The 115,343-nt window shown below is 38.9% G+C and carries 91 protein-coding genes, 2 tRNA genes and 3 rRNA genes (1 of these 96 running past the window's edge); 36 read left to right on the forward strand and 60 right to left on the reverse strand.

The genetic code is table 11. The features are described 5' to 3' along the window. The first annotated feature begins 27 nt into the window (after positions 1 to 27). The 5 genes from B7E04_RS00005 (at position 28) to rrf (ending at position 5,275) form a co-directional block, all read left to right on the forward strand. Positions 28 to 1,544, forward strand: a 16S ribosomal RNA gene (locus B7E04_RS00005). A gap of 261 nt (positions 1,545 to 1,805) precedes the next feature. Then, positions 1,806 to 1,879, forward strand: a tRNA-Ile gene (locus B7E04_RS00010). 103 nt (positions 1,880 to 1,982) lie between these two features. Continuing rightward, positions 1,983 to 2,056: transfer RNA gene (locus tag B7E04_RS00015), tRNA-Ala, on the forward strand. Positions 2,057 to 2,256: 200 nt separating this feature from the next. Then, positions 2,257 to 5,011, forward strand: a 23S ribosomal RNA gene (locus B7E04_RS00020). A 155-nt stretch (positions 5,012 to 5,166) separates the two neighbouring features. Then, positions 5,167 to 5,275, forward strand: a 5S ribosomal RNA gene (gene rrf, locus B7E04_RS00025). Together the 16S, 23S and 5S rRNA genes with 2 tRNA genes alongside form the textbook arrangement of a ribosomal RNA operon. A 218-nt stretch (positions 5,276 to 5,493) precedes the next feature. Here rrf and B7E04_RS00030 read toward each other — a convergent pair. The 15 genes from B7E04_RS00030 to B7E04_RS00100 form a co-directional block, all read right to left on the reverse strand. Further along, the gene (locus B7E04_RS00030) at positions 5,494 to 6,021 is read right to left on the reverse strand and encodes a hypothetical protein (RefSeq protein ID WP_185117058.1); all 528 of its coding nucleotides are present in this window, start codon (positions 6,019 to 6,021) and stop codon (positions 5,494 to 5,496) included. A gap of 10 nt (positions 6,022 to 6,031) precedes the next feature. Continuing rightward, a complete protein-coding gene (locus B7E04_RS00035) occupies positions 6,032 to 6,556 on the reverse strand; it encodes a hypothetical protein (RefSeq protein WP_165439384.1) in 525 nt (174 codons plus the stop codon). Then, positions 6,553 to 9,306, reverse strand: a complete 2,754-nt coding sequence (locus tag B7E04_RS00040; RefSeq protein ID WP_080776583.1) for a COG1470 family protein — start codon at positions 9,304 to 9,306, stop codon at positions 6,553 to 6,555. The genes B7E04_RS00035 and B7E04_RS00040 overlap by 4 nt, the downstream gene beginning before the upstream one ends. Then, on the reverse strand, positions 9,299 to 10,099 hold the full coding sequence (locus tag B7E04_RS00045) for a WxL protein host-binding domain-containing protein (RefSeq protein WP_080776897.1): 801 nt from the start codon (positions 10,097 to 10,099) through the stop codon (positions 9,299 to 9,301). Before B7E04_RS00045 ends, B7E04_RS00040 begins: the two co-directional genes overlap by 8 nt. Before the next feature lie 100 nt (positions 10,100 to 10,199). Beyond that, entirely contained in the window at positions 10,200 to 10,778 is a 579-nt protein-coding gene (locus B7E04_RS00050; protein ID WP_080776584.1) for a hypothetical protein, read from the reverse strand. A 222-nt stretch (positions 10,779 to 11,000) separates the two neighbouring features. Next, a complete protein-coding gene (locus B7E04_RS00055) occupies positions 11,001 to 13,340 on the reverse strand; it encodes a phosphocholine-specific phospholipase C (protein WP_080776585.1) in 2,340 nt (779 codons plus the stop codon). A gap of 81 nt (positions 13,341 to 13,421) precedes the next feature. Beyond that, on the reverse strand, positions 13,422 to 14,954 hold the full coding sequence (locus B7E04_RS00060) for a SusD/RagB family nutrient-binding outer membrane lipoprotein (protein ID WP_080776586.1): 1,533 nt from the start codon (positions 14,952 to 14,954) through the stop codon (positions 13,422 to 13,424). Positions 14,955 to 14,972: 18 nt separating this feature from the next. Continuing rightward, a complete protein-coding gene (locus B7E04_RS00065; RefSeq protein ID WP_080776587.1) occupies positions 14,973 to 18,119 on the reverse strand; it encodes a SusC/RagA family TonB-linked outer membrane protein in 3,147 nt (1,048 codons plus the stop codon). A 408-nt stretch (positions 18,120 to 18,527) separates the two neighbouring features. Continuing rightward, positions 18,528 to 20,132 carry a BamA/TamA family outer membrane protein gene (locus B7E04_RS00070; RefSeq protein WP_080776588.1) on the reverse strand — a complete coding sequence of 535 codons (1,605 nt, stop codon included), beginning with the start codon at positions 20,130 to 20,132 and terminating at the stop codon, positions 18,528 to 18,530. A 153-nt stretch (positions 20,133 to 20,285) separates the two neighbouring features. Then, entirely contained in the window at positions 20,286 to 21,074 is a 789-nt protein-coding gene (locus B7E04_RS00075; protein WP_080776589.1) for an SDR family oxidoreductase, read from the reverse strand. A gap of 336 nt (positions 21,075 to 21,410) precedes the next feature. Beyond that, positions 21,411 to 22,085 carry a hypothetical protein gene (locus B7E04_RS00080; RefSeq protein ID WP_080776590.1) on the reverse strand — a complete coding sequence of 225 codons (675 nt, stop codon included), beginning with the start codon at positions 22,083 to 22,085 and terminating at the stop codon, positions 21,411 to 21,413. Positions 22,086 to 22,094: 9 nt separating this feature from the next. Beyond that, positions 22,095 to 22,589 (reverse strand): hypothetical protein, encoded by a 495-nt coding sequence (locus B7E04_RS00085; RefSeq protein WP_080776591.1) that lies wholly within the window; start codon positions 22,587 to 22,589, stop codon positions 22,095 to 22,097. A 76-nt stretch (positions 22,590 to 22,665) separates the two neighbouring features. Further along, the gene (locus B7E04_RS00090; protein WP_080776592.1) at positions 22,666 to 23,886 is read right to left on the reverse strand and encodes a 3-phosphoshikimate 1-carboxyvinyltransferase; all 1,221 of its coding nucleotides are present in this window, start codon (positions 23,884 to 23,886) and stop codon (positions 22,666 to 22,668) included. A 90-nt stretch (positions 23,887 to 23,976) separates the two neighbouring features. After that, positions 23,977 to 24,303 (reverse strand): nucleotide pyrophosphohydrolase, encoded by a 327-nt coding sequence (locus B7E04_RS00095; protein ID WP_080776593.1) that lies wholly within the window; start codon positions 24,301 to 24,303, stop codon positions 23,977 to 23,979. Beyond that, positions 24,303 to 25,712, reverse strand: coding sequence for a hypothetical protein (locus B7E04_RS00100; protein ID WP_080776594.1), 1,410 nt, complete (start codon positions 25,710 to 25,712; stop codon positions 24,303 to 24,305). Before B7E04_RS00100 ends, B7E04_RS00095 begins: the two co-directional genes overlap by 1 nt. Before the next feature lie 181 nt (positions 25,713 to 25,893). On the opposite strand from B7E04_RS00100, the gene B7E04_RS00105 reads away from it, so the two are divergent. The 8 genes from B7E04_RS00105 to guaB all read left to right on the forward strand — a co-directional run bounded on the left by B7E04_RS00105 (position 25,894) and on the right by guaB (position 33,356). Then, positions 25,894 to 26,145 (forward strand): type B 50S ribosomal protein L31, encoded by a 252-nt coding sequence (locus B7E04_RS00105; RefSeq protein ID WP_034707789.1) that lies wholly within the window; start codon positions 25,894 to 25,896, stop codon positions 26,143 to 26,145. 300 nt (positions 26,146 to 26,445) lie between these two features. Next, complete coding sequence (locus B7E04_RS00110) at positions 26,446 to 27,606, forward strand: putative sugar nucleotidyl transferase (RefSeq protein ID WP_080776595.1); 1,161 nt, start codon at positions 26,446 to 26,448, stop codon at positions 27,604 to 27,606. Between the two features lie 371 nt (positions 27,607 to 27,977). Next, positions 27,978 to 28,487, forward strand: a complete 510-nt coding sequence (locus B7E04_RS00115; protein WP_080776596.1) for an RNA polymerase sigma factor — start codon at positions 27,978 to 27,980, stop codon at positions 28,485 to 28,487. Continuing rightward, entirely contained in the window at positions 28,462 to 29,133 is a 672-nt protein-coding gene (locus tag B7E04_RS00120) for a hypothetical protein (protein WP_185117059.1), read from the forward strand. Before B7E04_RS00115 ends, B7E04_RS00120 begins: the two co-directional genes overlap by 26 nt. A 65-nt stretch (positions 29,134 to 29,198) precedes the next feature. Next, positions 29,199 to 30,479: a DUF4252 domain-containing protein gene (locus tag B7E04_RS00125; RefSeq protein WP_080776597.1), complete on the forward strand. Its 1,281-nt coding sequence runs from the start codon at positions 29,199 to 29,201 to the stop codon at positions 30,477 to 30,479. 12 nt (positions 30,480 to 30,491) lie between these two features. Continuing rightward, positions 30,492 to 30,992: a DUF4252 domain-containing protein gene (locus tag B7E04_RS00130; RefSeq protein WP_080776898.1), complete on the forward strand. Its 501-nt coding sequence runs from the start codon at positions 30,492 to 30,494 to the stop codon at positions 30,990 to 30,992. Between the two features lie 24 nt (positions 30,993 to 31,016). Beyond that, a complete protein-coding gene (locus B7E04_RS00135; protein WP_080776598.1) occupies positions 31,017 to 31,721 on the forward strand; it encodes a hypothetical protein in 705 nt (234 codons plus the stop codon). Positions 31,722 to 31,895: 174 nt separating this feature from the next. After that, positions 31,896 to 33,356, forward strand: a complete 1,461-nt coding sequence (gene guaB, locus B7E04_RS00140; protein ID WP_080776599.1) for an IMP dehydrogenase — start codon at positions 31,896 to 31,898, stop codon at positions 33,354 to 33,356. 71 nt (positions 33,357 to 33,427) lie between these two features. Here the strand turns inward: guaB and B7E04_RS00145 are convergent, their stop codons facing one another. The 3 genes from B7E04_RS00145 to B7E04_RS00155 form a co-directional block, all read right to left on the reverse strand. After that, positions 33,428 to 33,625: a KTSC domain-containing protein gene (locus tag B7E04_RS00145; protein WP_080776600.1), complete on the reverse strand. Its 198-nt coding sequence runs from the start codon at positions 33,623 to 33,625 to the stop codon at positions 33,428 to 33,430. A gap of 84 nt (positions 33,626 to 33,709) precedes the next feature. Further along, complete coding sequence (locus tag B7E04_RS00150) at positions 33,710 to 35,572, reverse strand: AAA family ATPase (protein WP_080776601.1); 1,863 nt, start codon at positions 35,570 to 35,572, stop codon at positions 33,710 to 33,712. Positions 35,573 to 35,586: 14 nt separating this feature from the next. Beyond that, positions 35,587 to 36,657 carry a DUF4407 domain-containing protein gene (locus B7E04_RS00155; protein WP_080776602.1) on the reverse strand — a complete coding sequence of 357 codons (1,071 nt, stop codon included), beginning with the start codon at positions 36,655 to 36,657 and terminating at the stop codon, positions 35,587 to 35,589. A 224-nt stretch (positions 36,658 to 36,881) separates the two neighbouring features. Between B7E04_RS00155 and B7E04_RS00160 the strand changes: the two genes are divergently transcribed. The 9 genes from B7E04_RS00160 (at position 36,882) to B7E04_RS22720 (ending at position 49,560) form a co-directional block, all read left to right on the forward strand. Beyond that, on the forward strand, positions 36,882 to 38,777 hold the full coding sequence (locus B7E04_RS00160; protein ID WP_080776603.1) for a GEVED domain-containing protein: 1,896 nt from the start codon (positions 36,882 to 36,884) through the stop codon (positions 38,775 to 38,777). 253 nt (positions 38,778 to 39,030) lie between these two features. Further along, positions 39,031 to 40,650, forward strand: coding sequence for a T9SS type A sorting domain-containing protein (locus tag B7E04_RS00165; protein WP_080776604.1), 1,620 nt, complete (start codon positions 39,031 to 39,033; stop codon positions 40,648 to 40,650). 1 nt (position 40,651) lies between these two features. Beyond that, the gene (locus B7E04_RS00170) at positions 40,652 to 43,834 is read left to right on the forward strand and encodes a hypothetical protein (protein WP_139785297.1); all 3,183 of its coding nucleotides are present in this window, start codon (positions 40,652 to 40,654) and stop codon (positions 43,832 to 43,834) included. An 8-nt stretch (positions 43,835 to 43,842) separates the two neighbouring features. Beyond that, positions 43,843 to 45,096, forward strand: a complete 1,254-nt coding sequence (locus B7E04_RS00175) for a DUF6443 domain-containing protein (protein ID WP_080776606.1) — start codon at positions 43,843 to 43,845, stop codon at positions 45,094 to 45,096. Between the two features lie 11 nt (positions 45,097 to 45,107). Next, positions 45,108 to 47,375 carry an RHS repeat-associated core domain-containing protein gene (locus tag B7E04_RS00180; RefSeq protein WP_080776607.1) on the forward strand — a complete coding sequence of 756 codons (2,268 nt, stop codon included), beginning with the start codon at positions 45,108 to 45,110 and terminating at the stop codon, positions 47,373 to 47,375. A gap of 2 nt (positions 47,376 to 47,377) precedes the next feature. Next, complete coding sequence (locus B7E04_RS00185; RefSeq protein ID WP_080776608.1) at positions 47,378 to 47,743, forward strand: hypothetical protein; 366 nt, start codon at positions 47,378 to 47,380, stop codon at positions 47,741 to 47,743. A gap of 230 nt (positions 47,744 to 47,973) precedes the next feature. Then, the gene (locus B7E04_RS00190; RefSeq protein WP_080776609.1) at positions 47,974 to 48,504 is read left to right on the forward strand and encodes a hypothetical protein; all 531 of its coding nucleotides are present in this window, start codon (positions 47,974 to 47,976) and stop codon (positions 48,502 to 48,504) included. A gap of 189 nt (positions 48,505 to 48,693) precedes the next feature. Next, a complete protein-coding gene (locus tag B7E04_RS00195) occupies positions 48,694 to 49,056 on the forward strand; it encodes a hypothetical protein (protein WP_080776610.1) in 363 nt (120 codons plus the stop codon). A 369-nt stretch (positions 49,057 to 49,425) separates the two neighbouring features. Then, positions 49,426 to 49,560, forward strand: a complete 135-nt coding sequence (locus B7E04_RS22720; RefSeq protein WP_449384821.1) for a bacteriocin-like protein — start codon at positions 49,426 to 49,428, stop codon at positions 49,558 to 49,560. Between the two features lie 191 nt (positions 49,561 to 49,751). On the opposite strand, the gene ruvC is transcribed toward B7E04_RS22720, so the two are convergent. Next, positions 49,752 to 50,306, reverse strand: coding sequence for a crossover junction endodeoxyribonuclease RuvC (ruvC, locus tag B7E04_RS00200; protein WP_062653915.1), 555 nt, complete (start codon positions 50,304 to 50,306; stop codon positions 49,752 to 49,754). 102 nt (positions 50,307 to 50,408) lie between these two features. Here ruvC and B7E04_RS00205 point away from each other — a divergent pair, with 102 nt between their 5' ends. Together B7E04_RS00205 and B7E04_RS00210 are read left to right on the forward strand one after the other, a co-directional pair. Continuing rightward, positions 50,409 to 50,900 (forward strand): hypothetical protein, encoded by a 492-nt coding sequence (locus tag B7E04_RS00205; RefSeq protein ID WP_080776611.1) that lies wholly within the window; start codon positions 50,409 to 50,411, stop codon positions 50,898 to 50,900. Between the two features lie 2 nt (positions 50,901 to 50,902). Then, positions 50,903 to 52,267 (forward strand): T9SS type A sorting domain-containing protein, encoded by a 1,365-nt coding sequence (locus B7E04_RS00210; protein ID WP_080776612.1) that lies wholly within the window; start codon positions 50,903 to 50,905, stop codon positions 52,265 to 52,267. A 52-nt stretch (positions 52,268 to 52,319) separates the two neighbouring features. On the opposite strand, the gene B7E04_RS00215 is transcribed toward B7E04_RS00210, so the two are convergent. Further along, positions 52,320 to 52,841, reverse strand: a complete 522-nt coding sequence (locus tag B7E04_RS00215) for a 2'-5' RNA ligase family protein (protein WP_080776613.1) — start codon at positions 52,839 to 52,841, stop codon at positions 52,320 to 52,322. 83 nt (positions 52,842 to 52,924) lie between these two features. Here B7E04_RS00215 and B7E04_RS00220 point away from each other — a divergent pair, with 83 nt between their 5' ends. Continuing rightward, a complete protein-coding gene (locus B7E04_RS00220) occupies positions 52,925 to 53,248 on the forward strand; it encodes a PadR family transcriptional regulator (protein WP_080776614.1) in 324 nt (107 codons plus the stop codon). Then, complete coding sequence (locus B7E04_RS00225) at positions 53,245 to 53,970, forward strand: hypothetical protein (protein WP_080776615.1); 726 nt, start codon at positions 53,245 to 53,247, stop codon at positions 53,968 to 53,970. Before B7E04_RS00220 ends, B7E04_RS00225 begins: the two co-directional genes overlap by 4 nt. A gap of 132 nt (positions 53,971 to 54,102) precedes the next feature. Here B7E04_RS00225 and B7E04_RS00230 read toward each other — a convergent pair whose 3' ends face one another. Then, positions 54,103 to 55,209, reverse strand: coding sequence for a serine hydrolase domain-containing protein (locus B7E04_RS00230; protein ID WP_080776616.1), 1,107 nt, complete (start codon positions 55,207 to 55,209; stop codon positions 54,103 to 54,105). A 155-nt stretch (positions 55,210 to 55,364) separates the two neighbouring features. On the opposite strand from B7E04_RS00230, the gene B7E04_RS00235 reads away from it, so the two are divergent. Continuing rightward, a complete protein-coding gene (locus B7E04_RS00235) occupies positions 55,365 to 56,774 on the forward strand; it encodes a pyridoxal phosphate-dependent decarboxylase family protein (protein WP_080776617.1) in 1,410 nt (469 codons plus the stop codon). Positions 56,775 to 56,870: 96 nt separating this feature from the next. On the opposite strand, the gene B7E04_RS00240 is transcribed toward B7E04_RS00235, so the two are convergent. After that, a complete protein-coding gene (locus B7E04_RS00240) occupies positions 56,871 to 57,581 on the reverse strand; it encodes a Dph6-related ATP pyrophosphatase (protein ID WP_080776618.1) in 711 nt (236 codons plus the stop codon). A gap of 128 nt (positions 57,582 to 57,709) precedes the next feature. Between B7E04_RS00240 and B7E04_RS00245 the strand changes: the two genes are divergently transcribed. Continuing rightward, entirely contained in the window at positions 57,710 to 60,442 is a 2,733-nt protein-coding gene (locus B7E04_RS00245) for a M16 family metallopeptidase (RefSeq protein ID WP_080776619.1), read from the forward strand. Positions 60,443 to 60,496: 54 nt separating this feature from the next. On the opposite strand, the gene B7E04_RS00250 is transcribed toward B7E04_RS00245, so the two are convergent. Both B7E04_RS00250 and B7E04_RS00255 read right to left on the reverse strand, forming a co-directional pair. Next, positions 60,497 to 61,273 (reverse strand): hypothetical protein, encoded by a 777-nt coding sequence (locus B7E04_RS00250; protein ID WP_165439385.1) that lies wholly within the window; start codon positions 61,271 to 61,273, stop codon positions 60,497 to 60,499. Positions 61,274 to 61,365: 92 nt separating this feature from the next. Further along, positions 61,366 to 64,713 (reverse strand): methylmalonyl-CoA mutase family protein, encoded by a 3,348-nt coding sequence (locus B7E04_RS00255; RefSeq protein WP_080776621.1) that lies wholly within the window; start codon positions 64,711 to 64,713, stop codon positions 61,366 to 61,368. A gap of 242 nt (positions 64,714 to 64,955) precedes the next feature. Between B7E04_RS00255 and B7E04_RS00260 the strand changes: the two genes are divergently transcribed. Then, positions 64,956 to 65,288 carry a hypothetical protein gene (locus B7E04_RS00260; protein WP_080776622.1) on the forward strand — a complete coding sequence of 111 codons (333 nt, stop codon included), beginning with the start codon at positions 64,956 to 64,958 and terminating at the stop codon, positions 65,286 to 65,288. A 38-nt stretch (positions 65,289 to 65,326) separates the two neighbouring features. Here the strand turns inward: B7E04_RS00260 and B7E04_RS00265 are convergent, their stop codons facing one another. Further along, positions 65,327 to 66,427 carry a DUF3667 domain-containing protein gene (locus B7E04_RS00265; RefSeq protein ID WP_080776623.1) on the reverse strand — a complete coding sequence of 367 codons (1,101 nt, stop codon included), beginning with the start codon at positions 66,425 to 66,427 and terminating at the stop codon, positions 65,327 to 65,329. A 350-nt stretch (positions 66,428 to 66,777) separates the two neighbouring features. Here B7E04_RS00265 and rplM point away from each other — a divergent pair, with 350 nt between their 5' ends. The 3 genes from rplM (at position 66,778) to rpsB (ending at position 68,571) form a co-directional block, all read left to right on the forward strand. Then, positions 66,778 to 67,233 (forward strand): 50S ribosomal protein L13, encoded by a 456-nt coding sequence (gene rplM / locus B7E04_RS00270; RefSeq protein ID WP_034706094.1) that lies wholly within the window; start codon positions 66,778 to 66,780, stop codon positions 67,231 to 67,233. 6 nt (positions 67,234 to 67,239) lie between these two features. Beyond that, positions 67,240 to 67,626, forward strand: coding sequence for a 30S ribosomal protein S9 (gene rpsI, locus B7E04_RS00275; RefSeq protein WP_062653887.1), 387 nt, complete (start codon positions 67,240 to 67,242; stop codon positions 67,624 to 67,626). A 183-nt stretch (positions 67,627 to 67,809) separates the two neighbouring features. Continuing rightward, positions 67,810 to 68,571 carry a 30S ribosomal protein S2 gene (gene rpsB / locus B7E04_RS00280; protein WP_048508339.1) on the forward strand — a complete coding sequence of 254 codons (762 nt, stop codon included), beginning with the start codon at positions 67,810 to 67,812 and terminating at the stop codon, positions 68,569 to 68,571. An 82-nt stretch (positions 68,572 to 68,653) separates the two neighbouring features. Here the strand turns inward: rpsB and B7E04_RS00285 are convergent, their stop codons facing one another. The 9 genes from B7E04_RS00285 to tsf all read right to left on the reverse strand — a co-directional run bounded on the left by B7E04_RS00285 (position 68,654) and on the right by tsf (position 82,891). Further along, positions 68,654 to 69,091 (reverse strand): DUF6759 domain-containing protein, encoded by a 438-nt coding sequence (locus tag B7E04_RS00285; RefSeq protein ID WP_080776624.1) that lies wholly within the window; start codon positions 69,089 to 69,091, stop codon positions 68,654 to 68,656. A gap of 7 nt (positions 69,092 to 69,098) precedes the next feature. After that, positions 69,099 to 69,821: a DUF6759 domain-containing protein gene (locus tag B7E04_RS00290; RefSeq protein ID WP_080776625.1), complete on the reverse strand. Its 723-nt coding sequence runs from the start codon at positions 69,819 to 69,821 to the stop codon at positions 69,099 to 69,101. A gap of 18 nt (positions 69,822 to 69,839) precedes the next feature. Further along, the gene (gene trmB / locus B7E04_RS00295) at positions 69,840 to 70,517 is read right to left on the reverse strand and encodes a tRNA (guanosine(46)-N7)-methyltransferase TrmB (protein ID WP_080776626.1); all 678 of its coding nucleotides are present in this window, start codon (positions 70,515 to 70,517) and stop codon (positions 69,840 to 69,842) included. A 99-nt stretch (positions 70,518 to 70,616) separates the two neighbouring features. After that, on the reverse strand, positions 70,617 to 71,390 hold the full coding sequence (locus B7E04_RS00300) for a DUF6759 domain-containing protein (protein WP_080776627.1): 774 nt from the start codon (positions 71,388 to 71,390) through the stop codon (positions 70,617 to 70,619). Between the two features lie 198 nt (positions 71,391 to 71,588). Further along, a complete protein-coding gene (locus tag B7E04_RS00305) occupies positions 71,589 to 72,377 on the reverse strand; it encodes a hypothetical protein (protein WP_080776628.1) in 789 nt (262 codons plus the stop codon). A 160-nt stretch (positions 72,378 to 72,537) separates the two neighbouring features. Beyond that, positions 72,538 to 75,936 carry a T9SS type B sorting domain-containing protein gene (locus tag B7E04_RS00310; RefSeq protein WP_165439386.1) on the reverse strand — a complete coding sequence of 1,133 codons (3,399 nt, stop codon included), beginning with the start codon at positions 75,934 to 75,936 and terminating at the stop codon, positions 72,538 to 72,540. Between the two features lie 114 nt (positions 75,937 to 76,050). Then, positions 76,051 to 78,894 carry a T9SS type B sorting domain-containing protein gene (locus B7E04_RS00315; RefSeq protein ID WP_080776629.1) on the reverse strand — a complete coding sequence of 948 codons (2,844 nt, stop codon included), beginning with the start codon at positions 78,892 to 78,894 and terminating at the stop codon, positions 76,051 to 76,053. Between the two features lie 137 nt (positions 78,895 to 79,031). Further along, complete coding sequence (locus B7E04_RS00320) at positions 79,032 to 81,839, reverse strand: T9SS type B sorting domain-containing protein (RefSeq protein WP_080776630.1); 2,808 nt, start codon at positions 81,837 to 81,839, stop codon at positions 79,032 to 79,034. 224 nt (positions 81,840 to 82,063) lie between these two features. After that, positions 82,064 to 82,891: a translation elongation factor Ts gene (gene tsf / locus B7E04_RS00325; RefSeq protein WP_062653866.1), complete on the reverse strand. Its 828-nt coding sequence runs from the start codon at positions 82,889 to 82,891 to the stop codon at positions 82,064 to 82,066. 144 nt (positions 82,892 to 83,035) lie between these two features. Here tsf and B7E04_RS00330 point away from each other — a divergent pair, with 144 nt between their 5' ends. Continuing rightward, positions 83,036 to 83,791 (forward strand): DUF6759 domain-containing protein, encoded by a 756-nt coding sequence (locus B7E04_RS00330; protein WP_080776631.1) that lies wholly within the window; start codon positions 83,036 to 83,038, stop codon positions 83,789 to 83,791. 65 nt (positions 83,792 to 83,856) lie between these two features. On the opposite strand, the gene B7E04_RS00335 is transcribed toward B7E04_RS00330, so the two are convergent. The 9 genes from B7E04_RS00335 to B7E04_RS00375 form a co-directional block, all read right to left on the reverse strand. Continuing rightward, positions 83,857 to 84,813, reverse strand: coding sequence for an acetyl-CoA carboxylase carboxyltransferase subunit alpha (locus B7E04_RS00335; protein WP_080776632.1), 957 nt, complete (start codon positions 84,811 to 84,813; stop codon positions 83,857 to 83,859). A gap of 48 nt (positions 84,814 to 84,861) precedes the next feature. Continuing rightward, positions 84,862 to 86,589: a glutamate--tRNA ligase gene (gene gltX, locus B7E04_RS00340; protein WP_080776633.1), complete on the reverse strand. Its 1,728-nt coding sequence runs from the start codon at positions 86,587 to 86,589 to the stop codon at positions 84,862 to 84,864. Between the two features lie 236 nt (positions 86,590 to 86,825). Then, entirely contained in the window at positions 86,826 to 87,731 is a 906-nt protein-coding gene (locus B7E04_RS00345) for a glycosyltransferase family 2 protein (protein WP_080776634.1), read from the reverse strand. 27 nt (positions 87,732 to 87,758) lie between these two features. Further along, entirely contained in the window at positions 87,759 to 89,309 is a 1,551-nt protein-coding gene (locus tag B7E04_RS00350) for a hypothetical protein (RefSeq protein WP_139785298.1), read from the reverse strand. Between the two features lie 11 nt (positions 89,310 to 89,320). Then, positions 89,321 to 90,298, reverse strand: coding sequence for a WaaS/CpsH family glycosyltransferase (locus tag B7E04_RS00355; RefSeq protein ID WP_080776903.1), 978 nt, complete (start codon positions 90,296 to 90,298; stop codon positions 89,321 to 89,323). Between the two features lie 167 nt (positions 90,299 to 90,465). After that, positions 90,466 to 90,921 carry an N-acetyltransferase gene (locus B7E04_RS00360; RefSeq protein ID WP_080776636.1) on the reverse strand — a complete coding sequence of 152 codons (456 nt, stop codon included), beginning with the start codon at positions 90,919 to 90,921 and terminating at the stop codon, positions 90,466 to 90,468. Further along, positions 90,918 to 92,138, reverse strand: a complete 1,221-nt coding sequence (locus B7E04_RS00365; RefSeq protein WP_080776637.1) for a glycosyltransferase family 61 protein — start codon at positions 92,136 to 92,138, stop codon at positions 90,918 to 90,920. The genes B7E04_RS00360 and B7E04_RS00365 overlap by 4 nt, the downstream gene beginning before the upstream one ends. A gap of 72 nt (positions 92,139 to 92,210) precedes the next feature. Further along, complete coding sequence (locus B7E04_RS00370) at positions 92,211 to 93,398, reverse strand: glycosyltransferase family 4 protein (RefSeq protein ID WP_080776638.1); 1,188 nt, start codon at positions 93,396 to 93,398, stop codon at positions 92,211 to 92,213. After that, complete coding sequence (locus tag B7E04_RS00375) at positions 93,395 to 94,372, reverse strand: WaaS/CpsH family glycosyltransferase (protein ID WP_080776639.1); 978 nt, start codon at positions 94,370 to 94,372, stop codon at positions 93,395 to 93,397. The genes B7E04_RS00370 and B7E04_RS00375 overlap by 4 nt, the downstream gene beginning before the upstream one ends. Positions 94,373 to 94,431: 59 nt before the next feature. Here B7E04_RS00375 and B7E04_RS00380 point away from each other — a divergent pair, with 59 nt between their 5' ends. Then, positions 94,432 to 95,511, forward strand: coding sequence for a glycosyltransferase family 4 protein (locus B7E04_RS00380; protein ID WP_080776905.1), 1,080 nt, complete (start codon positions 94,432 to 94,434; stop codon positions 95,509 to 95,511). Here the strand turns inward: B7E04_RS00380 and B7E04_RS00385 are convergent. The 17 genes from B7E04_RS00385 to pdxA all read right to left on the reverse strand — a co-directional run bounded on the left by B7E04_RS00385 (position 95,508) and on the right by pdxA (position 114,571). Continuing rightward, on the reverse strand, positions 95,508 to 96,251 hold the full coding sequence (locus B7E04_RS00385; RefSeq protein ID WP_080776640.1) for a polysaccharide deacetylase family protein: 744 nt from the start codon (positions 96,249 to 96,251) through the stop codon (positions 95,508 to 95,510). The two genes, B7E04_RS00380 and B7E04_RS00385, sit on opposite strands and share 4 nt — an antisense overlap. A gap of 406 nt (positions 96,252 to 96,657) precedes the next feature. Then, on the reverse strand, positions 96,658 to 97,413 hold the full coding sequence (locus B7E04_RS00395; protein WP_080776642.1) for a glycosyltransferase family 2 protein: 756 nt from the start codon (positions 97,411 to 97,413) through the stop codon (positions 96,658 to 96,660). After that, positions 97,413 to 98,660: an ornithine--oxo-acid transaminase gene (gene rocD / locus B7E04_RS00400; RefSeq protein WP_080776907.1), complete on the reverse strand. Its 1,248-nt coding sequence runs from the start codon at positions 98,658 to 98,660 to the stop codon at positions 97,413 to 97,415. Before rocD ends, B7E04_RS00395 begins: the two co-directional genes overlap by 1 nt. A 320-nt stretch (positions 98,661 to 98,980) precedes the next feature. Beyond that, the gene (locus tag B7E04_RS00405; RefSeq protein ID WP_139785299.1) at positions 98,981 to 100,189 is read right to left on the reverse strand and encodes a hypothetical protein; all 1,209 of its coding nucleotides are present in this window, start codon (positions 100,187 to 100,189) and stop codon (positions 98,981 to 98,983) included. A 12-nt stretch (positions 100,190 to 100,201) separates the two neighbouring features. After that, positions 100,202 to 104,431 carry a PAAR-like protein gene (locus B7E04_RS00410; protein WP_080776644.1) on the reverse strand — a complete coding sequence of 1,410 codons (4,230 nt, stop codon included), beginning with the start codon at positions 104,429 to 104,431 and terminating at the stop codon, positions 100,202 to 100,204. A gap of 12 nt (positions 104,432 to 104,443) precedes the next feature. Beyond that, positions 104,444 to 105,235, reverse strand: a complete 792-nt coding sequence (locus tag B7E04_RS00415) for a hypothetical protein (RefSeq protein ID WP_080776645.1) — start codon at positions 105,233 to 105,235, stop codon at positions 104,444 to 104,446. A 3-nt stretch (positions 105,236 to 105,238) separates the two neighbouring features. Continuing rightward, on the reverse strand, positions 105,239 to 105,673 hold the full coding sequence (locus B7E04_RS00420; protein WP_139785300.1) for a hypothetical protein: 435 nt from the start codon (positions 105,671 to 105,673) through the stop codon (positions 105,239 to 105,241). Between the two features lie 79 nt (positions 105,674 to 105,752). After that, positions 105,753 to 107,105, reverse strand: coding sequence for a DUF3289 family protein (locus B7E04_RS00425; protein ID WP_080776647.1), 1,353 nt, complete (start codon positions 107,103 to 107,105; stop codon positions 105,753 to 105,755). Between the two features lie 73 nt (positions 107,106 to 107,178). Then, the gene (locus B7E04_RS00430) at positions 107,179 to 107,457 is read right to left on the reverse strand and encodes a YdcF family protein (RefSeq protein WP_080776648.1); all 279 of its coding nucleotides are present in this window, start codon (positions 107,455 to 107,457) and stop codon (positions 107,179 to 107,181) included. A gap of 12 nt (positions 107,458 to 107,469) precedes the next feature. Continuing rightward, a complete protein-coding gene (locus B7E04_RS00435) occupies positions 107,470 to 107,736 on the reverse strand; it encodes a YdcF family protein (RefSeq protein ID WP_080776649.1) in 267 nt (88 codons plus the stop codon). Between the two features lie 6 nt (positions 107,737 to 107,742). Then, positions 107,743 to 109,656, reverse strand: a complete 1,914-nt coding sequence (locus B7E04_RS00440; protein ID WP_080776909.1) for a type VI secretion system Vgr family protein — start codon at positions 109,654 to 109,656, stop codon at positions 107,743 to 107,745. A 178-nt stretch (positions 109,657 to 109,834) separates the two neighbouring features. Next, on the reverse strand, positions 109,835 to 110,242 hold the full coding sequence (gene tssD, locus B7E04_RS00445) for a type VI secretion system tube protein TssD (RefSeq protein WP_080776650.1): 408 nt from the start codon (positions 110,240 to 110,242) through the stop codon (positions 109,835 to 109,837). Positions 110,243 to 110,523: 281 nt separating this feature from the next. Further along, positions 110,524 to 111,879 (reverse strand): acetyl-CoA carboxylase biotin carboxylase subunit, encoded by a 1,356-nt coding sequence (gene accC, locus B7E04_RS00450; protein WP_062653838.1) that lies wholly within the window; start codon positions 111,877 to 111,879, stop codon positions 110,524 to 110,526. A gap of 99 nt (positions 111,880 to 111,978) precedes the next feature. Beyond that, entirely contained in the window at positions 111,979 to 112,467 is a 489-nt protein-coding gene (gene accB, locus B7E04_RS00455; RefSeq protein WP_080776651.1) for an acetyl-CoA carboxylase biotin carboxyl carrier protein, read from the reverse strand. A 127-nt stretch (positions 112,468 to 112,594) separates the two neighbouring features. Beyond that, complete coding sequence (rpmF, locus tag B7E04_RS00460) at positions 112,595 to 112,798, reverse strand: 50S ribosomal protein L32 (RefSeq protein ID WP_007843326.1); 204 nt, start codon at positions 112,796 to 112,798, stop codon at positions 112,595 to 112,597. Between the two features lie 66 nt (positions 112,799 to 112,864). Continuing rightward, entirely contained in the window at positions 112,865 to 113,395 is a 531-nt protein-coding gene (locus B7E04_RS00465; RefSeq protein WP_080776652.1) for a YceD family protein, read from the reverse strand. A gap of 84 nt (positions 113,396 to 113,479) precedes the next feature. After that, on the reverse strand, positions 113,480 to 114,571 hold the full coding sequence (gene pdxA, locus B7E04_RS00470) for a 4-hydroxythreonine-4-phosphate dehydrogenase PdxA (RefSeq protein WP_080776653.1): 1,092 nt from the start codon (positions 114,569 to 114,571) through the stop codon (positions 113,480 to 113,482). A gap of 48 nt (positions 114,572 to 114,619) precedes the next feature. Between pdxA and B7E04_RS00475 the strand changes: the two genes are divergently transcribed. Both B7E04_RS00475 and B7E04_RS00480 read left to right on the forward strand, forming a co-directional pair. Further along, positions 114,620 to 115,204, forward strand: coding sequence for a riboflavin synthase (locus B7E04_RS00475; RefSeq protein WP_080776654.1), 585 nt, complete (start codon positions 114,620 to 114,622; stop codon positions 115,202 to 115,204). 1 nt (position 115,205) lies between these two features. Beyond that, on the forward strand, positions 115,206 to 115,343 hold the 5' portion of the coding sequence (locus B7E04_RS00480) for a sensor histidine kinase (protein WP_080776655.1). Its footprint extends 1,317 nt past the window's final position; only the first 138 of its 1,455 coding nucleotides appear in the window; it begins with the start codon at positions 115,206 to 115,208; the stop codon falls past the right edge of the window.

Consider the following 115,343-nt stretch of genomic DNA (forward strand, 5'->3'; position numbering starts at 1 on the left):
AAACTTTGAGCGGGTCAGGAAAAACATACAATGGAGAGTTTGATCCTGGCTCAGGATGAACGCTAGCGGGAGGCCTAACACATGCAAGCCGAGCGGTATTTGTTCTTCGGAACAGAGAGAGCGGCGTACGGGTGCGGAACACGTGTGCAACCTGCCTTTATCAGGGGGATAGCCTTTCGAAAGGAAGATTAATACCCCATAATATTCCGGATGGCATCATTTGGAATTGAAAACTGAGGTGGATAAAGATGGGCACGCGCAAGATTAGATAGTTGGTAGGGTAACGGCCTACCAAGTCTACGATCTTTAGGGGGCCTGAGAGGGTGATCCCCCACACTGGTACTGAGACACGGACCAGACTCCTACGGGAGGCAGCAGTGAGGAATATTGGACAATGGGTTAGCGCCTGATCCAGCCATCCCGCGTGAAGGATGACGGCCCTATGGGTTGTAAACTTCTTTTGTATAGGGATAAACCTTTCCACGTGTGGAAAGCTGAAGGTACTATACGAATAAGCACCGGCTAACTCCGTGCCAGCAGCCGCGGTAATACGGAGGGTGCAAGCGTTATCCGGATTTATTGGGTTTAAAGGGTCCGTAGGCTGATGTGTAAGTCAGTGGTGAAATCTCACAGCTTAACTGTGAAACTGCCATTGATACTGCATGTCTTGAGTATATTTGAAGTAGCTGGAATAAGTAGTGTAGCGGTGAAATGCATAGATATTACTTAGAACACCAATTGCGAAGGCAGGTTACTAAACTATAACTGACGCTGATGGACGAAAGCGTGGGGAGCGAACAGGATTAGATACCCTGGTAGTCCACGCCGTAAACGATGCTAACTCGTTTTTGGGTTTTCGGACTCAGAGACTAAGCGAAAGTGATAAGTTAGCCACCTGGGGAGTACGGACGCAAGTCTGAAACTCAAAGGAATTGACGGGGGCCCGCACAAGCGGTGGATTATGTGGTTTAATTCGATGATACGCGAGGAACCTTACCAAGGCTTAAATGGGAAATGACAGGTTTAGAAATAGACTTTTCTTCGGACATTTTTCAAGGTGCTGCATGGTTGTCGTCAGCTCGTGCCGTGAGGTGTTAGGTTAAGTCCTGCAACGAGCGCAACCCCTGTCACTAGTTGCCATCATTAAGTTGGGGACTCTAGTGAGACTGCCTACGCAAGTAGAGAGGAAGGTGGGGATGACGTCAAATCATCACGGCCCTTACGCCTTGGGCCACACACGTAATACAATGGCCGGTACAGAGGGCAGCTACCAGGTGACTGGATGCGAATCTCGAAAGCCGGTCTCAGTTCGGATTGGAGTCTGCAACTCGACTCTATGAAGCTGGAATCGCTAGTAATCGCGCATCAGCCATGGCGCGGTGAATACGTTCCCGGGCCTTGTACACACCGCCCGTCAAGCCATGGAAGTCTGGGGTACCTGAAGTCGGTGACCGTAACAGGAGCTGCCTAGGGTAAAACAGGTAACTAGGGCTAAGTCGTAACAAGGTAGCCGTACCGGAAGGTGCGGCTGGAACATCTCATTTTAGAGCGTTGAAGAACGTTAAACAAAATTAAGTACAGTGATGTACATTGATTCTGCTTAAAGTTAAGCTTTAGTTTTTTATTTGGTTGATATAAATAAAAGATAAATGATAATTGATCACTGATAAAACATCAATCATCATCTATCAATTATAAAATAAAACCCACTAGAAATTAGTAAAAGGGAAGAGATTGAGAATGAAGCGAGGAAAAAAAGGATATTAAAATATTACTTATTACTCATCACCCATTACTCATAACAAAGTCTCGTAGCTCAGCTGGTTAGAGCGCTACACTGATAATGTAGAGGTCGGCAGTTCGAGCCTGCCCGAGACTACTAATTAAAGGGATTTAAATATTAAAAAATTGAAAGATTAAAACATTAGCGAGCGTTAATTATTTAATCATTAAATCTTTTAATCATTTAATCTTAACTAGAGGGGGAATTAGCTCAGCTGGCTAGAGCGCCTGCCTTGCACGCAGGAGGTCAAGGGTTCGACTCCCTTATTCTCCACGAATTGTACCACGTACGAAAGTATAGAGTACACTGTATGAGGGTATTTATGGAAAATGTATCAAAAAAGTACGAGAGCCGTACATTTTACATTGTACATAATACATTAATACAAGCATTAAAGATCATTGACATTAACGGTAAAGACATCACAAAGAGAAAACCGAGCGCATAAGAGCGCTTGAGTAACCAAAAATAGGAAAGAAATCGTTAAGGGCGTATGGCGGATGCCTAGGCTTTCAGAGGCGAAGAAGGACGCGGTAAGCTGCGAAAAGCTGCGGGGATCGGCACACACGACTTGATCCGCAGATGTCCGAATGGGGCAACCCGGCATATTGAAGATATGTCATCCCTTAGGGGAAGCAAACCCGGAGAACTGAAACATCTAAGTACCCGGAGGAAAAGAAATCGAAGAGATTCCGTAAGTAGCGGCGAGCGAAAGCGGATTAGCCCAAAAGTCTTAATATGTTTAAAAGAATGTTCTGGAAAGAACAGCCATAGCGGGTGATAGCCCCGTATTTGAAAGGCATATTTAGATGATAAATGAGTAGGGCGGGACACGTGAAATCCTGTCTGAATATGGGGGGACCATCCTCCAAGGCTAAATACTCCTGAAAGACCGATAGTGAACAAGTACTGTGAAGGAAAGGTGAAAAGCACTTCGAATAGAAGGGTGAAATAGAACCTGAAACCGTACGCCTACAAGCGGTCGGAGCCCACAAGTTGGGTGACGGCGTGCCTTTTGCATAATGAGCCTACGAGTTAATTTTACTAGCGAGGTTAAGGTATTAAGTACCGGAGCCGGAGCGAAAGCGAGTCTGAATAGGGCAGTTAGTTAGTAGGATTAGACGCGAAACCTTGTGATCTACCCATGGGCAGGTTGAAGCTCTGGTAACACAGAGTGGAGGACCGAACCGGTTGACGTTGAAAAGTCTTCGGATGACCTGTGGGTAGGGGTGAAAGGCCAATCAAACTGGGAGATAGCTCGTACTCTCCGAAATGCATTTAGGTGCAGCGTCGCAAATGAGTTTATTAGAGGTAGAGCTACTGATTGGATGCGGGGGTTTCACCACCTACCAATTCCTGACAAACTCCGAATGCTAATAAATGTTCTGCGGCAGTGAGGGCATGGGTGCTAAGGTCCATGTCCGAGAGGGAAAGAACCCAGACCAACAGCTAAGGTCCCCAAATATATGTTAAGTTGAAGCAACGCGGTTGGACTGCATTGACAGCTAGGATGTTGGCTTGGAAGCAGCCATTCATTTAAAGAGTGCGTAACAGCTCACTAGTCGAGCGGTCCGGCATGGATAATAATCGGGCATAAACATATTACCGAAGCTATGGATTTGTATTAATACATCTGGTAGGAGAGCATTCTGTTTGCGCTGAAGCAGTATCGTGAGGTATTGTGGAGCGGACAGAAAAGAAAATGTAGGCATAAGTAACGATAAAGGGGGCGAGAAACCCCCTCACCGAAAGACTAAGGTTTCCTCAGCCATGCTAATCAGCTGAGGGTTAGTCGGGACCTAACGCGAACCCGAAAGGGGTAGTGGATGGACAATGGGTTAATATTCCCATACTTGCTCACACTAAAAAGGGGACGGTTCGATGTAGCTACTGGAGACTGACGGAATAGTCAAGGCCTAGCCTTCGGGCGAAGCTGCTGTAGTGAACTCGGATCCAAGAAAAGCCGAAGTGAAGCAACCCGTACCAAAACCGACACAGGTGGTCGAGGAGAGAATCCTAAGGTGCTCGAGTGAGTCGTGGCTAAGGAACTAGGCAAAATAGTCTCGTAACTTCGGAAGAAGAGACGCCATCAGCAATGGTGGCCGCAGTGAAGAGGCCCAGGCGACTGTTTATCAAAAACACAGGACTCTGCTAAATCGAAAGATGCTGTATAGGGTCTGACACCTGCCCGGTGCTGGAAGGTTAAGGAAGGTGCTTAGGGTTAAACCGAAGGCATTAACTGAAGCCCCAGTAAACGGCGGCCGTAACTATAACGGTCCTAAGGTAGCGAAATTCCTTGTCGGGTAAGTTCCGACCTGCACGAATGGTGTAACGATCTGGGCACTGTCTCAGCCACGAGCTCGGTGAAATTGTAGTATCGGTGAAGATGCCGATTACCCGCAATGGGACGAAAAGACCCTGTGAACCTTTACTATAACTTCGTATTGACTTTGAGTAAGTAATGTGTAGGATAGGTGGGAGGCTTTGAAGCTGGCACGCTAGTGTTGGTGGAGCCAACGTTGAAATACCACCCTTTACTTACTTGGAGCCTAACTTCATATTGAAGGACATTGCGTGGTGGGTAGTTTGACTGGGGTGGTCGCCTCCAAAAGAGTAACGGAGGCTTTCAAAGGTACCCTCAGCACGCTTGGTAACCGTGCGTAGAGTGTAATGGCATAAGGGTGCTTGACTGTGAGACCAACAAGTCGATCAGGTGCGAAAGCAGGACATAGTGATCCGGTGGTTCCGTATGGAAGGGCCATCGCTCATAGGATAAAAGGTACTCCGGGGATAACAGGCTAGTCTCCCCCAAGAGCTCACATCGACGGGGAGGTTCGGCACCTCGATGTCGGCTCGTCACATCCTGGGGCTGGAGAAGGTCCCAAGGGTTGGGCTGTTCGCCCATTAAAGTGGCACGCGAGCTGGGTTCAGAACGTCGTGAGACAGTTCGGTCTCTATCTATTGCGGGCGTTAGATGTTTGAGAGGGCTTGATTCTAGTACGAGAGGACCGAATTGAACAAACCTCTGGTGTATCAGTTGTACCGCCAGGTGCACCGCTGAGTAGCTATGTTTGGAAGAGATAAGCACTGAAAGCATATAAGTGCGAAACTCGCCTCAAGATGAGACATCTTTTAAGGGTCGTTGTAGATGACGACGTTGATAGGCTACAGGTGTAAAGCTGGTAACAGCATAGCCGAGTAGTACTAATTACCCGTAGATTTATAGCCTATGGTTGCTATATAACAAGCCTTTTATGCGCAGTAAAGGTTTTGTCTTTGTGAAAGTTTTTATCGCTTAAAACTTGTACCCTGTAGGTTGTAGAAAGTATAATGTAAATACATTGTACATGATACATCCGACATTGTACAATATATACCTTCTTTAGGGTGGTTTTAGCGGTGGGGCTCACCTGTTCCCATTCCGAACACAGAAGTTAAGCCCACCAGCGCCGATGGTACTGCGACAAGCGGGAGAGTAGGCCGCCGCCAGTTTTTATTAAAACGTCTCATACAGTTTTGTGTGAGACGTTTTTTGTTTGGTACCTATCAGAGATCCACATCCCATTACCTTTGCAATAAGCAATAAGCAATAAGCAATAAGCAATAAGCAATAAGCAATAAGCAATAGGTAATAGGGTAATGAGTAATGAATACCCAGTATCCATACTCTGTTCAAATCAATTATCAATCATTATTGATCAATTATAAATTTAGATTCCACTTATTGTGAATACTACTTTGCTGTTATAGCTGGCTGCGGGAATCGTTACAGATACGCCACTTAATTGCAGCTGAACATTAATCCCTGTATACGAAGCAAGTGACAATACAGCTTGTACCCTAAACAATTCAATAGCTGTCTGGGTAACAGTTTGATAAGCGGTTCCTCCTGTTATCGTACACAGTGCACATAGCGTTGTACCGTTGCTGGTTCTTTTGGCTGATAATACCAGGGAATTATTCCAAGTAGGATTGGGCTCATAGTGGATGGACACCTTCCCGTTACCTAATAACAAAGGGACACTGACTCCGAGAATCACCTGGTTGGTAGCACTCTGATACGTCCCGGCATAGTTACTCCCTGCCTCAGTAATCGTAGGAATACTCGGGGTCCAGTTGGTGCCGGAAACTGTTACTGATTGTGCTTTACTGATTTGGCTAAGCAGAATAAACAAAACAATACATATATATTTTGCAGAGAATTTTTTATGGAAGGTAGTAAGGTTTGAACTTTTCATTTCTTTTAATTTATTCGGTAATGGTATACGTAATAACGACAGGAGTGTTTGTTCGTGATGAAAGATTGGCATAGGTATTTACCGCAAGGCTTACCGTAAGTCTGTGACCATTATTGGCTCCGGTTCCGGTAAAAGCACCTCCTATCCCTGTAATAATAGTTGCTGCGGTTGTGGATAGCGTAACCAACCCTGATGATGTCCCTAAGGTGCCTCCGCCAGCTCCTGAGGCAGCAGCAGCTTGTATTCTTATACTAACGCCGGGAATTACCTGATTAATGGAAGCGGTAACCCTCCTTGTCAGCCCGCCGGATGCTATAGCAGAAGTATAATTGATCCATTTCGTGGTGTTGGCAGCAGGAGCGGTCAAGGCCTGTCCTGCTTCAGTAGGAGCCGTAAAATTCAGTGTTAATGTTCCAGCAGGCTCCACATCCAGTAAAGTTACTACAGGCAGGGAGACCGAAACTAAAGTCTGTGACTGCAAAATTCCGGATACCATACAAAATATCAGACCTAATATATATTCTTTTAACTTCATGGCTTCTTTTTTACTTTGTTGTATCCTACCTTTATTGTTTCCTGCTGGTATTTAATTTCGCTCTGCTGTTTTATAATGTGAATCTCTATATTTTGTATTTCTGAAGGCTTAAGATTAAACTGAAATGAATCCACTGCTATTTTATATCGCTTGTCAAGACCATTCCTGTAAAGCTTGATTTTCCATTCTCCGGGACGTAAATAAGTAAAATCAAAAGAATCACCGATAAATGCTATTTTCCGGTACGTCTGTTCACCTTTTGTAGCTTCGATGATGATGCTCTGTTTTTTCTTTTTTTCTGTTTTAGGCTGGAACTGGGCAAAGCTGTATTGCTCTTTATCATTTTCCGAAAGCTGGATATTTCCTTTAATCGTTGCTGCAGTAGTTAATCCGAAATTGAACGTATTTTCTTCCCCGGCTAGATGGAGTGAAGCAGGTAAAGAAATATCAGTTATGTCATTAATCTCTGCTGTAGAACGGTCTATTTCAAGAAAGTAATCTCCCGGAACAACATTTTTGAACAAGTAGTTCCCGTTATTGTCGGTAATGGATAAATAACTTCCCAGCATCAGTTTAATACCTCCCGTCTTCCTTACACCGAGATTGCTGATATTTCCGGATAAGGAAGTATATTCAGCAGTTTTCTGAACAGGCACATTAAGGCGTAAAGTATACCGCAGTGAAAATATAAAATCTTTATTACCCAGCTGGCCGCGCTGCAAAGAATATCTTCCTGAAAGATCAAGCTCACTGCCGGGAAATAGCTGCTGATGAAATAAAATTTCAAATAGATTCCGGTCCCTGAAATATTCTTCCGGCATATAATTATTCTGATAAAAAAGGCTCAGACTGGTTTTGTCGGAAAACCGGCTTAAAATCCTTGCTCCATAATAAACCTGCTTGTCATTCTGCATCTGATAACGTGATGTGATGGAATAACTCGCATAAATATTGAAAGAGGTTTTAAACTTTTCAAACGCAATATTCGTGGTATAAAAACTGGAATTTCCACTGAATCCGCTCAGATAATTATCCGTTTTTCCAAACTGTCCCTGTAGATTTACCTGGAACATCCCTATCTGCTGATCAATGCTTACTTTAAAATAGCGTTCATTATAATCAAACTGTTTCGGTTCCAGACGGTCCTGGTATTTTTGGAATCCATGATAGAGCGTTATAAAACCAGTAGGAATATATCTGTATTGAAGCCCATACTGGAGAAAATCCCTGTATGGAGCTGCATAAAATAAAGTATCCCGTTGAAAATTTTTAGCATCACGGATATAATTTCCAAATGCATTGATCTTTTTTGAAATTTTATATTGAATATATCCTGTAAACGTACTGGTATTGGTAAAATAGCCAGCAAATTCCGGACTGGCCCTCATATACATAATATTTCCGTTAAGCCGTTCAAAAGATACCTGTGCCTGCCCCATATAGGCTGTCCCTTCCATCTGCTCGGTTTTACTGTAGGCAGCTTCCCCGGAAACTGTGATGTTTTTTGAGATCCTGAACTTTCCGGCAGTGTACGGAAGATGAGCTTCAGAATCCAGTCTTAGATTTCCAAAATTCATTTCTTCCTTCCTTGGAATTTTATACAGGTATCCGGCGGTAATCTCCGATTCTTTCCTAATTTTAAAGGTGGAATACACATTGAATTCATCCTTTATATCCCTGAAAAACCGTGGATGATTATAAAAACCTCCCAGGCTGAATCTTTTAAAATCATACCGGACTTCTGCACCACGGCCGTATCTTGCAAATTCAGTTAAATAAGAAGCAGAATAGGTTTTGTCTCCCAGATGTACAAAGAAATTATCCCTTTTATAATTGATAAAATATTCTTCGTATTGAGTAAAGGAATTGAACTCAACGGGGTTCGCCGTTACTGCATGAAATTCGATCTGGTTTTTATTGTCTTTGTCCAAAGTTCCCTTACCATAAATTTCACCCTGAAATCCATCATCATAAATACCCATATTCTTCATTCCAATAAAAGAAAGGGAAGCAGCAATAGGTAACCTATGGTATATGTCATCTTCTGCAGGTCTTACTGATATAACTTTAGTGCTAATGTAAGCGGTTTGGTTTTCTTTTGGATTATCCTTTGAATACACTGAAAGGCTGAGATTCTGAAATTCGTTCTGTCCAAGCTCAGCATTGGTAATTTTATAAATGTTGATCACTTTGGATTCATTGGGAGCTAATGTGATAGAGGCATCATGATCTACTATGGCATTCTTGCTTTCCAGAATCAGTTTTTCAGTGACATTCCCATTGTTTTTTAAAAGAAAGGAAGCGTGAATTGTTTCTCCAGCCCTTATAAACTCAGGTGAGTTTAATGAGGCGAGGGTAAGCTTCCTGTTTCCGGAAATATGAATCCAGGATGTTTTTGTAAAAGAGGTTCCGTCATTACGGTCTGTCCCGTTAAGAATAACAGAATAAGTACCCTGGGCCGCTTCAGCTGCAATGCGGATGGGGACCAGATAAACGGTTTTCTCATTCGCTTCAATTTTAAATTCCGCCTTTGCCAGAATGGGAGCGATGACGGGACTTGAAGTAGTAACCGTGAGATCATATGTTTTGTTTTCTGCTGCGGTGTTTTCCAATGCGAAAGAAATAGATGTGGACATGCCCGGCATTAAACTATCTTTTTTACTGGCCAACTGATTTGGCTGACGTTGAGAAAAAATAAGTGCCGGGAAAAGGGTGAACAGGACGATATATAAAATCCAGTTTTTAATCATTCTTTACTTCTAGCTCCACATTGAGTGCAAAGGCGTTTTCTTCTTCATCGGTAGCAATGAGCACCGCTTTGTACAGATCCGCCGGAACTTTGCTGATATCAATATGAAATGATTTGGAGGTCTGCGGCAGCAGCCCCATGGCAATACTTGTGTAGTTTCCGAGCCGCTCCCCGGTTTTCCGGTTATAGATTTCAAGAGATACCGTTGGTTTACAGTACAGATTACCGTTATTAGCTACTGCAATTTTTGCGGTCTGTTTTCCTTCTTCTTTCTCTATTTTTACACTTTCGAATTTAAGGTCAGGTTTTGCTTTTTCGGTGTCATAATCGGTGATCACCTGAATAGCGTAGCGGATTACCGAGGTGATGTTTACCCCTGCCTGATCATTGCTTGGTTTTATATCCTCTACAGGTTCCACAATGATTACGCTCCAGTAACTTCCGGGACCGGCAGGCTGGTCGGGAACAGTAATTTCGTAAAAAACCTCAGTTTTTTCTTTTCCTTTTAAAGTAATGAGGTTCGTATTAAGCTTGATCCATCCACTATTGGTTCTGGTATTGGTACGAATGGAAGAATAATGAATGGAGCCATCCGCCTCATAAGTAAAATCCTGCAAAAACAGTTTTACACTCTGGGATTTGCTGCCTGTATTTTCTATCGCAATTTTTCCTTTATACACTTTTCCGTTTTCCACTTTATAAGTATGGGTAAGGCCGTTAAGAACAACAATACCAGCTTGTAGAAAGCAAAACTGCAGCATTAAAAACATCAATAAGAAGATGCGCTTTATCATGATCATGTAAAGTTTAGAGTTAAATAATAAGCAATAGTAAACCAGGAAGAAACTGACAGGCAAATTCTTCTTGTTTTTACTTTAAAAGTGAGAATCCGGGTTAGTTATCGGAAATCGTATAGGTAACTGTAGCTACAGTAGTGGCCGTTGCCTGCAGATCAGCATACGCAGCAACTCCTCCAGGGCCGCTTCCGGCTGCAAGAGCATACGTAAGATTGTGTCCGTTATTCGCTCCGTTTCCTGTATAGGCACTTCCTATCCCTGAAATGATGGTTTGGTCTGCTGCACTTAATATAAGCTGGGCTGCCGGTGTTCCCAATGTTCCCGCACCACTTCCTGTTGCAGCAGCAGCTGTCACCTGAATGTCAATCCCCGGGATCAGTGCATTCACTTTTACAGATACGTTACGGGTAGGATCTGCTACTGATTTTATAGATGAATAATTCAGCCACAATGTATTGTTTGAGGGCGCCGCCGTAACCGGGTTACCAGCTTCAGTAGGCGCGCTGAATCCTAAAGTAATGTTTTTGGTTGCTGCAGGCTCAATGTCTACCAGTGCAACTTCAGGAACTGAAATGGTAATGGTGTGGTTGTCCGTATTGGTGTCTTGTGCTTTCAGGCCGCCGGAAAATGCAGCACCGATCAGGCATACTGCAAGGCTTAAGTTTGATTTTTTCATGATGTTGGTAAATTAGTTAAGTGAATTTAATAAAAATCAATAAATTATAAAAATAAAATCCTATATTTTAAATATCAATATTAATTTAATCACGGTATTTTATTATGCGTGAAATATTTATATGCAAATTATATAAAAGACCAGTGTAAAGCTATGACTACAGTCATAAGAAAAGCCTTGCCCAAATTTGGGCAAGGCTTTCAGCTTTAGTAATCTTCCATACTACATCCAGTGCGGATCCGAAATAGAAACTTTTCCGGTTTCCACTCTTCCTGCAAAATGCCAGAGCTGGTCGTTGAATGTTATTTTTACATCGTACCAGCCTTTATTTTTATTGAGATCAAGCCGTATTTTTTCTTCAGGATGCTGCAGGGAAATTGTCTTTTTGCTCTTCTCATACAGATCTTCGAGAATGACTGATGCACTTCCTTTTGTTTTGAAAAAAAGTTCAGCTTCGTTTTTCGTACCATTACTGATGAACTGTACTTCTATTTCAGGGTGACTATTTCCACTGAATTTACGGAAGAAACCATTAGGTCCGAAAACTTCCTGATCATATTTTCCAGGATTAACGGGATGAGACAGCTCCTGTTTTGCATACAGGGCATAGGAAAAATAATAATCTTTACTGTTAAATTGGGTTCTGTCATAAATCAACAAAGGAACTCCCGTGTCTTTCAAATTGGTCATTCTGATCTTTCCGTTCCCGAAATTGACATGAAAATGATAGGGAAGTGCATGGGAAGGTTTGGTCCCTCTTTCCTGAAGGTCAAGTAATTGGTCACTGATTTCATCTTCACTGTGCCATTTCAGATCAGGCACAGGCTTGGTTTTGGCTGCATTGATGGTTTTTGCGTAATCTTTCTGATCAAGATAATCCATTTTGGGAGCTTTTGTGTCAGAAGAATTAAAAGCGGAAGTAAGATCTCCGCAGACCGCTCTCCTCCAGTCGCTGATATTATTAACCTTAACATCTTTACTGAATTTTTTATGGATGAATTTCTCCAGAAACTGCAGCACAGAAGTATGATCCGAAACTTCAGAATTAACGAAACCTCCCTTCGTCCACGGAGAAGCAATAATCATAGGGACCCGGTAACCTAAACCGACTGTTCCCTCTATCCTTTCATGATCTTTCAAGGGAAGAACAGACATATATTCCTGGGATTTATCCACATATTCTACCCCTTCTTTGCCATTCATATCGATCGGCTGACTTGGGTTCATCGGTGGTGCAAAAGGAAGAACATGATCAAAATACCCATCGTTCTCATCATAATTGATAATGAAAATTGTTTTTTTCCACGTTTCAGGATCTTTAGTCAGGATATTGAGCACCTCCGAAATATACCAGGCACCATACCATGGCGATCCGGGATGATCAGAAAAATGCTCAGGGGCAACCAGCCATGAAACCAGCGGAAGCTTCTTATCCTCCACATCTTTCCGGAACTGGAACAGAACGTCTCCTTTGGGAACCACCAGTCTTTCTCCGTTTTCATCATTCCCGATCTCCAGATTCCAGTAATCAGGATCGTTGATATTGGTAGTAAATGCCTTTTCGTGAAGGTTTTTCTCCAGCTGTGAAAGCTTAGCATAATTTTCAGGAGTATATTGGGTTTTATCTTCTTCAAGCTCTGCAATCAGGGTTTCAAATCTTTTCTTCTGCTCCGGTTTTTTACCCATCTCTTCTTTCAGATAAGCAATAATCTTGGGAATATTCTGATAATAGCCTTTTGAAAATTTCACATTGAATTTTGAGAACCATTCAATAGGATTATCGGTGAAATTACTCAGCCAGGCTTCCTGTTCACCGGACATTCCTTTGGGTAGACTGATCTCATTCTGATAAATTTTCCAGGAGAGATTCTGTTCTTCTAAAATTTCAGGAAAGCTTTTCCAGTGGGCCTGCTTAGCCTTGTCATAATCTATATTTTCATTGTAAACATTAGCCTTTACCTTGCCATTTTGCTGTTCCCTGAGTGTTCCGGACCAGTGAAATAGACGGTTGGGTGTAGTTCCTGTCAGGGATGAACAGAAATACTGGTCAAATATCGTAAATGCATCCGCCAGCTGGTAGTAAAAAGGAAGGTCTTCACGGTTGTAATAACCCAGCGTAAGCGGAATATTTTTATAATCTTTGTTTCCGGACGCTTTAAACTGAAGCCACCGGTCGTATTTTCCTTTGTTTAAAGCTTTCTGCTGGTCGCTCCATGAGTGAGGCAGAGAACTCATCCACGTAGATTTTGTATTTCTAAGATCTAATCTTGCCGGGGAAGCATATTTTCCCGAATCATCTTTTTGAAAAAAAACGGAATGGCCGTCCTGTTTTACAAATGCTCTTTTGTCCAGAAATCCCCTCACGCCTTTTAAAGCTCCAAAGGCATGATCAAATGATCGGTTTTCCTGCATCAGAATCACTACATGTTCTGCATCATAAAAAGTGGACAGTGCGGCAGGCTCAATAGCCAGTGCTTTTAAAATAGCAGGATGAAGAACACTTGAAGTTCCCAATCCGGCCAGCAAAAGGCTTGATTTTTCTAAAAATTCTCTTCTGTTCATGTTCAATCTAAATTAGAAATAAACCGCAAGTTAACTGGATTTTCCTGCGGTTTATAAGTTTTTATAAAAATTTTGAGTTCCTTACTGAAGCCACCACGGCTTGGAGCGGATATTGTCGTTTCCTCCGTACTGAGCGACCAGAGCAGCTTTCAGGTTGTTGCTGTTGTAGTTGTACTCAGCCTGTGGATATCTGAATCTGAACGGAGCTGTAACACCAGCCTGCAGAGGATAGTTTGGATATCCTGTTCTCAGGTAATCATAATATGAAGTCCATTGTCCCTGGTGGAACATCGTCATATATTTCTGGGTCATAATTTTTTCCAGACGGGTTTCAAGCGGAGCAGCATCATTGAAAACCACAAGCGGGGTTGCCAGATACTGATTGACATCAAATCCTGAGAAATACTGTCCCGGATTTTTTACGTAGGTCTGATAAAAACTGAAGCTTGCTTTAATGGCATTGTCGTAATGGGTTTTTGCCGATCCGGAAATCCATCCTCTGGCAGCTCCTTCAGCAAGAATAAATTCAAGTTCGGAATAGCTCAGAACGGATGAAGGCTCATTCGTAGCATCTTTATAGAAGCGGTCATTTACTTTGGAGATATTTTTGGCAGTGATCAGGGCTGCATTATCAGAATAGGGAGAAGTTGGATTTCCACCATTATATCCTGTATAGTCTGTAAGGGGTTTTCCTGCTTCTTTTGCGCCTGTGGTCTGGGCTGCGAAAGTGAACAAGCGGGGATCCTGTCTGGCTTTAAACAGATTGATGAAATAATCTGCCATATATAAACTGGACCCGTAACCGCTGCTGTTGAACATTGTGTATCGGCTATCTGCTGCATCAGCAAATTTAAGTTCCCCATTGTCTGTAATAGAAGTCATTAACGGCTGGTTTGCTGCAACAGATGAAAATTCAGAAGCAACATTATAGCTTCCCAGGGTTGTTTTTTTAGACATGGTGATCAGAATCTTCAGACGGAAGGAATTGATCAGTTTTTTCCATTTTGTAGCATCGCCGTTGTAGATAATATCGCCTTCAATTTTATCGTTGGTATTGATAAGATCATTGGCTTCTTTCAGTTCGGATAAAATTCCGGCCATTACGGTTTCCTGGCTGTCGTATTTCGGTTGTGTAATTCCGGCTTCACCTTTTGCGGCTTCTGTGTAAGGGATGCTTCCGAATTTTAAACTTAAATTAAAGAAGTAATAAGCCCTGTAGAATTTACCGATGGCAGCATAATTTTTATTGCTGATCTTTTCAGCTTCCTGCATCATTTTTACGGTGTTCAGAATCCCTGTGGTGTATACATCGAAAGAGGCATCGTTCCATTTCATGTACTGGTAGGTATTTTCACCATCCGTCCCGATCATCATTCTTGAAGCATACATATTGTCTCCATTGACCTGGAAAGCATTTTTTGAAACGTAGGTCAGCAGAACTTTAGGATCTACAGAAGCTTTGTCATTCGGGTTTTCATTGATCTTATCCAGATCGGTTTCACATGAGGCAAGCATCAGTATTCCTGCCAAAGCAGCAGTTTTTATACTGAATCTTCTTAGCCATTTTGCCTTTTTACCATTTTGCAGTTTCGCCGCAGTATTTATATTTTTCATTGTTCAGATACTTATTCATTAAAATTTAAGGTTAAATCCGATTCCGATCCATCTGCTGGAAGGATCCTGGATATCATTGTCATCTCTTTTCTTAAGCTGGTAATCCGGGTCAGAGTATAGGTTTTTGGATTTTTTCCACATCGCCAGGTTGTATGCTGAAATATTAGCCGTGAAATTCTTGATCATTCCTTTTGGATTAAGGAGATAAGAGAAGTCATATTCCAGGACTACGGATCTCAGTTTGATGAACGTACGGTCGAAAACATTCGCAAACAATTTGCTTTCGTCTTCCGTTACCCTTGCCTGGTAAGGATAATTCTGTGCCCAGTCCTGGAAGCTGATCGGTTTTGTATGCTGAGTATATGTTCCTGTAGCGGCATCATAATTTACACCATCCGGTACAAAATAATAGGTTCCCGGATTGGCGTATTCAAGATCCCTGTAGGCTGTTGAATTCGGGTGTTTTCCTCCCCACCACATTTTTTCTACCACCTGAGATCTCATTACACCTCCGATACTTCCATCAATTCCGATGTTCAGGGTTAGCTTTTTATATTTAAAAGTGTTGTTGAAACCAAAGGTCCAGTCAGGGTTAAAATGTCCCAGGTTGCTTGGAGCATCTGCCCTTGTAGGCATTCCGGTTTTGGCATCCAGGATGACTTTTCCGTCCGGCGATTTTTTCCAGGTATAATCATAGAAGCTGTCCATTCTTTCCCCGAGCTTGATATTGTTGTAATTGGGCATATCTTCATAAATCGAAGTCAGCTTCTGTTCGTAGGTACTCCAGTTGATTAAAGATCTCCATGTAAAATCAGCAGTTTTCACGGGAACAAGCCCTAAAGAGATTTCCAGACCTCTAGTAGTGTATTCATTACCGTTTACATACTGTGAGATGAAAGCAGATGACGGAGCAGCAGGGAATTGTAGGATATTATTATAATCCAGCGTTCTGAAATACGTCACATCCAGAGTCACCCTGTTTTTGAACAATCCGGCACTTAATCCCAATTCATAGGATTTGGTCTGTTCCGGTTTTAAGGAATTCTCGACATTCAGTGTGGTAGGATAATAGAACATTGGATTCCCGTTAAAAGTAGCTCCCTGGCTGTTCAGATAATAGTTTCTGATGGAATACGGCTGGAAATCGTACGCCACCTTTGCCCAAGATGCGGATAGCTTTAGGAGGTTAACGGCTTCCGGCATTTTAACAAGATTTGAAATAACGGCACTTACTGAAGCGGAAGGGTAGAAGTAAGACCTGTTCGCTTTCGGAAGGGTGGAAGACCAGTCATTACGCCCTGAAACGTTGATGAAGAAAGCATTGTACAATCCGATATCAATCGTGGAATAAGCACTGTAGATCAGTTTTTCCTTAAGATAGTCGAAGTATTTTACCGCTCCTGTAGAATTTTCCAGTGTGTAGAGCTCAGGGATCTTCAGACCGTCTGTAGAAGCGTTGTCGATATCGTTTTTATAATAAAATGTAGAGCCTCCGGCATTGATCGTAAAATCAAAATTATCAGAGATTTTTTTCTTGTAGGTGGCAAGGATATCGGAGTTCATGTTCCAGGTTTTGGAATCATTCAAAAGATAACCGCCACTTCTCGGAGCACTGTAGTTAAAATAAGAATAAGGACTTAATATTTCCTGCTTGTTGTGATTTTCTACGATGGAAATCTTTCCTTTTACGGAGAAATCTTCAGTCGCTTTATACTCAAGACCGGTTTGGGCATTGATGACGTTGGTCCTGTTTTTATTCTTGTAATATTCAGCCCCGAACCATGGGTTATTGTACCATGCGTAATTCCAGTTGGCCTGCGCTCTTCCTTCCTGCCCCGGGATCCACATATGGTTTTTAAGGTCTCTTCCGTCTACATCAGCACCCATCCAGATCAGGATGGTATACATATGTCCGCTGGGGTTGTAATCGTAATTGGGAATATTAGGCGTAAATGTTTGATTGAAATTAAACTTGGTATCAAAGGTTAATTTTTCGCCCAGATGATTTTCAGAAGAGAAATTCACTCCGTAGCGCTGCAGGTAAGAGCCGGGAATCCTGTCGTCGTAATTCATGAAATTTCCGGAAAGTCTGTAGATATCTTTATTGTTTTTATAGCTTACAGCAAAACTGTTGTTGTTAATTACCGCAGGTTTCAGGAAAATATCCAGGTTATCATGATATTCCCAGGCGATCGGAACTCTTTCGTATCTTGATTTATCATTGTACTGAGTTCCTGTTACAGCTCCGTACCACGGAATCACCTGTCCGGTCATCTTATCCCTGATCGGGCTGTTCCACTGGGCAATTTTCAGTCCCGGAACAAATTTCGGTCCCCAGATCATATCTCCGTCATTCACACCACCATCGGCACCATCCCAGAATTCGTACTTACCGTGCGAGCCGTTTCCATATTCGTTCTGGGTTTTCGGAAGATTGGTAAATCCGGCGGTTATCATTGTATTTTGAGAAAACTCTACGGAAAAACCTTTCTTTTTTGCGCTTTTAGTGGTGATCAAAACCGCACCGTATCTTCCTCTGGAACCATAAAGGGCAGAGGCTGTCGCACCTTTCAGAACGTTAATGTTTTCGATATTATTCGGATCCAGATTCTGGAACACTTCTTTTTCAACAATCACACCGTCTATCACAAAGACAAGATTGGAATTTCCTCTCAGCGTAAACTGTGGGGCCTGCTGCATACCAGTAGGATTCGAAACATTCAGGCCGGCAACCTGTCCGGAGAATAAATTTCCGATACTGGGAGTAGTGATGGTTTCAAACTGCTTAGTGCCCACTTCCTGGGTGGCATACCCGATCTTTTCTTTCTTTTTGGCGATACCCAGAGCGGTGATTACTACTCCTTCAATCTGCTTCTCAGTCGCTTTTTTTAAGACAATAGCATATTGTCTTTGGGAAGATACTTCCACCGTATACATGGAGAAATCAGGAGCATAAAACTCAAGTAGGTCTTTAGGATTAGCGGAGATGGTAAAATTACCGTTTTCGTCTGTCACCGCAGTCTTTCCGGTATTCTTGTCGGTGATACTTACGCCGGACATGCTGGAGCCGCTCTCGGATTTTACATTTCCGGAAATGTTTATTTCCTGTGCAGTCAGATAAAGGGGGAGTAAAAAAACAGCAAAAGTAGCTAAGGTCTTCTTCATTTTTTTGAGGACAAATTTAGCGGTGCACTGTTACCTGAGTTTTAATGTGGTATTAAAATAAAAATACTTTTTAATATTTTTTAAGAATAATATTTAACATAATAATAAAGTCAGAACCTCTTTCATATCCGAAGATTTGTTTTTATTAGAATGTTGGTTTCCGCCTTAATAGTTCCGTGGAAAACCGGAAATATTTTATTCTGTTTTTTCCCGTAAAGACTAAATAGGTAACTTTTGATTTTAAGAATGCAAAGAAGAAATCAATTAAAATTGATTTGATGAATCATGCGTTTTATCTTTAAGCTTATTCAGTGACGCAGTCACTTCTCTTTGCTATCTTTAGACTAACCATGTAGCATTATAACTTTGCGTTTAAAAAGGAGTGTAAGAGTATAAATAAAAAATCCTTTAGAATCTACTCAGGATTCCCCAATGGATTTTAATATCATTGAATTTAAAAGGATTTCCAAACTCATTACCATTGGAAAGCTGAAAACTCATCAGCCCGATAGGAATAAAGAAATTAAATCCGAGGCCGACACTGTAGAGTTTGGGCTTCACATTCAGGGATTTATTATTGAGCTGGCCGTATTGCCCGAAGAAATCAAAGAAAGCCTGGCTTCCTATGAGGTAGCGGTATTCCAGCCCGGCATAATAGTAAAAGTCTGCAGCAAGGGACTTTTCATTGAAACCCCGCATGGAATTCCAGCCCCCGAAGCGGTACAATTCATTCGCTGAAAACTCAACTTTGGAATCCATCATCGCACCTTCCCCTTTGATATTGAGGAAATGGTTGCCGGATATATGGTAATTATGCTCCCCGAAGAAGTAGAACTGGTTTTGGTTCGCTTTAATATTATCTTTGGTATAGGTCGAGGTAAGATAATCGTAGCCGGCGTTGATCCTTGTTTTGTACAGGAACAGATCAATATCCGTAGGTTCCGTCATTTCAAACCAGATTCCTAATCCTTTCTTATTATAATCTTTCCCCTGGATATATAATTCGTCAATAATACTCGAGGATTCCAGGGTTCCTCTGAGCCCGATCTTGTTTCTGCTGTTGAGGTGATAGTAGAAAGCCGGAAGGAACTTTACGTTGGCAAAAGTAGAATCCTGTCTGAAAATATTCACTTTCAGATTCATCCCAACATTGGATTTAAGGAGATACGGGATATCGGTCTGAAGGTCAAAGGTCTGTCCTTTATCAGGGTTTCTCTGCCAGTAAAGATTCACGGTTTCAAAACCATTGAACATATTCCTGAAATTGACATTCAGGGTTCCGTTCAGGGTAAATTTTTCTGTCTTGTCATTTCCGAAACCAATTACCCCGTCAAAAGTATTCGTCTTTTTCTTTTCCATGAATAGATAAATACTTGTGGAATCTTTGGTGAACAAAGTTTGCGGAGGCCGTTCCAGACTGACAAAGGCGTGACTCTGGAAATTTTTGCTGATGGCTAAAAGATTTTTATCGTCGTAACTTTTTCCTTTGAATTCTTTTTCCAGATTTTTGATAAACCTTTTGGGAACCCTTTCATAGCCTTTTACAACAAAGTTATCTATGGTACGTTTATCATTTTTATTGATATCCAGCTCAATAACGGGATAGCCGTTTTTCTGACCTTTATACTTGGACTTAAGGCGGCTGAAGGCATATCCGTCATCAATATATTTTTTATTGATGCTTTTCTTCGTTGAGTCTAAATTCTTGGTGAAAAAATCTTTCTGGATTTTCAGTTTTAAAGCAATAGAATCCGAAAGATCTACATAGGTTTCGTTAAAATTTTTTCCTTTATCATAGAAAATTTCCGTGCTGTCACCTTTCACCTTGACATCTTTCAGCTGGGTGAAGAAATAATTGCTTTGTGATAATGAATCCAGGAACTTTACAGCCGAAACAGAATCTTTTACCTTTTTCCGGACATTGGTCTCCGTATCAATAAGCCAATACTGCTTCTTCTGCGCTTGTAGCAAAACGCAGAACAGGATAAAAAATATTTTTAAAAATAACTTCAATGTTCAATTTATTTAAACCATTCCTGTCTTAAGAATTAATAGAGTTAACTTCCGTGCTTCATTTAAAAAGCGGAGCTCACTTAATTTTCCTTAACCACTTAACAGATCTTAATGGTTTAAATCAGAATTAAATAATTTTTTTAATAACTGAATTTAGTCCAGTTTATTATACTTTTTCATCAGATTTTCATAAGTTCCCTGTGGAAGAATCCACTTCAAAGGAACGCCTATCTTCTGCCCGAATTTACCAAAATAATAATGGGCCTTCCACTTGTTCTTATTCAAAAGGTTTTCAACGTAAGCGGCGACTTCCAGAGGTTCAGTTCCGTCACCCACATGCGAGTTCATTAATGCATATACTTTATCGAAAACGTTTTTATAAGGTTCGGAAACCTTTGTTCTTACTCTGTTTTCTGCAATATTGGTTTTGATATCCCCAAGATGCAGCGAGCACACCTCAATATTCCATGGATAGACTTCATATCTTATAGCCTCCGTTACTTTATCCAGCGCAGATTTCGATGCCGAATAAAATCCGCGGAAAGGCAGCCCCATTTCACTTCCGATACTGGAAACATTAATGATCTTTCCGAATTTGTGTTCACGCATTTTTGGGAGAACGGCACTCATCATCTGAACAGAACCCACAAGATTCAGGTTAAACAGCTTCAGAATATCTTCTTTGGAAGAATCTTCCACAGCTCCCACCATTCCCATTCCGGCATTGTTGATCAAAACATCAATTCTGGATTCTGTTTCTAAGACTTCAGCAATGGCATTCTGGACCGCAGTATGATCTGTCACATCCGTTGGTATAGATTTGAAATACTGACTTTCCGTATGTTTTCGGCTTAAACCGTATACTTTGTGGCCTTTTTTTCCAAAATATTCGGCCAGTACAAACCCTATTCCTGATGAGGTTCCGGTGATGATAATCGTCATTGAATGGTATATAAATTTTTAGACTTTAAATTTTTCCGGGCACTGCTGAACTGTTCTTTACAACACTAACCGTATTTCCAGCAAATGTAAAAAAAGAAACAGGAACTCTGTTATTTATTTGCATCTAAATGATTTGTCTGGGTTAATAGAGTAAACTAAATTATTAGTTAACGATTTCGATGGTGAGAAAACCCTGTCAAGGTTTTAAACCTTGACAGGGTTTAGCGGGGATATTAATAACGAGGATAACTTGTGGATAAGTCTGTGGAAAACTATGTGGATAAGTATAAAAAGAAATGAGCAGAAGTTTAATTCTGCTCATTATATTTCTGATTGTTAGTAGTATAAGTCTTGATCCGATCCCGGGATTTTAAATTTGTTTTCCCCAATCCTGAAACTGTTCATTTTTATTAAAGTTTTAAACGGATGAACAAATTCCTTGTGATCATCCTTTGGGATGTCTTTTTCCTCTTCTTCGCAGGAAGAGTATTGATGATCAATAATTACTTTTCCTGTAGAAAAATTAATTTCATTCAGGTCATTGAAATCACAGGTATCTTCAAATCTGGAATGCGAACCGATGAGATAAAAATCTCCGTTCTGAAATCTGAATGTATGCTTGTAAGTCTGGGTATGTCTCGAATTGGTATTGAAGACCTGTTTGATGGAAAAGCTATTATTTCTAATGATAATTACCGGCGCTGCATTACTTTCCGGATAGAAACCGGTTCCGCTGGAAAAAAGAAAAGTGCTGTTCTGCTGCCAGATTTTCTGTTTTCCGTCTATATATTTTAGGATGTAAAATACTCTAGGAAAATCCTCCCGGTCTGCTGAAATGCTTTTGGTGGTGATATTAAAAATAACTATTGTTTCTTCTTTTCCGTCTTTATCCAGATCTCCTTTCGATTCTGCAATTTTCTCATATCCTTTCGGAACAGAGAAATCCTTCAGGTTTTGAGCATAGAAACTGATGGAAAAGATCAGAATGGAAAAAACCAAAAGCTTTTTCATAGTTGCAGTTTAAAATATTAAGCCAATATCCTCTTTTTGGATAATTCCGGTGTCTTCCACACGGCAAATACAGCCTTTAACGGTTTTATAGTTGGCGGGAATACGGGTTTCTTTCCCCTTGCCGTCGGTAATAATAATTCCCGCAGCATACTTTTCATCCTCCGCAAAGTAGGTTCTGAACACAACGTATTGATACCCGTTGTTGCTAAATAAAAGGTTATCCACTTCCATTCCCGCATTCTGCTTTCCTCCGCCTCTCATATAAGAATTGTAGTGGAATTTCTTCCAGCTTTCCTTATTCCTTTCGGCAGGGAATTCCATTTCCACATGATCTTTACTTCCAAATCTATATTGAATGTATCCGTTGTTTTTATCCTTAACCAAAGACATCATCTTTCCATTCTTGGTCTGGAATGAAAACAGGGTCTCTTCATTCGGAAGAAGATATTGCGCCCAGAAAGAAAGAGGAATCATCAGGCAAAAAAACAGGATATACTTTCTCATTATAGCATTACATTTTAAATTATCCATTACAAATTACCAAATTGTCACATCACCGCATCATCACATCAACTCATCATCACATCAACAAATCATCAAGATCCTTCCAGAACATCGGGTAAGATTTCTCCACCACATCTTCTTCTTCTATATTCAGTTCTTTAATCAGGCAAAACGGGGCAAAACTCATCGCCATCCTGTGATCCTGATACGTTCTGATGGAAATAGTGTCTTGCGGTTCTCCAAAGTTTACAGATTTAATGGTAAGGTCTGTAATTTCAGTTTCAGTGCCGAGTTTTTTCAGTTCGTTATATAAAGCCTGAAGCCGGTCTGTTTCTTTCACCCTTAAAGTTCCAAGTCCGGAAATGTCAAAGGGTATTTTTAATGCTGCAGCTGTTACACAAAGGGTTTGTGCAATGTCCGGGCAGTTGTTCATATCCAGGATAATTTTTTCCGGGAAAATAAAATCCGGATCCGGCTGAAGTGTTAATTGATGTTGGTCTTCCGTAAAGATGGTTTTAATTCCAAAAAACTCTTCATAAATTTTTGCAATGGCAGAATCTCCCTGTGTAGACTCTTTATAAAAGCTTTTCAGGTGAATAGTTTCTCTTCCCAAAGCTGCGAAAGAATAGAAATATGAGGCCGAGCTCCAGTCGCTTTCCACTTCATAATGGTTGGTAGATAATTCTTGATCTGCATCAAAATGCTCTACTTTGATGGTATTTCCTTCAAAGCTGTTTTTAATTCCGAATCTGGTCAGAATATCTAGGGTCATTTCAATATAAGATCTTGAGGTAACTTCTCCCACCAGATGAATCTCCAGTCCGTTTTCCAGTTTTCCGGCGATCAGAAGAAGGGAAGTGATGAACTGGCTGGATATATTGGCCGGAACATTCACCTGCTTTTGAGTGATTTTCTTTCCGGTAATTTTTAATGGTGGAAATCCTTCGTTTTCTAAATATTCAATCTCTACACCCAGGTCTCTTAAAGCGCTCACCAGGTTTTTGATGGGTCTTTCCTTCATTCTTTTAGATCCGGTAAGGATCGTTGTTTTTCCTTCAAAAGTTGAATAATAGGAGGTCAGGAAACGCATGGCAGTTCCTGCGTGGTGAATATCAACGGTTTCTGTGTTTTCGGACAATGCTTTCTTCAGCAGTTGCGTGTCCTGGGAATTAGACAAATTCCCGATCTGTATGTTTTTAAATAAACTTTCCAGAATCAATAAACGATTCGAAATACTTTTCGAACCGCTGATCTGAACTGTCTTATCTGCTGATAATTTAGATTTTTCTAGCTTCATTATTTCTTCAGTTTAAAGATCTTAGACGTCAGATATCAGATAACAGACCTTAAAAATCTGATATCTGATATCTTGTATCTGAAATCCATTCTACTTTAATTTTTCATTATTCTGATGCCGTTCCTTATCACGGTCAGTTTTAATCTTCATTTTTCTGTCGAAAGCGTTCTGCAGATTTACTCCGGTCTGGTTGGCTAAACATAAGGTAACAAACAGTACATCTGCCAGCTCTTCTCCGAGGTCCTTGCTTTTATCACTTTCTTTTTCGCTCTGCTCACCATATCTTCTGGCGATAATCCTGGCCACTTCCCCCACTTCTTCAGTGAGCATAGCCATATTCGTCAGTTCATTAAAATAGCGGACGCCAATGGTTTTGATCCATTCGTCCACCTGTTGCTGCAGTTGTGTGATTTCCATTATTGATAAGCTCCCAAGGTTGGATTTGTTGTTCTCGATACATTCACAATATCCATAGGGACAGTTCCTGCAACGGTTACATTTCCTTTTCCTCTCGCCGGAGACGTTGTTTTTACCCTTAAATTCATCTTGGCAGCAAAATAATTGAGGAACTGCGGATCTTCGTTTTTAATACTTTGTACCACATTAACATTCGTGTCGAAATTGAAACCTGCTTCCGAAGTATTTGAATATTTGATCAGTGAATTTTGAATCATGAATTCAAACTGCTGTCCCGGAGTCTGTTCAAAATTGATGGAATTATCCCGGTCTGAAAATACAATACTGTTTTTAATATCAAGACGCTGAAGCGCTCCCTGTTCTGTTGTTCCGGATGCATTTTTCCATTCATTGGTGGCGGTGATTCCGTTTCTGTTGAATGTACCCATGGATTTAGAATAGTTGGCAATAGTAGAATGAGTGTAACTGTGATTTCCCCCTCTGAAGATCCCGATGCATGATTCACCGCAATTGTTCATCACTAAATTGCTAGCTGTTACTGCAGAGCCTACCGCATAAATTCCGTATTCAAAGAAGTTGTGGATAAAGGAATTTCTGATATTCGCGGTATTCTGCTTCATATCCAAGCCTCTGGTTCCCCCGAAAAGGCGGGCAAAATTCATATTAAGAATAGAATTGGCTTCCATACGTATAGAATTCCAGTTTTTAGGAATTGTATCGTGTTTTTCGTCATTTCTGTCACCACGGAGGATTACTTCGTCATTTAGGGCTCCGTTGATATTTAAAGTAGCTCCTGTGGAAACTTTCATGCCGCTGTTGGTGTGGAAATATACTTTGGTTCCTGGTTGGATATCCAGTGTTATATTAGGATTGATGGTAAGATTACCATAAATAATCTTTGCTTTGGTTTTATCCCATGTAGTGTGAGTAGCAATTACATTAGGGTTGGTGGGGGTTTCAATGAAGAATTCAGCATCCTGAACCACTGAAAATAAAGTCACATGCTGCTGGCCTGCCCCGCTGCTGAAAAGAATTTTATCTTCAGCAATAGCTTCCGGTCCTGTGGCTTCCGGAGCAATTTCAACAAAAATATACATGCTGTCTTTCTTTCTCAAAGGCACATCTTTGAAATCATAGCCGGGTTTTCCGTCTACGTTGATCCTGTATAAGGAAGCACTTCCTTTTTCCAGATTGATCCTTGGAATCAAAACATCTTTGTCTTCATTATTATATACTTTTACAAGATAGGTTTCAGAACGTACCTGATGATATACCGTGTCACAAAATACCGTGTCTGCTGAAAAACGCAGCTGCTGGGAAGGGGCATCAAAAGTAATCTCATCCTTATTACATGATACTGCCATCAGAAGCATCCAGAAAGAAAAAGCCAGTAATAGTTTGAATTTCATTGAAATTAAAGTTTAATAGATTCCAAATTTAACGAAAATACTTTGAATTTCTTATCAACAAAAAATATTGGATTCAGTATTTGGATATTTGAAAAAATGTTGTACTTTTGCAACCTAAAATTAGCAGAGAAATATCCATTACTATTTCGAAAGCAAACTTTAATTTTTTAAAAATTGTATTATGAAAAAAGGAATCCACCCAGAAAATTATAGACTTGTTGTTTTCAAAGATATGAGTAACGACGAAGTGTTTCTTTGCAAATCTACTGCAGAAACAAAAGATACCATCGAGTTTGAAGGTCAAGAATATCCATTGATCAAAATGGAAATCTCTTCAACTTCTCACCCTTTCTACACTGGTAAAGTGAAATTAGTTGACACTGCAGGTAGAGTTGATAAGTTCATGAACAAATACAAAAAATTCGCTAAGTAATTTTTTGTTAATACAACATACTGAAGTCTTCCAATATTTGGGAGACTTTTTTTATTCTAGAAATTAGAAGTTAGAGGCTAGAAATTAGTAGGGCTGCGAAACAAATTTTCCCGGAACAAGTAGTTATGGGCTAAGTTAAGTATTGATACTACGACTACCATAAACTAATTTCTAACTTCTAATCTCTAACTTCTCATTAAAGCTATTTTTGTATTTTTGTCCTAAGTGGAAATTAGATACTGCAGGACTTTCGTCTTCCATCCTCTAACTTCTAACTTCTAATCTCTAACTTCTATACCAATGCAATTAGTATTTTCAGATGCTCAATACTGGGAAGATTTTCTTCCGCTCACCTTTACCCGTCCTGTTGCTGCCATGCGCTGCGGAATCCTTACTTTTTCCGAACGATGGCAGAAGATTCTGGAGAATACGGAAATATCTTATTTCACCGAGAATTATCTTCAGGATAAATTCAAAAACCCGGAAGAAAAGGAAAGTCTCTTTCTGGTTACCAATTTTCTTCCCACAGAATCCGTAGTTCAGCAGATTAAAGAACTTAAACAAGGAGAAGCCTTGGTGTATGAAGACGAACTGATCGCTGCCAGAATCAATATGAAAGGATTTTCCCTTAACCAGATTGAAAAAATGACGGATATCAAAGAAAAACTGACATTTTTCAAAAGACCGGCAGATTTATTTACCTACAATCATCTTGCGATAGATTTTGATTTTGATCTGTTGACTGCGGGAAGAACTTCACAGGAGCTTTCTTCTACCAACGGATTTTTAGGAGATAAAAAGGAACTGTTCATTGAAGAAGGGGCGCAGATAGAATTTTCTACCATCAATACAAAAACAGGGAAAATCTATATCGGGAAAAATGCTGAGGTGATGGAAGGCTGCAACCTTCGCGGACCAATATCATTAGGGGAAGATTCCAAATTTAATCTGGGATCTAAAATTTATGGTGCCACCACCGTTGGTCCCCATTGTAAAGTAGGAGGTGAGGTCAATAATATTATTATCTTCGGCTATTCCAGTAAAGGGCATGAAGGTTTTGTAGGGAACTCTGTCATCGGTGAATGGTGTAATTTCGGAGCCGATACCAATTCTTCCAACCTGAAAAACAATTACAGCCAGGTTAAACTCTGGAACTACAGAACAAAAGCTTTTGAAGACACTGGGCTTCAGTTTGCCGGCCTGATCATGGGAGATCATTCTAAGACAGCAATCAATACTCAATTAAATACAGGAACTGTCATTGGGGTGGCTTCCAATATATTTAAACCGGGTTTCCCTCCGAACCTTGTGGAAAACTTCTCGTGGGGTGGGTGTAAAGATGATGAAAGATTTAAACTTGATAAAGCCTATGAAGTGGCAGAAAGAGCAATGGCAAGAAGAAAAGTGGCATTGACAGACGATGATAAAGCTATTCTGAAACATATTTTCGATACCTATTAATATTGAAAGCCTCCATTCCGGAGGCTTTTTATTTACAGAATAATGTTAGAATAATCTGCTTCATCAGCAAAATCAGCGTGAATTTTTTTTAAACCACTAAAGGGGTATTAAGATTATTAAGTGAGCTCTGCATAAGCGGTTTACTCCCAAAAAAAATCTTCACTCACAGTATATATGAGCAAAAACGATGTCTTTGAAATTATTTTTCAGGAAACTAAAAAAAAACTTAATTTTATAAAAATCGATAAGAGCCTTTTGTAAAGGGCTTTATAGGCATGCCGGAATATTGAATTACAGAAAATGCAAACTTTTTTTGATCATCGTGTAATAGAATTAAGATTGTAATTGTCTTACTTATAGAAACAAAACTCATGACCCAGGAAACTTTCAAGAATACGGTGTTTATTCTCAAAGACGAGATGTATCGTTTTGCGAAAAGATTCGTTATGAGCAGTGATGAGGCAGAGGATGTGGTGCAGGACCTGATGTTGAAGTTCTGGCAGAAGAAGGAAGAACTGGAGCAGTTTGGAAATTTGAAGTCCTATGCGCTCAAGTCCGTCCGGAACGAATGCCTGAACCGGCTGAAGCACCATGATGTGAAGTTGGGCTTTGCAGATTTGCAGCTTCACCGCTCGGAATTATACAGCATGGATATCAACAATCTGAAGGAGCATATTATCGGATTTATCAATCAGCTTCCCGAAAAACAGAAAATGGTAATCCATCTGAAAGACGTAGAAGAATATGAAGTCTCGGAAATTTCCGACATGCTGGAAATGGAAGAAAACGCAGTAAGAGTAAATCTGATGCGGGCGAGACAAAAAGTAAAAGAACAAATATCACAACTGATGAGCTATGAACAAAGATCAATTTCAGAATAAATACGACGAAATCTTCCAGGAAATTAAGGAAGAAAAGATGGAATGGAGTTTTGAAGATTTTCTTCAGAAAACGGAAGGGGGGACAGAAAACTCTGAAACCGGTGAAGCTCCTGTTATTCCCCTTCAGAAAAATAAACCTTCTTTCCCGAAATGGTTCTGGATGGCAGCAGGATTAGTACTTCTTTTCAGCATTGGCTTTTTCTTTAACGATTACCGGACAGGTGTTTCCGAGAGAGAAAAACTGGTGAAAGATGAGGTTTTAAAACAAAAATCTGAATTTATTGAAGAAAACAATGACCATCAGGAACAGGTAGCGGTTAATCATACCGATTCCATTTCCGGTGCTAAAAAAGATTCGGTTTTCCAGGAAAATTCATTTGCAGAAAAAGATGTTCTGGATGAGATTTTACCGAAAAGAGGGAGACTTAAAAAAGAATCAAAGCCGAGATTTGTCAACAATTCTTCCTATAAAAATAAAGCTTCAAAAGACTCTACAGGCTACAAGGACTCTTATGTCATTGTAAACGGTAAGAGAATCGATAATGTAGATGAAGCCATCAATGTGACTAAATATTCATTCCAGATATTTGCAAATAACGTTAGTGAAAAGTTAGTACAGCCTACAGTGGTAGACGACGATTATTAACAACAATAAAAGATTATGCACCTGATCAGGCACCAGTAATCAGCTTAAGAAATAAAAATTGACTCATGAAAAAACTATTTATAATATTCGCACTCGCTTTTTCCCATTTCTTTACGGTATATGGCCAGCGGGATAAATTCGACATGCTTTTTGACAGATATCAGGAAGTAGAAGGAGTGACCTCTATTAAAATTGCAAAACCGATGTTCGGTATGCTCAGCAGCCTAAATATTGATGATTCCCAGCTGGATCAGATCAAGCCCCTGCTTTCAAAAATCAACGGACTGAAAATTCTGATTACAGAAAGTTCTGATAATGGAGATACTACAGAAGGGCGTAAAGTTCAGGATAACGTGTCCAGGTTAAGTAAAGATATTTCAATGTATATGAAAAATCTGAACTACAACGAGATTATGGCCGTCAATAATTCCGGAGCGAAAATAAAATTCCTTGCTTCTGATGTAAAGGATGGTATGCTGGATGATCTTTTGCTCAGCATTGACAGCGGAAAAGGAGAAAATATCCTTGTAATGCTGGATGGAAAGCTTTCTATGGATGATGTGAATAAGATCATTAATTCCAGTGAAACCAAAATTAATCCGGTGACCAATGTGAGAAACAGTCTTACGTCTGAAAATAATTCATCCTACCTTAACGGAGAAGCCAGAAATGTGGGCGAGTTTTCAGGAATCAGCGTAAGTACAGGGGTAAATGTGGTTTTCAAGCAGGAAAGTCCTGCCAGCGTAAAAGTAATTGCAGATGCAGATAAACTTCAGTACATCATTACCAAAGTGGAAAATGGAATCCTGAAAGTGTACGTAGACAATAAAGGAACAAAAAACCTGAGATTTAAGAACTTGAGTGTTAATATTTCCGCACCAAGGATGAACAGTATCAAAGCCTCTTCCGGAGCTAATTTTAATGTGGTGAATTCCATCAGAGAAAATGACCTGGTTATTGACGCATCGTCCGGAGCTAATGTGAAAGGCGACTTTAAAATCTCCAATACAATAGATGTTGGAATTTCATCAGGCGCCAACATCAGAGCCGGAATGACAACGGGAACGCTTATGGTAAAAGCTTCAAGCGGATCCAACGGAGCGATTGAGGGAAAAGCAGATTCAGGAATAATAGATATCAGCAGCGGAGCGTTGCTTAAAGCAGATAATTTAAGAATGGATAATCTGGAAGCAGAAGCTACATCAGGAGGAAACCTCTCTGTGAATGTTTCAAGCCGGTTAAAAGTAAAAGCTTCTTCCGGTGGACTGGTAAGATATAAAGGAAGACCCGAAATAGAATCCAACATCAGTAAAACATCCGGCGGAACTCTGAAACCAATGGATTAAAAAATGATCACCATGAAAACTTTAAAAAACATTTTCCTAGGAATCTTTACTATGCTCATGATTCAGTCATGCGTTGTTTCAAGAAGACCCAATATGGATTTCGTAAGGCATTCCGAACACGATTTTAAAGGAGCGCGTTTTGCAAGCTTCAATATTCCTGTCTTTTTAGCAAAACCTTTTATTAAAAAAGCTCTGAGAGAGGACGGCGAAAGTGAAGAAGTGATCAACCTGATTAAAAAAGTATCAAAAATAAAGGTGATGACGGTGGATAATGGCAGAAAAGAAATGCTGAACGAATACTCCAGATATTTAAATGACAATGATTTTGAAGAATGGGCAACCATCAGACATGATGGTGAGAATGTCAATGTCCGGGTAAAACAGAATGGTGAAACCATCAACAATATGATGATTACGGTAAATTCAGATAAAGAATTGGTTTTCGTGGATGTGAGAGGGAATTTTACTGCTGATGATATCTCAAAAATGATCAATGCCGCGACTGACAAATAGTTTCAACACCCAACTCATAATTATATGGAAAAGCTGATCAGAGAGGTACGGATCCTGAAAATCTACGCCGTTTCCCTAACCGTTATATGCATTTTGTTCTTTTTCTTCGGTTTTAAAAATCAGAAATCCAACCAGCGTTTTGAAGAAATAGATGTGGAGCGGATCAATATTATTGAAAAAGACGGAACGCTGAAAATGACGATCAGTAACAAAAGCCGGCAGCATCCCGGAATGTTCAATAAAAAAGACTTAAAACCCAGGGAAAGAGAAGCCGGAATGATTTTCTTCAATGAGCTCGGAGATGAATGCGGAGGGCTTGTATATGGTGCTGATAAAGAAGGTTCAGGAATGGTGTATTCGGTAGACCAGAGAAATACAGACCAGATTATGCAGTTGCAATACATGGAAGGAACAGGAGATCAAAAGAACAGGACGTATGGACTTAAGCTTTGGGACAGACCGGATAATTTCCCGATGGAAGAAATCATGAAGTTTGAAGATTCTTTAAAGAAACTCAATGACCCTGCGGCTTCAAAAAAAGCATATGCTAAACTTGGAAAAGAAGGCAAGCTTACCCGGGAAAGATTTTTTGCAGGCAAGACTGGCGATGGAGATGTAGGCCTGTTTCTTAAAGATTCCAATGGAAAAATCCGTCTTAAAATTTATGTAGATAAAAGCAATCAGACCCATATTGACCAACTGGATGAAAACGGGAAGATTGTTCAATGAATATAATAAGAAAACAAGTAGTTTCATACTCTACTAATTATTTTGTACAAGAGAACCGCTCCTTCAAAAGAGCGGTTTTTTGATTTAATTTATTGATTATTAATTTTTATTTAAACTATTAAAAAGGATTTTCATATCTCACCGAAATAACCTAATTTTGCACAGAAAGTAAAGATGTCTATTCATAACAAAATTGTAGAGACAGCCATCACTTTCGATGACGTTCTTCTAGTCCCTTCTTATTCAGAAGTTTTACCTAATCAGGTATCATTAAAATCAAGACTTACCGACAAAATCACGCTGAATGTTCCGATAGTTTCTGCTGCGATGGACACAGTTACTGAAGGAGATCTGGCCATTGCTCTGGCAAGAGTGGGAGGTTTAGGTTTCATCCATAAAAACATGACGATCGCTGAGCAGGCTGCACAGGTAAACCGGGTAAAGCGTTCAGAAAACGGAATGATCTCAGATCCAGTGACCCTTTCAAAAGATCATACGCTGGGTCAGGCCAAGGAGACCATGGCCAAATATAAAATTTCCGGTCTTCCTGTAGTAGATGCCAATAATGTTCTGATCGGAATTATTACCAACAGAGATGTAAAGTATCAGGAAAATCTTGATATGAAGGTGGAGGAGATCATGACCAAAGAAAACCTGATCACTTCCGATAAAAATACCAACCTTGAAAAAGCGAAGGAAATTCTTCTGAAAAACAGAGTAGAGAAGCTTCCTATCGTAGACCAGGAAAATAAACTGGTTGGTCTGATCACAATCAAAGATATTGATAACCAGCTTGAATATCCTAATGCCAACAAAGATGAAAACGGACGCCTGATTGTAGGAGCCGGAGTAGGCGTTGGAGAAGATACTTTGGACAGAATTGCTGCTTTGGTGAAGGCCGGAGTAGATATTATCGGAATAGACTCTGCACACGGACATTCAAAAGGAGTTCTGGATAAAATCGCTGAAATCAGAAGAACATATCCTGATCTTGATATTGTAGGTGGAAATATTGTAACGGCAGAAGCTGCCAGGGATCTTATTGAAGCTGGAGCAAACGTTCTTAAAGTTGGGGTAGGACCTGGTTCTATCTGTACAACAAGAGTGGTTGCAGGAGTAGGGGTTCCGCAGTTATCAGCTATTTATAATGTATATGAATATGCGGCTTCCAAAAATGTAACCGTAATTGCAGATGGTGGAATCAAGCTTTCCGGAGATATTGTAAAAGCAATTGCAAGCGGAGCGGGAGCAGTAATGTTAGGCTCACTGCTTGCAGGAACCGATGAAGCTCCGGGAGAAGAAATTATCTTCCAGGGAAGAAAATTCAAATCTTACCAGGGGATGGGAAGTCTTTCTGCGATGAAGAGAGGAGGAAAAGAAAGATATTTCCAAAGTGAAGCCAAGAAATTTGTTCCGGAAGGAATTGAAGGAAGAGTACCACACAAAGGAAAACTGGAAGATGTAATTTTCCAGCTGACCGGAGGTCTGAGAGCAGGTATGGGATATTGTGGAGCCAAAGATATTGAAGCTTTACAAAAAGAAACAAAAATGGTCATGATTACAGGAAGTGGATTAAAAGAATCTCACCCGCATGATGTGATTATCACTCAGGAAGCTCCGAATTATTCTTTATAAAGTTCTTACATTTAAAATACAAAAGAATCCGTCTCGCCCAATTGAAGTGAGGCGGATTCTTTTATTGATCATCAGCTTACTTTTATAAAATTGAATCTGCGTTTAATGACACTATTCAGGAATCTGCCTTTTGATCTTGCCTCCCTGAACTTTTCAGAGATGCTTAGTGGTACATTGAGATAGTCATATACAGCGCCGGACTGATAAATAATTCTTAATATTTCAGTCTCCGGAAAATAAATATAACTATTGACAACACTTGATGGCATATCATGTATTGAGCAAAAAATATTCCTAAAAAAAACCTTTCAGAAGTAGCTGAAAGGTTAGAATTTGTAACACTGTTTTTTTAACTATTGGCCAAGCATTTTATGGTAATGGGCAATGTGAAGATACCCCTCCTCTTTAATACTTACTTCCAGATGATGTTTTCTGGCGGTTTCATAGATCTCTTTTGGCAGCATACTTCCTTTTTTACTCAGCTCAATGCTCATATCTTTCAGAAGATCCAGATGAAGGATAAGATCTTCTCTTGTCTTTTTAGCGAGATCCTGAATCAGTTTTTCAATCTTTTTATCTGTAATATCATGGCGCATGCGGTACGGATATTCTTCAAAGCTGTATACCGCCTGGTATTCCTCATCAAAGCCGTATTTTCTGATATAATCCGTGGCCAGGATGCTAGCCTGCTCGCGGTCATGGCTTCTTCCGATACTTGCATTATTTTCTCCGAATACAATTTCTTCCGCAATTCCTCCAGCAAGATAAATTTTAATCCGGTCCAGAAGACTTTCCTTTGTATCGTGAATCTGATGTGGAAAAGTAAATCCTGCGGCATAGCTGCTGGCTACCTTACTCTTAAGCTGGAGTGGGGCAAAACCGGTATAAAGCATATAAGAAACAGCATGCCCGCATTCATGAACGCTGATATTGGCCACTGCATCCTCCTGGTTAGACTGGCGTATGCGGTCTATTCTTCCCGTGTACGGAATTTCAATGATGCGTGTGCCCACTTTTGCGGAAATCACTTTCTTGTTAACAAGATAATCTATTTCTATGGTTGTATCCTCATGGATGATGGCCTCAAAAAGAAACTTGCTGAGGTTGGTATCCAGAATATCCACAACACTGCTGAATACCGGACGTACACCCTGAACAGGAAAAACGCCGTTTCTGTAGATCAGTTCATTGATATTTTTACTGATTTTTAAACCAATTCCGAATTTTGATTTGGTCTTGGTTTTAAGATGATTGATCTCCCGCTGTACCAGTTGCTGGAAATCCTCCGTCTTCAGTGAAAAATAAATCAGATGGATATTCCCGAATCGGGCCACCTGCTCCGGCCGGAACTTTTTGGAAAGTGCATTTTTAATATCAACCACGGTGATCTTTTTCGTAAATGCATGATAAATGTTGGCATCCACATCCGCTTCACTGGTTTCATGGGACATCTGAAAGGCCTCATCCAGATTTCCGCTGATGATGATTAGCATCTTACTGTAATTTACGGGCTCATAGATCTTTTTTTCTTTCTGCTTTTTCAGAATCAGCTTGATCATATCTTCCTCTTTCATGTCAATAATGCTCATGACATCATCATCCATGCTGAGGTATTTTTTCAGCTCTTTGGCATCCCAGAGATTAAGGTACGGATTTTCGTCCATTTCCGTTTCTCCGTTCTGCTTCCGGCGTTCATTTTCTTTTTTTCGTAAGAGGAAGGAGAGCAGGTAGTGCTCAAGATCATCCCGTTCTCTTCTGCTTAGCCGTCCGTCACTTAAAAGCTCCCAGAAATCTGTAAATCTTGTCTGCGGAACCGGAGTTCCATCAGGCCCAAGTGTGTGGAACCTCTGGATCTCATCAAAGAGAACAATACTGGGTTTTTCATCATTAAGGCGGTTGTTTTGGAAAATATCGGAAACGCTTTTACTCCAGGTGGTTTCATCACTATTGCTCAGCTCTATTTCCACAAATCGGTTTTGAAATTCCAGAAATCTGATGGTTTTTCTTACCAGATCTGTTTTGCCCACACCGGTCATACCCCATAGATTGATTATTACGGGGCGGGTCAGGATTTCCGGCATCAGGTACCAGATCTGGATGTATTCCATTAAATCATCAATAATCTTATCAATTCCGATGAATTCTTTTTTCAGGAATATTTTGCAGTCGTCCAGCTTTTTCTTTTTCTTCCGGATCTCTTCTTTATCAATAATCATGCGTGAAAATTACGCTATTTTTTTAAATTATCCTTAAAATCATCAATCCTGAAATCAGTCATCGCATTTCCTTTTTCTATTTTTTCCTTTGAATACAGCCTGAAATCATTTTCTGTCTTTTCTAAAAGATGATCATAAGGTCCTACATGTGAGATCAGTTTAACCAGTACCGGGGATATTTCAAGGCAGATGAAGAGTCCCATGATAAAGGCTGCTGCCAGTCCTATGATCGCTGAGTTTTTTCCAAGCTCGTCCAGGGCCTGAAGTCGCGCTGCAAATCCGTTGAATTTATCTTCAAAAGTTTCGGAAGACTTTCTTTCGGTTTCCAGGTTGGTATAGACTTTGGAAATTTCTTTATCTAAATATTCCAGCCTTGGACCATTTTGCTTTTGAAAGTTTTCAAGGTCCTGGCGGCGTTGCTCCTTCAGTTCCTGCTTACGTTTTGCATTAGGCCCGTAGCCTTCTTTTCCACTGGTCAGTCCGGATTGTTTTCCGAGGATTTCTTTCTCAAGCTCCACAGCAGCGGAATCATATGCTCTTTGGTACTGAATGGTTTTTTCAGCGATCTGTTTCTTTTCTGCCTCAAAAGGGCCGCTCTGTTGCAGAATCCTGCCGCTCATTTCACCCTGAAGCTGTTTTTTGTTTCTCTGGATAATGGTGTTCAGCTGCTTATTAACTTCTTTCTCAAAAATTTTAAGCTCAAGTGGTTTTGAAATAATAATTCCAAGGAATGTAGCCAGAATCAGACGGGGAATAGCCATAAGAATCTGGTTCCACCATGTGCCTGTTTTTTTGATAGAGGAGACAATGTAACGGTCAAGATTGAAGATCATGAGTCCCCAGAGGATCCCAAATCCCACGGAAGTCCATATATTATCAAATACAGTATACATGGCATAGCCTGCAGAAAGGGTAGCAAATACAGCGGTGAATAAGACAATACCTCCGATTCCGGAAAATTTATTCCACTCGCTTGGGGTTTTTCGTAAAATATGAATATTTCCTCCGGAGCATACCATAAGAAACTTCTGGAACCAGTTTATTTTGTGATTCGTTTGATTTATAGATTGTTGGTTTGTTTTCATCAGTGAAAATTTGTACAAATGTAGTACTAAAAATCATACCAATGTAAAAGATAGTATTATGTTTTGCCAAGTAATTGGGTATTTTAATTTAATATCTTGTCTTTCAGTTTTTTAAATTTCAAAAGAATCGGGAATTTGAATTTTATATTTTTTATAAATTTAGTTTATCGTTTTATTAAATAATATTTATATTTGCAGCGAATTAATCAAAATATATTTGTAAAATGAATAAAATAAGTATTCTTTCCCTTCTTTTTTTGTTTTTTAATTCTTTTGCGCAAAACACGGAACATTTCTGTGGTTTTGATGAAGAAATGCGAAAAATGGACATCAAATTTCCTGAATTAAAGAAAAACAGAGAAGAGGTAGAAGCAAGGTTAAGAAATATGGACAAGCAGTCTTTTCTTAACAAAGTGGGCGGAACTACTGGTTGGAACGGCTTGTATACAGGGCAGACTTTTGAAATCCCGATTGTAGTACACGTTATTGAATCGAGTGCGGCAGCTAATTCAAACCTGGCTCTGACGGATCAGGAGATCATCAATTGGATCGACAGAGCTAATAGAATGTACGCAACTACTTATGGTAACGGATTTTATCCTGAAGGTAACGGAGCTACAGGAGGAAATGTTATTCCTTTCAAGCTGGTACTGGCTAAGAGAGCCCCGAATTGTGAAGCTACCAACGGAATTATAAGATATAACGGGAGTACCATTCCTCTATATGATACAAGAGGGGTAAAGTCTTCAGCTTCCGGTAACGGAGCAAGTGACAGCCAGATTAAAACGTTGGCACCACACTGGCCTGAAACGTCTTATTTCAATATTTATATCGTTATTGGATTTAATGGGCAACAACAGTTTTCAGACGGTTTGATGGGATATGCAAGATTCCCTGAAAGTTACGATTACTTTTATGAAAGCTTCATGAAGGTGGCTACGGTTAAAAACCAGCATGATACAACACTTACTCACGAGTTGGGCCACGCTTTTGGTCTATATCATACTTTTGAGGGTATTAATTATACCAGTCAGACGACATGCCCTGTGAATAATAACTGTGCGACAGATGGCGACAGAGTATGTGATACCTCTCCATCCAGAAGTATGTATGGAGTAGCAGTTCCAAACAATACAAGTGTTGATCCCTGCACAAGCCAAAATTATGACGGAACACAATATAATGTGATGAACTATACCAATTCTAACCGCAAGTTTACTGAAGGACAAAGGGACAGAGCAATTATGTTGATGATGGAGTATAGAAAAAACCTGATCAATTCTACAGCAGGACAGGCTCCGGGAACAGTTATAACATCTCCGGTTTCAATTATTGCGGCACAGTGTAACCCAACAGGAATTGCCAATCCGTCTAATAATAATTTTGGAATAGGAGCTACAAGAGTACAGTTTGGAAGTATAAACAGTACCACCAACGGATATGATTCTGATGAAACAACTCCTAAATTCTATGATGATTATTCTGCAGCCACGTGTATCAGACCGGCCTATTATACAGATATTCCTTCTTCTGCAGGTACAGAATTAAAGGTTACGTATGATAATGGATTTAACCAGGCGGATAAGTTTAAAACAAAAGTATGGATTGACTATAACAATAACGGAACATTTGAGGATACGGAACTGGTTGTTAATAATTTATCAGCAACTGTTGCATCCGGAGGAAGAAGAGTTGTGACTGTAAGTGTTACTCCTCCTGCTACTGCAGTTACCAATACCTATTTAAGAATGAGGGTTGCTGTGGATGCAGCGACATATAATTCGGCCGTTCTTCCGGATATTACTCCATGTTCGCAGGTTCAGTACGGGCAGGTGGAAGACTATGCAGTAAGGATAACAGGAGCATTAGCAACTGCCGATATAAAAAATAATACCGCTGAATCTAAAATTGTTTATCTCAAATCTGAAAATAAACTGAAGTTAACCGGTAATGCAATTTTTGGAGATTATCAGATCTATGATATGAGCGGTAAGCTCATCCAGAAAGGAAACGTTAAAACTAACGAGGTCCAGATTGAAAGAGCTCTTCCAAAAGGAACATTTATGATCACCTTTACGGATAAAAATAAAAAAGAATCAAAGAAGTTTTTAAATAATTAAAATCAGAATTTTTTGAAGAATGAAAGCCCCTTGACTGGGGCTTTTTTTGTTCGTTAAATATGGGGAAAAATACGTCAGGTTGTGTCGCTTTGCCTGAATACCTTTGTCTTGCTGAGGTAAAAAATGGAAAATACACCAACCAGTGATATTATATATATTAAATCTCAACAAAGAGATTTGTGGTATGTTAAAAAAGGTTAAATTTACCGTGGAAATTATAAAAACTAATCTTAAAAATAAAAAAACATAACAGATGAAGAAATTCTACGCTGGTGCATGTACTTTATGCACGCTTGTTGGGCTGTCTGCCCAGGAAGTATTATGGCAGAAAGATATCAAATCTTCTACCCAGGATTTTCTAAGCCAGGTAACCACAACTATTGATCAGCAGTATCTGATAACCGGAAGTTCTATTCAGACAGGTTCCCTTCGAGAGCCTGAGGGAACAGGAAAGCAGAATAACGGTTATGATTTCCATTTAGTTAAGCTTAACCAGCAAGGGGAGCAGGTCTGGGAAAAATATTTCTCAGGACAAAATCACGATTATCTTTCTGCTTCCGTTGCCACGCAGGAAGGAGGATTTTTAATTGCAGGACCTTCCTATTCCGGGAAAGGTCTGGATAAAAAAGAAGATTCCAAAGGCGGTTCTGATATCTGGCTGATCAGACTGAATGAATTCGGAGATGAATTATGGCAGAAAACTTTAGGATCAGCATCTGATGAGGAAGCAAGATCGGTTATCCAAACTACAGATTTTGGATTTTTTGTCGCCGGGAATGTTCAGAATTCAGCTAAAGGCTATGGATCAAAAGATGTTTTGATTGTAAAGCTTGATAAAGATGGCAAAATTGTGTCAGAATCCGTATTTGGAGGAAAAGGACTTGATGAAGTTGAAAAAATAATTCCAACCAGAGATGGCGGTGCTTTATTGGGGATCTATTCCAGAAGTAATGCTGTACAAAGTAAAATGTCTAATGTACAAAGTACAGGCAGCGCCAATACACCCGACACCCGACATTTTATTTCTGTACAAAAATCTTCAGATAACTTCGGTGAAGGCGATTACTGGATTGTAAAACTTGATAAATCCGGAAAGGTAGAATGGGAAAAGAACTTTGGAGGAAAAGGAGATGATCATCTGAGAACACTGGCTTTAACATCAGCAGGATATTTAATCGCTGGAGAATCCAGATCCGAACGATCAGGGAATAAATCGGTTGGAATTGAAGAGGGAACGGACCTGTGGCTGATTTCCTTAAATGAAAGAGGTGAAGAGATCTGGCAGAAATCTTACAATTTTGGGAACCGTGATATTCTGATGGGAGCGAGCGTGCTTCATTCCGCAGATGATAAGTCTTCTAAAGGAATTCTTTTAGGCGGTTATACCCAGGCTGAAGCAAGGATTGAGGCAGAGGATGAAACCTTCTGGATGCTGTATCTGGATCAGGAGGGTAATGAGCAGTGGAGAAAACATGTGAAAGGAGAATCCAGAAAAAGAGAAGAGAGACTTTCAGATATTAAGCTGAACAGGGATGGCTCAATTATCCTTGCAGGAACCAGTGCAGAGGAATTAGGAAAAGAGAACTGGAAGATTGTGAAACTTGGAGACAGCCAGATTAATAAGCTGATTGAGAAGCAGGATATTAAAATCTATCCGAATCCGGTTTCAGAGTATGCTTATGTGGAAATAGGCTTCGAATTCAAAGAGGCTGATATTTTATTGTATGATATGGGTGGAAGACAGCTGCAGAGCTTGAAGACGAAGAATAAGGTAACGAAGATAAATACCCAGAATTTGGTTCAGGGGGCTTATCTGGTTACGATAAAGACGGATAATAATAAAACGGCGAATGCTAAACTCATAAAAAAGTAAAATGATGAAAAAACTTATTATATTTTCTGTTGTATTAGCATACTCGTTTGGGTATTCCCAATCAGTAAACACAGGTGATAGTAAATACAATTTAACTATAAAATCTCCCGATGCGGCCCAGTTGTCAAAGCATACAGATATACCAACCTCTACTCATACGGGAGCAGTGGGTATTGATATTCCTTTATATACGATCAAGGTAGGAGATTATACTTTACCCATTTCTTTAAAATATCATGCTTCAGGAGTTAAGGTTAAAGAAACCGCTTCAAAAGTGGGTCTTGGATGGTCGCTCTCAGTTGGAGGTATTTCACTTTCCAAACAAATTATGGGTGCAGAAGACAAAGGGAAAGTTCCATATATCAACCCTGTGAGTTTTAATCCTGTTCCTGGTAACCCTACCGATTATGATCTTGCTATGAGGGCTACAGGATTTAATGGATTAACAAAATATGATACCCAGCCGGATATTTATTCATACTCTGCAGGCAGTTCCTCAGGTGAGTTTTATTTTGACAGTGCGGGTAAAATTATTCAGATCCCATATAATACGGTAAAAATAGAAGGTTCATTTATGGTTACTGATAACGAAGGGGTAAAATATTATTTCATCCCAGGGAATCAGATTCGGAATATAGGAGGTTCGATACCCTCTCCTGATGATACACATACTACAGATTTTGTGATTTCTAAAATTGTGCTTACCTCCGGAAAAGAAATTAAATTCAATTATTCAAATATAAATTACAGTTATTTAAGCAATTACTATAAAGGTATCAAAGTTCCCAGAGCATGCACTGTTCAGAACGGGATAACCAGCGAGGAATTTGTCACAAAAACAGATGTTCTTTCAGAGAATGTATTGCAAAGTATTGATTTTGAAGGAAACATCTTGAAATTTCTCTATACGGGACGCGAGGACATCAATAACGGACTCTCACTAAGTAAAGTAGAAGTAAGAACTGTAAATAATACATTGGTAGAAGATTACAGCCTGATAAAAGATTATTTTGTGAGCGGGGATTTTCCATCTATATCTGGTTACCCGTCCGAACTTCCATATACTACGAAAAGACTGAAACTAAAGGAAGTTATCAATAATAAAAACAATGCAAAATACAGACTGCAGTATTACGAAGATCATCCGTTACCGAACAGGCTTTCCAACCAGACGGATCATGTGGGCTTTTATAACGGAAAAGTTACCAATACAGGGATTCCTTATGTAGAATATGGTGATCAGCTGTATGGTAATGGGGATAACAAAAACCCTGACATTATCTATGCCATTTCAGCTAGTTTGAAGGAAATTCAATACCCCACCGGAGGGAAAATGGATATTCAGTACGAACTGGACGATTTCTATTTTGAAGGTATAGAAACACAAGTTGAGCAGAAAAATTTCATGGTTTCGAATCTGGAACCTCTGGGTAGTGTATTCAGTGTTAATGGAAATACAAACACAGTCAACTTTAAAATTACCTTTCAAAGCAGTGCCAATCCTGATGAAAGCGACCAGGGTACTCTGCCTGAGGGACCACATTTCGTGGGAGAATTGCTTGACAATAACAATACGGTTCTCAGAACCTTTCTGATTAACAAGGATTACGAAATAACAGTAGATAAAAAACCTTCCTACAAAATAAGGATCAGAAAGTCAGGGAACGTGAATGCCAGCCATTATGCCACCTTAAATGCACAATGGTTTGAGAAAACATCCCAAAACAGGCAGTATAACAAATCCGTAGGAGGGATCAGGGTTCAGAAAATAAGAAAAACAGATTCCGGTAACCTTACCCGTGAAACCGAATTCATCTATAAAGATGAGAATAACAGGTCCACGGGCGTATATATGGCTGATGATATTAATTACTCGTACATTCAGGAAATAGCTGAAAATCAGGATGCAGGAACCAGCTGTGAACAATTGGTAATAAGTAATTCAGGAAATTTCAATATTGCAACCATTAACGGAAAGCCTACGGTTTATAATAAGGTCATATCACGTATTAAAAATGTGAATAACGGAACTGAAAGCTATGAAATTATTGAAGAATATTTAAACAGATCCCACACCAATCCAAAAAACGCAAGAAGCCCGTTGTTTACCTATGCCAATAACCAGTTTGCACGTGGAGTACTGCTCAATAGAAAGTATTTTAATTTAGATAAAAAATTAGTCAAAAAGGACAGTATGACCTATGAATTTGATAATCATTTCAATCAATTTTCAAGTGATTATAATGCCGGTTTCCCCCATACTCCGATCAGACCTTACTTTATTGGGTTGAAGTCTGCAGTTTGCAGCATGTATGACATCAACGGAAACTGCCAGTCCCGAAACGCCGTTTTTTATGTTGAAAGATATGAAATTACATCTGCATGGGTTAAAAAAACAAAGACTATTTCCACCCAATATCTGGAAGATAAAAATTTCAATGAGATCACCAACTATTCCTATGATACTTCCTATAAGCACATTAATCCGCTGGTTGTTAATACCATATTTCCTGATTCTGATATACAAACCAGATATCAATATGCCTACGAGAAAAACAACACAAAGCTGATCAATGCCCATATGGTTGGAATTCCTTTAGAAACTGAAATTAAGAAAAATAACAAAACAGTTTCAAAGACGGAAACAAAGTATGACGCCCCTTTGAATCTATTTCCTAGCTCTGATCTTTCTTATGATCTTCAGACAGGAACAGCCGCATCCACCGAGGTTACTTATGATAAATATGATTCCAAAGGAAACCTCCAGCAGTACACCTCAAAAGACGGTCTTTCCACCACCATCATCTGGGGGTACAGTAACACACAGCCTATCGCCAAAATAGAAGGCGCAAAACTCTCAGATATTTCTCAAACATTAATAGACAATATTGTTAGCATATCAAATAATGATGCCCAGTTGGGAACTGATGCTTCAGAACAGGCATTAGTTTCAGCTTTGGATCTGTTCAGAAATAATGCAGCCTTATCAATCTATCAGATTAGCACCTACACTTATGATCCTTTAATCGGGGTAACCAGCATTACTCCGCCGTCCGGGATCAGAGAGGTATATGTTTACGACACTGCCAATCGACTGAAAGAAGTAAAGCAGCTGGATAAAGATGCAGCAGGAAATCCGGTATACAAAATCGTTAAAGAATACAAATACAACTACAAAAACTAAACACAGATATGAAAAAACTCATCATCCCCATCGGACTGCTGCTGATAGCTCATTCAGCTCATGCCCAGCTTACCCAGGGAGAAAACTATATCCAGTCCAAAACTTACCTGGACTACAATGGAACAACGCCTACCAAAACTTTGGAAACCGTTCAGTATTTGGATGGATTAGGCAGACCCAAACAGGTTGTTAATGTGAAAGCCTCCCCCAAAGGAAGGGATGTCGTTACCCATATAGAATATGATCAGTTTGGAAGACAGGTATTAGATTTTTTACCTGTTCCACAGGCAGGAACTCTGAATGGAGGAATTGTACCTTCTTCACTGGCCAATGCTACCCAGCCCGATATTTACGGCTCAGAAAAGATCTATTCAGAAAAAGTACTCGAAAACTCACCTTTAGACAGAATTCTGGAACAGAAACAGGTGGGAACTGCATGGACTAATAAGCCTGTTAAGTTCGAATATGGAGCTAATATAGGAAATGATGTCTATAAGTTTGTCACCACCACCATTTGGGAGAATAATGCTACAAAATCCGGCCTTAGCTTTTCTTCCGCCTATGCTGCCAATCAGTTATACAGAAACGCCGTTACAGATGAAGATGGAAATAAAACCTATGAGTATAAAAATGGTGAAGGACAGACAATCCTGGTAAGAAAAATGATCTCTGATACGGAATATGCAGATACCTATTATGTGTATAATGAATATAACCAGCTGGCATTTGTTATTCCCCCTAAGGCTGTCAATCAAACCATAACCGAAACGTTGTTGAATGATTTATGCTACCAGTACCGTTATGATGGCAGAAACCGTTTGGTAGAAAAGAAACTTCCGGGTAAGGGCTGGGAATCTATGGTGTATGACAAGCAGGACAGATTAGTCGCTACCCAGGATGCCGAATTGCGAAAAAAAGGTCAATGGCTGTACACTAAATATGATCAGTTTTCAAGAGTGATCATGACCGGAATATCTCAGGCTATGGGAAGCTCTCAGGTGGTGGGAATCTCCCGGTTAGAAGAACAGAATTATGCAGACACCAAGGGCAGCAATAATGAGATCCGGCTACCTTCTGTTTCTGTGAACTACAGCGGAATGGACGTTTATTATTCTGTCAGCTCCGGTTATCCTCAATATGATAAGGTATATAATTTCCTGAGTCTTACTTATTATGATACCTACCCGGCGGGATCACCGGCCGTTCCATCCCAGATCCTGGAACTGATGTTTTACAGGAAAATGCTCAAAATTCTACGATAAGTACAAAAGGGATGCTTACTGCCAGTTATGTAAAAAATACCGAAGCCAGTGATTATGGATGGACCAGAAACTACACGTGGTACGATATCAAAGGCCGGGTGGTAGGAACCCATTCTGTTAATCATTTGGGAGGCTACACCAAAAGAGAATCAAAACTAGATTTTTCAGGAACTCCACAAACTGTTGTTACCAAACATAAAAGGCTGGATACAGATACGGAAAGAGTGATTACTGAAACCTTTACATATGATCATCAGAACAGGCCTCTTGTCCATAAACATAAAGTGGACAGCAATCCTGAGGAAATTCTGGTGCAGAATACCTACAATGAACTTTCCCAGCTTGAATCCAAGAAAGTAGGTGGAATAGCATTAGGGTCTGCACTTCAGACCGTAGATTACAAATACAATATCAGAGGCTGGATGACTCAGATTAATGAGCCTGCCAATTTAGGAACAGATCTTTTCGGATATAAGATTAATTATAACCATGTGGAAGGTTTGGAAACTCCCAATTCAGATTTTCTTGATTTAAAAGTGAAACCAAAATATAACGGGAATATTGCAGAAGTATCCTGGAAAACCTTAACAGAAGAAAATGAGCCACTGAAAAGGTATGGTTATGTATATGATCCTTTAAACAGGTTATCAGCAGGATTCTATCAGAAAGCTGGTAATGGATCGGCAAAAGAATATTTTGAAAAACTGGATTATGACCTTAACGGAAATATCACAAGGCTGAAAAGATCTGGAGGAGTACTTCCGGGAAGTACTGTAGCATTAGGCATAGATAATCTTAGGTATGATTACACCGGAAACAGGCTGACTAAGGTTACCGACGAGCAGCAGAATCCTTCAGGATATCCTTATGTGGTTACTCCTAATACCATTGAATACGATAATGGGAGTATCAGTGGAAACGGAAATATGACCAAAAATTTAGATAAGGGAATTTCTTCCATTGAGTATAATTATTTAAATTTACCTAAGCAAATTAGCCAAAACTCAAAGGTGACTAATTATCTGTACAGAGCAGATGGAGTAAAGCTAAAGAAGCTCTTTGGAGATTTAGAGACCCATTATCTGGACGGATTTCAGTATAAATCTACGTTTCAAATTGAATCATGGGACGGGTTCGGAACTTATCATCCAGACCCCAATGAGGTTCCTGAATTAAAACTGAGAATAATTCCTACTTCTGAAGGGTATTATGATGCTCTTCTTAACAAGTATGTTTATAATTTTACAGATCACCTGGGAAATGTAAGATTAAGCTATACGGATACAAACGCAGACGGAATCATCCAGCCAAGAAGCTATAATACTTCCGTTTGTCTTCCTAAAATAGGATGTTTAGGAGAATGGAAGCCTGGTGAAATTGTAGAAGTAGATAATTATTATCCTTTTGGATTGTTACATAACTATACTGCAACGAATCAGAATGTTTATCAGTATAAATATAATGGGAAGGAATTGCAAGAGACTGGGATGTACGATTATGGGGCGAGAATGTATATGCCGGATCTGGGAAGATGGGGTGTGGTAGATCCATTGGCGGAACAATATCGTAGGTTTTCAACTTATAGCTATACTGTGAATAACCCAATAAGATTTATTGATCCCGACGGAATGCAAGTTATGGATCCTGGAGATAAATTTAAAAATCTCAGATCGGCAGCGATTGATTTTGGTAAACAATACAATGGGTTATCTATTAATTATAATGCTGAAGTTAGTACTCTTTTTTATAAAGCAGTAGATAAAAGTGGAGAAGTTTATTATAGTTACTCTATCCCTGAAATGGGTTCTCAAGGTATGACAAGTGGGATAACTCCCGATCAAGTTGCTGAAGTATCAAAATTAGGAGAGATTGTAGGTGATGGTCATACACATGCTGGAGATATGGACGTTATAAAGATGGATGGGAAAGATTATAGTTCAGCAAATCAGTTTTCAGGAAGGGATGTTAATAGTTACAAAAATACTCTATTTGATAGTAATGGTAAGAAAGAAGACAATGGCTTAGGAAAACCTGTTACAGGATATGTTGCAACTCCAGATGGAGGTTTGAGGGAATTTATTCCAGGAGTAAGTAACAATTCTAATTCTGCAAAGAAAGATGCTGCTGGAATTCCTGTGAAAAATTATGATATTCCAGTGGATAGTAGTTTACCATCAGATCCTAGTTCCAAATCTTTAAGATTAAATAATATTGCACCAACAAATATGCCGAATGTATTACCTAATGGGTTTGATCCTGAACAACCTAAAAGATATTAATTATGTTAAAAAAAGTTTTAATAGTTTTATGTTTCCTTCCTTTATGTGCTTTAGCACAAAAAAATAAAGATGGGAAGTGTAAGGATAAAAACAGAGCGAAAGATCAACTTCCGTGTAAAATTGTAGATCGTTATGGTACAGACATTATACCTGACGAAAAAATGGTTATAGAATATACAGATCTTCTTATAGGTAAAAGAGAGTTATTAGATCCTGAAAGGTCAAAGCCCTATCAAATAAGTTCAATTGCAGATAATAAGGTTTGGCATATTGTTGTAAAGAATTATAATTGCAGATATTGTAAGATTTATATTAACATTAATAAAAATACTGGAGAAATATTAAATTTCTATAAGTCCGAAGATTAAAATGCTATTGAAGTTCGTGAGCAAAAAGTCCCTGTTGCGTAAAGACTCCTGACTTTAAGCCCTCAAAAAACCTCATATCTTTGTAAAAATAGACCACTGTTTTCGCAGTGGTTTTTATTATTTAATTATGAGAAATGTTATATTTAAAGATGTAGAACACAATACTATCAAAAAAAATATTACAAATGCAACAAGAATCTAAAAAACCTAAACCCTCAGATTATTAAAATATGAAAAGATTTTTTTTGAGTTTACTTGTAATTTTATTTACGAGTTGTAATAAATCAGATCTACAGCAAAATGGTAACAATAAAGTTATTGAAACCAGATTGGACTATTATGAGCGTTGTAGACTATTAGTTTTAGAACAAAACACATTTAATCAAGATTTTGGATTTACAAAAAAAGGAAAAGAAATTGATGAGCAAGTAGTTACTTATTTGGGGAATATCACTACTCCTAAAAAGGATACTTTAAAAATTTTAAACTCTGTTCATTATACCGGTATTTATGAGGACTCCAAGAGAGGGAACGGACAAGTTTATATTTATACTGTACATAATAAGCTTTTAGGCTTTTATAATTTAGGTTCTGCAGATGCAGTACCCAGTAATATTGACGATGAAGGTTTGATTTTTAAATATAACAATGGGAGTTGTAATCAAACGACCAAAATAAGTTTGAAAGATAGTATTCCAAAACAAATATTCATACAATGTACAAAAGAAGGTGGAGATATATATAATTTAGAAACAGACTAGGAATACTATCTTTTTGCTTGTCTGAAAACAGTTAAGTTTATCGTCACTTCAAACTACTCCGTAATGAAAATATTGTTACAAATTATTTTAGGTTGTTTTCTCTTGCCTATTAATGTACATAGTCAAAGAGAAACTGAACTAAATTTAATTGCAAAAGTTACCAAAATAGACTTTACATAAATTAATTCTATGAAAAATATAGTTTTTATATTTATTTTATTTATTTACGGTTGTCAAACTAACAATGTAATTATTAGCTCAAAACCCATTCATATAACAAGGAAAATAGTCTCTTTTAAAGAAAATAAGGAAGTTAGTATATTAATAACCGAGAATAATGATATTGTAGAAGTATTTAAAGAAAGCACTTCTAAAAATTGTAAGAAAATTAAACTAGGAAAAAGGTATTCCTTAAAAATAATTCCGGTTAGTGATTTAATACAACATGGTGTTGAATCTCCCAATGAATATATTTTAAATGATTCCACCATAATTAAATACAACCATTATTATACTTTAGAGAAGGATCAAAATATCTGCATAATAAAATAATATCTTTTGTATAAGTAGATAAGAAAATATAAAGTCTGCCGCAATTGCGGCAGACTTTATATTTTATAAAAGGTTTTAACCATATTAAAAATCTCTATGAAATTCCCTAAAAATGTTGGATATAAAAAAATAAAATTTGAATGCAAAAATTTGGTATTGAAGAAAAAATAATAAAAACCGTGGTACATAAACCCCACTAACACAAGCGTTTCCCCCGCTGGCGCAAGCGTCCTCGCTTGTGCCAGCCTCTAAAATAAGCATAAAAAAATGTCCTGGTTTTTTTCTCCCGTAAGAAAATGGTAAACTTCCCTTTTTTCAGACAAATTAAAATTATTAATATATTAGTAGTCAATTACAAACTAGAATATTATGAAAAATTTTAAGAAAATTTCAAAAGAAGATTTAAAATCAATTAAAGGTGCAGCCTCGGTATGTCCAAAAAATCATTACTGGTGCTCACCTGTAGGAGGATGCATTCCTAACGAAAGAACCTGTTGCTTATAAATTCAACATGTGACTAGTCCTGAATAAACAAAACATTACAGGTTAGTAGGATAAAATTATTAATAATTTACAGGATAGCTGCCGGAATAAACCGACAGCTATCTTTGTTTTATTAGGTTCTTTTCTTTCCGGAGAAATCAGGGGCAATGAATGGTGAATGTAAGTTCAGCATTTTTAATTAAGATTAGATTTTACTTCACCCTCCCCGGATTCTGCTTCAGAAAACTCTCCCATCCGGTATAAGATTTCGTATCCGCAATAGTTCCGGAATTAAAATGATGGCATACTGCGACAGCTAAACCATCGGAGGCATCTAAATATTTGGTGGGGAATTCTTTCAGTTTCAGGAGGTTTTGCAGCATTCCGGCTACCTGTTCCTTGCTGGCATTTCCGTTTCCGGTGATGGCCATTTTGATCTTTTTGGGCGAGTATTCTGTGATGGGGATGTTCCTGTAAAGGCTTGCCGCCATCGCCACACCCTGGGCGCGGCCTAACTTAAGCATACTCTGTACGTTTTTTCCGTAGAAAGGAGCTTCAAGAGCTACTTCATCAGGATGATACTCGTCAATCAGGGCCAAGGTCTTATCAAAAATATATTTCAGCTTGGTTTCATGATTCGGGTATTTTTTCAGGATCAGTTCGTGGATGGAGACCATTTCCATTTTTCCTTTTATTACGGAAATAATACCGAAACCCATAATAGTGGTCCCCGGATCGATGCCTAAAATTATCTTCTCTGAAATCATGGTTCAAAGATACGGCATTCTGAACTTTTTTATCGGAGGAATTTTTTAAGAAAATATTCAAATTTTTGGGAAATATTTATAACTTTAAAATAAAAAGATGCTATGAAAATTCTATTTAATTTTTTTATTGTTCCCATACTGTTTCTGTGCAGTTTTCAGAAAAGTACTGCGTTGGGTGATCTTCGTAACAGGGCTTTGGGTGCTGAGGTCCGGAAAGAAAATAAGATTTTGTATTTGTTTTTTAAGGCGGATAAAGAAGCTTCCGGAAAAGACAGAATTGTTCTGCAGGAAAAGAAAATTGCTGCCGGAAAGTTGAAATTCATTCCTGCTTTCGATCGCAGTGAAGTGGAAACCGGTGATCTTATGGTGATTGTTTCAGATTCAGAGGGGAAAGAAATAGCAAAACAGCTGGTTAAAAATCCGCTTTATCCGGAAATGGAAGTGTATGAAAAAGAAGGAATCAGCAGAAAAAGAATAAATCTTCAGGATGCAGAATTCAGTGTAAGATATGTGTACTCTGAGAAGATCAGAACGGTAAAAATCGAAAAAGTAACCGAATCGGGAACAGAGCTTTTATTCACTCAAAAACTATAACCATGAAAAAAATTGTACTGGCTTTATTCATCAGCAGCTTCTGTGCTGCTCAGACATTTGAAACGGTTCCCCTTGTTCAGAATGGATCGAATGACAAACGGATTGTTATCGCGGTATTAGGCGACGGTTTTACCACAGCCCAGCAGAGTTCATTTGTTTCATCAGCGCAGTCTACTGTTAATTATCTTTTTTCAAAAAGTCCTTATACAGAATACAAAAATTACTTCAACGCCTATGCTGTGAAAGTTGTTTCCACTGCTTCCGGAGTAAAGCATCCGGGAACTGCTACGGATGTAACAGAGCCTGTAATTCCGGTTTCAAATCCTAACAATTACCTGGGATCTTCCTTTGATTTTGGGGTCCACCGTTGTATTTACAGCAGTACCACAAATAAGGTAGGTCAGGTCCTGGCAGCCAATATTCCCGATTATGATATAACCTATGTGTTGGGCAATTCTACAGAGTATGGAGGGTGTGGCGGTACTTATGCATTTGCTTCACTCAACGGATCTGCCAATGAAATTGTGGTTCATGAACTGGGGCATTCCTTTGGGAAACTGGCTGACGAGTATTGGTTTGCCGGTTCCGGAGAATCTGCCAACAAAACCCAGACTTCAAATCCCACAACCATCAAGTGGAAAAACTGGGTGGGAACCAATGGAATAGGAGTATATTCCCATGCGGAGAGTCCTTCCTGGTTTCGGCCTCACCAAAGCTGTGAGATGAGATATCTGAATCAGCAGTTCTGCTCAGTATGTAAAGAGGCAATTATTGAAAAAATTCATTCCCTGGTATCTCCGGTGGATTCCTATACGCCGGCCAATACATCAACGGTTAATGCCAATGCCAATGTAACATTTACGGTTAATGAAATCCTGCCGATCCCCAATACGCTGGTTAATTCCTGGAAACTGAACGGAACACTTCTTTCCTCTACTTCCAATTCACTCACTGTTTCCCCTTCCCAGCTGAATGTGGGAAATAATACGCTCCTCTTTTCAGTTAATGATAATAATCCGTCACTTAAGGTGAATAATCACAGTACCGTACATTTTACGAATGTCACCTGGACACTGAATAAATCTGCAAGCCTTAAAATGACTGAGGTAAAAGCAGAAGAAAGAAGATACAGCATATATCCCAACCCTTCAGACGGTGAATTTTTTATCAAAGGAAAACAGGATTTTTCGAGAAATACGAGGGTGGATTTATATGACAGTTCCGGAAAACTGATCCGCGGAAAGTATGAGCTCAAAGATCAATCAACACTCTGGGTAGACATTAAAAATCTTCCTGCAGGAACCTATTTCGTCAATGTGTACGAAAATAATGGAATGATTATTTCACAGAAAATTATCAAAGAATAATATTTAAAATTTGTCACAAAAATGCCGGCTGAAATAGCCGGCATTTGTTTTTTTATTTCAGAGCTTTTTCAGCAATCGGAACCCATCCTCCATCATACCGGAGAAGAAGAATTTTGTCAACTAGGAATTTAGTTTTGTATTCTTTTGATTGGTAAACCTCCCATGCTTTCAGAAAATTATCATAACTCAGGTCTCTGTAACCTACCGTCATATGAGGAGTAAAAGATTTCTTCCCAAAACTGAACTGGTCTCTTACCCTCTGATGAAGAAGATTCAAGTGTTCGTTAGCTTCAGGATGAACAAAGAGGACAGGATTTTCCGGGTTAGGAAAACTTCCGAAACCATTCAGTATGATTTCAAACGGCTGAATGTCCGTATCTATTTTATGAAAAGCGGTGTGGATATCGCTTTCAAGCTCCAATTGTCGGTCAAAAGGAGAAAGTAAAGTAATATGCGCATCATTATTCAATGCTTTTGAATTGTTGTAATTCAATACCATATCTTTTTTAAAGACCTTGACTTCCTCAATGATGTCCTTTGGAGGGTAGATTGCAATGAAATACATTTTTTTCATACAGCAATATAAATAAATTTTAATAAAAATTTTAATACATAAGAAAATTATGCATAGATTTGAAAGGTATAAAATAACATCAGGTGAAAAAGAACAGTCTTTACAAAGGAACACTCCAGAACATTATTTTGAAATTGCTTTCGAAAGAAATGAAAATGTACGGCTATCAGATCACCCAGCGTGCAAAAGAACTGACGGAGGGCGAGCTTGAAATGACTGAAGGGGCACTCTATCCGTTGCTGCACAAACTGGAGAACGATGGAATGATCACCTCAGAGATCCAAAAAATCAACGGCAGGGACCGTAAATACTATCTCCTGACCGAAAAAGGGAAAAAACACCAGGCTGTTCAGGAAAACGAAATGAAAAGCTATTTACTAAACCTCAATACCATTTTTAACATATGATCATTGACACACAGGAAAATCAGGTTACAGATTATCTTATTTTTCAACAACTCCCGCTGGATATTTTACTGGAAGTTAAAGACCATATGATCTCCCAGATTACAGATCTTCAGATGCGTGAACAGCTGAATTTTGAAGAGGCTTTTTTCAAAGTACAGAAATCCTGGGACGGAGAATTTAAAATGGTCAGTTATTTTTTATTTTCCGCAGTGAAGATTCCATTGATTGTTAAAAAGATAATAAAGGAAAAATTCAATTCAATGATGAAAAAATCTCTGCTGATCGGTCTTTTTTTCTTTGGAATTAACCTGCTGCTGATCTTTCTTTCAAAAAACCAGGAGGAGTACAGCTTATTTTTCAAACTGATGAACGGAATGTTCCTGCTGGCTTTGGGAACCACATGGCTTTTAAACATAAAAATCTGGAAATACCTGAGAACCGACTTTAAATACAAAGGGAAGTGCTTTTATACCTTATATCAGCAAAATATGGGACTGATGGCGGTTTGTACCATGTCTATGTTTCAGATTGTCGGAAAAAACGGACATTATGCTTTTCAGTTTTTCAGAACGCAGAATACGTCTGAAATTGCAGGAACACTCATCACACTGATCTTTCCTTTTCTTTTGCAGAGTGCCATCATTTTTACCCTGTTTAATTTCTTTGAGCACAAAAAGGCTTTGGGGAGAATGCAAAATTTTTTACAGTCACAAGCTCAATAGTAAGAACAAATATCCATTATTTAAAATGATAAAATACTGTAGAAGAGAGCGAAATTGTAAAATATCTGGCTTCAAAGAAACTGTATTCTGCGGCCATTAAGGTCCAGCTTTTATACTGGAAGGCGAGGAAAGTTAATGTTTTGCCTTAAGCTGAAGTAAAGTATTTTCCAGATTGTCCGTCATCTTTTTAACCTCCACATGAGGTCTGAAGGTCGAACTTTTCCCCTTTTCCTCATCAGCAATATTGGATAAGATAATGACGGAGGTTTTCGTATGCGGATAGTAAATATTCAGAGATGGAGAACCTTTAATATAACCGCTGTGGAAATAGCTTTCGGGCTGTCCTGTATTCATCATAATTCCGTATCCGTAGCCCATTTTTCCAAAAATAGCATGGCGCCTTTCTGCACTTTTGGCGGAGAACTGCTTTAAAGTTTCAGGTTTCAGGATCTTTCCTCCATACAAAGCATTGTTCCAGATATGAAGATCCTCAATCGTAGAAAGGATGCCACCCGCCGGAGTTCCGATGTCTTTTCCGGCAAGTCTTTCAGGCATATTCGGGACAACTGCAGGCTTTGTAGTATTCCCCAGATACGCGCTGGCAAAATTTTGACCCTCAAAAATAGTTCCGGTAGAAGAATGTTTCATTCCTGCTTTTTTAAACAGCTCCAATGCATTTTCATCAAAAGATTTTCCGGAAACGGCTTCCACAATTTGTCCCAGGGCATTAAACCCGTCATTCGAATAGAAAAAATCCGACCCGCTTTTAAACATCAGTTTTCCTCCAAAAGTATTCAATCCTGAAGTATGATTTAAAAGTTGATGGATGGTAATATTCTCGTAATCTTTATTCTGAAAAATTTTCAGGTATTTCGATGCTTTGTCCGCCACGTTCAGTTTTCCCTGCTCCATCTGAAGAAGTACAAGGGTGGCGGTAAACTGCTTGCTCACAGAACCTATGGCAAAAACTGTATTGTGGTCAATGTTCACTTTATTCTTAAAATCAGAAAAACCATTGTCTTTCCTGTACAGCTGCAATGAATCTTTAAATACAGCAATACTTCCATTGAAGTGATATTTTTTAAAGACCGAATCAATCTGCTGTTCCAAAAGCGTTTTCTGGAAAGCAGTAATGGTGGAATCGATGATAGCATATCTGTTAACAGTTATCGGTGGGTTTTCGGTTTTGCAGGAAAACAAAAAATACAAAAGAAAGAGAAGTGTAATTTTTTTAATCACAGGTGTTTTTATTTTAAATTGAATAGTATATTGAGGCTACTTAAATGTAAGAAATTCCTTTGAAGTTTCAAAGCGTAGCAAAATTTATGCTAGGCCAGGGTGCTGGGTTAACAAGTATTTAATATTTTTGAATAGATTATCCGGAAACTACCATCATGAAAGACTATTTGAAAAACGATTCAGAACATATAAACCATATTTTAGACCTTATAAAAACACAGGGCATTGAATATCTCAGTACCCTTTCGGAAAGACCCACGTCGGTCAAAAATAACCCGGTATCCGATAAAATAGAATTGCCGGAATCCGGCTTCGGAGCTGAAGAAACACTGAAAATATTTAACCAAAGATTTGAACCTATCATGGTAGGTTCGTCCGGTCCCCGATACCTCGGATTTGTTACGGGTGGCACTACGCCGGCTTCCATTGCAGGAGACTGGCTCGCCACAATATATGATCAGAATACCCAGTCTACAACAGGGCAAGGTGATATTTCAGCCAAGATAGAAATAGAGACCATTAGTGTTTTACTGGATCTTCTCGGGCTTCCGGAAAGTTTTCTGGGAGGTTTTGTAACCGGAGCTACCATGTCCAATTTCACCTGTATGGCTGTTGCCCGGCAGTGGCTGGGGAAAGAGCAGGGGAGAGACATTGCTAAAGACGGAATTTCAGGATCCATCAAAGTCCTGACAGGTACCCCTCACTCATCATCCATCAAATCCTTATCGCTTCTGGGAATCGGGAGCAGTAATATTATTAAAGTAAAAACAGCCGGCGAAGACCGTGAAGCGATCAGCATACAAGACCTTGAGGAGCAGATTACAAAGCTGAACGGCGAACCATTCCTCCTGATTTCAAGCGGTGGTACAGTAAACACCGTTGACTTTGATGATTTTAAAGAAATCAGCAGACTAAAAGAAAAATATAAATTCTGGTGGCATATAGATGCGGCATTCGGAGGTTTTGCAGCCTGTTCAGATCAGTATAAACATTTGGTTTCAGGATGGGAAAATGCAGACAGCATTACTGTTGATTGCCATAAATGGCTTAATGTTCCTTATGAAAGCGCGGTGTTTTTGGTCAAAGAACAGTATAAAATCCTGCAGGTGGAAACTTTTCAGAACTCAAACGCGCCTTATCTGGGAGATCCGTTGGAGAATTTCGGGTATTTAAATTTTCTTCCGGAGAATTCCAGAAGACTGAAGGCGCTTCCTGCTTGGTTTTCTCTGATGGCGTACGGCAGAAAAGGATATCAGGAAATTGTAGACCGTAATATTTCACTGGCGAAACAGTTCGGGCAAATGCTGGCAGAAACTAACGATTTCAAATTGCTGGCACCTGTAAGGCTCAATACCGTATGCTTTACTTTAAAAGATGAAGCACAGCAGGATAAGGCCCAGGGGTTTCTGGAAGCCCTTAATGGCACAGGAAAAGTCTTTATGACGCCTACTTTTTATCAGCAGCAGAAAGGTATAAGAGCTGCTTTCGTTAACTGGCAGACCACAGAAAAAGATATTGAACTGATCTTTGAGGTGATGAAAAGAGTAGCCGCAGAATTAGTATGATGAATTGGAAGCTGGAAGGAGGAGGATGAAAGTTACCTCGCTATCCTTGTCAAGGTTCAAAACCTTGACAAGGATAGCGACAATCTAAACTCCGGTTTATATCAGGATCAGATCACAGAACCAGAAAACATATGCTCCGTCTTCATCTTCGGGACAGGCCTTAGGTTTCGGATAGGTTTTCTTTACCGTTTCCCCGGTTTCGAATTGTACAGGTACCTTAAATAAAGGCCCGTCAAAAGTAAACGTATGGAATTCCCCGTTTTCCCCACAGGGGTCAACATTTTCCGGAAGATCGTTAATGAAACTCTCATCAATAATTCTCCCGGCAAAACTTTTGTCCAGATAGGTTTCATTAACACAGGTCACGATGGTCTTAAAGCCAAGTCGCAGGAATTCCCTGATCAGGTCCGAAGTATTCTGTTTCCACAAAGGAAAAACGGCTTCCATTCCAATTTCTTTCAACTGGTCTTCACGGTATTTCCTTAAATCTTCCAGGAAAATATCACCAAAAATAGAATGGGTCACTCCGCGGGCTTGAATTTGGCTCAGTGTCGCAGTCATAATTTCCCGATACTGTTCCATTGATGGTTCTTTCGGGATTTCCATTTTAATTAAATCAAACCCCAAGCTTTCCGCCTGTTTTTCCAGCAGTGAAACATGAACACCATGCATGGAAATTCGCTGAAACTCTTCATTAATGCTCGTCAGTAAAGCAACGATTTCAAAATTTTCCTCTTGTAAAGTTTTATATAAGGCCAGAGCAGAATCTTTTCCGCTGCTCCAGTTGAAGATAGCTTTGGGCTTCATGGAATAAGTAAGTGATTTAAAATTAAAGCAGTACGATGAAAATTATATATTTTTTTCAGTATTTAATTCGCCAAATGGTGTGTAAAATGATGAAAACTTATTAAATTTAGCAAAATTAATTCAACTACATGAAAAACTTTTTTATCGGGACTGCGGTCCTGTTTTTTACCGGCGCTGTAAACCCGGTTTTTTCTCAGAAAGCAGATGCTCCGAAATTCGTGAGCAATACTGAAGGCGTAAAAGAATATACCCTGAACAACGGGATGAAAGTCCTTTTGATTCCCGATGCTTCCCAAAGTAATATGGTAGTGAATATCATTTATAACGTAGGTTCCAAGCATGAAGGCTACGGAGAAAAAGGAATGGCGCACTTACTTGAGCATATGCTGTTTAAAAGCACCAAGAAATTAGGAGATATTAAAAAACAACTCTCTGACAAAGGAGGAAATGCCAACGGAACCACCTGGTATGACAGAACAAATTATTACGAAATATTTCCTTCCAGTGATGAAAACCTGAGATGGTCTCTTGAAATGGAGGCGGACAGGATGATTAATGCAACCATTCTTCAGTCGGATCTGGATAAAGAATTCTCTGTAGTGAGGAATGAATTTGAAATCGGGGAGAACAGACCTGGTGACGTTTTGATGGAGCGTATCGTATCAACGGCTTACCTATGGCACAACTACGGAAACAGCACCATCGGAAGTAAGGAAGATATTGAAAGGGTAAAAGCACCAACCCTCAGAAGATTTTACGAAAAACATTACCAGCCGGATAATGCCACGTTGGTGGTAGCGGGTAAGTTTGATGAAAATCAGGCTTTAAAATATATTTCCCAGTATTTTTCTGTTATTCCGAGACCGTCAAGAGTTTTGGATCAGACGTATACTGTGGAGCCGGCCCAGGACGGGGAACGTTTTGTTGAGCTGAAACGCTCCGGAGACAGTAAAATTGTAGGAGCATTGTATCACACGGCTCCTTATGCAGATAAAGATTACGCAGCACTTGATGCACTATCGGAAATTCTGACTTCAGATCCTTCCGGATATTTATACAAAGCGATGATTGATTCTCATAAAGCGGCTTCTGTCTATTCTTACCAACCTACGGTAAGGGATGCGGCGTTTATGTATTTCGGACTTGAAGTGCCTGCAGATAAAGATGTAAAAGCAGTAGAGAGTGAATTCAGAGCTGAGCTGGATAAAGTGGCTACTATAAAATACACGGAGCAGGATGTTCAGAGAGCCAAGGCGAAAATTCTCAAGCAAATAGAAAACACAAAGAATAATACCATTGGTTTTGCCATTAACTTAACTGAAATTGTAGGTGCCGGAAGTTATAAACTGGGTATGCTCTACCGCGACAGTATCGAAAAATTAACGCTGGCAGATATTCAGAGAGTTTCGGATAAATATTTTAAAACAAATAACAGAACAGTAGGGGTGTTTATTCCTACAAAAGATGAGGTAAGAGTTAAGAATAATGAGTTTTCTGATGAGCAGATCGCCAGTCTTACAAAAGACTACAAAGGGAAGGCTCTGGAAAAAGAAGTGGCGCCTTTCGAAGCCAGCATTAAAAACCTGAAAGCTAATCTTTCTGAAGGGAAGCTGAGCAACGGAATGAAGTATGGCGTTATTAAAAAAGAAATCAAAGGAGGAAAGGTGATAGGAAGTTTCCGTTTTCCTGTGAGTAATGCTAAAGATTTGAGTGGAAAAGCTCAGATCGGAGGTTTGATGGCACAGGTCATGAAAACGGGAACGAAGTCTCATACCAAAGAACAGATTCAGGATATGCTTGATCAGTGGAAATCAAACATCAATTTCTCTTTCAACGGACAGACTTTGTATGCCAACGTGAGTACCTACAAAGAACACCTTCCGAAAGTAATGGATCTGATGAAGGAAATTTTAACCCAGTCCAGTTTCCCTGAAGCTGAGTTGGCAAAAACCATCAATGAATACAATACTTATCTGGAAAGCTCTTTAAACGATCCGCAGGCACTGGCATTCACTGAAATTGAAAAAATCACGGAAAGCTATCCTAAGGAAAGTGTTTTCTATACGCCATCTTTTAAAGAACAGATTGAAGCCAATAAAACCATTAAGAGACAGCAGCTGGTAGATTTTTATAACCAGATACTGGGAAGTAACAACGGAATAGGAACCATGATCGGTGATCTGGATGCCAAAACAGCGTCCGCCCTGATGGAAAATACATTTGCAAAATGGAATTCAAAATCATCTTATGAGAAAATCAAGCCTGAGCTTTTTGCCACGAAAAAACAGGATAAAGAATACCTGACTCCGGATAAGGAAAACGGGGCAGCAGTGGGTAAAATCAGTTTCTCTATGGACAGAAACAGTCCGGATTACCCTGCGTTTGTGATTGCGAACGAAATGCTGGGAAGCGGAGGATTCCTGACTTCAAGAATTCCGATCAGGCTTAGAGAAAAAGAAGGGATCAGCTATGGTGCAGGATCATATATCAGTGTTCCGACAGATAATACGGTGGCATCATGGGGTTGGTATGCATTCTTTAACCCGACTAAAAAAGATGCTGTGAACAAGGCATTGAAAGAAGAAGTGAACAAGGCGGTGAAAGAAGGATTCACAGAAGAAGAACTGAAATCCAACCTTAATTCATGGCTAAATTCAAGAAAGACGGACTTAGGAAATGATACTACTTTGGTAGGTCTTGTGAACAGCCAGCTGCAGTATGGAATTCCTTTGGAAGATTATGATGCGTTAGAAGCTAAAGTTTCCGGCCTGAAAGTAAACCAGGTGAATGATGTGCTTAGAAAATACATCAGCGAAGAAAAATTAACGTCTGTTTTTGCAGGAGATTTTAATAAGAAGTAGATTTCCACCATTCAAAATAAAGAAACCCGCAGAGCTCATCCGCGGGTTTTCTTTTTATTGGGAATATAATAAATACAGATTGTCTATATAACTTCTTTTGGAAAGTTTTTGAACCGTTGCCTCGTCGTAAAATGCCCGATATTTATATTCCGGATGCTCTTTCTTTATTTTTTCGAATTTTCTTTTGCCTATTTTTTTGCCGTCAAGGAAGTAAAAATCGGGAGGCTGTGGGTCTGAAATCACGATAGCTCCCATCGTTACATATCTTTCCTCAATCTCAAAATTCTGTTTTCCCAACAGTTCATTGGTTTTAAGAATAGAGGATGCGTAATCTGTAAACTCTTCATTATTGGAACCTTCCACCGTGTAGTCTATCCTGACGATATTATATTCACTTAAAGCTTTTTCCGGAAAAGTTAAAGTGAAATTCCCGTCTTCATCTGCTTTTGCGTGGTATAATTTCTCTAATGTTACTAACGAAATTTCCCCGGAAACCAGCTTCATTTTGTATTGAGAAACCAGTTTGCCGCTTATTGTAATATTCTTCTGGTATACATTTTCTGCCAGGGACTTTGTATCCGTCTGTGCCGGCGCATATATTGACGATGTTAAGGTGAAGGCCAGAAATACACCCGACAGTGCCGGCTTTAAAAATGATTTTTTGATGCAGACAGAATCGTTAGTTTTTAAAATTTCATCAATGTCCGTTGCAGGGAGCTGATCAAAATCCCAAACTTTTTTCCTGCAGGAATCACAGAATTTACCGTCCCCAAAATCCTGCATCTGGTCCCAAAGCTGTCCACAGGGTTCTTTAATTCGAAACTTTTTCATCATATACGTATTTTATCAATCTAAAATAACAAAAAAACCTCAAAGAAACTTCCTTGAGGTTTTAATTTATCAAATGACAATCCGGTTACGGACTACATATTTCGTCTGTACTTACCGCCCACTTCAAACAAAGCGTTGGTAATCTGTCCAAGAGAACAGTATTTCACAGCATCCATCATCACTCCGAATAAGTTCTGCTGGTTAATCGCCGCATACTGAAGCTGCTTTAAAGCTTCCTCAGACTTTGCTTCATTGGATTTCTGGAAATTGTGAAGGTTTTCAATCTGAACCTGCTTCTCTTCCTCTGTAGACCGGATAACCTCTCCCGGACGAACCGTTGGTGAACCGTCTTTTCCAAGGAATGTATTCACCCCGATAATCGGATATTCTCCGGTATGTTTCAGCCATTCGTAATGCATGGATTCTTCCTGAATTTTAGAGCGCTGGTACATGGTTTCCATAGCACCAAGAACTCCGCCTCTTTCCGTAATCCTGTCGAATTCTGCATACACTGCTTCTTCCACAAGATCCGTAAGCTCTTCAATAATAAATGATCCCTGAAGCGGGTTTTCATTTTTAGCCAGACCTAATTCCTTATTAATAATCAGCTGAATCGCCATAGCTCTTCTTACAGACTGTTCCGTAGGCGTGGTAATGGCCTCATCATACGCATTCGTGTGAAGGGAATTACAGTTATCATAGATGGCATATAATGCCTGAAGCGTCGTTCTGATATCATTGAAATCAATTTCCTGCGCGTGAAGAGAACGTCCTGAAGTCTGGATGTGGTATTTCAGCATCTGGCTTCTTTCGTCCGCGCCATATTTCAGTTTCATGGCTTTCGCCCAGATTCTTCTTGCTACACGCCCGATGACCGAATATTCAGGGTCGATACCATTCGAGAAGAAGAAAGATAAGTTAGGGGCAAAATCATTGATGTCCATTCCTCTGGATAAATAATATTCCACATACGTGAAACCATTCGCCAGTGTAAATGCAAGCTGGGAAACCGGATTGGCGCCCGCTTCCGCAATGTGATATCCTGAAATGGAAACAGAATAGAAGTTTCTTACTTTCTCCTTGATGAAATATTCCTGAACGTCACCCATCAGTCTCAGGGCAAATTCAGTAGAGAAAATGCATGTGTTCTGTGCCTGGTCTTCTTTTAAGATGTCAGCCTGAACCGTTCCACGAACGGTTGCAATGGTTTTGGCTTTAATTTCAGCGTACACATCGGCCGGAATAACTTCATCTCCTGTAATTCCCAGTAATTTCAGTCCTAAACCGTTATTGGAAGGGGGAAGTTCACCATTATATTTTGGTCTTTCCAGACCTTTATCATCAAATTTTGCTTTTAAAACAGCTTCAACTTTCGCCTCAAGACCATTTTCAGCAATGTATTTCTCGACGTTCTGGTCAATGGCTGCATTCATAAAGAAAGCAAGCAGCATTGGCGCCGGTCCGTTGATCGTCATGGAAACGGAAGTCAGTGCATTGATCAGATCAAATCCTGAATACAGCTTTTTGGCATCATCCAGCGTGGCAATAGAAACGCCCGCATTTCCGATTTTACCGTAAATATCCGGTGGAAGAGCAGGATCCTGGCCATAAAGCGTTACAGAGTCAAATGCTGTAGATAAACGTTTTGCAGGCATTTCTGCAGATACGTAATGGAATCTTCTGTTGGTTCTTTCCGGGCCTCCTTCTCCGGCAAACATCCTTGTAGGGTCTTCACCTGTTCTTTTAAACGGATAAATTCCAGCCGTATAAGGGAATCCTCCGGGAAGATTTTCCTGGCCTTTCCATCTGATCAGATCACCCCAGTCGTTGTATTTAGGTAAAGCAATTTTTGGAATTCTTAAGTGAGACAGGGATTCCGTTGAGGTTTCCACTTTGATTTCCTTTCCTCTTACAAAGTAGGAGTAGAACTCTTCATGGAAAGCCTTTTTTGTATCATCCCAGGTTTTCAGGAAGTCGATGTTTTCCTGGTGAAGCTCTTTTTCCGCCTTTTGATATTCAGCGTCTAAAGTTTCATTAGATAAGAAATTTTTTACCCCTTCAATATGATACATTTTTCTCGCAAGCTCAGCTTGTTTTTCGATGTTTTCGTCATATATCCTATTGTTTTCCACAATTTCAGAGAGATAACGAACTCTTTTTGGAGGAATAATTGTTACTTCATCCGTAATTTCCTGTTCAGCGAAAGTTTTCAGATCCAGACCTGAAAATTTATCATTGACTTTGGAAATCAATCGGTTGTATAGTTCTGTCGTTCCGTGGTCATTGAACTGGGATGCCTTTGTTGCGTAAACCGGCATTTCATCCAATGGCTGCTCCCATAGCAAATGGTTTCTCTGGAACTGTTTTCTTACGGCCTGTAAAGCATCAAGAGCCCCTCGCTTGTCGGATTTATTTAATGCAACAAGATCCGCATAATCTAACATGTCAATTTTTTCCAGCTGCGTTGAAGCTCCATATTCAGGAGTCATCACATACATGGAAACATCTGCAAAATCAGATACCTCTGAACCTGACTGTCCGATACCGGAAGTTTCCAGGATGATGACATCCGGATGAGCCAGTTTCAATACATTTAACGCAGAATGAATGAATGGTGAAACAGAAACGTTGTTCTCTCTCGTCGCCATCGAACGCATATAAACCCTTGGATCATTGATCGCGTTCATACGGATTCTGTCTCCCAGAAGTGCTCCTCCCGTTTTCTTTTTGGAAGGGTCAATGGAGATAATGGCAATTTTTTTATCAGGATTGGAACGGATGAAACGTCTTACCAGCTCATCGGTTAGGGAAGACTTTCCTGCTCCACCTGTACCGGTGATCCCGATGATTGGGATATTTAAATCTTTTGATTTTTCGTCAATAGCTTTTACAAGCTCGGGTTTTTCTTCTGAAAAGTTTTCAACAGCAGAAATAATTTTGGCAATGCTGGTTGAGTTTTCAAAATCTATTGAATCCAGATCAGCTGCTGTGGTCTCTTTTCCGGTTGCGAAATCTGATCTTTTTACCAGGTCATCAATCATTCCCTGTAATCCAAGCTCGCGGCCGTCATCCGGAGAGTAAATCCTGTCGATTCCGTAAGACATGATATCTTCAATTTCTTCAGGCAGAATAACACCGCCGCCACCGCCAAAAATTTTAATCTGTGGGGAGTTTTTTTCTCTTAAAAGATCGTAGATATATTTGAAATATTCATTGTGGCCACCCTGATAAGAGGTTAAGGCAATAGCATTGGCATCTTCTTGGATGGCGGTATTCACCACTTCCTCTGCTGACTTATCGTGTCCCAGGTGGATCACTTCACATCCTGTTCCCTGGATCACGCGGCGCATGATATTGATCGCTGCATCATGTCCGTCAAATAATGACGCCGCGGTTACGATTCTTACTTTGTTGGTTGGAGTATATTTTTGGGTTTCCATAAAAAAAATAGAAAATTTCTGAATTCTCAAATATAATAATAAAATAAGAACCGTTTAATTTTGTTTAATGGTTTGGTTTTGAGTTGATTGTTTTGGTTTTTGACATCAGTTTTCTCCCGATTGGCAGGCTCCTTTACCATTTAATTCGTTAGTCCCGGCCAAGGCTGGCATTAATTTTCAAATGGAGTACATTTCCGGATTCTCAAATTAATTTCTCTATTTTTGCGTCATATTTTACAGACATGCAAAAAGCTTTGGTTTATTTCGCTTTGGGGACGGTTGTGAGTTTCCTGATTAATTATTTCTTTTTAAGTTCACAGAATATGGGGCTGGATTTTTATTACGCCATTGCTTTCGGATTTGCATGGGGATTGGCTTATTATCTGGATACCCCAAATATTTCACTGCCTAAAAAGCTGGGCTTGTCTTTTGTGGCTATGGGTGTTCTTGTGCTGATCGGCACTCTGATTTTCAACCTGGAACTTGCCATCCCATCAATATTGAAATTTTCTACAGTTTTTGTAGCATACTACCTGATCGCGAGTTTCAGAGGCAGTAAATCATTAAGAAAATAAAAACAAAGGCTCTTTTCATACAAGAGCCTTATATTATATTAGTGGAGCATCAGGAAACTTACGATGGCCAGCCCTGTAAGTAAAAACATGAATGCAAAAAAGTTGATGAAAAATAATATGCCGCCAATAATTAAACTCACTATACCATGCGTGTGATACACGCGGTAATGGGCAATATAGAAATACGCTATACTGTAAATGGTGAGAATGCAGATGATAAAATACAAAAGTGAATTAAGGACACTAAAACTAATGAGGCCGGTTAATTTGGACAATAAAAATATGAACAGGATAATCAGCAGAAGGAAGGAGAAATAATGCAGCGTGAAAATCCCGTGATCAAAATACCACCATTTTTTCTTACTGTGGAAAATCCATAAGAAGAAGGCAAACAGGGGTAGGTATAAGAAAAGAGCTTTGGGTAAATTATGGTAAGATTTTTCAACCATATTTTTCATGAGTTCTTTTTTGGTGACGCCTTTTTCTTTAAGCTCGTAAAATTTGTGAGCTATTGGGTTTAACATAAAATCCCAGGAAGAAGGGTTTTTAGCCATTGCAGAATCATAAGATTTTCTTGTTTTATATCCTGCAAAGCTGAAGTCGTTGTCTATCGCCTTATTCATATCAAGGGTTTCCTGTATATTTTCCACAGTTGCAGTATCAGGCAGGAGACTGAGATTTTTCATAGCAATAGAATCTTCTCTGGTCAGATTTTTCTGGGCCTTGATACTGTCAAATATTTTCTGTGTTTCAGGCGACTTCATTTTATCCAGAAAGCTTATTTTCGAATTCTTATTATCTGGTTTATCCGAGCCGATATTCACCATAGGAAAAAGAGCGAACGTGAAAAAAGTAATGAAACTCACAAAAATATACAGCTTGACAGGAGGTACGAATTTCTGTCTTTTGCCTTCCAGATAAACATTGGTAAGTTTTCCCGGGCTCAGCAGCAGATTTTTTAAAGTACCCCAGAACTGGCCGTCGTAATGGGTGAAGTCTTCAACGAAGTGGGTGAAAAGAAAGTAGAAAGGATGGCGGCTTTCAACATTCTCCTGGCCGCAGTGCGGGCAGTATCTCTCTTCAACCTGATGTCCGCAGTTCAGACAGGTTTTATCTTCTCTTAGTTTTCCGTGGCTCATGGATGTATGGAATATGTTTGGCGCAAATATAAAAATTTAGCCTAATACGATAATCATATCAGCAAGCTTTTGGCGAAACCTTTAAAGTAAAGTTAATAAAGAAAGAGTTTAGAATCAAACTCTTTTCTTTATCACCCGTGTTTTTAGAATCTTCGAAACGTTTTTTTCATCGGTCATTCATTTTACAAGTTCTGTGCCATTTCTAAAAATATTGTTAAAATCTACCAGAACCTCTTAAAATACCGATAGTTATATAGATAAAACAAAATATGTTTTTGCATTACAAAAATAATGTGTACCTTTGCACACCCTTTTAGGGGGAAATTATGTTTAATCTTTAACTAAAACGTGTGAATACATTAAGTTACAAAACTGTTTCAGCGAACAAAGCTACTGCTAATAAAGAATGGGTTGTGGTAGACGCTGAAGGACAGCCGTTAGGAAGACTAGCTTCTACGGTTGCAAAGATTTTGAGAGGTAAGCACAAAACGAACTTTACACCTCACGTAGATTGTGGTGATAACGTAATCGTTTTGAATGCTGGGAAAATTACACTTTCCGGAAACAAGTGGGCTGATAAGACTTACATCTGGCATACAGGTTACCCTGGTGGACAGAAGTCTATGACTGCGGCTGAACTTCAGAAGAAAGATTCTTTAAAAGTATTGGAGAAATCTGTAAAAGGTATGTTGCCTAAAAACAGATTAGGATCTGCTTTATTGAAGAACCTTTATCTGTATGAAGGAACTGAGCACAAGCATGAAGCTCAGCAGCCTAAAACAATTAATGTTAACGAATTTAAATAATTAATTATGTCTATAGTTCACAAAATCGGAAGAAGAAAAACTTCTGTAGCTAGAGTTTATGTAAAGCCAGGTTCTGGAAACATTACAGTAAACGGTAAAGATGCAAAAGATTATTTCTCTACAGACGTGATGGTTTACAAATTGAACCAGCCGTTCATCCTTTCTGAGACTGTTGGTCAGTATGACGTTACCGTAAATGTTTTCGGTGGTGGTAATACAGGTCAGGCAGAAGCTATCAGATTAGGTATTTCAAGAGCTTTATGCGAAATCAACGCTGAGTTCAGATTAGCATTGAAACCTGCTGGTTTACTTACAAGAGACGCAAGAATGGTGGAAAGAAAGAAGCCAGGTCAGAAAAAAGCAAGAAAGAGATTCCAATTCTCAAAACGTTAATTTTTTTCAGACATCAGATTGGAGATGTCAGATCTCAGATTTTCTGTCTGTTATCTTATATCTGAAATCTATTAATCTAAATTTAAAAATTGCCCGTTACGTTTAGCATCCAAACGCTTCTCCCATCTAAAGAAGTTGTTGATTGTTTAAAAGACGGAAAGTAAACTAACAAAAACAGAAAACATGGCAAAAGCAAATGTAAAAGACCTTTTAGAGGCTGGCGTACACTTCGGTCACATGACCAGAAAGTGGAACCCAAATATGGCTCCATACATTTTTATGGAGAAAAACGGTATTCACATTGTAGACTTACATAAAACAGCAGTTAAACTGGATGAAGCGTGCAGCGCTTTGGAAAAATTAACTTCTGCAGGTAAAAAAGTTCTTTTCGTAGCAACTAAAAAGCAGGCGAAAGAAGTAGTGGCTAAGCATGCTGCTGAACTTAATATGCCTTATATTACAGAAAGATGGCCTGGAGGTATGCTAACGAACTTCGTTACTATCAGAAAGGCGGTAAAGAAAATGAACCATATCGACAAAATGAAAAAAGACGGTACGTTCGAAACTTTATCTAAAAAAGAAAGATTACAGGTAGACAGACAAAGAGCTAACCTTGAGAAAAACTTAGGGTCTATCTCTGACATGGTTCGTCTTCCTTCTGCAATCTTTGTTGTAGATATCATGAGAGAACACATCGCTGTAACTGAAGCTAAGAAATTAGGTATTCCAGTTTTCGGTATTGTTGATACAAACTCTGATCCAAGAAAAGTAGATTTCGTTATCCCAGGAAACGATGATGCTTCCAAGTCTATTGATATGATCTTAAACATCGTTTCTGATTCTATCAAAGAAGGTCAGTCTCAAAGAAAAGCTGATAAAGAAAAATCTAAAGAAGAAGGAGAAAAGGTATCTGCAGATACAGATGCTGATTTCGATGCTGAATAATTAAAGATTTTCTTTAATATAGGAAAAACGCTGGATTTTTATCCAGCGTTTTTTTATTTACAGCTTGCTGATGTCGGATTTATTAATTGGTAAGCTTGATTGCGTAAGAAGTGGTAATGAATTTTGTAGATTGGTAAGAAGAATTGCAGAGTTTTCCCGAGAGTCTGTAATTCTGGTTTTTAGGCACCATGGTATAGCCTATTTTCCCGGAGCCTATCGGGATTTTTTTATAGAAATTGTTACTGCTTACCGTGAGCACCATATTGCATGGTGATTTATTCTCTACCGAAATAGAAGTCCTGGGATCGGTAGGAGAGTCGCCATTGAGAAGGTCTGTCAGAACTTCCGCTGTTTCGGGTTTGTATGTTTTAATAAGTTCCGCATACTCTCTTTCCGTACTCATGGAGGTATTCCCTGATCCGGAAGCAGGGTAGTTGGTTCTTACAGGATAGGTGCTGTAATTGGCATCGCAACTCATAAGGATAAGTGAGATACCGGAAAGGAGAAACAGCTTTTTCATACAGTTTTTATGATTTTTTCTTTTTCTTAGGCTTTTCGGGGATTGCTTTTTTCAGATCTTTTACCGGATTTTCTGCTGGTTCAGGGTTCTGTTTACCGGGATGACCGGGATTATCAATCACTACAAATATACTTTTTTTTATGTCTTTTGCAGAGATATACCTGATATCACAGACATTACTGCTCAGGGTATATGAGCCCTTATTGAGAACAATAAAATTTTCTCCGTGCGCAGGTACGGCAAGGTTATAAAAATCTTTTCCTTCAATTCTAAGAACTATATTACAGTCGGAATTATTTCTGAACAGAAGAACAGCTTCTTTGCGCGTAATATCTTCATCAAACATTGCATTCAACAGCTTGACCGTTTTTTCTTTGTGCTGGTCGGAAGTTTCGGCGATCAGTTTTTTAAATTCTTCGGCGTCATCAGAATAGGAATTCCGCATAAACCGGTTGGGAATTTCGGTTATCACAGGCCGTGTCTCCATGGGTTTGGCGTTCTTTGCACCTTTTGTCCACTCAGAATTTTTCAGAGCAATGAGCTTTGGTTTCAGTATACTCCTTTTAGGGTCATCGGGATGTGCATTTTTAAGATAATCTTCAATTTCCCGGATATTGGTGCTCTTGAGAATGTCTTTGCTGCCTTTGCCGTTTTTAATATTTTTCTGCGCGCTGGCGAAACCTGGAATCAGGAAAATGAGGAGGAGGGTCGTTAAAAATTTTTTTTTCATCAGTTTGTGTTTACTTCATCAGCTTATCCGGAATTTAATGTACGTAATGGTTTTTCCTTTGGCTGAGAACAGCTCTTCATAATATGTTTTTATATCTCGTAAATGTTCCGTGTTCGGATCGTATTCAGGAGCGCCGTAGATATCATGGTGTGCTGTGATAATTTCATGTCCGGCTCCCTGTAAATAACCTAAAGTATAGCCATGCAGGAACTCAGAATCCGTTTTTAAATGAATGATTCCGCCTGGTTTCAGGAATTTCTTATACCGCGCTAAAAAGTCAGGGTGTGTCAGTCTGTGCTTGGTACGTCTGTATTTGATTTGTGGATCAGGGAACGTGATCCAGATTTCATCCACCTCGTTTTCAGCAAAAAAATGATCTACCAATTCTATCTGTGATCTCAGGAACGCTACATTATTCATCCCGTTTTCTACAGCTTCTTTAGCCCCGAACCAGAATCTTGCGCCTTTGATATCAATCCCGATGAAATTCTTTTCAGGAAATGTTTTGGCAAGACCTACAGAATATTCTCCTTTTCCGCAGCCCAGTTCCAATACGATCGGATGATCGTTTTTAAAGAAATCATCTCTCCATTTTCCTTTCATGGGGAAACCTTTCAGTGCATCTTCTCTGGTTGGTTGGATAACGTTTGGTAAAATCTTGTTTTCTGCGAATCTTGCTAGTTTATTTTTGCCCATCGAGTTATTTATAAAATCCCGCAAAAATAGCAAATTTTATATAGATTACGTTGCCTTTTAAGGATAAAAGAAATGGAATTGAGCATATTTGCCGCGTACTTATGGTGCCGCAGAAGCGCCTAAGGCGACCATGATTGCTTTTTCTACGGTCTTTTGTGAGGCGTACTGTGCTCCGCAGACCATGCTGGTGAAAAGATACTGGCCTTTATCTATCACAATAGAGCTTTCATCATGAGCAGGAACTGCAAGCCTGTATTTGGTGTTTCCAACGCCTTCCATTCTTACAATAATATTACAGTCGGAATTGTTCCTGATCAGAACTGTGGTTTCTTTGGAGCTGGGATCGTTGTTGAATAATGCGTTTAATATTTTTACTGTCCTGTTTTTGTGCTCTACAGGATTTACGGCCATCAGCATATTGAATTCTTCAGCTTCAGCATTGGGCACAGCTGCGTTGGCTGTGGTATTTACTACGAAAGTATTTTCGGCATTACTTGGGGTATATACTACAGTTGACTGTTTGGCGGCAAGTTCTGCCTTGTATTTTGCAATCTGTTTCTGTTTGATAATGGCATTCATTTCATCGAAACTGATCTTGGTAGAGGGTCTTCTTCTGAGGAGGGCAAGCATCTCCTGCATATCTTTTACTTTCTGGTCGGCGGGATGGGCATCTTTTATGTATTGCGTCATCATTTCCATCACCCGCGGTTTCAGTACGGATCTGCGCGGATCATCAGGGTGGGCATCTCTCAGGAAAGCATTGATCTCATAGATGTTTTTGCTTCTTAAAATATTACTGTAATCTTTTCCCCTTTTCTGGGCAGACACACTAATGAATACTAAGGATACAAAAAGTAAAAGAATTTTTTTCATTGACAAAATATTAAATAAAAGTTTGGTGCTCCTCTTAATTTGTGTTTTGGTCAATTAGTTTTCATTATAACAACGAAATACTATTGTTTTTATTTTAGTTACTTTAGATGAAGATAAATTTAGTATAATTTTAAATATAAAAGAAATATGTGTTGTAATTTGTTATATAATGCCTGTTTCTTTACTAGAAATGATATTTTATTTAATGACTTCCTGGAGATTGGAGGTTTTCAATCTTTTCTGATAAATAGGGAGATATTTCTCGATAGGAACTTTAATGGCTTCAAAATTCCCCGCCAGCACATATGCTTCAATATTTTCCGAAGTATAAACAAATTGAAGGAAATTGTCAATCAGATTTTCAGGAATCTTGAATCTTACAAAATAGTCTTTTCCAAGATAGTTCTTAATCTGAGACACAGAATTATTCATCCTCTCATATGCCATATATCGTTGTTTTTTCTTTCTGTCCCCGGAAAGGATATCATAAATACTTTCCAGGCTGAAAGTAAGACCTCCATCTCTTAGTCCTGCAACAGGCAGTTCAGGAGAAGTTCCGTCACCCTTAGGCTCCGGAAGCCCTATCACTTTTTTGATGGCCAGGCCTTTGTCTTCTTTTCTTATAGAATTGACGTCGTATCTTAGATTTCCCGTAGGCTTAAACCGGGTAAGGACAATTTCCTGGATTTCGTAATAGGCAATTTTCAGCTCAATTAAATTTTTCTGCTGCATCATCTGCGAGGTAAGCTTTACATCTTTTCGTTCTGTGATGATGGATGTGAAACGAATCACGTCTCCCGGAACTGCGGGAATGGTGTAGGTACCATTGTAATCAGTAAGTACGGTTTTCTGGTTATTCAGATTGGTTACATAAACCTGATTAAGGTATAAGATGGAATTATCTCTTAAAAACACCTCTCCGGAATAAATTTGTGCACTGACTTTTGCCAGAAAAACCAGCATAAAAAGGGTAATTAGCTTCTTCATATAATTAGGGCAAAATTACGTAGAAATACAGCAATTTATACCTGTTTAGATAAGGATTACAGGTTAAAGTTATATTAAACTTTAAGATTAAACTGTTAAGGAATGTTATAAACCTGCATTAATAAAAAAATACAAAGAAATTAACATTAAAACCGCTGAATTATTTACGTTTTAACAGTAGCCAGCTTGTGTATTTTACGCTTATATTGGTGCCATATTCTGTCCAGCTGACAAAATACCAGTAAGTGGCGGTAGGTACAGGTCTTCCTCCCATTCTTCCATCCCATATGTACCGGTTGCTGGGACTTCCTCTGAAGATTTCAGCACCATAGCGGTCGAATATCCTGAACTCAAGATTGGTATTGCTCATCAGAGATGAATAATCGATCTGGTCATTGTGCCCGTCGTCATTCGGAGTGATGGTATTGATCAGGTTAATGAGAGCGAATTCCTTGGTTACTTCTTCACACAGGTTGGAATCCCTTACAAAAACTTTATGAGGACCTCTGGGTACATTGTTGAAGACATTCGAATTTTGCCAGCTTACCCCATCCAGAGAATATTCATAAGGTGGTGTTCCTCCGGTTACGCCCACGGTTACCGTATTTCCGTTGATCTCAATAGTTGTAATTATTGGCAGAGACGATTCTGTAACCGTAACGTATTGTCTGTAAACGCATCCGTTAAAAGTAAGTTCTACCCAGTGAGTTCCTGCCGGAACATTGGAAATGGAAGACGATGTAGCTCCCGTACTCCATAAATATTTTTCAAATCCAGGTCCCGCATCTAAGGTAGTAGTAGCTTTAGGGCAGATAATTACGTCCTTTAATTTATCTGATTTTTTAGGTGATTTAACCGTAATTTTTACAGAACCCACTTCAGGACATACTCCGTTTTTCTCAAATCTGATATAAAAGGTTTGGGTTCCGGTAATATTTACAGGAACTGAAAGTGCATTGATGTCATTCTGTGCATCGGCTAAAGTTCCGTGGAAGGTAAACGTCACATTAGGGTCTAAGGTAAACTGCGGAATAAACTGTGATAGATTAACTGCTTTTATTCCATCCAGATCATCATCACAGACCGTGGTTACAGCAGCTGTTGTGATTAAAGGAATACGGCCCCCAATGCTGAATTGTAACGGCTTTACAACTACCGCACAGCCGTCCGGAGATTCCACCCTGATGTAAATCGTAGTCGTCGCAGTATAGCTCCAGCTGTTAGGAAGCGTATTGGCATTTCCCGCATTGGCATCGGCAAGAGAGGCATAGTATCTTACATTGATAAAGTAACCCGGATTGTTCAGCACAATTCCTGTAATATTATTAAGTAATACGGTGACTGTTCCGTCCAGATTATCATCACAGAAAACACCATTATAATTGTCCAGAACGATGGCTAGATTGTATAAAGAAAGGGTGATCTCAGCAATAGCTTTACAGCCTATAGCATTTTTAACCACAGCGTATACAATTGTACCATTAGGAGCTGTATATGCGTTGGGTGTTGTAATCAAAGCGCCCGGGTTTTCTGTCTGGGCATCTACAAGGGTAGGGTAATAAGTGATGGTTACCGGTGAGTTGTTCGTCACGTTAGCGGTAGTCAGATTAAATGTCCCCTGACCATTGATATTACACGCATTTATAGTGACGTTCGTCACCGTTAGGGCCTGAATATTTATGGTAACGGTCACTGTCTCACAGTCCGTGAAAATGGGGTCATTTCCGCAGAAAGTATAAGTGAAGGTATCGGTTCCGGTAACTCCCGGTGTAGTAACATTATAAGTAATGACGCCTGTTGCGGGGTCTATCACTGCTGTCCCTAATGCAGGAGGAGTGAGGATGGCCACAGTGGAAGCTACAGGGGTTTGTGCAGAGCTGCTGAATGCAGGTGTAATCGTTTGCGTAGTACACAGATCATAGGTTGCTGTACTCAACTTGGTGCAATTCAGCACCTTAAATTCTTCCGTGACCAATGGGGCACAGCTTCCCATCGTTACCGAACAGGTATAAAATCCTGATTGCGTTGGCGTAATTGATGCTGTGGTAGCCCCGGGAATGATGTTTCCGTTTACGTACCACTGATAGGTATCGTAGATAACTGGATCTACCGTAAGGACAATACCGGGTGCACAGTCTCCTCCTGACCTTAAAATAACAGGCTGTGTAGGAAAACCTGCAAAGAATCCTCCATATCCCACTGCATTACTTCCCGCAGTGATTCCTGCGGTGATAGCTTTGTCTGAGATCACAGTAATGGTTCCCGATACATTGGGAATACCATAAGTTACCCAGTTATTGGTTCCCGTCATGCTGAATGGTCCCGTTGTCGCAGCCGGAACACCACCGTTTACCGTAACGTTGGCTCCTCGTTGCGTAATAAGGTTCAGCTTTGTCGGGATATTCAGGATTCCGGATGGGTTAGCATTGGAGTGGACAAAGTTTTCATCGATGAGCCCCAATTCATTAATCTGCTTGGGAAGATAGCAGTTCAAGGCCGGAATAAAATTAAATCCTCCCGTAGCTACCTCACTTCCTGACGCGGAATCTCCGGCAAGAATCTGGTAGACGTAAGCATTTTTAGAGGTTCTGAGATAAAGATTATAATGATTATTTCCCTGCAACAGATATTTTGAATCAGGGACAACAAAATATTCTCCTGTATTTAATGTGATCAGCGGAGGAATCTCATCATTGGCAAAAATCTGAGTGTTATCCTGTGTGGCAATGACAATAGCCCCTTCCATATGAGAGCCCCTGCTGCCGTTCCCTTTGACCAGGGCAAATTCACTTCCTAATCTTTCCACCGGAACAGCCTGATCCATCAGAATATCAGAGCTGGATGGAAAGTTTCCGGCATACTGGCCGTTAAAATTTCCATTGGTGAGATTTATAGGTTTACTGGCTGTGATTTTGGCACCGATAAATCCGTTAGAATTGGCGGCAATTGTACCGCTTCCGTCGATGATATAGGATTGGCCTTTATTGAGCGTGACCGTAAGCGTGGGATTGGTAGCTCCCGTCATTCCGTTTGAAAACTGTACCGTTGGCTTGTAGCCGCTTATGGTAATTGTTGTATTATCTTCGGTAGCCAGAATACCGGCCATAAAATTCAGAATGGTATTACTGACAGAAATGGGAGCATGCGCAACATAAAAATTTTTCCCTGTGGATGGTATTCCCTTGGAAGTAATGATCTCGGCATGGTTAAATACAGAGAATCTTAAATTAGCATAAAATGGAAATTCAGCTTTAAGATACAAACCTTTCGTTGAAGGAGTAAATAGATCCGCCTGGAGATTGGTGATAATGTACTTTCGCAGGACATCAAATTTTTGTGGATTGTTTTTACTGATGTTCACCGTTCCGATAAGCACATTATTACTGTAAATACTCACCGGAAAGGGAGTTGTTCGGTTGGTAGATAAATATAATTTCTGGTAGGGATTGGGGCTTACACTTCTGTCAACCATTGGGGCAAACCAGTGTTCCCTGTCCAATTGAGCAAAGGAAAAGGCGAAAAAACAAAGTATAAATAAAAAAGATAAATTTTTTTTCATTCAGTGAACTGGGTTTAACACAAATTTAATAATAAAATGTATTCATACCTTGAAAAAATAATAAAAAAACCGCGATGTTAAAATCGCGGTTGAGAAACTTATATTTTTCAGTGACTATTCCCTGCTTTTAACAAGGATCCAGCCGGTATAATTTACCTGTGTCTGTTTGCCGGAAGGCTCATTCCAGTGAATTTCAAACCAATAGTTGCCGGTAGGAACCCTTTTGCTTCCGCCCAAAGTTCCGTCCCATTTGTATCCATTGTTCTTATCCCCCTGGAATACTTTGGTGCCGTAGCGGTCAAAAATGGTAAACTCCAGGTTCTTTTTACCGGATAATAATGAGTAGTCGAGAACATCATTTACTCCGTCATTATTTGGCGTAATGGCGTTGATAAGATTAGGAATGGTAATTTCCACTGTAATCGGATCACAGTTATAGCTGTCTTTTACATATACTGCGGATGTTCCTCTCGATACATCTGTGAATATATTCGAGTCCTGCCATACGATATTATCAAGGGAATACTGGTAAGGTGGGTTTCCGCCTATAGCATACACCGTAACGGTAGTATTGGAAATATCAATACTTGACACAACAGGCTGGTCAGATGCGTATACCTTTACGGTCTGTAAGGTAACACAATCCCCGGTTTTTAATTTCACCCAATAGGTGCCTACTCCGGCATTACTGATGGCCTGTGTAGTGGCTCCGGTGCTCCATTCATAACCGTTAAAACCAGGACCTGCATCCAGGGTTGTGGTATCTTCAATACAAATGATTTTATCAACAAGTACTGAAGATTTTACAGGAGGAAGCACGGTAAGGGTAACTTCTGCAATTCTGTAACACCCATTGGCATTGATGACCTTTACATAGGCAACCCCGGTTGGCGCTTCATAATTTGCAGGGTTGAGAATTTCATTGGTATTATTGTCGGCATCCGTTGGTGATGGATAATATTTTTTTGTGACGCCCAATTGTGTAGTAACGGGGGCGTTGGTAAGGTTAAATAAACCTAAGGCCGGATTGGATTCCAAAAAGCATACCCTTAAAGATGCATTGCTTACTACCGGGCTTTCTGAAACCGTTAAATTTAAAGTTACTTCCTCACAATCTGTAAAGTCAGGATTATTCCCACAGAATTTGTAAACGAAAGAGTCCGGGCCTACATAGCTGAAAGCCGGAGCATAGCTGATGACTCCTGTAGCAGGATCTATAACCGCATTCCCATTAACCGGAGGTGTAATAATCGTTACACTTCCCGGTACTACAGACTGTGTAGAATTGGTAAAGGTAGGAACAATAAGCTTTACGCCGTCACACACTGTTTCGTTCATCGTTGTTTCCGTGAGACAAGTGTATACTTTATATACCGGAGTCGTGATGGGTGGGCATGAACCTACGGTGATCTTTACCGTATACTCGCCGGATTGGGTAGGGGTATAAGAATTGCTTATTGCAGTAGGAATGGGGGTATTATTTCTGTACCATTGATAAGAATCAAAGCTGTCATCTACTTCCAACACAATTCCGGGAATACAATCTCCGGTCTGTTTGGCTATAACAGGAATTGATGAGAATCCGGCGAAATATCCGCCATATCCTACCACACCGCTTCCTCCTGAGATTCCAGCAGTAACTGCTTTAGATGAGGTAATGGTCATGTTTCCCGTCACATTCGGGACAGAATAGGAAACCCAGGATGAAGTTCCCAGTACAGGATATGGCCCTTGAACAGCAGGTGGAGTGGCTCCGTTTACCGTGACGGCAGCTCCTGTTTCAGTCAGAATATTGAGTTTAACATTGTTGGTTGTGGGAGGAAGAATGTTAATATTTCCTATCTCATCGATCTTTCTCGGAAGGTAACAGTTCAGAGGAGGGATGTAATTGAATCCTACGGTAGCATTACTTGTTGCTACACCTGCCAGCAGCTGATATACGTACACATTTTTAGTTGTTTTAATGTACATATTGTAATGGTTATTACCCTGGTTAATGTAATTGGTATTGCTCAGCTTATTTACGCGGTAGCTTTCACCTTCACTTAAGGTAACTACCGGTGTTGCGGAGTTATTAATATATACCTGGGTGCCGCCTTCTGTGGCTACAATCAGGGCATCTTCCATTCTTTCACTGATATCTCCGTTTCCTTTTACAAGGACGAATTCATTTCCTAAGCGGTCAGTAGGTACAGATTGATCCATTACAATATCAGCTCCGTCAAAAAAGCCACCTGCGGGAATAATGGCAAACTGTCCGTTGAAATTACCATTGGTTACGGAAATAGGCTTGTCTGCCTCTATCTTTGCGCCGATAAAACCTTCTTTATTACCTGCCTTATCACCAACACCTTCAATGATGTAAGACTGGCCTTTATTTAAAGTAAATGTAAGAGTTGGATTGGTTACCCCGGTCCATCCGTTGGAAAATATCACATCAGCAGAGTAATCTGAGACAGTAACCTGGGTATTGTCTTCTGTAGCCATAATCCCTGTTGTAAAGTTCAGAGCAGTGACGGGGTTTTCAATTGGAGAGACTACGGCATAAAACTTTTTGCCGATTCCGGCTTTTCCTTTAGAGGTGAGGATCTCTCCATGGCTGAGTACGGAAAAACGGAAGGTTACAAAATAAGGTTTTGTGCCTTTTGTGTACAGTCCCTTATTCACCGGAGTGAATAATTCGGAAGTATTACTGGTAATAATGCTCCCAAGGGGAATAGTAAATGTTTGTGGGGCTCCTTTACTTACTGTCACGGTTCCCAAAAGCGTATTGTTACTGTAAATTTCTACAGGAAACGGAGTTGTGGAATCTGTAGAAAAGTAGAGTGCCTGCTGCGGGGAGCTGACGTTAGTGCTTCGGGCGGCCATAGGAGCGAACCAGTGTTCGGTATCCCTTTGGGCAAAAAGCGGGTTAATAGTGACGAGTAGTAAAAGAAAACTGAGTAAAAGTTTTTTCATGTTATGGAAATTAGGATTGTCGCAAAAATAGCAGAATATTTAATGCGATATTATAAAATGTTTAAAAAATAGCGATTTTATATCAAAAAAAAACCGCGATTTCAAATCGCGGTTAATTATTTATTGTTAAAAATGGTTTATTCAACGTTTTTCACTAAAATCCATCCTGTATATTTGATCGGAGTTTTTTCTTTATTGGTTTCATTCCAGTTGATATGGTACCAATAGGTTCCGGTTAAAAGCTTCTTGTCATAGTGTCTTCCGTCCCATTTATAATTATTGAATTTGTTTCCGGTGAAAACCATGTTCCCGTAACGGTCATAGATCATAAATGTAAGGTTTTCTTTGTATCCCAGTTCACTGTAATCGATGAAGTCATTTCTGTTATCTCCGTTAGGTGTAATAGCGTTAATCAGATTTGGAACTGTTACTTCTACCGTTGTAGGATCACAGTTGTACATATCTTTTACATAGAATGTATGCTGACCTCTCGTTAATCCTGTGAATACATTGGAATCCTGCCAGTTATTTGGAGCGTCTACTGCATATTTGTAAGGAGGTTTTCCTCCGTCTACAATAACTGTTGCTGTTGTATTCGTAATCTCAATTTTAGTGATCACCGGATCTTCAGCTTTTCTTACCCTCACCGTCTGCTTAAGCAAACATCCGTTCTTACCAAGGATTACAGAGTATTCACCAACTCCTACATTCTGAATAGAAGATGTTGTAGCTCCTGTATTCCACAGATAAGATTCATATCCCGGACCAGCATCCAGATTTGTTGTGCTGTCTACACAGATGTATTGGTCTACAAGTATAGGAGATTTTTTTATTGGCAGGGCAATCAGCTCAATCTTTGCAATAGCTGTACAACCTTCGTTGGTGGTCACTTTTACGTAAACATATCCTCCCGCAGACGGGTAATTGTCTGGAGTAGTGATCTCATTGGTCCCTGCATTCAGGTCAGCTAGTGTTGGGTAGTATTTTTTAGTTACCGCAGCGTAGTCTGTAATGTTCGCTTTAGTAAGATCAAAATAAGCATAAGGGTCTACATCGTACTGACATGCTTTGATTAATGCATCTCTTACTACGAACGGAACTACTGTAATATTTAATGTAACCTGCTCACAGTCTATAAATTCAGGGGCGTTACCACAGAATTTGTAAACGATCTGATCCGCACCAAAGTATCCGGAAGTTGGAACATAAGTAATGGTGCCGTTTGAGTTGACAACAGCAGTACCATGTGTTGGCGGCGTAATAATCACCAGTGTTCCTGCTACAGGAGTCTGGGTAGAAGATGTAAATGCCGGGGTAATTACTTTGGTAGAGCATGCGGTCAATGTCTTTGTAGTCAGTTTTAAACAGGTATGTACCTTATAGATAGGTGTTGTAATCGGCGGGCATGTACCCATGGATACTTTTACCGTATAGTTTCCGGAAGCTGTAGGTGAGTAGGTATTGGCCGTAGCACCCGCAATGGCAGTTCCGTTTAAGAACCACTGGTAACCTTCGTAGCTGTCATCCACCTCCAGCACGATGCCCGGAGCACATTCTCCTGTTTTTTTCGCGATAACAGGAATCGATGAGAATCCGGCAAAATAACCGCCATATCCAGCTGTACTGTATCCTCCGTTGATTCCTGCAGTTACTGCTTTGGTAGAAGTGATGGTAATATTTCCGGTAACATTTTCCACAGCGTAGGTTTCCCATTGTGTATTCCCAGTCAGTGGATAAGGTCCCTCTGCTGCTGTAGGAGGGGCGCCGTTTACCATAACAGTAGCGCCGGTTTCTGTCAGAATATTAAGCTTTAGGGAGATGGCAGATGTAATGCCCGGCATTTCATTGATTTTCCCGATTTCATCAATCCTTCTAGGCAGGAAACAGTTCAATGGCGGGATATAATTGAATCCATTGGTGGCATCACTCGAGCCTACTCCAATAAACTGATATAAATAAACGTTTTTGGACGTGGAAATAAACATATTGGAATGGGTTCCTGCTCCCGGCTGGACCACATAGCTTGTTTCGTTGATTCTGTACCATCCTCCCGCATTAATCGTAGAAACGGGAGTGGTGGATCCGTTCAGGAATATTTCTGTGTTGTCCTGGGTTGCAATGATCAGACCGCCTTCCATATTAAGGGCCGGAGCTGTAGATTTTGTCTTTACCATGGCAAAGGTATTTCCAAGCCTGTCTGTTGGTACAGACTGGTCAAGACTCGGATCTGTTCCTGTGGTGGAAGTTGAAAAGTTACCGTTACAGCTACCATTGGTAAGCGTAATCGGTTTATCTGAGACAATTTTAGCGCCCATAAAGCCTGACTGATTGGCAGCCACGTTTCCCGGCCCTGCCAGGATAAATGATTTTCCTTTATTTATGGTGAAGGTATGGGTAGTTCCTGTAGGAGTTCCCCCGAAAAAGGTTACGGGGTTGGTCCAGCTTACCGTAACGGTGGTATTGTCTTCGGTAGCCAGAACTCCTGCTGTAAAATTATAGAACGAATCGGTGTCGGTATTGGGAGCAGTTGCTACGAAAAATTCTTTTCCCGTACCTGCTTTTCCTTTGCTGGTAATAATTTCACCATGGGCAAACTGCGCAATCCTTAAACTGCAGTAGAAAGGTTTGTCACCTTTTAAGTACAAACCTTTGGTACTTACCTGGAAAGCATCAGCCGCTGTATTAGCTGAAATGATGCTGGGATCTACTGTGTAGGTCTGCGGATCTCCTTTACTTACCGTAAGGGTAGTAAGCGGGGTCGCCGAATTGTTATTATATATTTTTACTTCAAAAGGCGTTACTGAATCAGTGGAAATATATAGCCTGTTGGTATATCCTCCGAAGCTATCATAATACGGAGCAATCCAATGCTCGGTATCCCTCTGCGCCAGAAGGGTATTTACTGATAAAAGAAATAATACTAAACTGAGTAGAAATCTTTTCATGTGTGTGGAATTAGGATTTCTACAAATTTAAAATAATATTTGAAATAGTATTAAATAAATATAACAAAAGTTAAAAATTATTCACGATATTTAACTAAAGGCCGTCCGGAATATGAAACTGGTAATTTTGTATGGTCTTGTAAAGTGCCTCCATAACTGCAGTATGATCATAAAAAAAATCCCGGTGAATTTTCACCGGGATTGTATAATTTATTGAAAGAGGATTAAGCTAAGCTTACTCTTACAAATCCTGTTACTTTAAGGTCAGCATTTACAGATTTCACATAGTCAGCAACTGAAATAGAGTTGTCCTTGATGAAATCCTGGTGTACCAAAGTGTTGTCTTTGTAGAATCTCTGCATTTTACCTTTAAGGATATTGTCGATAATGTTTGCAGGCTTACCTTCTTCAGTAAGTTTATGTCTTTCGATTTCTAATTCCTTATCAATCGTCTCCTGAGAAACTCTTGTTTCATCCAAAGCGATAGGGTTCATAGCAGCAACCTGCATAGAAACAGACTTAGCAGCTTCGTCAGCACCATCTACCTTAGCAGAAAGGGAAGTGATCGCAGCAATTTTGTTTCCAGCATGGATGTAAGCACCAAGGTATGGTCCTTCGATTCTTTCGAAAACTCCGATTTCGATTTTCTCACCGATAACTCCTGTTTGCTCAATTAATTTTTCAGCAACAGTGATTCCGTGGAAATCTGTAGCTAAAAGCTCTTCTTTAGTAGCCGCGAAGATTGCCATTTCAGCCAGTTCGTAAGCCAGTTCAATGAACGCTTCGTTTTTACCCACGAAGTCAGTTTCGCAGTTAAGAGAAATAACAGCACCTAAAGTGTTGTCTTCGTTTACTCTTGCAATTACTGCTCCTTCAGTAGATTCTCTGTCAGCTCTGTTAGCCGCTACTTTCTGTCCTTTTTTTCTAAGGATATCTACAGCTTTTTCGAAGTCTCCTTCTGCTTCAACTAGAGCTTTCTTGCAGTCCATCATACCTGCACCTGTTTGGTTTCTTAATTTTGCTACGTCTGCAGCAGCTGGTGTATAAGACATAATATCTATTATTTTTTATTTAAAGATTAGTATTAATTTTTAGCTTAATTTTAGAGCAGTGCAAAGATAATGATTTTAATGATAAACTAAAAAATGACTTTTCACGTTATTGATATATTTAATATTATTTTAAAGGCTTGATTAATGAAAAAAATCCTTCTCCTTATATTTTTATGCATTTTTACACTAGGTTTTTCTCAAAAAAAGAAAAAAACGAAATCTAAAGCCGTTGTAGAAAAAGAAACCGTTATCATCTATACAGAGCAGGATGCTGATGCTTCAAAAGAAGCCAGGGTTATTGCCGGTTTTCTGAAACAAAATCCGGGACATGCCAAAACAGATTATTTTAAAAGAAAACTGATTGATTTGATCATGGCGGATAATTCACCGGAAGCTAAACCAACCATAAAACCAATCAGTAAAGATAAAATTGAAAAAATTGTTCAGAATAATGAGCTGAACAGCGGTAAAGTGATTGCAGTTAATAAAGCAACACCAGAAAGTAACAGCAAAAATTCAGATAAAGTGAATGATGCTATCAATGCTTTGAAAGAAGAGAGGCTGGCTGCTTCCAAAAGTTCAGCAAAAACTGCTGGTGTCGCCAAATCCGAACCCAGTGAAGCCAATAAGAAAACTGCAGCCATGCTTACCCACCTTTTCAATAATGATCTGAACAAAAATGAAGCTTATATCAATATCAAGAACAGGTCCAGCTGCAACCTGATCGTTAAAATAAGCGGAAAAAAATATTATAACCTGAGTGTTCCCGCAAAAGGACAGAATTTTATCCTGATAGATAAAGGGGAATATGTACTTACCACTATGGTGTGTGATGCAAAATATTCATCCATTAAGAAAATAACACAGGATATCGAGATTGCACTCAACGTTTCTGAGTAGAAAAAATAAGAAGGAAACTATAAAAAAAGCGGTTAAGAATTTTTTTCTTAACCGCTTTTAATTTTTTATCCTTTAAACTGTCCCATCGCAATGAATTTCTCCTGTCTCTGGGTTTCAAGTTCCTGTCCTGAGAATTTTGAAAAAGCTTTGATATTCTGTAAAATTGAATTTTTCAGATTCAGATACGCTGTTTCAGGATCGTACTGGGCACCTCCAAGCGGCTCCTCAATAATACCGTCGATGAATTTTTCTCTTAATGCATCTTTTGGGGTAAGGTTCAGTGCATTGGCTGCATCTTCCTTGTGATCCCAGTTTCTCCATAAGATGGAAGAACAGCTTTCCGGTGCAATTACGGTGTACCATGTATTTTCAAGCATGTATACTTTGTTTCCTACACCTATTCCCAGGGCTCCGCCGCTCGCTCCTTCACCAATAATATAAGTGAAAATAGGCGTTTTAAGCTGAACCATTTCGAAAATATTTCTGGCAATAGCTTCTCCCTGTCCTCTTTCTTCAGCTTCCAATCCCGGATAGGCTCCCGGTGTATCTACTAAAGTTACTACAGGAATCTTGAATTTTTCAGCAAGCTTCATCAGTCGCAAAGCTTTTCTGTATCCTTCAGGATTCGGCATTCCGAATCTTCTGTATTGTCTTTCTTTGGTGGTTCTCCCTTTCTGGGTTCCTATGATCATTACTTTCTGACCGTCCAATGTAGCTAAACCACCAATCATTGCAGGGTCATCTGCGAAATTTCTGTCTCCGTGAAGTTCCAGGAAACTTCCTTTATCCACCATTCCATTGATATAGTCTATAGTATACGGACGATCCGGATGACGGGATAATTGTACTCTTTGCCAAGGGGTAAGATTTCCATAGATTTCTTTTTTCTTTTCTAAAATCTTATCCTCAATCTGGCTGCATGCTAATTTTACATCAACACCACTTTCTTCTCCTACTAAAGAACAAGTTTGAAGTTGATCCATCAGATCTTTTATAGGAAGTTCGAAACTTAAATATTCCATTTCTTGAAGTAAATTAAATCTTTCAAATTTATGAAAAATTATGAAAAACTATTTAAAATTATTGATTGCATTGTTTATTCGGGAGATACTTTCCTCTTTTCCAATCAGTTCCATGATGTCCGGAACATCCGGGCCTTTCAGTTCTCCTACCAGAGACAAACGCAGCGGCATCATCACTTTTCCCATTCCAAGACCTTTGTTTTCGGCAAAATCGTGAACGGCCTGCTTAAGGATTTCAGCGGTGAACTCAGTAGTGGTAAGACTATCTGCAAGCTCTCCTAAAACGGCAGATGTTTCTTCATTCCATGCTTTTTTAGAGGCTTTTTCGTCATAAGAAACCGGTGCTTCAAAGAAAAATTTTCCGTTTTCGTAGATATCTTTCGGGAAAGTAGCTCTTTCTTTCATCAGGTTGATGATTCTTATGAGCTTTTCATCAGAAACTCCGGAAAGTTCAGATACGGTATTTTTTAAGATCTGAAGAAGCTCTTCATTAGATTTCATCTGGATATACTGGTGATTGAACCACTCTGATTTTTCTTTGCTGAATCTTGCACCAGCCTTGTGAACTTTATGAAGATCAAATTCTTTACCCATTTCTTCCAGTGAAAGAACCTCTTTATCATCAGCAGGAGACCATCCTAACAAGGCTACCATGTTGATAAACGCTTCAGGAAGATATCCGTTTTCTCTGTATCCTTTGGAAACCGCCCCGGTCACAGGATCTTTGAAATCCAGCGGAAATACAGGGAATCCGAATTTATCACCGTCTCTTTTGCTTAATTTTCCGGAAAGCCCTTTCTTTAAAAACTGTTTCACAGAAGCAGTTAACGGATTGTCCTGATCGTTTTCGCCCAGCATGGATTTAAATCTCGGACTTTTTACTTCCGCAAAGAATGATTTAATAAGTTCTGCTGATTCATCAAAAGAAAACTGACTGTTTTTCATTACAAATTCATCGGTAAAAGATTTGGTAATGCTGTCGATATTATCTTTATTGATTAATGTAGAAACATCCGGTTTCAGAATAAGAGAAAGGTGGGCAAACTGTGGAGCTTCCCAGCCCATGGCCTCATACAATAAAGTGTGTAAGCCTAGTGATGGCAGCCATTCTTCCCCACGGATCACGTGAGAAATCTTCATTTCATGGTCATCAATGATGTTGGCGAAATGGTAAGTAGGCATTCCGTCGTTTTTTACAAGGACTTTATCGTCCAGTGTATTGGTATTCACGGAAGAATTTCCGCGAATGATATCTTCAAGATTCAGAGTTCTGTCTACCGGCATTTTGAATCTTACCACATAGGGTGTTTTTTCATCCAGTAATTTCTGTACTTCTTCTTCAGAAAGTGCCAGGCTGTTTCTCAAACGGTTTCTGGTTCTGTTGTCATAGGAGAAAACTTCTCCTTTTGCCTCAAATTCAGAACGGATTGCATCCAGCTCTTCGGGCGTATCAAAAGCGATATAGGCGTAGTCTGTTTTCAGGATCTGCTCCGTATACCTGTCGTAGATCTCTCTTCTTTCAGACTGTCTGTAAGGGGCATATTTTCCTCCTTTTTTAGGACTTTCATCAGGGATGATTCCGCACCATTCTAAAGCTTCTTCGATGTAATCTTCAGCTCCTTCTACGTATCTTGCCGTATCCGTATCTTCAATCCGAAGAACAAATTCACCACCCTGGTTTTTAGCAAAAAGATAATCATATAATGCGGTTCTTACGCCTCCCAAATGCAAAGGTCCCGTAGGACTTGGAGCAAAACGGACTCTTACTTTCTCCATTTCAATAAAAATTTTGTGCAAATTTACTTAAAATTACCCGAGTTGAAGGCAAGAAAGTTGAGATTAAAGGGGCGAAAGCCGGACGCTTGAGGATGGAAGTTACTGTCAGGCTGATAATATCTTACGGTTGTAGTAAGATTTGATTTAAAATATTTAAAAGAAATCAATAAAATCAGACGTCAGCTGATTTTTAGATGGCTGAATAACTTCCATCCTCCAGCTTCTGACTTCCTGTCTTATTTAAGCATCAGCAGCTTGAAGAACAATACCGGATTTTTATATTTGATCCTGTATTTTTCCTTTTTCCATTCTTTCTGAAGTCTCTTTTTTTCAGATTCCGAGTTGGTTTCTGATAAAAGAATCTCATATTTGAAATGAATGAGATTTAGCTTGTATTTTTTATAAAGCTCTTTGTCTGCCTTTATATAATCCAGGTATTTATGAGTGACTTTTTCATAGGAATCCTTCATTACCTTCCAGTTTCTGGAAAGACTGGTGGAAAGAATTCTGTAGTAGAATAGTTTTTTGTCAATGAATCCGATTTTGTATCCTTTGAAAGTCAGTCTTAGGTTCATATCCCAGTCTTCGGTATTGATGTTTTCGTCAAACGGATATTGCACCAGAAGTTCTCTTTTTACGAATGTTCCTACGTTGGCTGTTTTGTTTCCCGAAACATTTTCATGAAAAAATTGATCAAGGCTTTCTATCACCTGTTTTTTTTCTTTCGGGGTATAGATGTCGGTGGTTTTATCTTCAGACTGGTAATATTTGTATCCGTCCGAAAGGATAAAGTCTATTTTTTTTTCCTCGATGTAGGCTACCTTTTCTGAAAGATGATCTTCCGTTAACCAGTCGTCTCCGGAAAGCACAGATACGTATTGGCCGGAAGCCTCTGAAACTGCAATATTGAGGTTTTTTGCCACTCCAAAACTTTCCGTATTCCGGATCATCTTATAATGCTTCGCAAATTTTGAAAGTGCTTTTTCTGCATTTTCAAATGTGTGGTCTTTCGAGGCATTATCCAGAAAGATGATTTCATAATTGGGATAATCCTGTGAAATAGCAGACACACATGCCTGTTCAATGAACTTCTCGTGGTTCATGGTGATGATGATGAGGCTTACAAGTGGAGGTGTGTTCATGTTTATGGTGCTTATACGGACTTTAATCTAATTACTGTAGATCGTAAAAGATTTTGTTTTATTAATTATTTTTTTCTGTTTCATTACAACAAGGGTGATAGAACTTACAAAAAAACCTTCTTTATAATAAGGAAGAAGATTATGATCTACAACTATTGTATGGTTTTTAAATTTTTTAAGATCAGATTTCCAGCTGGGGTATTCAACATCCATTTCCCATGAAGCCCTGTTGATGAAACTTGAATTTATAATATCCAACAGAGGAGAAGCAGGAAGAAATATTACGTTCTTGTACGTCCTGTTTATCTCTTGTGCTTCCAAAAGATAGGAATATTCTTTTTTTGAAACCAGTAATCCTGATACTGCCGGCATGTTTTTAATGAAAAAATGTTCGGTTGTAAAACCTTCAGAAGCATAGGGGTACTTAGTTCTATACGCTGAAAAGATAAATAAAGTGCAGGCCCATAAAGGAATAAACAGTTTATTTTGTGTTTCGATAAACCTGTAAAGCAAAATCAAAATAAAAAAAAGCGGGGTATTGTATCCCCATGAAATGGAAGAGCACCACCCGAGGAGCAAAAGCAGAAATACAAATTTGTTTGTCCGTTCATATTTTAGAAATAAAATGAATAGGAAAACATAAAGTACATATGCTCCCTTGAACTGCCCATCATTAAAAAACGGGTAGATTATAAAAACGGGTAATACGACAGCCAGCAGTATTTCGAATACTTTTTTATTGATGTTGAGAAAGTAGATTATTATGAGTGAAATAATATAAAGAATAGTGTGGAAGTTTTTTTCAAAAGTTAGGTAAGGGGCTATACAGCCTTCATAAAGATATGAAGGTGATGCGGTCTGGAAAACCTGTTTGATAAATAAGCTGAAATTCTCAATAATCCTGTACTGAAAAAGGACAATAACTAAAAATAATATGGAAAGAGTAAATATATATCCATCTTTTTTGACAATTTCCCGGTTCTTGAAAAAATCATTAAGAATGATTACAGATGCACCAATTCCGAAAAAAATAAAAGACTGCTTGGTAAGGGTTGCAAATAAAGCAAAAATGAGTGCACTCAGATACCATTTCTTCTTATAGAAAAATAAAGCAAGCACAGAGAAAAAAATGCCGTCTATGGTATGCCACGGCATTATGGGAAAGGTATGAAGAAAACAAATGGTCAGAAATACTGTAGTCAGAACATCCTTTCTCTTAAAAATGATTTTTTGTATTAAATAACAAGTTAAAAAACTCTGTGCAATGACGAGAATTCTTGAAATTAAAATCAAATAACCAGACTGCAGCGGAGTAAATTTCAGAAGATAATCCCAAAAAACAATACTGAAAAAGGGCCGGATAAAATCATAGTCTTTATATATAATCTGCCCTGTTTTTAATCTGGCCACGGCAGATAACTGAAACCCTAAATCAGCCTGATTAATGGAATAAACACTTATGAAAGCTAAATATAAGACTGATAAAAACAATAATCCATAAGAAAAAAACTGTCCTGCTTTATCATTCGGGATAGAATCCATATTGGTCATATATTTCCTTTGTTGCAATGAGTACATTTTTATTTCTTTTATGCATTCAGTTTAAATACAGTGTTCACCCAATGGTCAAGGGTATATTTATCATAAACTTCTTTCGGCAGTTTTTCGTATGGGGTGTTGAAAAAATCTTTTTTTATGTTACGGAAGTTTTTATCCAGAACCAGTATATTGTTAGGATTATAAAAATCGTAGGTTTTAATGGTGGGATTATCCGTGATGATTTTCTTTTCCAGGGCCATGGCTTCAAATATTCTGAAGCTGAGCCCGGTCTGGTTGGCACGCATCAGATCAAGAATAACTTTTGTATTCTTATAATACTCCGGCAGCACCTCATGAGGTATTTTTTTTATTCCGAACTTTAGAATATCGATGTTCTTTTGATCGATAATCTGGTTCAGCTTATTTTTCCAGCCTTTTTTTCCCACCATATATACCTCGAATTTTATTTTCATGGAGTATATTCTGTTGATCAGCAGGTTTAATGCTGAAAGCCTTTTCTGATCATAGGAAGTGATGTAGAACAGATCCAGCTCCGGGTTTTGCTGTTCGGCGGGAATATGATCGAGATAATTATAATTCGTGATCTTTTCAAATCCGAATTTTTTTACATCATTATCATCAAAGGAAAATATTGTATCAAAATAGTGCAGAAGATGGGTAGCCGGATTTCTGGCCATGCTGTCATAGAGGTAGGCAATATTGCGGTCCGCATATTCCCTGATCTTTTTATGAATGCTTTCTTCAATCGCTTCGGGATTGATCACCAGGATCTGGTCCTGCTTTCCTATTTTTTCCAGGGATTCCAGTATGAAACTTTGTCTTTTATGATATTTCGGGTTTTTACCCAGAAAAATCTTGCTGAAAGTGTTTTTCAAACGTTCACCAGTATTTTTGTGGGTAAAGGCTCCGATGTTGATATGGCACGCCTGAATGCCTTTATCACTCAGTTTTTCCACGATGTGTTCATCATAGTGCCAGAAATCAAAGCTGATTAAACAAATTTTCATATGCAAAAATAAAAATTTCATTATCAAATTGATTAGAAGCATAAGTATTGATTACGTAAATAATCTAATTAAAAATGGCTTTTTGGTAGCTATCTGATAATAAAACTAACTATTAATCAAATGAATTAATTTTAATATATGTATTTAATAAAATATTTCTAAAATTTTTATGTAGTTCGTTTCTTGGCTGGATTTCCGAACCAGGTTTCTCCGGCAGGTACATCTTTTGTCACTACACTTCCGGCCCCTATCACTGCATTTTCATGAATTGTAATTCCGGGAAGTATGGTTGCATTTGCCCCGATAGAGGCGCCTTTTTTGACAATTGTTTGTAGTAAATTGAAATTCGTATTTTTTGAAACGGGATATTTATCATTGGAAAAAGTCACATTAGGGCCTATAAAAACATTATCCTCAATAGAAATTCCATCCCATATTTGTACGCCTGGTTTTATAGTGACATTATTTCCGATATAAACATTATTTTCTATGAAAACATTATAATTAATGTTACAGTTTTCACCTATTATGGCATTGGGAAGTACAACGCAATATTGCCATATCATCGTATGCTCACCAATAGTTTTACTCAGTACTTCTGCTGTAGGATGTATTTTGATCATAGGTTTAAAATTTGCTTTAGTTTATTAGTGAAAATTTCAGGATCTAATGTATAGTCTTCATGAAAATCTTTACTTGTCTGAGGATAAATATAAAAATATAAATCGAGCCCTGTTTCTTTTGCTAATGTGGAGAAAATAGAAAAATCACCCCAGACGGAACTAAGCCAAAGTAATCCTTTGGCTTGTGGATTGGTGAAAAGGAGATTCGTCCAGGCTGCTCCGGTAGGACCAATAATATAATCAGCTTTACTAACCAGATAGATTTGTTCATGGATGTTAAGATCTTCAAAGAAAACCTCTTCAAAACCATATTTCTTTGCTGCTTCAAAAATTTCAGGATTATTATATTTTCTATATTGAGATCTTCTTGAAATGAATATTTTTTTTACAGGCTGTATTTGAACTTTATTCAGGTCTAAGTAATCAAAGGCTGTTTTTCTAAGGTACAGCAAAGAAGATTTCAACAACTTTGCAAATCCGGCTTCATATTTTTCCCCCGGCATAATATTCGGGATGGCATAATTTACACTCGTAATATGCCATAGTTTTTTGAACTGATAATAATTTTTATCATTTCTGAGGAATACAATCCTGTAATCTTTAAGAAAGAACATGAGAAGGTCTTTCAGGTTTTGAACTTTCTGCACATCTTCATCCATAATGATCAGCTTATTCTTTGCATCAGGAATATGCTTAAAAAACTCGACCTTGGAAAGGATGTCTACCAGGAAATGATAATAGTTGAATGTGAAGGTTCCCCCCAGAAAAATAGCTTCATCATCATAGTATACATTTTTATAATTTTTCACCTTGGCAAGCGTCATTGAATGCTGTATCAAATTGGTGGTATTGTATACGTAAGTAATCCTGTCATCATCATGCCACTTTTCATAAAAGATTTTATCTTTTTTCAGGTTTAAAAAATAAGTGGAATTTGGAATACACAGTACATTTTGAAGTGCAAAAATCTCTATAGCATTTTTAGGTGTTTTTACAGAAACCTGAGTCGTATTAAAAGTTTTAGGGAGAAAAATATCTACTTCTTCTTTTTCACGGACCATTATTCTCTCCGAACAGTATTCGGAAGGAATAGAATCCAGTGGTAAAAAATCGGTGACCAGCCTTTTTGCTTTTCTGAAAAAGGATTTGATATAATATTTTTTTCTAAGAGCCTTAAGCTGCTTTTCTAAATTTTCAATTTGTTCCTGCGCATTCATATTCTAAACTTGGGATAGCCTAAGCATTTCTGTTGCTTTGTTTCGTATGTACAGAAGATACCGGTTGTATCTCTATATGATTTCCTGGTAATAGCGTATGGTTTCATCCACCATCTTATCAATCCCGAATTTTGATTCTATTAACTTCCTGGCATTCAATGCTAATCGGTCTCTGAGATCATCATCTTCGAAAATAAAGCCTATTTTCTCATGAAAGTTTTCTTCTGTAGCGATCAGGCCGTTAACAGATTCTTCTATGATTTCTTTGAAAGAATCGATCGCCGAACATATCACTGGTTTTTGCATTGCCATTACCTCGAGCAAAGATAAGCTAAAATTTTCACCTTTGGAGGGGAAGCATACCGCCTCTGCCTGGCTGATCAGCTGTACAATTTCCGCTCCTGATTTATTCCCGTGAAAATGAATTGAAGTCCTGGTTTCAGGATCCTGAATGTTCTCAGATACATAGGCAGGGTAGTGGTTGGGATTTCCTATGAAATGAAGCGATGCATCAGGATAATTCAGCTTAAGCTTAATAAAAGCATTAATCAGGGTATCTGCTCCTTTTTCAAAAGAAACATTTCCCAAATAGAAAACAGAATGAGGAATGATCTCTGCATTGTGTACCGGCCTGTAGAATTTTTCGTCAATACCGTTATAAATGAGCTTAGGATCTTTAATGGCGAAAAGGCTTTTGTTGATCGTCTCATTATATTTAGATATCGTAATGATATTTTTTGATTGTTTAAAAGCCCGCTGTTCACAGAAAATTCTTCCTTTGTGAACTTTTTTATAGCCAAAATATTTTTCCAGCACAGACCAGGAGCCGTGGCATCTGATCACGTACGGAATATGTTCAGGAATGGCAAGTGCCAGTCCGTCGAAGTCATGGGTTTCCGCAATATCAAAATGAAGATTGTTCTTCTTGATCCAGGCGCTTATGGTATTGGATATTTTTTTCTTCTCAGAAATATAGGTGTTGAAATGAACCTGTTCCAGGGCTTTTATCTTTCCTGTAAACGACCGGACAAGCTCAAGAAAAGGATTGGCTTTAAAAATGTCTTTGATGGATATGATCTTTACGCCATCTTCTTCAGCGGTGAATGCATATTTTGAGATGAGAAATACATGTACGGAAATGCCTCTTTTTACCAGTTCTGCAGAAAGGTTTTTGTAAAATACACCTGTACCTCCTACTTTAGGGCCCTGCGAACACTTATATTCCCGGGTAACGATCAGCACACTTTTTATTTCTTTCATGCATTCAGTTTAAATACTGTGTTCACCCAATGGTCAAGGGTATACTTATCATAAACTTCTTTCGGCAGTTTTTCGTATGGGGTGTTGAAAAAATCTTTTTTTATGTTACGGAAGTTCTTATCCAGAACCAGTATATTTTTAGGATTATAAAAATCGTAGGTTTTAATGGTAGGATTATCCGTGATGATTTTCTTTTCCAGGGCCATGGCCTCAAATATTCTGAAGCTGAGCCCGGTCTGGTTGGCACGCATCAGGTCAAGAATAACTTTTGTATTCTTATAATACTCTGGCAGCACCTCATGAGGTATTTTTTTTATTCCGAATTTTAGAATATCGATGTTCTTTTGATCGATAATCTGGTTCAGCTTATTTTTCCAGCCCTTTTTCCCCACCATATATACCTCAAATTTTATTTTCATGGAGTATATTCTGTTGATCAGCATGTTTAATGCTGAAAGTCTTTTCTGATCATAAGAAGTAATGTAGAACAGATCCAGCTCCGGATTTTGCTGTTCGGCGGGAATATGATCGAGATAATTATAATTCGTGATCTTTTCAAATCCGAATTTTTTTACATCATTATCATCAAAGGAAAATATTGTATCAAAATAGTGCAGAAGATGGGTCGCAGGGTTTCTGGCCATGCTGTCATAGAGGTAGGCAATATTGCGGTCTGCATATTCCCTGATCTTTTTATGAATGCTTTCTTCAATCGCTTCGGGATTGATCACCAGAATCTGGTCCTGCTTTCCTATTTTTTCCAGAGATTCCAGTATGAAACTTTGTCTTTTATGATATTTCGGGTTTTTACCCAGAAAAATCTTGCTGAAAGTGTTTTTCAAACGTTCACCAGTATTTTTGTGGGTAAAGGCTCCGATGTTGATATGGCAGGCCTGAATGCCTTTATCACTCAGTTTTTCCACGATGTGTTCATCATAGTGCCAGAAATCGAAGCTGATTAAACAAATTTTCATACTGCAAAAATAAAAATTTCATAATTAAATTTATATTTTTGATGCAAACCCAGAGCGGAATGCCAAAGAAAATTCTTATTGATGCTGAAAGATTAAAGTACCCGAAGTCGGGAATTGCGAACGTATGTGTTTCATTAATAAAGGGTCTGGATGATAAAGAGTCTGATTTTGACTATACTTTTTACGGCCCCAAAAAAAATATTCCGCAGACAAAAAAAAACTTTACGGTTATCGACTGGAAATTCTGGCAAAAGAAAATTCCTGTTAATACCGGGAAATTTGATCTCATCCATACAGCACACCAGCTTTCCGATTATTTTCATCATATCAGAAAAGGACAGAAGAAAATAGTAACGCTTCATGATCTTAATTTTTTACATGACAACAGCTCTGAAAATAAGATGAACAAAAGTAAAAAACTTGTTCAGAAGAACATTGGGAATGCGGATGCTGTAGTCTGTATATCGGAATTTGTAAAAGATGATTTTATTAAGAATAAGGCACTTTTTACTTTGAAAGACAAGGTTAAACTGGAGGTCATTTACAATGGACTGATCTTTCCGGAAACTACAGATTTCAGTTCAAAGAACAGCTACAGCTTTATTGGTGAAAAATACATCCTGAATATCGGGGTGCTTTTTCCAAAAAAGAACCAGGAAGTGCTGCTGGACCTTATCTCGAAAAATGACAGACATCTTGTGCTGGTTACTTCTTCTGCAAAGTCTGCCTACAAAGAAAAGTTTTTAGAGAAGATCAAAACACTGGGATTGGAAAACAGGGTACATATCCTGGAAAATGTGGATAACAATGAAAAATATTATCTTCTTCAACACTGTGAATCGTACTGTCATCCATCATTGGCAGAGGGCTTCGGGATTCCGCCTGTAGAAGCTATGTATTTCGGCAAACCCGTTTTTCTAAGCAGGCTGACGAGCCTTCCGGAAATCGGGGGAGATCTTGCTTTTTACTTTGATGATTTCTCTGCAGAGCATATGCAGCAGGTATATACCTCCGGGATGCAGATGTATGATTCGCAAAGGGATGAATTGGCTTTACAATTAAAGAAAAGAGCTCTGAAATTCGGCTATCTGGAGATGGCGGGTGCCTACGAAAAGCTTTACCGCGAACTGTTGAATTAAAGCTTGATCTTTCCGAACCTTAATTTCCATTTAAAAATATTAAAACTGTCACAGCCTTTAATATCAATCCTCTTGATCTCGAATTTATTTTTCCACGGATAATAGTCGATATTGTTACCAATACGTACGGCAGAAGTGATTCCTGCATTCTCAAGTATAGAAAAAAAAGCTTTTTTCTGTTCTCCTTTCTTGGGGAATTTACCATAAGGATACGCAAGTACCCGGGTAAAAGAAATCGCATTTTCTTCCAGAGTGCGGATATTTTCATGAATATCGTCTTCTGCTTCTTTGAGGGAAATCTGGGAATAGTTTCTGTGAGCATGGCTGTGCAGGGCAATCTCTACATATTCAGGATTAAGTGATCTGATTTCCTCAAATGTCATCATCTGCCGGTCTGTCCCTGTTTCATGATTCGGGATTAGTCCGGTTGGAATAAAGATGGTAGCCTTAAGCCGGTATTTTTCCAACAGTGGAACCAGGTACTTAAGATTGTTGAGATAACCGTCATCAAAAGTAAGAATCAGCTTTTTTTTAAGCTGGCAACAGCTGCTCAGATCATTGAAAAATACGGTATTATAACGATTTTTAATATACTGAAACTGTTTTTCCAGGTCTTCTGCAGAGACCGTCATAAAATCTTTGCCTGAGATCTCTTTCTCCGGAAGAACTTTGTGATACATAAGGATGCGGACACTGTCGGATTTTGAAAACCCAAGTGACCTTTTAACAAATCTGAACATGGTTATCTGAATTTGAGATTCTTTGGCGGGTTGTGTAAATTTTTCTACATACAGCCGAATATGCTCAAAATATTTCTAAAGTTTTTATTTGTGGTAAAATTAATTACCCTTGAATATGATATAAGTCGTTGTAAAAAAGACCGTTGTTACAATCCACCAAAATTAGTGAAATATATGATGGAACAGCTTAAAAAAACATTAAAATCATATTCAAACGATCTGATCAACAACCACAAAGCTAGATAAAACGGCGTAAACATCATCAGAAAAAGGATGAACAAAGATGATCTGACTATCTACATCCTAAAACTGGTCTGTAAGAATAGAGAAGATAGGGGAAAATAAAAAGAGCCGGATATGGATGACATACCCGGCTCTTTTTTTAATGTGTATCTGTAAAAGAGCATTATTTGAATTTCATCAGCTCATTGATTTTTATGTATTTCAGAAAGGTGTAAAATGCCCCTGTGATTGAAATGTAAAATCCGGCAACCCCATCCAAAAAACCTAATTTGAAGAAATAAGTCTTCATGAAATCAAAAAAAGGCGCAAAAATGATCTTCAAAATAAAAACGGATTTTCCGCTGGAAATCTTTTTTTCCGCCATCAGCTGGGTATAGCTGTTGATTTTTTCAATATGATGGGCAATACTTTTATAGGTGTAATGGTCAATGTTTCCGGGTAATTTCCCTTTTTTGTCCTGTGTTAAAAAACATTCATGCACCAGATCGTCGGTATACTTTCCATGACCTTTTTTGAAGAACCTTTCTCTCCATACATTACCCCAACCACCATATTTAATGGTTTTTTTCAGCAGGATATTGTTGAAGTGGATTTCATAAACATTATAGGGAGGATGAGCACTGTTTAGAACATCTTTAATTGCCTGTACAGCAGTTTTGTCCGGAACCTCATCAGAATCCAGGAACAGAATCCATTCTCCCGAAGCTTCAGACAGGGTATAGTTTTTCTGACAGCCGAAGCCGTGAAATTTTTTCTGGATAAATTTTACCTTCGGAAATCCGGTACAGATCTCTTTGGTTTTGTCTGTGGAAAAAGAATCAACGACAATGATCTCGTCAGCTATTTCATGAATACTATTGATGCTTTTCTCAATGATTCTTTCCCCATTTAAAACAATATAACAGACTGATAACTTCATTAATGAAATTCTGTGATAGTTTTTTCAATGATTTTTACGCAGTCTAAAAGCTGCTCTTCTGTAATAACCAAAGGTGGTGCCAATCTGATGATATTGCCGTGCGTTGGCTTGGCCAGAAGTCCGTTTTCTTTTAGCTGTAAGCATAAATTCCATGCTGTAGAGCTTTCCGGAGTGTCATTGATCAGGATTGCATTCAGAAGGCCTTTCCCTCTTACTTTGGTAATCAGACTGTTTTTTTCGATGATTTTTTCAATTTCTGCTCTGAAAAGCTGACCCAATTGTTCTGCTCTTTCAGATAATTTTTCATCTGCAACTACATCTAAAGCAGCTACTGCTACCGCACATGCAATTGGATTCCCTCCGAAAGTAGAACCATGCTGTCCCGGCTTGATCACATTCATGATAGAATCGTTGGCCAATACCGCAGATACAGGATACATCCCTCCGGACAGGGCTTTTCCTAAGATCAGGATATCCGGCTGTACATTTTCGTGGTGACACGCAATCAATTGTCCGGTTCTTGCGATCCCGGTCTGAACCTCATCAGCGATGAATAATACATTATGTTTTCTGCATAATTCTGAAGCTGTTTTCAGGAAACCTTCATCCGGCACATATACACCGGCTTCTCCCTGAATTGGCTCAACTAAGAATGCGGCAATATTTGCAGCTTTTCTGTTCAGTACTTCTTCCAGTGCTGCAGTATCATTGTAAGGAATTTTGATGAATCCAGGCGTGAAGGGCCCGTAATTCTGGTTAGCATCAGGATCATTGGAGAAAGAAACGATGGTTGTTGTTCTTCCGTGGAAATTATTTTCGCAAACGATGATCTTTGCGGCATTTTCAGAAATTCCCTTTACTTCATAGCTCCATTTTCTGGCTAGTTTTACGGCTGTTTCTACAGCCTCGGCCCCGGAGTTCATGGGAAGAACCTTATCAAAACCGAAAAGAGAGGTGATTTTTTGCTCGTACTCGCCCAGTTTTGAATTGTAAAATGCTCTTGACGTCAGGGCCAGTTTCTGTGCCTGTTCCACCAATGCTCCTACAATTTTAGGGTGGGAGTGCCCCTGGTTCACAGCAGAATATGCTGAAAGAAAATCATAATATTTTTTGCCTTCCACGTCCCATACAAAAACGCCTTCCCCGCGGTCAAGAACCACTGGAAGAGGGTGATAGTTGTGCGCTCCGTGTTTTTCTTCAAGGTCAATAAAATACTGTGAGTTTTTTGCTGTTGCTGCTGTTGACATATGTTTTGGTTTTACGGCAAATTTAAGCATTATTAATGAGATGAATGAACAAAAACGTAATACAGTACACGTTGGGATTTACAGTGTATTTTAAGGGGATGCATTATTGTTTTTAGAAAATATTTCCTTCTTTATCAGGCAGGATAGGTTTTATATCTTTCCGGAATATTTTTGGGACGAGATCATTTTTCTCTGTCCGCTCCGGACCATGGCAATATTTATTCATAGTCTATTTCCTGGTCATCTGACCAGTGAGTTCTTTATTGCTCGATGTTATATCGGAGATGATATTGCCGTGCTTATCATAAGTAGCAGCGCTTTTAATCCGGAGCACCTACGCTGTCAAACAGATCTGCATATTCAATCACTGATTTTAATTTGGGTAAACCGTAGTAATTATTTGATTGATATTCACTTTTCACTTTGTTCCATTCTTCTTCTCCGATAAAATCTCTGTAATCGGCTAATATGGTCATGTCTCCCCAATCGTTACTTTTATTATGAAATTGTTTGAAAAGAGGATCATATGTATTAGCCATAAAAGCTAGTATTTTCATCTTATCCTGATCATTAAATTCAGTTTGAATTTCATTATTAATTATTTTTGAACTTAAATATTTTAAGATCAGTAAATCTTTTACATTCTTTGAAGTATTAAATACTGTTTCATAAGAATTGAGGAACGATGATCTTATTTCTGTTTTCCCATTACAGTCTTTAGAAGCAATATAATTGTAGAGATCTTTTGAATTATCCAGTAGATTAGAATTTAAATAGTTGATTACATACTCATTAAATTTAGCTTCTTTATCATATCCAAAATATTTAACAAGGTTTCTGATAAAAAGCTGATCATGCTGTACAAGCCACGTGATTGAAGATGTATTGTTATTAAAAAAGTACATATTTCTAGCTGCAATGGTTTTTATATTTTGTTTCCGGATATTTTTTAAATCGGATAGATCTTTCCAATAATATATCTTTACATCACCTGATTTATTACTAGCTACAGCTCCATTCTCATATTTTGTAAAATCGGAATTTTTAGTATAATCAAATATTTCCGGGATACTATAAAAATCAGAAATAAATAATCCGTTTTTAAAGACATAAGTACTGTATGGATTGGCATCTATACTATTTGAATTCTTAAAAAGGTTAAAATTTTTTGAACATTTATCTTCAAAATTGATCTGGAGATATTTTGTTTCTGATTTTGGATCAATAATCCTATGAAATACTTCTTTAATCTTGCTATTAAATTCTTCCACAGAAGGTTTTTTGAAGCCATTATCTTTTAATTCCTGTAATATAATGGATTCAGTTGCTTCTATATCTTTTATTTTAAATTGATAGGTTGGGTAATCTGTTTCATTCTTTTCCCCGCTTACTCCTGCTGATAGCTGAGATTTCAGGACAGGGATATAAGAATCTTGTTGAGTATAATCCATAGTTTGTGTATTAGTTGGAGTTTGAGAGTCACATTTATTCATCATTAAAAAAATTCCTAATAACAAAATACTTTTCATAATATATAATATTTAATTACTTCTTGTGTTTGACTGAGAATCAACATCAGCTTCGCTGGTCATCACTTTCAGATTATATTCATCTTCTGTAGGTGTATAATTTGGAGGGATAACGAACCAGTCAATATCAGATTCTGAATATTTTGAAATTTTTACAGTTCTGGCTCCTTTTACTCCTCCCTGGTTTCCACCTAAGCAATAATAATGTTTTCCATCTTCACTTTTTCCAATAACAAATGTAATATGTCCGTCTCCTCCCACACTGCTTCCATTTGCAGTTGCTGCCTCATTATCTCCCCAATCAATAACTGCTGCTGCGCCGTAAATAGGTTTGCTCTTATCTAATTGCTTCCAGAATTGCCACATGGCTGCTCTACATGAAAGTGGAGGAGGGGCATATCCTGCCTGTGCAAAAACCCAGCTTACAAAAGCTCCGCACCAGTTCGTTCCTTCGTCAAGACCTTTACCATTTGAAGAGGCATTAAAATAATCATTAATGCGAGGGTTATTATCAGAACCAGCAATAGCTTTTTGCCCAACTTCCGGGAATGCGAATGGCATCCATGGGGCCTTTCCAGCCAAGGCCATACCGGTATCCTGCCCTCCACATTGATCTACTTTAAAAATAGCTTTTGTTCCGGTTGTATAGTTGCCTTCTTTTTTCTTATAAATATATTTTCCTCCCTGATATGAAGCTCTTCTTTTATCTCTGGAGCTTGTTTTACTATTAATGACATCAACAAGATCATTAATTGTTTTTAATTCATCAGTACCATTGCTGACTATTTCGTTAAGTCCCTTAGTTACCCAGAAACTAATTCCCGATAAAACGGCATATTTTTCTTCCGCTAATTTTTCCGGTTGTTCCCCCGTAAAATCATTATCTAATGTAATAAATTTTGTAACAGGTAATCCAAGACTTTCTCTATGAGTATTGAAAAATTTTTGAAAACCTTCATAATTTACTCTTCCGGTTACCATAATAAAGCCTCTTCCGCGTAAGTTAAAACCGTCTTTAGTTCCTGCTCTGTTTCCTAATCTGCTTCCGTAGGCATTAATACCTATCGATCTTTCGTTTAGTGCATCCTGTTTACATCTTGCATCATTCCCTTTATAATAAGCTAAATCACTATTGAATAATGTGCTGTAGCTGTATTTTAAACTTTCAGTTAAAGTTACCAGATCTGTTTCTGTTCTCACCTGTGCAAAAAAATGAGCTTTACGTCTACAGGTGTTTATTTTAAATTTTTCAAAATATTCATTAATAAAGGGAAGACATTTTTCCATCAGAGTAATACTTCCATTGAAAAATATCTGTTGGAGCTCCGGTAATGTAATCTTTGCTTTGCATCTTGTGCATTCTCCACCTTCTTTCTTCACCTCCGCCATTTCCACCACCACAGGCACCACATCATTATCAATGACTTCCGGTGTTTCCTTTTGTGAAACTTTCAGGCACCCGCTTTCGTAGAAGATAAACTGCTTCCGTAATTCAAGCATTTCGTCCTGGGTGAAAGGTGTTCCGTCCTGTTTGTAAGCTTTTATTCCCAGTTTTTCCATATCTTCGGTACGGACCAGATCAGCAGGAAGGGTATTATTGATGGTCACTTGTATCTTTTCAGCTTTCCAGATTTTTTTTGCAGGATCTGCAGGATCTTTAAGCTGACGTGAAACCTGAGCGATATAATAATCAAAATTTTTGGGTGGGGTTTTCCAATCTTCTTTTGCGGTGAATGAAACTTCCAGCAGACCGTCTTTTCCTACTTTTTCATCTTTATAGTTCTCTTTGCTTTCGTGGGTATATACAATATGATCCTTTTCATTGAGGCTTTCCTTTGGGACTTCTTTAAAAACATCAACCTTTAAGATTTCTTCTGTCATATTTACGGTATGCACCCAGATTTTGTGAGTTTTCCCATAGAAGGTCTGCATCCGCTGGATATCTTTGCCATCCTCGGTGGAAAACATGATGGACACCACTTTTTGCTCCGATGTAATGACAAGCTCTTCATTGGAGTCCAGAACCTCAAGATAAGTAGTAGCTGCATCTATCACTACAGGTTTGGTTCCCACTATTGAAATATTTGCGGGTAGTATAATATCTGTGGAAGAGGATGCTTGAAGCTCTATGGTAAAAACCAGGCGATATTTTGGAGTCGGATTTTCAGCTGTTTTGGGAATAGCGGTATCCAGTTTCTTTTTGTAGTCTTCGCTAGTATTGATTACGAAGGAAGCTTTTCCTTCACTGTTGAGGGTTACACTCTTTTCCTCCAGCATATATTTTTCTTTCTCTTTGTAAAAGTCATCACCATCGCCCTTTACCCAGATCTTTATTTTCAATGACTGATTTTGAAGGCCGTCAATTTCAATAAATCCATAAGTGTCTTCCCCAAAACCGGTTTCTGTACGCTTTACTCCGGTTCCATAGGCCCAGAGTGCCCTTTTAATGGCGGGTTCGGAAACTTTTATTTTGGTGTCAATTTTTTTATTATCTGTCTGATCACCGGTTAAATAAGCGGAGATTGTAAATTCACCCAATTCGTTGAAAGTGAGGGTGCCGTCTCCATTATCGGTAACGTTTTGGGGTACATCTATTTTTATGGCTTCATTTCCGGCCAATGTTGCAATTCTTGCGGTAGCCGTATATTTTACTTTAGTGCCTTTTGGAATATTCCCGGCAGGAAGTTTAAATTGATCAATGACATTTTTAATAATCTCAAAACTGAAAGTATCTGATCCTGAAAACGCAGGCTGTTTCCCTGCTCCCACGGGATTCGCATAAGCTTCCAAAGTATATCTGCCCAGATACTGCCCGGTTGAAAGGTGGGCATCCTGGCTGAGAAGTGCATCCGCTCTTTTATTAATTACAGGTGTCCTGAAAGAAGGAGAGGTTTCAAAGACAGCTATTCTTCCCGCTCCTTCCTTCTTCAGATACCAGTGTGCTGTTTTTCCTGCTGCCGGAAGATAGGCCACATTGAATCTGGATGCCTGAACTTTTAGCATGTCGCTTGAGCGGAGTATACCCGGTTCACCGGTTACCCCCATAATACCCAGCGTATTTTCAATTTTTATTTGAACCGATTCAGGTTTTGGATCATTGGCATCTGTGAATGCTTCCACGGTATATGTTCCGGCATTTTTAAAGGTCAGCATGGCTGTATTTCCAACTTTATTTACAGCAACGATATGAGAAGCGGAAGTTCCGGTAAGGCTGTTATACAAAACTGTTGTTCCTTGTTTTATCCTCCATTGGGCCGCAGTACCAAGCGGGTTGAAAATATTCCGGTTCAGTATTTTCATCTGGTCGGCAGCGGTATTGAGTTTATACTCTATGGATACGGGAATGGGAATTTTAACCAGTGTGGAATTTCCCGGAACACTTATTTTTTTTACAAAATCTTTTACAACTTCAATGATGATTGCACAGTTTTTATCTCCTGCTTTCTTTCCGTAAGCTTCTATTCTGTATTTTCCTTCCGGCAGGTTTTCAAAGATCTTAGCCATAGGCTGGTTAAAAATGCTGCCTAGGCCTATGAATGTTTTGATCTTATCCTTGGTATCTTCTCCTTTAAAAAGGGCCCAGATGATCTTTGCGGCGTCTCCTTTGAACTGTGCCTGAAGATAAAGATTATCAGCAGTAAAAGAAGGTAAAAACGAATTCCAGGGTGAAGAAGGCATCAGAATATAATAATAGATTCCCGTAGGCTTAGCTATAGGTACCGGAAGATTCATTGAAATTGCTGATACGGAGGTGGAAGATGAAGTTCCTGATGAGGTTGCCCATTGTGGTGAGGCATTAGCCACCGAAAACTCATCGGCTTCCTTTACATCAATCTGGGAAACATTATTGGATTGTCCGGTGGTGGCAAACGCAACTGTTCCCGGAACACCGTACCCCGGGCATGCGGCTGTAGAAACATCTAAGAGTACCTTCATACTTTTGTTGAATTCTACATTTTCATAGTAATCTTTATACTTAAGATTACACCTTCCTTTGCAGGGATATGGCTTACCATCTGAACCTTTACAGTTACCAAAGCCATTTCCGCCTCCAAAACTTTCAGCTTTGTCATCCAGATAAGTTGCTACCGGCTTACCCTGTGCAAAATATTTATTTTTACCAAGTTTTTTCTTCTGGCTTTTTACTTCCAATGGAACCGCAGTAGCTTTAGAGTTATTTGATGCTGAATTGCTACAATATGCAGTTGCCCCTTCTACAATAATAAATCCTTTATCTGCCATGATTTGTGTTTTTTATATAATACTGCTTATTTCCCGGTAGACTATTTTTTCTCCATCCGAAATCATAAAGTCTGCCTTTTTTTTTGAATACTGCCTTTTGGGCGAGTTATATTCCATTTGTATATGGAGTTCTGCTTTATATGCTCCGGGCTGATACATATATCTTTTATCAATTTCTTCTTTGAGGTGGTCGGGTACGGTGACCTCTGAAGTAAAAAAGGCATCAAACCCGTAATCTCTTTGTTCTGCTGTGATTGTTCCGGGACATTCTATATCTCCGATTCCTTTGATATTCCATGTAAACGCTTCGTTGGTTTTTCCACCATTATCTACATATGAAGGTGCGAACATGAGGAGGTTCCAAAACGGTTCTTTCAGCTTATTCCCGTAGAAGATGTTTTCATCTTCCATAGCTGCCAGGTATTGGTTTCTGAATATATCCGCATTCTGATATTTCTCCTGAATTCCTGCTGTTTTCTGTTTCCAGTTCTCCACATTCCGGTTATGTTCTGCAGCATTAAGGAAAACTCCCTTTTCATCTACTTTTATTTTTACAGGATAAGAATTTTTTTCCAGTTCGTGAAGAATTTCCATAAAGCTGTTTTCAGAAGGCAGGGGAGCATCTTCTATTTTATCTACCAGCCAGTTTTTTGTCTGGTCTTCATTTTCTGTTTCCTCAATATGAATTTTGCAGGAAGAATGAAAGCCCTTTTTTTCTCCAAACTGTACTTCAAGTGAGCTGTCCAAATGATAGATATGTGTTCCTGAATATTTCTGAAAAGGTTTTACGCGGTTTTCTTCCATGCTTTATTTTTTGCAGTTATCAAGAATTATTTCTTCCGGAATTTCATACATATATATCTTTTCCATGGTTCCGCCGCTACATTTACTTATATAATAATTGGCTATAAAATCTTCCTTGTAATGTGAGATTTCTTCACTCAACAAACCATCTGCATTTTCTTTATGGCTGATAAAATAAGATGTGTTGCCTGTTTTTTTATAAAACACAAAATTTACCGAAGTGGTATTGTTTTGCTTTAGGTATTTATCGTGCTGAAGTTTCTGTTTTGCATACTGAATAATCTCTTTTTTTAAATTATCCCCTGAATCCGAATGATCTATAAGTATATAATAAGAGATCTTCACAGATTCTTTATAATAGCTGTTTATAAAGGTCATATGTTCCAGCGGAATAAATTCATTCTTCTTCTTGTCACAGCTCATTGTTGTCAGGATCAAAAAAAATGTTATGAAAAATTTTATATATCGTAAATGTTTCATTTGTTGATGGTTAAGGTGTTTTTTGTTTATCCATTAATTAATATTCTCCCGGTCTTCTTCTTCCCATATTTCTGAGATGGTCCATTCTTTCCTTTTCTGCCCGCCTTTTATTTACTCTTTCTGCTTTTCCGGTAGAGATATTTTCGGTAAATGTTTTTTCAAATTCAACTTTAGTTATGAATGGCTTGTATCCTCTAATGTGCTGTAGGATAAACCAGTATCTGAAGCCTAATAAGTAGTAATATTTTTTCTCAATATCCGGCATATCCAAACCAAAATGATCATACAGAGAAACTTTATAGGTGGCATTGTAGCTTCCGTTATCTGATTTGGTAAATTTTGTTAGTTTAACCTCATAAGCCCAGGTGTCATTCATACAAATCGTAAGTCCCCCTAAAAACGTATCCTTTAATGTTGTAAATTGTGGATGTCCCCAGCCTCTATTTCCAAATTTCCCAATTTCGTTATCGGTAAAATGTATTTCATCATCTTCAACAGAAGCAACGTTTCCATGGCTTTTCTTGATTCGGTCGGCAATCTCATCTTCCATGCTCAGGCAGAATCTCTGATTTGAAGGGTGCTGCAATACATGCTTTGTCAAAACAGGGTTGGTATATTCGCCTCCCTCACTGCGTTTAAATTTTTCAATCATATCAAGCGCAACGGTTTCAAGCTCTCCAACAGAGAACAGGTCCGTAACCATACGTCTGAAACCTGCCCATAATTCTTCATCTGTTTTATCCCTGATTTCAGCTTTGATCCATATACCTTTGCTTTCTACATCATGCAGAGTATAGCGTGACGGATACTGATTCGATACTCCTAATCCGTAGCAAAGATCATCCGCAAGATTAACTCCCTGTCTGTCTTTTCCTTTTATTTTGAATCTGTCAATATAAACCGGTAATGGATTATTTATTTTTACTTCAACACTTACTTTATCTATCGGACTTTTGAAATAGGCATAAGCACGCATATCGTAGCATGGTAATTTCACCTGTATGGTTTGGGTACTTCCCTCAATGGAAGAATAATCAAAAAAGAAAGGAATTGGCGTTCCATTAATCTTTAACTGCCACAGAAGTTTTTTATACTCTCTTTTTTCCGCAGATCTGTTAAATGTAGCCTTGAACCAGTACTTTTCACCTTCTTTGGGCTTGCTTATTTTACCTCCGTTATCATCAAACGGGCCTTCAACTTTAGTAACTAGTAAAGTATTGTCCTTCTTAGCAACATATTCATCCAGCTTTTTTCCGCCTTTTCTGCCGTAAAAAGTATTTTCCTGCGGAGATTTGAAATCCAGAGCCCCCTTGGAAGCATCTTTCATAATATGTTCTGCTTCCTTATAAGATTTGCCAAAGACATTCCGTATGATATTTCCTCCTTCCATGATTATGTTATAAAATTTTACAATGGATGTGCTTCTATATTTTGATCTTCTATGATGAGTGTTAAGCTCTGCTTTATAAATAGTAGGCAAAAAACTCTCTGAACACCGAATAGATATCCCTCATTTCAAAATAGTCCGCACTGGAAGCCGTAGTGTGCTCAAAGTGATTCTTTTTGAATAACTTCCTGATACGGGTTTGATGATAATACTGAGATACCGATACAATACTTTTATAATCTAGACTGTCAGCAATTTTGATAGAATTAATGACTGTTTTTTCAGTATTATCCCCAAAATTGTCTGTGATGATCTGCTCAGGAGGAATTTTGTTTTCAACCAGATATTTTTTCATTTCCTTTCCTTCTCAATAGCCTTCTTTACCTAAACCGCCGCTTACCAGTATTTTTTTCGTCCTATTATTTCTGTACACATCAATACTCTTGTCCAGTCGGGCCTTCAGTCGTGGAGATAAGGTTCCGTCCTTATTTACTGTGTTGCCGAATACAACTGCTAATTCGGCATATTGTTTTTGATCACTCAGGCCATCTGCAATGGTATAAACAGAATGGGTCACGAACCATATTGCCCAGAGGACAATAGCATATCTGAAAATATTTTTCACCAATTTCATGTAAGCTTACTGCATTTTTACCTGCTTGCCGCTATTGATATTAACCTCTTTGGCACTTTCTACATTGATGGCATCCTTCGTGCTGATATATGAGCCGGCTTCCATATTTTCCGTAATATTTTTTGCCCTGGAACTTCTTCCGGCTTCAGCGGTTTCAATGATGTTGCTTGCTGTAAGGTTATAATCATCATTTGCCGTTTCAGTGATATCTTCACCGGCCATAATGTTAATATTCTTCTGTGCGGAAGCAATAATATTGCGTCCGGCATTGATCTGTACATTTTCTCCGGCGGTAAACGTCATGTTTTTAGGAGCATTCACCGTAATATTTCCTTTCCCATCCATTAAATAAGTATTGCCACTGGGATCTTCTATGAAAATACTGCCTTCCTGATCATTAAAAATGATTTTGTTCCCGCTTCTGGTCTGTATGGATTTAATATGATTGTTAAGTCCGCCTCCCAAAGCTACCTGGCCATGGAACATCCCTCCCATTGCGAAGGGAAAATCAGGGTGGTGGTATTCGAAACCGACCATTACCTGGTCTCCAACCTCCGGAATGGCTACATAGCCTCTGTTCTGCGTAATGGCATCGGTGCCTCCTGCGTCAGGGCTCATCATCCTTATAAAATGGGTAGTATCCGGATTCCGCTGCCAGTCAAACTGCACTTGTATCCGACCCTGGTTCATGGGATCTGTATTGGAAATAACGGTTGCCACCTGTGGTTGCGCGTTGGGGATTATAAAATCTGGTTTAGGCATAAATCCGGTTCCATCGGCCACCGCTTCAAATGCTCCGGAATAGTATCCACGGGCGTTTACTTCATGGATTATTTCTGTAACGGTTATTTTTGTGAAATAGGAGGTTTCGTTGGTGTCCGGCTTACGCATCTCAATATCTGCACAGCAGCCCGGGTATAAAAAAGGGACCGTGGTATTCCCTGAAACGGTAAAAACCTCTACGGCAGCACTTCCTGCAGCACTTTTCTGTGAATCGTCAACATCCATAAACATGTTGGGATTCACGGGAGCAGGGGAGAGTGAACGTGTTTTGAAAATATTATTGTTAAGTTCATACGCTTTGGCCGGGATTTCTCCCAGATGCCTGATATTATTTTCAGAGCCTTCCATCTTGGTGTGGCTGCTGCTGTTATATCCAAAATATTCGGGTTTGGTATGCACTGCCTTCAGCTCTACCTGAACATCGCTTACATTACTGCCATAAATAAGGCGTACCGGTTTTTCAGAGGGAGGAAGTTTTCCAAAATGGAGAATCTCGCCATCGTAATAAAACTGCTCGCCATAAGCTTCAGCGGTTCTTGCAAGAAAATTATAATGGGTTTCGTTGTATTGGGAGCTATAATTAATATAGCTTTTATTCTGGGGATCAATTCTGAAATCGAATTTTGAAGAACCCAGCGCATCTTTTATGATTTTATCAGCGATGATACCTGTATTAACGGACTGTGCCCCTCCAAAACTTTGGGTATGCGGTGCCGAATCCATCAGAATCGTAGGGCTCTCACCCTTGAGAACAATATTTCCCAGGCTCATTTTTTCCTGGCTGAATGCTGCTTTTGTAATGACTCCTACAAAGGTTCTTTCCGGACTTTCATTTTCATAGTCCTTATATTTAAAAACAACTGTGATTCTTTTTCCCAGGAACTGACGGGCTTCTTCTAAGTTGTGGTTTTGTGCAGCTCCTAAAGAATCATGAGCCAGAATCAACTCGAAATGATGATGCCGCCTGGCACTCTGCTGTAAACGGAAGTGCTTAAAATGTCTGACGGATTTTCCTTCAATCACAATATCCAGTTTTACTACACGATTGATCCCCGGAACATAATTAACAGAGATCTTATCGGCATTAGCAGGAGCTTTATGATTGGAACGGAACAAAAAATTGCTATTTTCTTCCATGATTATTTGTGATTTTAATGTAAGCTGAAATACAAATTCTATATCATACATCATCCTCTATTTTTTCATAAGAAAAATTAGTATGAAGATAAAATGACTTCAGAAAAAAGACAGAACAGCATCCCTTTAGCTGGGTGTACCATTCTGTCTGCTGTTTTTTTGAATAGGAATTATATTCTTAAGATGTAGGCCATTCTGCCAGGTAAGAAGAGTTGCCCAGATCAATTTGTTCTGCACTTACTACAAAGCTGATCAGCATACTGTTTTCATCGATAGCATCGAAGTCTACTTCATGCTGGATTACGTATCCGTTTTGCCATTTCAAAGTAGTTAATGTTCCTTCTTCGTGAGACTTGTTGAAAGTAACCTCTCCTACAGTTGGCTTATATTTTCCGTTTAATAAGCTTTCAAGGATGTCAGATTTTTCAGTAGCTTCTACTGTGATTTTGATCAATGCATTGGAAGGGTCAGATGCTACTCTTCCTGATACGTCTGTAGAACGGGATACACTGTAGTTAAGTTTTAATAACTTTTGTCCTTCACCGTTGTTGAATTTTAGAATTCCTCTTGAATTTCTTTCTGCCATGATAAGTAAATTTTAATTGTTAATATGTGTGTTTTGTTATCTTATGTCACCAAAAATAGAAGTAATTAGATTATCTTAAAAAAAAAATGGAAGAAATTTTAAAAAGTGTAGTAATTCTGCGACTAACAACTGTTAGGTAATTTGTTTATTGGTAATCAGTGGTTTATAGATTTTATTATTAAGGATTTATGAACTCCCGATGGATAGGGAGATTACTTAACCTCCTGAAAATAAAAAGCTGCCTCATAAAGAGGCTGCTTAGTATCTGTATTTAAATAATCTTAATGATTATCATATTTTCTGTCCATAACAAAATCCTCCATGAATTTTGTAGTATAGTTTCCTGCAAGATAATCTTCATTGTCCATCAGCTGTCTGTGGAAAGGAATAGTGGTTTTTACCCCTTCAATGTAGAATTCTTCCAAAGCACGTCTCATCTTGGCAATAGCTTCTTCACGGGTCTGTGCCGTTGTAATAAGCTTTGCAATCATTGAGTCATAATTGGAAGGAATAGTATATCCTGAATACACGTGGGTATCTACTCTTATTCCATGTCCGCCGGGAATATTAAGTCCTGTGATTTTCCCTGGAGAAGGTCTGAAGTCTGCATAAGGATCCTCAGCATTGATTCTACACTCAATTGAATGCAGTTTAGGGTAGTAATTGATTCCGGAGATAGGAGTTCCTGCAGCAAGAAGAATCTGCTCTCTGATCAGGTCATAATCAATTACCTGCTCAGTAATAGGGTGCTCTACCTGGATTCTTGTATTCATTTCCATGAAATAGAAATTTCTGTGCTTGTCTACAAGGAATTCAATAGTTCCCACCCCTTCATAGCCAATGAATTCTGCTGCTTTTACAGCGGCTTCACCCATTTTCTCACGAAGTTCATCTGTCATGAACGGAGAAGGAGTTTCTTCTGTAAGCTTCTGATTTCTTCTCTGTACGGAGCAGTCTCTTTCAGAAAGGTGACATGCTTTACCATACTGGTCACCGGCAACCTGGATTTCGATGTGTCTTGGCTCTTCAATCAGTTTTTCCATGTACATTCCTCCGTTTCCGAAAGCAGCTACAGCTTCCTGAATTGCAGATTCCCAATGGTCTTTAAGGTCTTCCGCTTTCCATACAGCTCTCATTCCTTTTCCACCACCACCTGCAGTAGCTTTGATCATCACTGGGTATCCAGTTTCTTCAGCCACTTTTACAGCGTGCTCATAAGATTCAATCAATCCGTCAGAACCAGGTACGCAAGGAACGCCGGCAGCCTTCATAGTGGCTTTGGCATTGGCTTTATCACCCATTTTTTCAATCTGCTCCGGAGAAGCACCAATAAACTTGATGTTGTTTTTCTGGCAGATCCCTGAGAAGTTGGCATTTTCAGAAAGGAATCCGTAGCCTGGGTGGATCGCGTCAGCATTGGTAATTTCCGCTGCTGCAATAATGTTAGGAATTTTCAGGTATGAGTCTTTACTCATAGCAGGACCAATACATACCGCTTCGTCAGCAAATCTTACGTGAAGACTGTCTTTGTCTGCAGTAGAGTATACCGCAACGGTTTTGATCCCCATTTCTTTACAAGTACGTAAAATACGCATTGCAATCTCGCCACGATTGGCTATTAATATTTTTTTGAACATCTTTTTCAATTTGAAAATTAGATAATTTGAAAATTAGATAATGTTATTTTGAATGCAGAATGAAGTCTAACATCTAATGTCTAACATCTAACTTCTAAATTAAGATGGATCTACTAAGAACAAAGGCTGATCATATTCTACCGGAGTAGCATCGTCTACTAGGATCTTAACGATTTTTCCGCTGATTTCAGAATCGATCTGGTTGAACAGCTTCATCGCTTCAATTACACAAACTACTTTCCCTGCAGAAATTTCGTCACCTACGTTTACGAACACATCTTTATCCGGAGATGGCTTTCTGTAGAAAGTACCGATCATTGGAGATTTGATAGCCACATATTTGCTGTCATCAGATGCTGCCTCGGTTTTTTCAGCCGGAGCTGCTGCCTGAACTGCCGGAGCCGCTGCCTGAACCGGAGCTGCTGCCTGAGGAGCTGTATGATAAACTGCCGGCTGTGCATAAACTGCATCGCTGCCCGCTAATGGAGTTTTAATAGTGATTTCGAAATCTTTAGTTTTGTACTTCACTTCTGAAACTTCAGCCTTAGATACAAACTTGATAAGATTTTGTATGTCTTTAATGTCCATAAATTTGATATTTGATTTTGGTCCAAAGATACCAAAAAAACATAAAAAACAACAAAAAACCGCTCGATTTTATCAAAATCGAGCGGTTTTTGTATTAAAATGAGGCTTTTTCAGTGAAAAGCGACTCTTAGTTTTCTTCTGTAGTTGCTACTTCTTTTTCCAATACTACTTTACCTCTGTAGTAAAGTTTTCCTTCATGCCAGTGAGCTCTGTGGTAAAGGTGAAGTTCACCAGTTGTTGCATCTTTAGCTAATTGAGGAACTACTGCTTTATAGTGAGTTCTTCTCTTATCTCTTCTTGTGGACGACTGTCTTCTCTTAGGATGTGCCATTTTGAATAACTTTTTTAATTGATGAGCGATGAGATTCATCATCTCATCATATTTAAATTATTTTATTTAATTATTGTCTTTTAATTTTCTCAGTGCGTCCCATCTAGGGTCACTGTCATGTTCTTTCTCTTCGTTTTCTTCAATATCTTTAGGACTGAACCTGTCCAGAATTTCCAGATCTTCATCGCTTACATCCGGTGAAATTTTTTTCATCGGTATGGAAAGCTGTACATTTTCGTAGATCAGCTGCGCCACATTGAATGCGTGATCTGAGGCGGGAATGGTAATGACATCTTCATTGCTGTCGTCATATTCTTCACCAAAATGCACCAGAATTTTAATTTCATTTTCAATAGGATAATCAAATGCATCATTGGTAATATCACAAATAAGTTCTACCGTGCCATGTACTTTGATCTCAAATTCTAAAAAAGTAGTATGCTTTTCAAGGAAAACATCAGCTACTATTCGCGGATTTGTAAATTCCTGTTCAGTGTCAAATAATTGAAAGAACGTTTTATCTATCTCAAATTTAAACTCGTGCTTTCCGTTTTTAAGTCCGGAAAAGCTTACGTCATAGTTTCTTAACTTGTCCATAAAATGAGTGTGCAAAAATATGCAATTTTTTTATAATAACAAATAAAATGCTTAACAAATTAATTTAAAATTTGTTTTGGCGGATTATCCTTCATTTTCATCCGGAAGATCTTCATCCACTCCGTTGTCTACAGCCATTTTTCTTGGCTGCATTCTGTTACTCATCAGATCGTTATATTCACTTCTGTTTTTGAAAATTTTAATCGCAGTGAAGATCGCTTCTGTAAAACTCTGCTCATCAGCAATGTTTTTTCCGGCTATATCGTAAGCCACTCCATGGTCCGGAGAAGTTCTGATAAACGGAAGCCCGGCCGTATAGTTTACTCCTTCTTCATACGCCAGAGTTTTGAACGGAGCCAGCCCCTGATCGTGGTACATGGCTAAAACAGCATCAAAGTTTCTGTATTTACCAGGCTGGAAAAAGCTGTCTGCAGGGTACGGGCCAAACGTAAGAATCCCGTTGTCTGAAAGTTCTTTTATAGCAGGCTGGATAATTTCAATTTCCTCTTTTCCAATCACACCGCCGTCGCCTGCATGAGGATTAAGTCCTAATACGGCAATTTTTGGTTTTTGTATGCAGAAATCCTCAATCAGCGTCTGATTCAGGGCTCTGATTTGTTTTTTTATTTTTTCTTTGGAAATATTTTCTGCAACACTGGCGATCGGGATATGATGGGTGGAAACAGCCACCTTAAGATCTTCAGTAACCAGGAACATCAGTCCCTTTTTACTGAATTTTTCCTCAAAATACCCGGTATGTCCTGCATGCCTGAAGCCCATTTTTACCATTTCATCTTTGTTGATAGGAGCCGTAACCAGAACGTCAATATCTCCTTTCATGAGAGCTTCTGTAGCCATTTCCAATGAATCAATAGCCATTTTGGTTGATTCTTCAGTGGGAACTCCCAGCTCTACGTTCACATTATCCTTGGTCAGGTTTACCATGTTCAGTTTTCCTGCCTGGGCTTGTGAAGCTTCATTGATGTAGTTGAAATTAAGATTCAGCTTAAAAATATTTTTCTGAAAGGTAAATAACTTTCCCGAGCCAAAAATTACCGGAGTGAAAAAGTCCGTAATGGTTTTGTCTGCCAGAGACTTCATGATGATCTCCGGGCCGATGCCGTTAAAATCACCGATTGAAATTCCTACTCGTACTTTATGGTTTTTTGGACTCATTTTGATTATCTTTGAACATTATAATTTACAAATTTAGCAAAAAATAATATGTTCACAGGAATTATTGAAGCAGTAGGTGTTATTGAAAAGATTGAAGAAAAGGGGAGCAATATAGATTTCACTTTAACGTGCTCTTTTACCGGGGAATTGAAAATAGACCAAAGTCTTGCCCATAACGGCTGCTGCCTTACCGTTGTTGAAATCACAGATGACCGGTATGTGGTGACTGCTATCAATGAAACATTGGAAAAAACCAATCTTGGAAAATGGGAAGTGGGTACCGTAGTAAACCTTGAACGATGCATGAAAATGGACGGAAGGCTTGACGGACATATCGTACAGGGGCATGTGGACAAAACCGGAGAAGTAACAGGAATAGAAAATAAAGACGGAAGCTATTTTATTACGGTTAAATATGAAGATAACGGTAGTTTTGTAACTGTGCCTCAAGGTTCTATCACAGTGAACGGAATCAGTCTTACGGTGGCAAAAAGTGAAGATACACAGTTTTCTGTAGCCATTATTCCATATACCTGGGAATTTACCAATATGCAGCATCTTAAAATCGGAGATAAAGTTAATTTAGAATTTGACATTATTGGTAAGTATATTGCTAGGTTAATTAAAAGATAGGATGCCGATTAATAAATACAAAGGATATAGCCTCAGAAACCGCGTATTTTTTGGTTTCTTACTCGTATGTTTTTTAAGTGTTGTAGCTACATCACTGGTTCCTTATTTTGTTTTGAGAAATAACTCCATGCAGCAGAGT

Source organism: Chryseobacterium phocaeense, from assembly GCF_900169075.1.
Taxonomy (GTDB): Bacteria; Bacteroidota; Bacteroidia; order Flavobacteriales; family Weeksellaceae; genus Chryseobacterium; species Chryseobacterium phocaeense.

Coding starts and splice junctions, on each gene's coding strand:
- B7E04_RS00030 (WP_185117058.1), bottom strand. CDS start 6,021: ATGAAAAGTTCAAACCTTACTACCTTCCATAAAAAATTCTCTGCAAAA.
- B7E04_RS00035 (WP_165439384.1), bottom strand. CDS start 6,556: ATGAAGTTAAAAGAATATATATTAGGTCTGATATTTTGTATGGTATCC.
- B7E04_RS00040 (WP_080776583.1), bottom strand. CDS start 9,306: ATGATTAAAAACTGGATTTTATATATCGTCCTGTTCACCCTTTTCCCG.
- B7E04_RS00045 (WP_080776897.1), bottom strand. CDS start 10,099: ATGATAAAGCGCATCTTCTTATTGATGTTTTTAATGCTGCAGTTTTGC.
- B7E04_RS00050 (WP_080776584.1), bottom strand. CDS start 10,778: ATGAAAAAATCAAACTTAAGCCTTGCAGTATGCCTGATCGGTGCTGCA.
- B7E04_RS00055 (WP_080776585.1), bottom strand. CDS start 13,340: ATGAACAGAAGAGAATTTTTAGAAAAATCAAGCCTTTTGCTGGCCGGA.
- B7E04_RS00060 (WP_080776586.1), bottom strand. CDS start 14,954: ATGAAAAATATAAATACTGCGGCGAAACTGCAAAATGGTAAAAAGGCA.
- B7E04_RS00065 (WP_080776587.1), bottom strand. CDS start 18,119: ATGAAGAAGACCTTAGCTACTTTTGCTGTTTTTTTACTCCCCCTTTAT.
- B7E04_RS00075 (WP_080776589.1), bottom strand. CDS start 21,074: ATGACGATTATCATCACCGGAACCTCATCAGGAATAGGGTTTGTACTG.
- B7E04_RS00080 (WP_080776590.1), bottom strand. CDS start 22,085: ATGAAAAAGCTTTTGGTTTTTTCCATTCTGATCTTTTCCATCAGTTTC.
- B7E04_RS00085 (WP_080776591.1), bottom strand. CDS start 22,589: ATGAGAAAGTATATCCTGTTTTTTTGCCTGATGATTCCTCTTTCTTTC.
- B7E04_RS00090 (WP_080776592.1), bottom strand. CDS start 23,886: ATGAAGCTAGAAAAATCTAAATTATCAGCAGATAAGACAGTTCAGATC.
- B7E04_RS00095 (WP_080776593.1), bottom strand. CDS start 24,303: ATGGAAATCACACAACTGCAGCAACAGGTGGACGAATGGATCAAAACC.
- B7E04_RS00100 (WP_080776594.1), bottom strand. CDS start 25,712: ATGAAATTCAAACTATTACTGGCTTTTTCTTTCTGGATGCTTCTGATG.
- B7E04_RS00105 (WP_034707789.1), top strand. CDS start 25,894: ATGAAAAAAGGAATCCACCCAGAAAATTATAGACTTGTTGTTTTCAAA.
- B7E04_RS00110 (WP_080776595.1), top strand. CDS start 26,446: ATGCAATTAGTATTTTCAGATGCTCAATACTGGGAAGATTTTCTTCCG.
- B7E04_RS00115 (WP_080776596.1), top strand. CDS start 27,978: ATGACCCAGGAAACTTTCAAGAATACGGTGTTTATTCTCAAAGACGAG.
- B7E04_RS00120 (WP_185117059.1), top strand. CDS start 28,462: ATGAACAAAGATCAATTTCAGAATAAATACGACGAAATCTTCCAGGAA.
- B7E04_RS00125 (WP_080776597.1), top strand. CDS start 29,199: ATGAAAAAACTATTTATAATATTCGCACTCGCTTTTTCCCATTTCTTT.
- B7E04_RS00130 (WP_080776898.1), top strand. CDS start 30,492: ATGAAAACTTTAAAAAACATTTTCCTAGGAATCTTTACTATGCTCATG.
- B7E04_RS00135 (WP_080776598.1), top strand. CDS start 31,017: ATGGAAAAGCTGATCAGAGAGGTACGGATCCTGAAAATCTACGCCGTT.
- guaB (WP_080776599.1), top strand. CDS start 31,896: ATGTCTATTCATAACAAAATTGTAGAGACAGCCATCACTTTCGATGAC.
- B7E04_RS00145 (WP_080776600.1), bottom strand. CDS start 33,625: ATGCCATCAAGTGTTGTCAATAGTTATATTTATTTTCCGGAGACTGAA.
- B7E04_RS00150 (WP_080776601.1), bottom strand. CDS start 35,572: ATGATTATTGATAAAGAAGAGATCCGGAAGAAAAAGAAAAAGCTGGAC.
- B7E04_RS00155 (WP_080776602.1), bottom strand. CDS start 36,657: ATGAAAACAAACCAACAATCTATAAATCAAACGAATCACAAAATAAAC.
- B7E04_RS00160 (WP_080776603.1), top strand. CDS start 36,882: ATGAATAAAATAAGTATTCTTTCCCTTCTTTTTTTGTTTTTTAATTCT.
- B7E04_RS00165 (WP_080776604.1), top strand. CDS start 39,031: ATGAAGAAATTCTACGCTGGTGCATGTACTTTATGCACGCTTGTTGGG.
- B7E04_RS00170 (WP_139785297.1), top strand. CDS start 40,652: ATGATGAAAAAACTTATTATATTTTCTGTTGTATTAGCATACTCGTTT.
- B7E04_RS00175 (WP_080776606.1), top strand. CDS start 43,843: ATGAAAAAACTCATCATCCCCATCGGACTGCTGCTGATAGCTCATTCA.
- B7E04_RS00180 (WP_080776607.1), top strand. CDS start 45,108: ATGCTTACTGCCAGTTATGTAAAAAATACCGAAGCCAGTGATTATGGA.
- B7E04_RS00185 (WP_080776608.1), top strand. CDS start 47,378: ATGTTAAAAAAAGTTTTAATAGTTTTATGTTTCCTTCCTTTATGTGCT.
- B7E04_RS00190 (WP_080776609.1), top strand. CDS start 47,974: ATGAAAAGATTTTTTTTGAGTTTACTTGTAATTTTATTTACGAGTTGT.
- B7E04_RS00195 (WP_080776610.1), top strand. CDS start 48,694: ATGAAAAATATAGTTTTTATATTTATTTTATTTATTTACGGTTGTCAA.
- B7E04_RS22720 (WP_449384821.1), top strand. CDS start 49,426: ATGAAAAATTTTAAGAAAATTTCAAAAGAAGATTTAAAATCAATTAAA.
- ruvC (WP_062653915.1), bottom strand. CDS start 50,306: ATGATTTCAGAGAAGATAATTTTAGGCATCGATCCGGGGACCACTATT.
- B7E04_RS00205 (WP_080776611.1), top strand. CDS start 50,409: ATGAAAATTCTATTTAATTTTTTTATTGTTCCCATACTGTTTCTGTGC.
- B7E04_RS00210 (WP_080776612.1), top strand. CDS start 50,903: ATGAAAAAAATTGTACTGGCTTTATTCATCAGCAGCTTCTGTGCTGCT.
- B7E04_RS00215 (WP_080776613.1), bottom strand. CDS start 52,841: ATGAAAAAAATGTATTTCATTGCAATCTACCCTCCAAAGGACATCATT.
- B7E04_RS00225 (WP_080776615.1), top strand. CDS start 53,245: ATGATCATTGACACACAGGAAAATCAGGTTACAGATTATCTTATTTTT.
- B7E04_RS00235 (WP_080776617.1), top strand. CDS start 55,365: ATGAAAGACTATTTGAAAAACGATTCAGAACATATAAACCATATTTTA.
- B7E04_RS00240 (WP_080776618.1), bottom strand. CDS start 57,581: ATGAAGCCCAAAGCTATCTTCAACTGGAGCAGCGGAAAAGATTCTGCT.
- B7E04_RS00245 (WP_080776619.1), top strand. CDS start 57,710: ATGAAAAACTTTTTTATCGGGACTGCGGTCCTGTTTTTTACCGGCGCT.
- B7E04_RS00250 (WP_165439385.1), bottom strand. CDS start 61,273: ATGAAAAAGTTTCGAATTAAAGAACCCTGTGGACAGCTTTGGGACCAG.
- B7E04_RS00255 (WP_080776621.1), bottom strand. CDS start 64,713: ATGGAAACCCAAAAATATACTCCAACCAACAAAGTAAGAATCGTAACC.
- B7E04_RS00260 (WP_080776622.1), top strand. CDS start 64,956: ATGCAAAAAGCTTTGGTTTATTTCGCTTTGGGGACGGTTGTGAGTTTC.
- B7E04_RS00265 (WP_080776623.1), bottom strand. CDS start 66,427: ATGAGCCACGGAAAACTAAGAGAAGATAAAACCTGTCTGAACTGCGGA.
- rpsI (WP_062653887.1), top strand. CDS start 67,240: ATGTCTATAGTTCACAAAATCGGAAGAAGAAAAACTTCTGTAGCTAGA.
- rpsB (WP_048508339.1), top strand. CDS start 67,810: ATGGCAAAAGCAAATGTAAAAGACCTTTTAGAGGCTGGCGTACACTTC.
- B7E04_RS00285 (WP_080776624.1), bottom strand. CDS start 69,091: ATGAAAAAGCTGTTTCTCCTTTCCGGTATCTCACTTATCCTTATGAGT.
- B7E04_RS00290 (WP_080776625.1), bottom strand. CDS start 69,821: ATGAAAAAAAAATTTTTAACGACCCTCCTCCTCATTTTCCTGATTCCA.
- trmB (WP_080776626.1), bottom strand. CDS start 70,517: ATGGGCAAAAATAAACTAGCAAGATTCGCAGAAAACAAGATTTTACCA.
- B7E04_RS00300 (WP_080776627.1), bottom strand. CDS start 71,390: ATGAAAAAAATTCTTTTACTTTTTGTATCCTTAGTATTCATTAGTGTG.
- B7E04_RS00305 (WP_080776628.1), bottom strand. CDS start 72,377: ATGAAGAAGCTAATTACCCTTTTTATGCTGGTTTTTCTGGCAAAAGTC.
- B7E04_RS00310 (WP_165439386.1), bottom strand. CDS start 75,936: ATGAAAAAAAATTTATCTTTTTTATTTATACTTTGTTTTTTCGCCTTT.
- B7E04_RS00315 (WP_080776629.1), bottom strand. CDS start 78,894: ATGAAAAAACTTTTACTCAGTTTTCTTTTACTACTCGTCACTATTAAC.
- B7E04_RS00320 (WP_080776630.1), bottom strand. CDS start 81,839: ATGAAAAGATTTCTACTCAGTTTAGTATTATTTCTTTTATCAGTAAAT.
- tsf (WP_062653866.1), bottom strand. CDS start 82,891: ATGTCTTATACACCAGCTGCTGCAGACGTAGCAAAATTAAGAAACCAA.
- B7E04_RS00330 (WP_080776631.1), top strand. CDS start 83,036: ATGAAAAAAATCCTTCTCCTTATATTTTTATGCATTTTTACACTAGGT.
- B7E04_RS00335 (WP_080776632.1), bottom strand. CDS start 84,813: ATGGAATATTTAAGTTTCGAACTTCCTATAAAAGATCTGATGGATCAA.
- gltX (WP_080776633.1), bottom strand. CDS start 86,589: ATGGAGAAAGTAAGAGTCCGTTTTGCTCCAAGTCCTACGGGACCTTTG.
- B7E04_RS00345 (WP_080776634.1), bottom strand. CDS start 87,731: ATGAACACACCTCCACTTGTAAGCCTCATCATCATCACCATGAACCAC.
- B7E04_RS00350 (WP_139785298.1), bottom strand. CDS start 89,309: ATGTACTCATTGCAACAAAGGAAATATATGACCAATATGGATTCTATC.
- B7E04_RS00355 (WP_080776903.1), bottom strand. CDS start 90,298: ATGAAAATTTGTTTAATCAGCTTTGATTTCTGGCACTATGATGAACAC.
- B7E04_RS00360 (WP_080776636.1), bottom strand. CDS start 90,921: ATGATCAAAATACATCCTACAGCAGAAGTACTGAGTAAAACTATTGGT.
- B7E04_RS00365 (WP_080776637.1), bottom strand. CDS start 92,138: ATGAATGCGCAGGAACAAATTGAAAATTTAGAAAAGCAGCTTAAGGCT.
- B7E04_RS00370 (WP_080776638.1), bottom strand. CDS start 93,398: ATGAAAGAAATAAAAAGTGTGCTGATCGTTACCCGGGAATATAAGTGT.
- B7E04_RS00375 (WP_080776639.1), bottom strand. CDS start 94,372: ATGAAAATTTGTTTAATCAGCTTCGATTTCTGGCACTATGATGAACAC.
- B7E04_RS00380 (WP_080776905.1), top strand. CDS start 94,432: ATGCCAAAGAAAATTCTTATTGATGCTGAAAGATTAAAGTACCCGAAG.
- B7E04_RS00385 (WP_080776640.1), bottom strand. CDS start 96,251: ATGTTCAGATTTGTTAAAAGGTCACTTGGGTTTTCAAAATCCGACAGT.
- B7E04_RS00395 (WP_080776642.1), bottom strand. CDS start 97,413: ATGAAGTTATCAGTCTGTTATATTGTTTTAAATGGGGAAAGAATCATT.
- rocD (WP_080776907.1), bottom strand. CDS start 98,660: ATGTCAACAGCAGCAACAGCAAAAAACTCACAGTATTTTATTGACCTT.
- B7E04_RS00405 (WP_139785299.1), bottom strand. CDS start 100,189: ATGAAAAGTATTTTGTTATTAGGAATTTTTTTAATGATGAATAAATGT.
- B7E04_RS00410 (WP_080776644.1), bottom strand. CDS start 104,431: ATGGCAGATAAAGGATTTATTATTGTAGAAGGGGCAACTGCATATTGT.
- B7E04_RS00415 (WP_080776645.1), bottom strand. CDS start 105,235: ATGGAAGAAAACCGCGTAAAACCTTTTCAGAAATATTCAGGAACACAT.
- B7E04_RS00425 (WP_080776647.1), bottom strand. CDS start 107,105: ATGGAAGGAGGAAATATCATACGGAATGTCTTTGGCAAATCTTATAAG.
- B7E04_RS00430 (WP_080776648.1), bottom strand. CDS start 107,457: ATGAAAAAATATCTGGTTGAAAACAAAATTCCTCCTGAGCAGATCATC.
- B7E04_RS00435 (WP_080776649.1), bottom strand. CDS start 107,736: ATGAAATTGGTGAAAAATATTTTCAGATATGCTATTGTCCTCTGGGCA.
- B7E04_RS00440 (WP_080776909.1), bottom strand. CDS start 109,656: ATGGAAGAAAATAGCAATTTTTTGTTCCGTTCCAATCATAAAGCTCCT.
- tssD (WP_080776650.1), bottom strand. CDS start 110,242: ATGGCAGAAAGAAATTCAAGAGGAATTCTAAAATTCAACAACGGTGAA.
- accC (WP_062653838.1), bottom strand. CDS start 111,879: ATGTTCAAAAAAATATTAATAGCCAATCGTGGCGAGATTGCAATGCGT.
- accB (WP_080776651.1), bottom strand. CDS start 112,467: ATGGACATTAAAGACATACAAAATCTTATCAAGTTTGTATCTAAGGCT.
- rpmF (WP_007843326.1), bottom strand. CDS start 112,798: ATGGCACATCCTAAGAGAAGACAGTCGTCCACAAGAAGAGATAAGAGA.
- B7E04_RS00465 (WP_080776652.1), bottom strand. CDS start 113,395: ATGGACAAGTTAAGAAACTATGACGTAAGCTTTTCCGGACTTAAAAAC.
- pdxA (WP_080776653.1), bottom strand. CDS start 114,571: ATGAGTCCAAAAAACCATAAAGTACGAGTAGGAATTTCAATCGGTGAT.
- B7E04_RS00475 (WP_080776654.1), top strand. CDS start 114,620: ATGTTCACAGGAATTATTGAAGCAGTAGGTGTTATTGAAAAGATTGAA.